Origin of the sequence: Amylolactobacillus amylotrophicus DSM 20534 (assembly GCF_001434555.1) — a bacterium.
GTDB classification, from domain to species: domain Bacteria; phylum Bacillota; class Bacilli; order Lactobacillales; family Lactobacillaceae; genus Amylolactobacillus; species Amylolactobacillus amylophilus.
In genome coordinates this window covers 1-108,272 of record NZ_AZCV01000004.1, presented here as the reverse complement: position 1 = coordinate 108,272, position 108,272 = coordinate 1, and the positions used below count along the sequence as shown (strand labels likewise).

Sequence of the window (108,272 nt, the reverse complement as noted above, 5' to 3'; positions counted from 1 at the left end):
TGCTTTGCAAGAAGTTTTTTTAACTTCTAGCTCAGCTCGCCTTGACTTGCTTTCGCTTGTCCTCTTGACGACTTGAACTATGTTACAGGAAACCAACTATTAATGCAAGGATAAATACTTATTTTTTTAAAAAATGTTCCAAACAAGCATTTACTAGGCTCGACAAGAGATAGCCTGGTTGATCAAGGAGATAAAAAACTCTTAATCACAAAGATTAAGAGTCAACACCTTTAACTCCAGTTATCTACGCGACTGGACCACTTGGTTTTATCGTAAATATCCTTAAAGTAAGCTACATTAACGCGATCAGCCAGATAATCCTGCCAAATCTTCAGCACAATCGTTGCCACAATCACTAATGGCAACAAATTCAGCGGTGCAAACATGATTCCAATGAGGCTACCGACAAGAATTGGCGAGCCCAAGATGGCCGTTCCCATTCCAATCGCTACTATTACAACAGCAAAAATCTGGTCTACACTGGGCAGAAAATGAGCGATAACAAATCCTATCGTAGTCACGGAGAAGAGCACAGGAAAAATATCGCCGCCAAGCCAGCCCGTCTGTTTACAAATGGTCAGGAGCACCAGCTTCCCGAGCGCAACCATCATTAAGTATACGATCGATTTCGATTGCCAACCCGTGGTAAAGAGATGGAAGTTATGCTGACCCGAGAAAAGCATTTCTGGCGCGATTAACCCTGCAGCAAAAATTACCAGGCCACCAAGGAGTACTTCGAAAAACGGGCGCTGAATATTGAGCGCGACAAACTGCTTAATTCGAACCATCAACTTGTAGAATACCTGACCGCTGAAATAGCTGAAGAAAAGTAGTGGTAATAGGATGACCCAGGCTTTTCCTTGCCAATGGCTGCTGCCAATGCGAATAACCAATCCAGGTTCACCGCTCAGCGTGAAGACGATGACAAACCAGAGAATTCCGTTTGCAAAAAATGCTAGCGTCAAAACCTTTTTGAGACGAGCTGACAACGGGAGCATCGCAGGACTGTCTACCGGTGTTCTTAGAACATATTTATTAATCGCCAGTAATCGCCGCCACTTTTGCCAGCCAGAGAACCGCTGCAACAAATCAAAATGAAGATCGTAATAACGCAACTTATCGCGCAACCAAGTACCATATAACAATGTCGAACTCACAAGCGTGGCTTCTGGGCCAAGGCTAGTTCCGCTAATCAGGATAAATGCGGGAAAGATCATTTGGAGTAGCACAAAGCGATAGTTCGCAGTGCCAGATTCTCTCAACTGCAACCGGATTTTACCATAATTCTGTGGGAGCTGACCGAAAAAGTGCGTCGTGATGAGAATCATTGCCCCAACCAGCACCAGCATCGCGGCGTTTTGTAGCGGGCTAACACGTGGACTAATCCATAATTCATCAATTAGAAACGTTTGTAGTGCGTAGAACAGGCCAAGCAGGGTGCCAAAGACCGCACTCGCACAGAGCCCGAATATCATAAGTCTGACTTGTTTAGTTTTGATATTCTTCCCTCCGTTTAAAAAATAACGTTTTCCATTGTGCCATGAATTTAAGGAGGTTGCAATTGTTACAGAAATAATAATCTCTAACGAAAAACAACTGCTACTTTTTTCAACTGAATAACGATGTTGTTAAACTCCCAATAACGTGCGTTCTAATTGAGCCAGACCAACCTTTATTTATATACTTAATATAGATGAAAAAAGAAAGGATCAAACAATGACTGAACAAAGAGACCCCAGAACACTATATTTCCACGAAAAATTCAAGAGCCAGCAACAAGACACCCCAGCGCTCCAGCGTCAAATGGAGCCTGAACCAGATTGTGGCGAGGATTCATACCAAGGCTCTGGTAAACTAGCGGGACGAAAAGCTTTAATCACAGGTGGTGACTCCGGCATCGGACGGGCAGCAGCAATTGCCTATGCCAGAGAGGGTGCAGACGTCGCTATTCAATTCTTTCCACCAGAGGAAGAAGATGCATTAGACGTAGTCGAAGCTGTGAAGGATTCAAGCGGTAAGTTCATGCTATTTCCTTGTGACCTCAGGGAGGACGGTGCGGCTACAGCACTGATTGAGGCCGTCGTCGATGAATTGGGCGGCCTTGACATTCTCGTTTTAAACGCAGGGCAGCAGATTGCTCAGCAAAGCATCTCGGAATTACCAATTGAGCAAGTCAAAACAACATTTACAGTTAACATCATCTCGATGTTCGAAGCCGCTCAGGCAGCGGTTAACCACTTACAACCGGGGAGTACAATCATTACAACATCCTCCGTTCAAGCAACCAATCCAAGTCCCCAATTACTTGATTATGCGGCGACCAAAGCGGCCATCTCAAACTTCACAGTCAATCTTGCACAACAACTTGCAGCAAAGGGTATTCGGGTGAACGGAGTCGCTCCCGGACCAATCTGGACACCGCTGCAGCTTGATGGTGGGCAGTTCCCTGATAAGATTCCTGAATTTGGTCAGGATTCGCTAATTGGCCGTGCCGGTCAGCCGGTTGAGCTTGCACCAGTCTATGTCTTCCTGGCATCCCCAGAATCCAGCTATGTGACCGGCCAAATCTACGGTGTCACCGGTGGTACAAATATCAATCTCTAAATCTGTACATTCAACACGAAGATTTCCACGCAAAAAGCCCATCAAACTGAATTTGATGGGCTTTTTAGTAACATATAACGGCGACCTAACACCTAGCACTTACACTACTCAACAGTATTCTTGGGCGCATCTTCATCAGGAACTGGAGGCTCGGGCGCACCTTCATCATGAACTGTATTCTCGGATGCACCTTCATCATGAACTGTAGTCTCGGTTTCATCGGCTGAACTACTAGTGCTCGATTCAGTACTGTCTGTTCCAGCGTTACCCGAACTCGACTCTGAGCCCCCAGAAGTAGAACTACTGGAGCCAGCACTGCCAGAACCGGTCCAACCCGATCCTGTACCAGAACCAGAATAACCGCCATCATATTCGGAAGATGTATCCGCACTCGTATCTTCCACGTCATCAGCGTCAGCATTAGTTATATTCGAAACCGTGTTAGTATCAGCATTTGCTCTCTTAAGATCCGCATTAATAGCCTTGATTTGCTTTTTATACCTCTTAATTAGCCTTTGAATTTTTGCGACGAAGGTTTCTACCTCCTCCTCAGAATAGATATCCCCCTCTTGTTTAGTAAGCGTCTTACTGAGCTTATTCAGGCCATCAATCTTCTCATTTAGCGTAGACTTAATTTCCTTATTGATATCCTTCGTTTTCAGCTTAGAATATTCATCGTTGTTCTTCTTTCGAATATCCTTACCCAAATTTTTGATGGCATCGTTATAGGCAACGATGATATTAGTATCCTTCTCAGAGCCCTTCTTATAACGCTCTAGTTTAGTACGCAACGTTCTGATTGCCGAAATTCGCTTCGCTGAATCTAACCTTTCGGACTTTTGTTCTTCTGTTTTGATTTCAGAAATAACCCGCTCAATCCGGGTATTATATGCGGCATCCACACGTTTGTTGTGCATTATTCCTGCAAAAAGTGCGATAAATCCCGCAAAGAGAACCACGCTGATGATGATTAACGAACGTTTGTAAGTTCTATCCTTCATACTTTATCTCAACTGAGTCCAATCGCCCAGCTACTCCCTCTAGTGAATATGAGTTAACTATTTTGTTTCAATTATATCTATTATAGTAGAAATATTTAAAGATTCACAATGGTTTTATTAGCTAGCACAATGCCCCAGCAAAAAACGAGTTCATTTGAACCCGTTGACGACGCCATATGTCTTATTCAGCTACTGAATTAACATTCTTAATTTCATCAAGAATAACTAGCAGTTTCTGCACTCCCTGCTCATACCGGTCAATTTGTTCACCGTACTTCTCGTTAAACGCATCTAACCCGTAGAAAGCAAACTCACTTTCAAATGGATAAACCTCATTTTCGTACGCTGCACTAAATCGTTTTAGCAAATCCATTTCCGTTGGGTCCAGCTGAAGCGCCAATTGAATAACGCGAAAATCTGTGTAGGAGAGCTCAAATTGAACTGCAACTGCACGAATGAAATCGTTTTTATTCTTGATGTGTTGGAAGTGATGCTCAATTGTCCAAGCTAGATTGTCGATTGATTTAATTACGTCAAGCATATAAAATAACCCCTTTCTCTTAAGCAACTAACTCTTTCATATCGAGTTTAGCATTCAAATAAGAAACGGGGGTTATTAATGCTTGTGATTTTTACAAAAAATATTTATAAGTTGCACAGCCAGCGCTGAAAAATAATTTTCTGATTGACATGCGTTGTTTGAAGCATGTCATATATTCAGGCGGTTCAACAACCGCCGTCGTTGGTATGTCCTCCTTGTTAGTTAATGTAGATCTAGCGTTGCGTCGATAATCAAGGGCCCCGCAACTAACTTGCAAGTGGTGTAAGACTAACACAAGCAGAGCACCATTCTGTAACAAGAGTTCGAGGTTCACTTGCAGTGGTACCTTGCCATACCTATCCAGCACAGCGGTTGTGCTGCCTGAGTATTGTGCTGCAACTTTATTTTTGCAAAATTCGTTTATCCTGAAGTTGTAAGAACTTCAATTCGTTTACGGACAGCCAGTTGAGTTTGGTCGACACTTCGGCACGGGAAATGTCCTAGTAACGTCAAAAAGGATAATTTTGCTAGTGATACCACGACGCCCTTCACAACCCATGTTGTTCGCCCAAATATAGTCGCCGACCATAAATTCACCACCATCAGCAGACTCAACTGCAATATCCACCGCATCTTGAGCACTTGTGTGAAATTAATCCTCGTTCTAAAACTAACGTTAACCAGAATGGTGCCTGGATATACCTGAAATTCCAGCAATTCGTCATAGATAATTTCACTTCTTGGGTTACTCACCAAATACTGCGTTCACTCTATCAGCCTTCTTTTGATGATTATCAGCTCAATTATTTCCTATTCTAAATGTCTTTAGTTAACTCATCCATGATTCTTACTGAAATTCACAACCACGAAAGAGCTCATCCATTTCAGGAAATTCTTCATCAAAAAATTCAGCAATATTTTCCGGGTGATCAGCATCAACCATTTTAGGTTCACCACTAACCCTATTAACTAACTCATCGAGATCTTTAACTATTTGTTCCTTATTCTCTTCATAATATTTCTTTTGCTCGGGTGTAGCTCCGTCACCAACGCCATCAAATGGAATCTCTTGATTATCTGCAATATATTTAACCATCAGCTGAATTGCCGTCGCAATATCGTAACCTAGCTTAGCTAAATGTTCAGCGGATCTAATCTTGAAGATACCAATGATTTTGTCAGACTTAACTTCTACAAGGTTTGGGTCATTAACTTGTTGAGTTGGCAGATTAGGAAATACTAGTTTGACGAACCCATTAACAAAGTCATCCACTTGGTCAGGATTATTAATATCGACCTTATTACTAGGATATGCCCCATAATAATCATCGATAATCTTAGTAGCACGCTCTGGATCAAAATCAGAAACAATTTGGCTACCAAATGGCACATCAAAGGGGAGATTCTTATCATATGAAACGCTATTCATCAGTATTTCTGACATATCTCCCAAATCTAGATAGTGCGTACTCAGAAATTCGTTTGCACGTGCAACGTCATTCTTATCTACCATAGCAGAAACCTGGCAATAAATATTCATCGATATACCCCTCCTGTTATAAATAACCCATAGACTTAATTTTATCGTATAAATTGTCTGTTAATCGAAAGGAGATTTAACTTATGCTATACACTTATCCAGCACTTTTTTACTTTGATGACACCGAAACTGAAGAAGTTCCTTATTTCGTTCACTTTCCAGACTTAGAAAATTCTGCAACGCAAGGAAATAACATTAGTGACGCAATTAGAATGGCCGTGGATCTCCTCGGAAATCTTCTAACATATTATGTCGAAGATGGCAAACATGTTCCAAGGCCATCTAATATTAATGACCTCTCACTTGTAGGAAACAATCCTTTCAAAGATGATGATTTTGATTTTAAATTTCAGGTTGATAAATCATTTATTTCAATGGTTACAGTGGATTTAGATGATTTTCTCGATTATAATGACCCAATTGAACTAACCTTAGCTATTCCAAAATGGGCGGACGAGTCTGGTAAAAGATTGCACCTCCACTACTCTAAAGCACTGACAGATGCTATTATGCAGAAAACGGATGAAGCACATTAAAAAGTTTCAGTATCAATTTCCTATTTAATAGGTATTCCAGGCACAAAGTCCCAGTTCCCATTCAATTTTGAGACAAACTGAACACCTTGAGTTGTACGAAAATAGCCCGAGAATTTTTATAAAATCCAGATTTTACTCCACACAAAAACCACCAATCTCTCTCGAAGAGGTTGGCGGTTTTTTAAATTTCAAAGCTTATTTCAAATATGTTCCAACAAAATTATAGTTATTAGCTGGACTGTAATACAAGTTCTTCACCTTCATGTTCACCAGGTGCGCCTGCACATTCTGGTATAGCGGAACCGCACCCATATCCTCAACGGACACATCACTAGCGTCTAACAGATCTTGCCAGCGAGCATCGGGATCGACTGCATCCTTGTTCTTACTATTCTTCACATACTTATCAAATGATGCATTCGACCATTTACCAAAGTTATATGAGTTCGTCGTCTCGAACAAATCAAGGAATGTGATTGGATCTGGGAAGTCTGCTGACCAACCAGAAACCACCACGTCAAAATCACCGGCCAGAGAACGCGAAACTCTGGTTTTGAACGGAATACTTGCGATATTCAACTTCAACCCAGGTAAGTTCTTCTCCAATGTACTTTGCAGGTACTCCTGAACCTTCTTCTGGTCTTCCGTATCATCACCTAACAGCTCAAGTTCGACACTTGAAGCACCAACCTCTTGTAATCCTTCCTTGAACAGCTTAGTAGCCTTCTCTGGGTCATACTTAGTGTACTTCTTCCCAGTACCTACTTCCTTGGTGAAGTCTTTCCCAGTCTTCTCGTTAGCTGCCAATCCCTCTGGGACCAAAACTTGTGCTGGGATCGAACCGTCAGATAACACACTATCTACAAGTTCATTCCGGTCGATTGCGTATGAGAATGCCTGACGAATCTTCGTATTTTTGAATGCTGGAACCTTAGCCACATTCAGTGTGAGATACGTCAACCTCGATTGTTTCTGTGGACGGTAACTCTTGTCATCCTTCATTTGGGCGGCAGTGTCACCTGAAACCACGACATCATCGATCTTGCCTGCTTGGAATAAACTCAATGCTGTGTCAGAATCCTTCAGAACCTGGACTTGAATCTCGTCAAGCTTCACCTTGCTCTTGTTCCAGTAAGAATTATTCTTCACTTCAACCCACTTGTTGTTCGTACCGTTCCACTTCGTCATCTTGAACGGGCCGTTATAAACAACGTACTTACTTTGTGTACCATATTTCTTACCGTACTTCTCGACCACCTTCTGGTTCAGTGGGAAGAAGACGGGGTTGGTCAGCATTGTGCCAAAATATGGAACTGATCTTTCTAGATCAACCTCAAAAGTATAGTCATCTGTTGCCTTGACGCCAAGGGTTGACGGATCTTTTTCGCCTGCAATGATATCATCAGCATTCTTAATTCCGCTAAATAAGTACGCATATTCAGATTTAGTAGCGGGATCAACCGCGCGCTTCCATGAATAAACGAAATCCTTCGCTGTCACAGGATCACCGTTACTCCACTTGGACTTACGCAGCTTAAAAGCATATTTCAGGCCATCGTTTGTTGGCTCCACGACTTTCTTAGCCACGGCTGGCGTAAGTTTCTGGCCCTGATACCGATACAAGCCCTCCATCGTATCTTGTAAGGCTTGGCCGGAGATTGCGTCAGTAATAATTGAACCATCCATGGATGAAATAATATCTTTCTCCATCCGGCGCCAGACTTGCTTATCATCACCCTGGGATGAACTACTGCTGTTGTTGCTACATGCGGCCAAGGTCAAAGCAGTTGCAACAGTTATAAATCCCATTAAGAATATTCGTTTCTTCTTCATGATTAATCCCCCTTTAAGATTATATGTTACGAACAACAATATCATGAGAATAAAATTAAGTAAATAGGAAATTAAATTATTTTTTGCAAATATTTTACTAAGATACTTGGGCGCTTCTAATAAAACACCCCCAACCTAATCAAGGTTGGGGGCTCATTCGTCTAATTAATTGATTCGTCAGATTACTAACTTAGCTGTCTTGGCGTAACCCACGACGGTCACCATGCAATTTCGCCAGCTCATCGTCATTGTTCTGCGCAATGTTGTTGGCTTCTTGTTGCATCTCATGTCTCTCGTCTTGGCCCATACCCTCTAACGACTCCGGGGAATATTCATCACCGTCGTTAGCCAGATTCTCCTCGGCGCCCAAAGCACTGATTTCATCACTCACATCAATGGTATCAGTATCACCGTAACGTTGCGAATCATGCAGGTTTTCTCCCGCCTCATCCGGCATCTCGGGCATCCCTTCTTCGGGATTCATGTCCATGTCCTCACGCATAGTCTCTTCAGGGTTCATCCCGACATCCATCCGCTCACCCATGTTATCCTCGGTCCGCACGACATTTTGATTCTCCATCTCTTCAACCAAAACATCGTTCATCCGGTCTTTGTCTGCTTCGTGTTCCTTATTATGATGCATCTAGTGTCCTCCTTCTCGCTATTTGGCGGCCACTCACCGCCTCAATTCAATTATAGCGAATGGTCTACATCACAAACAAAACATTGGCTCATCTAAAAAACGTAACTAAGTTATATAATTAGGTAATTTAATTATCATCTACCAAATAAAGCTTACGTAATTTCTGAAATTGGTCTAGTTTGAGACCCAAGGCATCCTGCCAGTAATTAGCAATCCCACCATAACCAACATTAATGGTCTCGATTACCGTCTGCATCACCTCTGCCTCACCGGTCTGCAGGTTCATCCGACTAACGAGCCGCTCAATCTCGGCCTCATCTTCTGGTACATTACCCGTGCCAAAACCGAATAATTCGTTGGTCAGTAGATAATCGGCAATAATCGTCTCTTCTGGCACTTCTAACGCCAGAAGGACTAAGGCGGCAGTCATTCCAGTTCGGTCCTTCCCCGCCGAGCAATGAAACACCGTTGGCTCATTTTGTAAAAGTATCTTGAACGTTGTTGCAAACGCCTGTTTTGCATGCTTATTTAGAATCACATTCTGGTAAATCTGGGCAAAGCCGTTTGCCGCCTCCGGAATATGATGTACCTTGCGCCACCAGATACTTGGCGTACCGAAAAGTGCGGGGGTATTCCCCTGTTCTGGGTAGATAGGATTCTTAGTCAACTTAGCACCAGACCATAACCTATCCGGATTTCTCTCCTGCTCAGACGTCGAGCGAAGGTCAACATCATGCTTAATCTGCAGCCACGACAATTTATCCCGATCGGATTGCGTCAACAGCGACAAGTCCGCAGCCCGATAGATTTTACCCCAAGAAACGGTCTGCCCGTGTTGATTAACATAGCCACCCAAATCACGAAAGTTAAGCGCTCCTGCCAATTGAATTACTCGCTGATATTCCGCCATATTGCACCTCCTACCCATAGGATACCGCAAAAAAGTGGTGGTTGAAATTTTTCATTCAAGCACCACTAACTTGTAGTACCACAATCAATTAACTAATTGACAGCAGTCTCACTTGGAACCGCTTCAGCCTTGTCAATCTCCGCATGCTGTGCTTCATCCTGCTCAATTAGCTTCAATTTCGCTACGGCCACAAGGGCTGTGCTGACGATCAAAAGTAGAATCAGGCCAGTAACAGCAAAGATTAACGCACCGTTCAAATGGTCGAATAACACACCATAGAATAGTGTACCAATTGGCATGAGCAACATTGACAGTGTGCTCATAATCGAGAACACACGTCCTTGGAACTTCGGATCGATGTTGGCCTGCATATAGATACCAACGGGGCTATTCACAAAGACCAGGATTGTTCCGATTAGCATATTAAATGCGACATAGAAGATAGTATTCACATTACTTGACCAGTTAAACAACAGTGGCACACCGATAATCCCCAATAAGATCGAGACAATTATAATGTTTTTGAAACTAACGAGGACGAAGTGTTGCTTCAAATTCATTGCACTGAATAGCACTCCACCGAGGACCATCCCAATTGCGAAGGCGGATTCCGTCATCCCATATTGCCCATTACTCAAACGAAGAGAATCCACCAAGATAAAGGGCTGCCCCACATTGATGGCTGCGAAGAAGAAGTTAATTAACGTTGACACCGAAATAACAAATAATAATAATTTCTGGGTTCTGATGTAGCCAAAGCCCACCTTGAAGTTCTGCCAGATACTCTCATGTTCCTCCTGCTCAGCCGAAACATCAGTCTCCGGTTCAGCGTTCGTCACACTTTGAGCATCAAAGTTCAACATCATGACACCCGCTAGAGCGATGAGCTCAAATCCGAGTTCGATGAAGGCGAAACTGCCGATGGAAACTAAGGTGTAGACGACAGCACCGATAATTGGCGCCAGAAAAGATGCGGTAGCATTGAGCGATTGGGCTAAGCCGTTCACACGTTGCAACTCAGCACCCTCAAACAAGGAAATCATACTCGATTGTAGTGCTGTACCAAAGAAATTATCGGTTACCTGAAGAATAACCATCAAGCTAATAATCTGGATATAGTACTGCTCCGGCCAGACACTAATCACAATTCCGAATGACAAAAGCGCGAGCATGCTTGCCAACTGCCCAACAATCACAATTTTCCGGTGGCTCATCGTATCCACCACATAACCAACGAATGGCGTCAGAACCAAGGAGACTAGGGGACCGGTGATCAGCGTAATCCCCATTCCAAGAGCCGATCCCGTCTGCCGCAAAACGTACAGACCAAGTGCGAAACTCAACATCGAGCTGCCAAATACCCCAGCGAAGCGACTAATCAGATACTTCCAAATCTGTGGCCCTAAATTAAATTTTTTCATTCCAAGCTCCCACGAATTTCATTCTTTTAACTTCTACTTTTGCTTAAATTCATTAAAGCATATTTAGAACGGGGAAAAAGCATATCGGAGTAAGCGGTCAAATTTAGGTGCGTAAGTGGTTTAAATCATGCTATAACTGAAAGTAGTCACCCAAAATTGAGGGTGACTACTATATCTACAAATAATTTAACTTTAGATTTTCTGGGCCATATCTGTCACATCGATCACCAGAACCTTACGAATCCACTCAAACTTCGATTTCATGCCCTCAAAGTCCTCACCGGCGTCGATAAAGTGCCCCTTGCCGTAGACGTGAAAACCCGCACCAGGTCCCTCAGTTCCTTCAACCTCCTTGGTACCCACGGTAATTGTCACCGTATTATCTTTAGCGAAGTCGCCCTCAATACTGTGCATTCCGGCGGCCGGAATTAAGAGCGTCTTTCTCTCCGGATCAACCTCAATATATGACATCCACGTGTTCACCACGCTCGCCGGATTTCCGTTTATCGTCACAATTGTTGCAGGACCTTCGTGTTGCATCACTTCTAGAAATTTCTCATCCATGTTCAATCTCCTATTTCCATCACTATGGTATGTCTCTTTATATAGTATAGGCATATTTGGCTGAAATTGGAGAACTAAATCACATATTTTAATCAATTTACAGTGAGCTGGGTAGCATAGAGTAAACGGACTTACACTATTTGCACAGTTTGAGTACAAATTATTTATCCAGAAAGAAAGATTAATTTGACTATACAGGATCGGACTCTGATACAAATTGACCATAAAATTAAGAAATCTGCCAACGCAAAGCTTAGATCTAAAGGAATGACTATTTCGGAGTTTACTAGAATCATGACGACAAATGTAGCATATAGCAACGTCAATATTGTTGTGGAAACACTTAATAAGAAACTAGATTCTGTACTAAATGAGACAAAGATAATTCACTAAACTCACTTTCTAAATATATAGACACTCTTCTGGTGAGCAATCTTGACTATTTCGATAATGATATCTTCTTTATTAATTCGACATAGTATCCTGTAGTCACCAATACGATAACGCCACAACTCCTTTAATTCTCTCATAAGCGCTTTCCCGTTTTTAAATGGCTCACTTGTATTGACTATGTTTCTGTCAATCAGGCTAAGGAGAATTACACGAACACCGGAGGTATTATGGACAATATTTTAATTATCGAAGATAACGATGATATGCAACACCTACTACAAAAGGTTTTGCAGGCTCAATATCACACTATTAGTGCATATTCCGGCACCGAGGGATTACTAGTATATAAAAGGGCAAATAAGTCGATTTAATCCTCTTAGACCGCATGTTACCTGGTAAAAACGGCGAGGTATTACATGAACTACGGGAAAGTTATCTATGAAGGCGAATTCTTAACAAGGTATTAACTGAATCGTTAATTACCCCTTAAGCAGCAACACTTTATGCCGATTCAAGCAGCAATTTAGTCATCAATATTCCTACTCAAGCAATAATTGAGTGACAATTACCCATCATGTCTCTATGATGAAATCAAGGTCGACCGTCAAAAGAAAAATGGAGGAACAGAAATGATACAAATTTTTGATGCACAAAGAATCGGCAAGAAAATCGCCGATGCGCGTAAAGAATGTAATATGACCCAAATGGAGCTAGCCGATGAATTAGGCGTGAGCTACCAGGCCGTTAGTAATTGGGAGCGCAGCAAGTCACTGCCCGACATCGATAAATATAATCAAATTTCCCAAGTATTGGACTTATCATTAGAAGATTTACTGGGTTCACATGAGGGGGCCCGAACTATTCAAATAGTCCAAAACGATGAGCCCATGCCCGTTGAAGACCTCGTTCAAGCTGCCCCATTGATGAAACCAGCGCAGGTAGAGCAGAAAGTCACGGACAAGCACCTATCATTTGAACAAATTGTAGAGATTGCTCCTTTCATCTCTGACGAAACGCTCGAACAACAGGTGGATGAACACTTAGGAGAGCCGGACTTTAACCAACAATTACATAAGCTCGCACCATTCCTGAGTTCTGCGTACATCAAACGCTACATCGATAGTCAACTACAGGCCGGCACGAAGGATAGCTTACAGCTGATCTCTAAACTGGTTTTTGCCCTAGACGATGATGATGTCGATGCAATCTTTGATCAGGTAGTGAAACTGTTTGGCCCAAATGAGCATTCATTGAAACACTTCTACCCATTTCTGAGTGATGACAAGTTGCGTGATATCGCGCAAAGCCCCAATACCGAGTTTAAAAAGATACGTGAATTAGCACCTTTCCTCGATGATGATAGCTTAAACCAGATTTTCCACAAGCTCAGTCAAAATCCGGATAATGCTAAGGAACTCAGTTCCCTCGCACCATTTCTGGAAGAGGAAGTAATTGTTGATTACCTCAAGAACGTACTTCCGACACAGGTAGATGACGAGACGCGCAAACAAATAATCAGACGCTATCTCCCATTCTTATCTGACAAGTTCTTGTTGAATATTTTCTAACGCATAACATTGAATAGTCGACAGATTGACTAAACAACTTCTTTAATCACTTCTATTATTTACCAACTCAAAACCAACTGAAAAACCGCAGAGACAGCTTGTCTCTGCGGTTTTTACATATTCTAACTAAGCTATGTTAATTCGTTCATCGTGAATTAACAGTATTTCATCAGCTAACACATCAAGGTCTTCCTTATTGTGGCTAGCGATGATAATTGTTGCGCCGTCTTGCTTTAATCCCAGTAAAATTTGCCGTACATCACGGATGGTCTCTTGATCCAATGCATTAGTTGGCTCGTCCAACAACAATAGCTTTGGGTGTTCGAAAATCGCCTGTGCGATGCTGAGCTTCTGCCGCATCCCAAGTGAGAAACTCTTAACTTTCTCTTTTTCGTGACCCTCGAGGCCAACAGCCAATAATGCCGAATTGATATCGTCATCGCTTGCGACATTATTAATCCTGCTCAACATTTTCAAATTATCAAAAGCCGTGTACTGTGGCAGCAGGTCAGTATGTTCGATGATTACCCCCGTTTCTGCCGGGAAATCTACATCCTTGTGGATCACTTGGTCGCCCACCTGTACACTGCCGCTAGTGGGGAAAATTAAGCCGGAGATTGCCCGCAGAATCATCGTCTTCCCCGATCCATTACGCCCGTGGAGACCGTATATTTTACCCGAGTCAAACTGGAAGGTGATATCGTCTAGGATGGTTTTCTTCTTGATTACTTTGGTATAATTTGTGAAATTTATCTGTGGCATTGAGCCCCTCCGCTTTATATCCAGTCTTTTCGGCGAAACTTAAAGACGCAGAAAAGACACATTATTGAAAAGAAAAATATTTGAACTATTGGTGCGAGTACATATACACTTGCTGCACTATCTTTCAGTAGTTCCATGCGATTATTCATCGTAGAATTTAGCAGAATCAATACACCGAAACTTTGGTAATTACTAAGGCGATTGATTGTATCTGCAACAAAGATTGAACCGAGCAAGAATACTTGGGTAGCATAGATTGCAATCTTGCTATCAACTAAAATTTCCATAAACATCTCGAACGCAACAATGTTCAACAAGAACAGATAATTCATAACTAGTAGATAGAAGAAGCTACCAACATCTGCAAAGTCAAATTTCCCCGAAGTGATGACCAGTACCACTCCGAAAACTAGCACTTTAGTGAATTCAAAGAAAGTAGTGTACTTAATTGCTTTCCAGAGAAATTGTAGAAACATTTTAAAGGTTGACCGATTACGGACAAGTACATAAATTCCAAAGTTCCTGCCAAAGGTTTCACCTACACCCATGAATCCCAAAGTGGCAACAGCAAAAAGAAAATATTGGATAAAGTCAAAATTTAAATTGGCATTAAAAATAATACCTGCGTATAAATCATTCATTGTACTGGCACGAATTGCTAACTGCCATAAATAAGCAAATACTCCGATTCCAGCAGCAATGACTAACAGTCTTCGTTTATTCACCATCTAAGATATCCTTTCTCTGGAAGATATAGCTAAGAATTAGATATAATCCTCCAATAAAGATAAGGGCTAAAACATTCACACTTATATAATGAAGGATGTTGAATCCGTCCTCATAATAATCTGTATAAACGGTTAGTATCGATAAGGCAGTCGGCCAGCCCTGGACCAGTTGAAAATACAGCTGGCCAATACTGAGGCCAAAGGTAACTGCAACTGCAATTGGATAATTAGACACCAAGGACAAACAAATCAGGAAAACGGTGCCCATCAGCAGATAAAAGATAAAGGCGCTGATGAAGTATAAGATGGCAACGCCAAAGAAATTAATTTCAACTAAGTGGTTCAGATTAATGTGGAACATGTTAAACAAGACATTGATTCCAACAAAGACAGCTGAGAAATAGAAGGCTGCTTCAATCATTTGACCAAACATCCTATTGACGATTCGTCTTCTGGGGGCTCGAACGGCTAACTGGGTTAGATTGAATGGATTGAACAACAATAACAGTAAAATGATATTCATCCCTGCATGAGTTATTAGGTGATTATATCCCCCGTAAGCAGAATTCAGCTCAACGATTAATTTGTGACTAAATTCAAACGATACATTCCGAAAGACATACGACCACCAGAGGGCAAAAAATATACTTAAAGCACTAATCTTAGCAATCCTATGTTTCATCAGCAATTACCTGATGCCTGAATGCAAATATTGAGACGGCTAAGCAAATTGTGACGAATAATATTGACGCCGGAATAATCTGTTTGAATCCATATTCGATAAACGGTTGGAAAACATACGTTAGACTATTGGGTAGTATAATCTGCCCGTACCAGATCAGTAGTGCGATCGGATAGGCTAATTTGTATTGCGGAAACAACATTGAGATGCTGGTACATAACATCGCAAACAAGCCCGAAAAGAGCGAGAAAACCAAGATATAGACAGCATAGGTTATGTATGGATGTTGCAAACTAATCAAAGCCAATCCATGTAGAGCTTCTGGAAATTGTTCCAACCCGGAAAATGACTTGCCACCGCGAAAGATGAGTATAGCAGCCAAATAGTTAATTGTCAGACTAAGAAACGGCACGGCAAAGCCTAACAGAAATGAAACAGAGAAACGATCTTTCAGAAATTGACTCCGCGATTTTTTAGTATACAAAATGTCACTATATCCTAGCTTCTTCTCTTGGATATAATAATCCGAGTAAATAAACATCAAATAAATCGGCAAAATCCAGATAAATAACATCTGAGCAAAATGACCCAATGATGAGCCGGACAAAAGACTCGCATGAGCTGGATGCGGCAGTAGATTCCGGGCAATACCTTGAGGATATGAATCAGGATGAAGCCAAAAATCATAAAACGCTACTTTAATACTAATATAAAGATCGAAAAATGGTATTAGTGTCAGAATAACAATGCTAACTTTGCTTTTGGTTGTCTTAAGAACTCGCTCTAGTTCGTATTTCACTCAAAGCACCCCCTCGTTGTTTTTGGTTAAGTTAAATCTGCGTATTTCTAAAAATAGAAAAATAAAATGTAGGTAAGTAAATAATCAATAATAAAAAGGTAGCCACCAAATTTCTGGAGCTACTAATACAAAAGGCGTCGTAGGTCATATTCACATAACTTTATAATCTCTATCAATTTTCAATGATTATCGTCTTTACCCAAGTATCTTCTCAATTCCATGTTTCCTCATCCCAAACACCAGCCACAGAATAAGTAACGCCATTATAATTATTATTCTCTCCGGTTAACCATACTGTTTTTTGGCTTGCAGTAGTTAATGCATTGGTATAATAAGGACCAAGTCCTTGCGTCGCATCAACCGAAGTTGACACATTATTCGCGCTAGCATCCTCTAGCCAGAATCTAGTTATGGTACCTGAACCCTCCGAACTTGAGTTGAGCTTAACTTTCCACGGGTTTTCTGGGTGGGTAGTTTGTCGGTATCTACCTCCAGCAGCTTTTCCATTTTGTTGCCATGGACTAACCGTAAATTTAAAACTGATCGAATCGTTAGAGGCATAAACTGTTCCTGCAAGACTAAGGAACAACGCTAATGTACCACCCAATAGTAATAATACCCTTTTCTTTTTAACCAAATTCCCATCCTCCTTTATTTTTATTGTGAAATGACTACTCTTGAAGAGTAGCATGCTCACCAAAATAAAAATACATAAACATATATATTTATAATTAAATAGGCTCAGTTATATCAAATAACCAGCAATTATCTCATTGAAAAAGTACTCAAATCCCATACATGGCTTGCATTATACACACCTCATCCGATACTTATGAATCTTAGACACAAAAGCATGTAAATCCCTCGATAAACATTACCTTAAATTAGAATTACAAATGTTTTTATCGTTCTACTTTAAAAATTTTATAACTTTTTGACCCATACTTGATCCCACAAAAAAAGCAGGTGTATTTACCTGCTTTGTCGTCTTTATTCAAAGACCATCTGATTGTGATACAACTCGTAATAGAAGCCCTGTTCATCCAGTAGCTGCTTATGACTACCTTCCTCAATGACTTCGCCATTCCTCAACACCACTATCTTATCGGCATTCAGAATGGTTTTTAATCTGTGGGCAATCACGAAACTTGTTCGGCCCGCAATTACGTTGTCCATCGCCGCCTGAATCTGCGCTTCAGTCACCGTATCCACGTTACTGGTGGCCTCATCCAGAATCAACAGCTTCGGATTTGTAATGATAGTTCTGGCAATTGACATCAACTGCTTCTGGCCAGCTGAGAATAACGAATTCTCATCATCAATTCGGGTCTCGTAGCCATCAGGTAAGCTCACAATAAAGTCATGAATGTTTGCCTGCTTCGCAGCAGCCTCAATCTCTTCCTGGCTAGCATCAGGCTTACCAAACTTAATGTTCTCACCGATTGTACCTGTGAAGAGCTGTGGATCTTGCAGTACAATTCCCACATTACCTCTTAGAGAATCAAGATCCATGTCTTGGATATTCTGCCCATCAAATGTGATGGAGCCAGAATCCACATCATAGAAGCGATTAAGCAAGTTCATGACCGTCGTCTTCCCAGAGCCCGTTGGTCCGACAAGTGCGACCATCTGGCCCTTATCAACTTCGATGTTCACCCCATGCAAGATTTCCTTACCAGGATTGTAGCTAAAGTGGATGTCAGTCAGGTTAATCTTCTCCTTAATCTCACTAAATGGCACACCAGCAGTTGGCTTAACCTCATCAGGTTCTTCTCTCACCTCATTAATCCGCCGTGCCCCCGTAATCGAAAGCTGGATCATGGTGTATAACGACGTCAAACTGATGATTGGTTGGTAATATTGTTGTGCATATTGAACGAAGATAACAATTAGTCCAAGGCCAACGGCCAAGCTCATTTTGCCATTCATCACATACCACGAACCCCAGAAGATCACGACCGCGGTGTTCAAAAGCGCCATCCCTTGCATCAGTGGATACAAGATACCGGACCAAATCTGACCCTTGTAGGTTGTCTGTTTGACCTGATTATTGTGCTGCACGAAGCCCGCAATTGAATCTTCCTGTAGGCCGTTCGTGATGATGATCTTCTGCCCCGTGATTTGCTCGTTGATGTAACCATTCATCTTACCAATATCATCTTGTTGCCGGTTAACGAACTTTTGCGCGTTTTTGATTACCACGAAAGCCACAATAACCGCTATCGGCGTTGTTGCAATGGTAATCCATGCTAGCGTCACGTTCTGCCTGAACATCATCCAGACCATACCGACGAACAGAGTGAAACTGAACATCACTTCATATAAAGCCTGGTTCATCGCATTGAAAATATTGTCGAGGTCGCTAGTGTAGCGTGCGAGAATGTCCCCGTCAGAATGGGTATCGAAGTAGCTAATCCGTAACCGTTGCATTTTGCGGAAAAGACCCACACGCATCGTTCCAGTTGATTTACCAGCAATTCGGGCAATCACAATGGAGCTAATCAACATCGCAATTGCGTTTGCAACGTAAAACGCTACTAGCTTAATCAATGCATCATAGAATCCGGCCTTTGAGGCAGCGGCGTGGGTCGCGGGATTCGCCCAAGCCTGCAGATACTCGGTCAACTTAGTGAAAGCTTCACCCATAAATACGGGCGCCTGCACCTGAAGATATGTCGAAATAATGGTAAGGAGCAAGACAACTGTCATGCCCTTCCAATACTTACTTAAATAATGGTAATAAAATTTGCCTGCACTCTTTAAGTCCTTCATGACTACACCTCCTCTAATGCCTTCTGTGTTGCATATATCTCCTGATAAGTTGCATTCGTCTGTCGTAGTTCACGGTGTGTTCCGATTCCAACCAGTTTCCCCTGATCAAGGACGAGAATCTTATCAGCCTTCACAATAGAAGAAATCTTCTCCGCAATAACGAAAGTGGTGGTGCCAGCAAGCTCCCGGTCGAGTGCCTCCTGAACCAACTTCTCCGACTTTGCATCGAGCGCGCTGGTTGAATCGTCCATAATCAGGATTTTCGGTTTAGCAATCACCCCACGTGTGATGGATAGACGTTGTTTCTGACCACCGGAGAAGTTTGCGGAACGTTCCTCAACCTCAGCATCGTATTGGTGCTCCAGTTTCTCAATGAATTCAGCGGACTGAGCCACCCCAGCAGCCCAGCGCATTTCATCCACAGTTGCATCCGGTTTACCCTGGCGTAAGTTATGAGATATCGTCCCCGAGAACATCGTTGACCGTTGGAGAACAAACGAAATAGTCCTGCGCAGTGATTCTTCGTTAACCGTCTTCAGATCATGGCCACCAACCTTGATGACTCCCTCTGTTGGATCATATAATCTTGGAATTAGTTGGGCTAGCGTGGATTTCCCGGAGCCTGTTGCACCAACGACACCAATCATCTCTCCGGGTTCGACCGTAAACGAAATGTCATCCAAAACTTTTTTGTCATCATTTGGATATTGGAACGAGACGTGCTCAAATTCGACAGATGCAGCCAAATCAATGGATGCAACGTCCGGATAAGTCAGCTCGGGCTCCTCATCATAAATCTCCTTTAGACGAGCCAGCGAGACGAATGCCCGCGAGGCACCGGTCATCATGAAGCCACCCATCACCACAGCAAAGAGAATCTGCATGAGATAGCTGATGAAGGCTTGTGATGCTCCTAGCACGCCGGGATCCTTGGTCACCATATTTCCTACCAGGAGGACGACCACAGCAACAGCCATATTCCCCACCAAGAAGAAGCTCGGTATCAAGATAGAGAAGAGATTCCCAATCTTGATTGTGACATCCGTCATCTCGTCGGACGCTTCAGAGAACTTGTCGATCTGCTCCTGCTCCTGCACGAATGACTTCACCACGCGCATCCCCATGAGGTTCTCCCGCGCTAGTGTATTATTCTTCTCCATCATTTCTTGCATCTGGCCGAAGAACTTACCCATTTTGGTGAAGCTAACCATGGCAGTAGTCACGATTAGTACCAGCATCGCGATAATCACCCACCAAAGGCTTGGCATAACCGCAATTGCGAGGATAAATGACCCGATGAAAAGAACGGGAATTCGTGTGAGTTGTTGCAAGAGACTCATCACAACCATTTGAACTTGGTTAATATCGTTCGTCAGCCTAACCACCAGGTTCGAGGCAGAGAACTTCTGAATATTACCATACGAGAACGTCTGAATCTTGCGGTAGGCAAGTTCTCGCATGTCGGCCGCGATTGATTGCGAAGCCTTGGCCGAGAAAATCGTGTTGACTATTCCGGCAATAATTCCTAGGACTGCGAGTCCCATTAACTGAATACCCAGTTCGTAGACGGTCTGCTTGTCATTTTGCAAGATAGCATCAATCATGTTCTGTAACAGTTTCGGTTGCCAGAGCGTGGCAAAGGCGATGACAACCATCGCACCAGTTGCTACTGTAACATTGGACCAATACTTCTTTAAATATAACCCTAGTAGTTTCATCCAAACCTCCTTAAAATCACAAATAGATACAAAGTATATGGAATTTAAATAACTAAGTCAAGCGATTTCGACTGGTTAGTCAATAAATTTTTAGGAAGGTGAAATGATGAGGTAAAAATAGTAGATTGATATTCGTACCACGGATTGAAAACCCCTTTAAATCTAAGGAGGAATTTTGTGAACGATGAAGATAGCAGTTGGCAAAAAAAAGCGGAATCGGAGTTTAAGTTAGATGTATAAGCCTCCTCAGGGAGATATAATCTGGCTAAACTTTTCACCTGTAGTTGGATCTGAGATGCGCGGTACACATCCAGCCCTAGTTGTGTCATCAAATCATTATAATATGAAGACAAATTACGTGATTGTTTGCCCAATAACTTCTGGTGGTAATAACTTCTCAGGATATATACCATTGAATAATTATTCAATCCACGGTATGGTAAACTCAAATTCATAGTTTTGGCCTAGGCAGAATCCAATCTAGCCAATTCGAAGATAGAATTCGCAAAGAAGATTTTCTCCTTGTCAAACAAATTTTGAATTATCCCTTGGAAACTGAGCTGTAGAATATCAAGCCTGGCAATATCCAGGGTAAAGATTCGAAAATTAGTTAAATTATTTATAAAGTAAAAAGAGACCATTTTCAGCGATTGAAAATGATCTCAAACTATTTTACCGATACGACCTGTCAAAGGGCCTAAATAAACACCAAAAATCGTCAGCCTCATTACATAGAAGCTGACGATTTTTTAATAACTACACAATATATCTATAAAAATTTGATTTATCTTACTTAATTGCTTCCGTAGTATCGACATCGAAGAAATGGCCCTTATTGATATCAAAGCCCATCGTTACCTCATCACCTGGATTATGAAAATCCCTTGCATCAACTGTAGCAACAAACTCCTCGTCACCCATCTCCGCATAAAGTTGACTCGTAGCTCCAAGAAGCTCAGATACAACTACCCTCGCATTCACAATCTGTTTGGGCCAGCTTGTTAAGAATGCATTCTCAGTGTGAATATCTTCAGGACGAATGCCAAAAACCACATGTTTGCCTTCGTACCCATTTCTATCTAGAATCTTGGCTCTACCTTCTGGTACCGCTAGATCTATTCCTTTATCGTTATGAATTCTTCCGTTTTCGTATGTGACATCAAAGAAGTTCATCGATGGTGAGCCAATAAAGCTAGCAACAAATTGGTTCTTAGGATTGTCATAAATTTCTGCCGGTGTACCAACTTGTTGAATCTTACCTACGGACATAACAACAACTCGATCGGCCATTGTCATAGCCTCAGTTTGATCGTGAGTTACGTAGATCGTCGTGGTATTTAACCGTTGATGTAGTTTTGCAATTTCAGCACGCATGGAAACACGTAACTTGGCATCCAAGTTAGAGAGCGGTTCGTCCATTAGAAAGATTGGGGCATCCCGGACAATCGCTCGCCCAAGGGCAACACGTTGACGTTGTCCACCGGATAAGTCCGCCGGTCTTCTGCTGAGAAATTCAGTTAAACCAAGTATTTCTGCAGCTTCATCTACACGCTTATCAATTTCCGCCTTGCTATACTTTCTTAATCTAAGGCCAAAAGCCATATTTTCATAAACCGAAATATGTGGATACAGCGCATAACTTTGGAAGACCATGGCAATATCACGATCCTTAGACGGAAGATCATTAACCACTTCGCCATTAATTTTCAAATCGCCCTTAGAAATATCTTCCAGTCCTGCAATCATCCGTAAAGTTGTACTTTTACCGCAGCCCGATGGTCCAACGAATACAATAAATTCCTTATCTTTAATATGTAAGTCGAAATCCATTACCGCATAATGGTCCGATTTTGGATATTCTTTATAAATATGTTCTAAATCAATTTGTACCATGGTTAGTACACCCTCTCGTTATTAATATTATCCTTTAACAGCACCGCTTGTAATTCCCTCAACATAATAGCGTTGCATGAAGATGAACAAAATCGTAATTGGAATCGCAATCACTACACACCCTGCAGTAAACGTCATGAAAAGACTATTTGCCGTTGTCTTGGTCATCATCGAATATAGACCAATAGCGGTAGTATACTTGTGGGTTGCATCACCAAGGATAACTTTTGCAAAGATGAAGTCCATCCAAGGACCCATGAACGACATCAATGCTGTATAGACAATTATTGGCTTCGACAATGGGAGCGTAATTTTAGTGAAAATCTGGAACTTCGTCGCACCATCAATCATTGCCGATTCATCTAATGCCATCGGAATAGTATCGAAGAATCCTTTAGCAATATAGAAACCAAGCGCGGCACCACTAGAGTAGACTAGAATTAGTGCAATTAGACTTTGATTTAAGTTGACAGCTTTTAAAATATAATAAATGGCAATCATACTCATGAAGCCCGGGAACATATTTAAAACCAGCGCAATCTTTAGGAATGGTCCTCTAAATCGGAAGCGTAATCTTGATAATGAGTACGCCATCGAAATTGTAATTAATGTAGAGATCACACACGTCACAGAGGATACGAGTAGTGTATTAAGGAACCACTGGAGAAATGGATAGTCAGGGTTTTGGAACAAAGTAATATAGTTTTGGAAAGTGAACGATTTCGGAACGAAATATTGAACGAACGCACCACCCTCTCCACGTAAACTAGTCAGAATAATCCAAATAACTGGTAGGATCCAGACAATCCCAAGCACCACAGTTAATGCATTAATCCAAATACTGTTACGGCGTTTCTGCCCGGATCTTGTATGTGTTGTGCTTTTGTGTGCCATTATGCAAGACCTCCATTCTGGTACGAATTAGTCTTCTTATACGCAAATAATGAGAATGCGGCAGAAAGAACAAAGATTATAATACCGATAACACTCGCTAAGTTATAGTCAGCACTATCAACAGTTAGTTTGTACAGCCACGTTACCAACAGATCAGTCTCACCCGCGCTATAAAATTTCGAATTTGAAGGATAACCACCCGTCAGCAAATAGATTACATTAAAGTTATTGATATTACCGATGAACTGCTGAATTAGCGCCGGTGCCATGACGAAGACAATTTGTGGGAAAGTAATTTTTCTGAAAATCTGAAATTTATTAGCACCATCAATAGTTGCCGCTTCAATTTGGTCCTGTGGTAAGTTTTGAATAATTCCTGTCGCGATTAACATAGTAACCGGAATACCAATCCACATATTCACGAAAATAATTACCAGTTTGGCAATTGTACCGTCAGTCAGGAACGGAATCGAACTCTTAATCCAACCCCAATTAAGTAACAGTGCATTGATAGGACCAGAGTCATTAAAAAGATTAGCCATCAGTAACAAGGAAACAAATTGAGGTACTGCCATCGTAACCATGAAGACTATCCGCCAATACTTCTTACCCTTTAATTGCTTGGCGTTTAGCAAAAGTGCTAATAAAATTCCACCAAAAAACGTAGTAGCCGTTGCAACAACAGCCCAGACAATTGTCCACGTCAGTACAGGAAAGAATGTTCCAGCAATATCGCCATTAATCACTGAACCAAAGTTTGCGAAACCCACCCAATGAAAGAGGTTCTTTGGAGGCAAGTGGTTATGATCATAGCTTGTAAAAGCAATTGAAATCATATAGAGCAAAGGTAGAACCGTAAAGGTAAGTACACCGACAATTGGAATGGACATTAACGTGATGTGGAATTTCTCATCAAAAAGAGAGCGAATATCGTCCATTGTTGACGGAATCTTCCGCCCCTCTTGAGCTAGTTCATAAAGCTTACGATTACTTTTAAAGCTTACCCAGTAAACATAGCCAAAGATTGCAATTGCAAGTAGAGAAGCAATCCCAAATAGCAAAAGTAGCATCGAATTATCACCAGGCTGTTGAATCTGGATACCTAAGTTCTTATCAAGCTTCCATCCCTGCGACTTTGTACCAAGTGTGCGTAGCATCGCAATTGCATGAATACCGTTTGAAATAAGCCAATAGAAGAAGAGAATTTCAAATATCAAGAAGAACAAACCCTTTGGTATTTGTTTCTTCGCAATATTGTTACTGCCCATTATGAAATACTGTAATTTTGTTAATGGGTCGCCTTTCTTAAATAGTTCACAGAAAGAAATTTGTTTTGGAATTACTGTGTTTGTTTTGTCTTTTTTCCAAAATTTTGTAAACATTTCTTTCTTCCTTTCTAAAAAAGCAGAGCTTATTCCACTCTACTTTTTGATCTTTACAAGCTATTTGTTACTAGATTTAGAAACTTGTTTAACAAAAGCATCAAGCTTACTTTGGAAATCTGAACTAGCAATCTTTCCTTTATATGCATCATTAATCACTGCATCCATTGGCGGCCAGAAGTTAACCATTTCTGGAATCTTAGGCATTACAACACTGTGTGTTGGTTGACTCATTTGTAGGACCGCGTTAGCCACTTCATCATCAGTAACATCGGAACTTTCTTGAGCTTTGGCATTTGAAGGAACCGTTCCTTGATCTTTGAAGACAGCAAGCTGTGCTTTCTTAGATGTGATGTAGTTTGCTAAAGCCATCGCAGCAACTGGATTCTTGGTTTCTGCATTAACACCGAATAATTTAACACCGAGATATGCCTTAAATTGTTTTTCACCATCGCCAAAGTCGACTGTTGGATATGGAGCAGCAGCCATATTGTCGCCTAAAGCCTTCTTAACATCGTTCCTGCTCCATGGGCCAGAAAGATATGCATCCGTCTTGCCACTCTGTAAGTTAGACAACGCCGAAGCATTAGCTTGAATTACACCAGAATTCTTCTTCTGATCGCTAATCCACTGAAGAACCTGGACACCCTTTTCATTATTGAAGTTCGTTCCATCTAGAGTTTCACCATGTTCACCATAAAGTTGGTCACCATTACTCATGAATAGTGTACTGAAGATATAGTTTGCCCCATTTTCAGCAAAGTTAGTACCTATTTTGCCTTTGCTAGTCAGTGAAGACCAAGTCTTGACATCGTCTGCACTTAATTTAGATTTATTATAGTAGAGAATTTGTGATTCAACTCCGTATGGGTAGCCATAAAGTTTTCCTTTATAAGTAGCCGCATCCACTGCAGATTCAATGTTATTTGCCTTAACGTCCTTCGCATATTTGGTATTTTGATAAATAATTCCCGCGTCTGCCATTTGACCAATTTGATCGTGTGGGAACATAAATACGTCTGCAGCACTTGATGGATCTTTCTTGATATCCTTTTGTGCGTCAGCTGAATTACCTTGTTTAACGGTAACTTTGACATCTGGATTTGCCTTTTCAAAGTCATCTACTATATTACCGTAAACTTTAGTGAAGTTTGTATCAACCCATAATGTAACCTTACCACTAGGCTTGCTACTTGTCTTAGTATCGCTTGATGAACTTGAACCTGAACTACATGCAGTTAACGAAACCGCAACAGCAGTCAAAGCTAATCCTCCAAGTGCCATCTTGAACCATTTTTGCATTTTTTAAATCCTCCTGTAGATTTATTAAATTTCTTTACTCATTCATTGTGCAACCGCTTGCAACTAAAGTCAAGATTTTTTTGTGTATTTTATTTTGTAAATTTATTCCAACCACCGACACATAATGGTATGTAGTCATATTTAAATTAAGACATTTATATTAAAAGGCAGTATTGTATCGTCATGGATCTATTTTAATTTTTACGAATTAAATTATTTACTTTCTTAATTACAGCGATAATCAGCCAGTATAACGAAATTTATGGCAGCGCTTTATTTTGGTATACACCAGCATCTACAGCTTTTAAAAAATATCTAAATACCCCTTTGCAAATGTTTGCATAATATGACATACTAAAAATAAAATCACAAAAAGGAGAAAATTAAATTGATTAGATCTGCATTACTACACAGGCCCGAAAGCGAATACGCTTACCTAGAAGATTCTACCCATCTTGTACTTCGTTTCAGAACCGCTAAGAACGACATATCTTCAGTGCAAGCGTTAGCGGGAGATACATACTTAATTGATACCGGTTGGTATGATCACCCATATGAAATGAAAAATTACCTCTCAACCAAAGATTTCGATTACTGGCATGTAGTAATCGAGCTAAACAACCGTAGAGCTAGCTATGCTTTTATCGTAACTGATAATTCTGGCGCTTCATTATTTTTTGGCGATCAAGGAATTTTTGATGATAGTCATGAAGTTCGTGCCCACGCAAATAATTATTTTAGACTACCGTATTTTCACGAAATAGATATGGTTAGAACTCCAGAGTGGGTCAAATCTACCGTGTGGTACCAAATTTTCCCAGAGCGCTTTGCTAACGGTGATAAGGAAAACGATCCAGCTGGTGTGCTGACTTGGGATTCCGATGTGCACCCAACACGAGAAGACTTCTACGGTGGTGACCTACAAGGTATCATAGATCACTTGGATCATCTCGTCGATTTAGGTGTAAACGGTTTATATCTCTGCCCTATCTTCAAAGCACACTCAAATCACAAATACGACACGATTGATTACTTAGAAATCGATCCTGATTTCGGTGATAAAGAAACATTTAGGAAGCTGGTACAAGAAGCCCATAAACGCGGAATTAAGGTAATGCTTGATGCCGTCTTCAATCACATGGGAGATTTATCTCCCCAATGGCAAGACGTACTTGACAATGGTACCAATTCACGATTCGCAAATTGGTTTCACGTGAATAAATTTCCAGCAACTTACCAGGAAACAGCGGATTTCGAGCAAGCAACCGATATTACTTATGATACATTCGCCTTCACACCACACATGCCAAAACTAAACACTGCAAATCCTGAAGTGCAAAAGTATCTGCTCCATGTCGCAACGTATTGGATAGATCAATTTGACATAGATGCATGGCGTCTAGACGTCGCTAACGAAGTGGATCATCACTTCTGGCGTGAATTTGCTGCGGCATGTCGTTCAAGGAAGGATGACTTCTATATTCTAGGTGAGATTTGGCACTCGTCACAAAGCTGGTTGAATGGGGACCAGTTCGACGCCGTGATGAATTACGCATATACCGATGCCATTTTAGATTATTTCGTATTTAAAAAGACGGACTTCAGTACCTTACAAGATCAAATAAATTCTCAACTTGTGCTCTACCGCGAGCCAATTAACGAAGTTCAATTTAACGTGCTAGATTCACACGATACGCCTCGCTTATTGACGCAAGCCAATAATAATTTGGCTCTAATGCAACAAACAATGGCATTCACCTTCATTCAGCCCGGTGTCCCTTGCATCTACTATGGTGACGAATACGCTATGACGGGAGCGATGGACCCAGATAATCGTAAGCCAATGGTCTGGAATGAAGCTGAACAAAACACTGAACAATATCAATTTGTCAAAGAGCTAGTTGAGTTTAGAAAAGCACATCATCAACTGCTATCAAGTGGCAGCATCAGCTGGTCAGGTGATGACCAATTACTTATTTTCGAGCGTGAACAAAACGGCGTAAATATTACGGGCTACTTCAATACCTCTGGTACCGCACAAAGAGTTCCAGCAGGTAACGTTTTACTACAAGGTCAAACAAAGACAAACGGTACAGAACTAGAAATTGCTGCTGACGGCTTCGTTATATTGGGGGATTAGCCATGGCACAGTGGTGGCATAATAAAGTTATTTATCAAGTTTATCCTAAAAGTTTCCAAGATAGCAATGGCGACGGTATCGGTGATATTCACGGTATTATTTCTAAACTTGACTATCTGGAAAAACTAGGAATAGGCGGTATCTGGCTCTCACCGGTATACACGAGTCCGCAGGTCGATAACGGGTATGATATTAGCGATTATCAGGGTATCAATCCCGATTACGGCACAATGGACGACATGAAGCGACTGATTGCTGAGGCTGATCGCCGCAATATCAAAATTATCATGGATTTAGTTGTTAATCATACAAGTGACCAACATGCCTGGTTTGTTAATGCTATCCAATCAAAGGACAGTAAATTTAGGGATTTCTATATCTGGCGTGATGGCCAAAATGGCAATATCCCAAACGATCTCCAGTCTACTTTTAGCGGTTCTGCATGGCAGTTCAGTGCACAGACAGGCCAGTATTTCCTCCATCTTTTCGCAAAGGAACAGCCAGATTTAAACTGGCAAAATAAAAAAATGCGCAATTCCATCTATGCAATGATGAATTTTTGGATAGATATGGGAATTGGTGGCTTTCGCATGGATGTGATTGACCTCATCGGTAAAGAACCAGATCAAATAATTACATCAAACGGTCCACAACTGCACCCTTATCTTGAAGAGATGAATAAAGCAACCTTTAGTGGCAAGGACTTCCTATCTGTTGGTGAAACTTGGGGGGCAACACCCGAGATTGCCAAAAGTTATTCGAATCCCTCCGGCAACGAACTGTCAATGGTCTTTCAATTTGAGCACGTCACACTTGACGAGATTCCAGGTCAGTCAAAGTGGCACACGAGACCACTAGATTACGCCAAATTAAAGCAGGTACTTGCTAAATGGCAAACACAACTTTATCAAAATGGCTGGAATTCTTTATTTTGGAATAATCACGACTTGCCTCGAGCCGTATCACAATTCGGTAATGATCAAGAATATCGTGTACGCAGCGCCAAGATGCTTGCAATCGCACTTCATGGCATGCAAGGTACTCCATATATCTTCCAGGGCGAAGAAATTGGTCTGACAAATACCCCGGTTAACGATATCAGCGAGGTAAACGATATTGAAGCACGGAACATGTATGCAGCCGGAATTCTACAAGGTAAGAAACCTGCAGAATTAATTGCTGCCATTAATCATAAATCACGTGATAATGCACGACGGCCAATACCTTGGAGCAATACACAAAATGGCGGTTTTTCAACCGGAAAACCTTGGCTACCTTTAAATCCACAATTCCCGACTATTAATGTCGCAGCAGCACTGGAAGATCCAGACAGCGTCTTTTATACGTATCAGAAACTGATTGAGCTGCGTAAACAAAATCCTGTGCTAGTCGACGGAAAATTTGAACTTTTAGCGACTTCAGACGATATTTTTGCATATACGAGAACACTAGATTCAACAAAATGGTTAGTAGTTGTTAACTGGACAGGTACAGAAAAACAACTCAACTTACCCAATATGGCAATAAAGCAAGTATTAATTCAGAATGTCGCCCATCCACTAACGACTCTGACGAATATAACTCTACTTCCATATGAAGCATTCATCATCAAGATTTAATAGAAAGCTGGTACATAATGAATTCAGAAAAATGGTGGCAGAATAGCGTTGGCTATCAAATATATCCAAGAAGTTTTCAGGATTCAAATGGTGACGGTATTGGCGACATCAAAGGAATTATTAATCGCTTAGATTACCTGGTTGAATTAGGAATTGATTTCATTTGGATTAACCCCATTTATCAATCACCAAATGTGGATAACGGTTACGATATCAGCGATTACGAAGCTATCCAACCAGAGTATGGAACCTTGGCAGATGTCCAAGATTTAATCACTGCCTGTCATCAGCGTCATATTAAGGTGCTTTTCGATTTAGTGGTCAACCACACAAGTGACCAGCATCCGTGGTTTGTAGAAGCTTTAAAAGGCAAAGATAATCCGTATCATGACTACTACCTATTTGCAGACAGTACCGAAGAAGCACCGCCCAATAATTGGGAGTCATTTTTTGGCACATCTGCTTGGGAATACGTACCACACCTCAAACAGTCTTACCTTCACATTTTTGCTAAGCAACAACCAGACCTAAATTGGAAGAACGCTAAGATGCGCACCGAAATCTACGAGATGATTCGCTTTTGGCTTAACTTAGGACTAGACGGATTCAGGTTAGATGCAATTAGCCACATTCAGAAAAAGAACTGGGCAGTTCCCATGGATAAAGACGATAAATGGCGTAACTTCATGAATGTACCTGGTATCGAACAATATATGTCAGAACTGAAGGAAATATTTGACGAGTACCATATTCTAACAGTTGGCGAAGCAAGTGGCGTTTCTAGCAAGAAGGCGCCAGAGTGGACGGGCGAAAAAGGCTATATCAACATGATTTTTGAACTAGAACATAATCTAAAGACCGGCAGCAAAGGCCATGAAGTAATCGACATACCTAGATACCAAGATGTCATCTATCGTTGGCAGAGGGATCAACTGACACACGGGTGGAACGCCCTTTACATTGAGAATCACGATAATCCACGTGCCGCAACGATCTTCAACACAACAAGTCCGTCGGCAATTAAAACACTAGCTCTTTCCTACTTACTTCTTCGCGGGACTCCATTTATTTATCAAGGTCAAGAAATTGGTATGACTAATTTTCCGTTTGCAGCTATTGAACAATTTGATGCAGTCGATGCCAAATTACAGTATCACGAAGCATTGAAAGCAGGCATTAACTCAAAACAGGCCCTGAACAGAATTGGTCGGTTATCTAGAGACAATTCCCGAACCCCCATGCAGTGGGACAACACAAAAAATGCCGGTTTCTCAATCGGTGATCCCTGGTTACCAATTAATCCTAATTGGTCCCACCTAAATATTGCACAGGAGAAAGCCAATCCCGATTCCGTTCTTAGCTTCTATAAAAAACTCATCCAGCTAAAGAAAAGTGATCCGGCTTTCGGTATTGGCCAAATAAATATCTTTACGGCCTATCCAGGCCAGTTTATCTTCGAACGTACAGGCCCACACAATAGTTATTTAGTAATTGCCAATCTTTCGGATAGGAATGCTAGTATACCACCGCAAATTAGCACTAATTACGAAGGTGGAGCCGTCTTACTTAGTACAGATCAAAACACAATTACAACTACAATCAGGCCCGGGACCGGCCTTGTGATTCAGAAAGGATAAGCAATGAAACAATCATATTTTGAAATACATCCCTGGGCACTTGCGACCCACAAGTTTAATGACACTACCAACCTGGTCACGGAGTCACTCACTTCGATTGGCAATGGTTACATGGGCATGCGCGGAAATTTCGAGGAAGGATACTCAGGCAAAAGTCTGAAGGGAACATATATCGCTGGCGTTTGGTTTCCAGATAAGACGCGTGTTGGTTGGTGGAAAAACGGCTATCCAAAGTACTTCGGTAAAGTAATTAATGCAGTTGATTTCATCAGTGTCAAAATTACAATTGATGGACACGCGATCGATCTCGCCACCACACCTTACGAAGACTACTATCAACAACTAAATATGAAAAACGGTATTTTGACTCGTAGTTATACTGTTGTGCTCTCCGACACTAAAACCAGGATTAACTTCTCGCGTTTCTTGTCAATTAAAACCAAAGAGCTAGCTGTACAACAAATTGAGTTTGAGCAAATAGCTGGCAATAGTACGATTACGGTAGAAAGCCAACTTGATGGGACCATCACTAACCAAGATACAAATTATGAGGAGACTTTCTGGGAACCAATCACCAGCACAATCGAGCAGAACGCACTCTTTCTTTCTCTGAAAACCAAGGCAAACCCATTTGGCACTGAAAGATTTACTGTCTCTGCTCTGACAGACTTGCAACTAACCGTTAATGCTTCACCACAACTAAAAAAGGTCAATGATTTACTACTAAGCGACACAAGAGAATTCTCTTTACAAGAAGGTACGAACGCCAGCCTATTGAAGCGGACAGTAATCGTCACTAGTCGTAACATACCAGATTCTGAGCACCAAACAACAGCAAAAAAGATACTTGCCGACACCGCTAATAATTTTGCTGACCTTGAACAAGAACAGACAGCAGCTTGGCTCAAACGGTGGGCTACTGCGGATATTGAAATTAATGGTGATGATGCGGCACAACAAAGTATTAGGTTTAATTTGTTCGAACTTTTCTCAACGTATTATGGTGAAGATTCCCGCTTAAATATTGGACCAAAAGGATTCACCGGAGAGAAATACGGTGGTGCTACTTATTGGGACACCGAGGCCTATGCTGTACCATTCTACCTTGGTGTGTCAGAGCCCAAAGTGACTAGAAATCTCTTACTATACCGCTATCTCCAATTACCTCAGGCAAAGCATAATGCAGCTGAGCAAGGGCTGGCCGGAGCGCTCTACCCAATGGTCACCTTCAACGGAATCGAGAGTCATAATGAATGGGAAATTACGTTTGAAGAGATCCATCGTAACGGTGCAATGGCTTACGCAATTTATAACTATACGAACTATACCGGCGACGATAGCTATTTAGCTAAAGAGGGACTGGAGGTTCTGGTCGAAATTAGTCGTTTCTGGGCAGACAGGGTTCATTATTCAAAACGCAAGAAGCAATACATGATTCATGGTGTAACAGGTCCTAATGAATACGAAAATAACGTCAACAATAACTGGTATACCAACTATCTGGCACGTTGGGTACTGACATATACAAAGCACGCATACGAGACATATGGTGCGCAGAGTTCGGTAGATGTCTCTTCAAAGGAATTAGCAAAATGGCAAGATATTATTGAACACATGTATCTCCCGGCTGATTCAGAGTTAGGTATTTTTGTTCAACACGATACTTTCCTTGATAAAGACATTCGACCAGTCACCTCATTACCTAGTAAAGATCTCCCATTAAATCAGCATTGGTCTTGGGACAAAATACTTCGTTCGCCCTTTATTAAGCAAGCCGACGTTCTTCAAGGTATTTATTTCTTCGGTGATCAATTCTCATTTGAAGAAAAGAAAAGAAACTTTGATTTTTATGAACCGTTGACAGTTCACGAATCGTCATTGTCGCCATCAATTCATTCAATTATCGCATCAGAGATAGGTGAATACGATAAAGCTATTGAGATGTATAATCGAACAGCACGACTGGACTTAGATAATTATAACCACGATACGGATGATGGACTCCACATCACGTCAATGACTGGTACTTGGCTTACCATCGTCCAAGGATTTGCTGGTATGCGTACTTGGAATGGTGAACTTTCATTCGCACCATTCCTACCGCATAACTGGTCTAGTTATAGTTTCCACATTAACTACCGCGGTCGCACCCTTCAGGTTATTGTTTCCTCAATAGTCACAATAAAATTGGTTGTTGGTGAAACTTTACCAATAAAATTGTATGATAAAAATATTGATTTAACTGATACTATTAAAGTTAGTCTAAAATAAAATCGTCAAAGGATGTGGTCATGTGGTAACTATTAAAGATGTCGCTATTTACGCAGGAGTATCTGCTTCAACCGTATCGAGAGTTGTGAACGATAACCCAGATATCTCAGAGGCAACAAAGAAAAAAGTTCACAATGCCATGAAGAAGCTTGATTACACACCAAACCTGGCTGCGAGATCATTGAGTAATCCCAATGCACAAAGTATCGGTGTTGTCTTTCCACCAATGGCGGATAAATACCAGATGAGTAACCCTTTTTATATTGGCGCACTAGCTTCAATTAATAGGATTTCACAAAAGAAACTTTATACAGTAAACACAGCCACAGGTGACTCGTATGAGGAAATCTTAACGAGCGTGAAATTATTAATCAATCGTGGCCAAGCGACACGCTTTATCATGTTGTACTCAGAACAGGACGATCCTGTCTATGACTATTTACTAGACAACGACCAACAGGTTACAGTTATTGGCTCACGTAAGCAACCAAGCGATCCAGTTAAAACCGTTGATACTGATAACCATCTTCTGGGTGTCCAATCAACCGAGTACCTACTTGAACGTGGACATCAAACAATTCTTTTCGTAACTAATAGTACGGAGCCAATCCTTATCTTAGACCGCTTCCTAGGCTACCAGGAGGCAATGTTTAAACATCACGTCGTCGCTCCCCCCATTTTCTTACTAGATACAGATGAGAAGGCACCACTCTTTATCAATACACTTAAGGAGTTGAAGCCGGACGCAATAATTGCTGTAGATGATATTTTCGCCCTACATCTAATGCAAGCGATTAATGAAACAGGCCTCAATATTCCAGAGGACTTATCACTACTAAGCTGCAACAACTCGCCTTTTGCCCAAGTTATTCACCCCTACCTATCAAGCTTTGATGTGAACGTGGCAGAACTGGGTGAGATGGCTGTTAAACAGCTTGTTGAGCCTTCAATGAGCAACTCGATTCTGGTGCCGTTTAAACTAATTGAGAGAGAATCAGTAATAGATCGGAAAAAACGTTAAAAATCATGAGAGGAGAAATAAATGCCCCAAATTACAGATATCAAAGGATTCGCGTTTGATTTAGATGGTGTTCTTGCGGATACCGCACGTTTTCATTCACAGGCATGGCAGCAAATCGCACTCAAGTTAGCTATTCCTTGGACTGAACGATTAGAAGCCGGTATCAAAGGAATTGATCGCGCCGCTAGTATCGCGCTTATCCTAAACTCCGTTCACAGATACGATGAGTTCACAGCCGCTGAAATTAACCAACTAATGCAGGAAAAGAACCAAATATACAATGAATATATCACGACCCTCACTCCAAAGGACGTCTTGCCAGGAATTTATCAGCTCCTTGTAGAACTAAAGCAACATGGGTTCCCCATGAGTGTGGCATCCGCGTCAAGAAATGCACCAGCAATTATCGCTAGACTTGGAATCGCAGATTTCTTTACTGGAATCGTTGATCCTGCGAAAGTCTCTGCAGGTAAGCCAGCTCCTGATATATTTTTAGAAGCAGCCCAAATATTAGAGCTTCAACCAGCACAAGTGATTGGTGTCGAAGATTCTTCTGCTGGGGTAGCTAGCATTCACGCAGCGGGAGAGACCTCACTTGGAATTGGTCCTGAGGCATTCCAAGCTCAGATTCACTTCGATAATACTGCGGAACTATCGCTGACTTCAATTGAGGCAAAATTAAAATCGCTTCATTAATTTTGTGTAGGTACATCAATATTGAGTTAAATTATGGCATTAAAAAAGCATCCTCACGGATGCTTTTTCTAACTCTTAATGTGTTACTTTGCGTGTGATTATATCGCCAATCGCTTGGACCACGAAAACCAGGATGAGGACGAAAATCGTTGCCAGAATGGTCACGTCGTTCTGAAAGCGCTGATAGCCAACGTTGATTGCAAGACTACCAAGTCCGCCAGCACCAACGGCACCGGCCATTGCTGTCAAACCAATCAAACTGATAACGGTTAAGACACTCGCTCTAATCAGATCGGGGAGTCCTTCCTTCAGATAAACATGGAAGACGATTCCCAGGTTCGTTTCACCCATTGCCTTAGCAGCCTCGATCACACCTGGATCAACCTGCACCAAAGCATTTTGCACCTGGCGCGCATAGAACGGGAAACAGCCCACGATGAGCGGCACAAGCGCCCCGTTTTCACCAATTGTCGTACCCACGATGAATTTCGTTATTGGCCCAATTACCGCCAATAAAATAATGAACGGGATTGACCGAAAAAGGTTAATTAGCTTATCGGTGATGCTATAAACAACTTTATTGGGTGCGATTCCGTCTTGATCAGTGACCACTACAAGCAAACCAACTGCCAACCCTAGAATACTGGAGACAATTGCGCTAATAAACGTCATATAAAGTGTCTGTTGAATGGCACCAACGAAGCCATATTCGCCTTCCCAGTTAGCGACCACGTTGGGCATATATTTAGTAATGAAATCCATTAGTCAATCACCTCACTTTGAGTATTTGGATCAAGCTCGGTCACTTGCACGTCTTGTTCGTTGATGAATGCCAAAGCAGCATCAGTATCTGCCGCCGCTCCGGTCAAAATCACGATGAGGTTGCCCAATGGTGTACCGCGTAGTATCTCGATATTGCCGTAAAGAATGTTAGCCGAAACGTTGAACTTCTCGTACAGAGTGGAAATCAACGGTTCATCCGTTGATGCCCCAACATATGACAGCTTGATCAACTTGTCGCTAGCTGGTAAATTTCGCACATTTTCTTGCTGATAGATTACCTTAAGCGTTGCATCGAGCCGCGTCGTCGTGTCGATAAAGGCCTTCGTCAACGGTTGTTTAGGCTTAGAGAATATATCGAGAATTTCGCCCCGTTCAATTACCTTCCCAGTATCCATCACGGCAATGCGGTTGCAGACCTGTTTCACGGCTTCCATCTGGTGCGTGATTAAGACGATAGTTAATCCCAGCTTCTCATTAATATCCCTAAGGAGATTCAGAATTGCTTCCGTTGTTTTGGGATCAAGGGCACTGGTCGCCTCATCCGAAATCAAGATATCTGGACCGTTAGCGAGCGCCCTGGCAATTCCCACTCGCTGCTTCTGACCACCGGATAATTGTCTTGGATAGCTATCCTTCTTATCGGCCAGTCCCACTAGTTCCAGTAGTTCGTCGACCTTTTGCTTCTTCTCAGCCTTAGTCAGCTTGCTGGTTCTGAGGGGAAATGCAACATTTTGCTCGATGGTTAACGAATTTAGCAGGTTGAAGTGTTGGAAAATCATGCCGATCTTCTTCCTGGCCTGGCGTAGCTCCGCATCCTTCAGACTCAGAATATCTTGCCCATTGACGTGCACGGAGCCGCTGGTTGGCCGTTGCAGAAGATTGATGACACGCACAAGCGTACTTTTACCTGCGCCAGAATAGCCAACAATGCCATAGATATCGCCCTTGTCGACCGTTAAATCTACGTGGTTCACTGCCACTAAGTCGTGGTCTTTCGTCGTAAAGTCAACGACAATATCGTCTAGTTTAATAATTGGTTCTCCCAAAATCGCACCTCAATCTTTCTGTGTTACCGGTTCTGCTTCATGCATACTGTCTAATTTTAGCGTTTTTCTTCCTATGTATAAATAGTCAATAATGACAATTAGAACTTGTAGTTCCAAGCAGGAATGGTTGATCCCTTGTAAGTATCCTTGATTACCTTAGCGGTAGCCTTATTCTGGTAAGCAGCAACAATCTTCTTGTACACTTTGTTGTTCTTATCTTTCTTCTGCGCTGCAATCACATTAACCCAGATTTCAGATTTTTTCGTAATTTTTTCTGTGTAAATTGCATCATCATAACTTAGGTTCGCATCAAGGGCCACACCATTATTCACGATTGCTGCGGTTGCATCGTCCAGTGAACGGGCAGTTTGTGATGCATCGAGTGGCTTCAGTTTTATACCTGATTTGTTTGTTGCAACATCGTTTGGCGTTGGGAACTTAACGCCCTTCTTCAGTGTAATCAGGCCGGCTGTTTCTAGTAATTGCAGCGCACGTGCCTGGTTAGTTGCGTCGTTTGGCAGTGTGACAACGTCGCCCTTGTTCAGTTCTTTGATGCTCTTAATTTTGTGTGAGAAAACAGCGAGTGGTGCGATCACCGTGTTGCCAATCGGTGTTAAATCGGTGTTATGCGCGTCATTCCAGTTATCCAGGAAATAAATGTGTTGGTAGGCATTTAGATCAACATCACCAGCATCTAGCGCTTGGTTTGGTTGATCATAATTAGTAAACTTCACCAGCTTAACGTTAATGTTCTGCTTCTTCAGGCGTTTTGCAATGTCGTTCCACACCCGGTCATCTGAGCCGATAATTCCGACCTTAACCGTTGTTTCTTTGTTGGCCGAGCTAGTTTTGCTATTACCACATGCGGTCACCACAAGTGATAGTGCCACCGCTACAAATCCGACAATAATCTTCTTCAAATTCTTCTTCATTTTCTTTATCCTCCGTTAGTTACGAACCCTGATTTCACCAACAAAAAAAGCCCGTTCCTATTACTAGAAACGGGCTTCGCCGTGTTACCATTCTACTTCGTGTTTAACTTACGTTAAAACACCTCTTCAACGAGCTCGGGACGTCTCCCGAATTCGTGTGCAATGATAATGGATGCCACCCCATCACCGCTTAAAGATTCAGCGGTGCCAATCATGGGCCATTTTCATTTCTCGTATCCTACCCCGCTCTCATCAAATGCAGGTTTTCTGTACAGGCTTGTAGAAACTACTTTCCCAATCAACTTGTTGTCTCAATTAGAAATTCGTATGTGAATGTGACTAGATTAAAACAAATTTCAATCCGTGTCAACAATTTTCTTTTTTAAATTTTTATTTGCATTATTTTTCAAAAAGTTTTAATAATGTTAGCAGACACAAAATTTAGAAAAGCGGCCCAGGGAGGGTAAAAACATGGAACAAGCAACTAGAGTACAGATTCTAGAAGACATCATCCGCATTAACACAGTAAATGATCATGAGAAAAACGTGACAGACTACATCGCAAAGCTATTTGATCATTATGGCATTAAGTACGAGACATTCGAGCAATTTCCTGGTCGAACTAATCTCGTCGCTGAGATTGGCCAGGGCACAGACGAGCGTATTCTTGGTTTCACCGGTCACCAGGATACCGTCGCCATTAGTGACAAGAGCAAATGGACCTATAACCCATTCTCTGCGACAATCGTTGGCGACCGCGTCTATGGCCGTGGTGCCGGTGATATGAAAAGCGGCTTAGCAGCCATCGTCGTTGCTCTAATAGAACTAGTGCAAGAAGGCCGCTTACCCAAGGGTAAATTACGGTTCTTAGCCACAATTGGTGAAGAATATGGCGCACCCGGGGCATATTACCTAACCGACAAAGGATACGCACATGATTTGAACGCCTTAGTCGTTGCCGAACCACACAACGGCAACGTGAACTACGCCCACTGTGGCTCACTCAACTACCGCATCAAGAGCTACGGTAAGGCAGTGCACAGCTCAATTCCTGAACTTGGTGTAAATGCACTAACCAACCTGGTGAAATACATCAACAAGGAGCCCGAACTGTTTGACAACGCACCCCTCGATCCACTTTTGGGTGGCTTAGCCCACAGTGTGACGGTGATGAGAGCCGGCGATCAAGTCAACTCAATTCCAGAGTACGCCTACTTGGATGGTAATATTCGGCCAACGAAGGTTTTCAATAATCAGCTGGTCATCGATACCATCGAAAACGCGCTGGCAGAGCTCAATCAGGAGGACGGCGTGCACCTCGAATTCGAATTAATCCATAACTTCTTCCCCGTTACAACCGAACCAGACCACCCATTCGTCAAGTTAGTGCAGGACACGAGCAACAAGTACTTTGAGAAGGAATCGGAACTAGAGATTTCACATGGTGCCACCGACGCAAGTGTCTTCGTCCAGGATAATCCTGATCTTCCTGTGGTGATTTTCGGAGCTGACGACGGCGGTCGCTCACACCAAGTTGATGAATATACGACAATTTCCAGCTACATCGCGACTATTGAATCATTGAAAGAGATCGCACAAGACTACTTCGAAGAGTAGAATAGGCATAAAGCGTTAATTAATTAAGCGAGAGGAATCACGATGAATAAAGCAGAACGTATCCAAATATTCCAAGACATTCTGGCAATTAAATCCGTCAATGGCAACGAGGGCGAGGTGACAGAATATTTGGCCCAACTGATGGCACAGCACGGAATTAAATCAGAATTGTTCGAAGAACGCCCGGGGCGCAAAAGCATTGTCGCAGAACTTGGTGCCGGAACCGACCCCCGTGTCCTCGGTTTATCCGGTCACGCCGATACCGTTACCGTACCAGATGAGTCTAAATGGACGTACCCGCCTTTTGCCGGTACGGTGATTGAAGACCGCATCTACGGCCGTGGTGCAGCCGATATGAAGGGTGGTCTCGCAGCAATAGTCATCGCGTTGATTGAGCTACAGGATGCTGGGACCCTTCCTGCCGGTCGTGTCCGCCTATTGGGTACAGTTGGTGAAGAATATGACGCCTATGGTGCCAAGGACTTGACCGCACGTGGCTTCTCCGCAGATTTGACAGGATTAATCATTACCGAGCCAACGGAGGGTAACATCACGTACGCCCACGCCGGTGCGCTCAACTATCGGGTCAAAAGTTACGGCCAGACGGTGCACAGCTCCACACCCGAGAAGGGAATTAATGCAATCTACAACCTGGCGCGCTATGTCACGGCAGAACAAACACTCTTTGAAAGCGTTCCTGTCGACCCCGCACTAGGCAAAATTGCTCATAGTCTAACCATCATCAGTGGCGGCGACCAGATTAACTCGATTCCGGAATACGCGGAGGTTGCTGGGAACATCCGCCCAACCCCAACTTTTAGCAACCATGCTGTCATCGACTTGATTCAAGCGAAATTAACAGAGTTAAACCAGATAGATGGTGTTAAACTGGAATTAGAGGTCATTCACAGCTTTCTTCCTGTTGCGACACCAAAGAACGACCCATTCCTCAGATTTGTACAGGAAGTGGGTACGCGGTATTTTGGCAAGGAGCCAGTGTTACAGGTCGAACTTGGCGGAACAGATGCCAGTGACTTTGTCATGAAGAATGAGAACCTACCAGTCGCAATTTTTGGTAATAATTCTTTCGGTACCAGTCATCAAGTTGACGAATACACCGACATTAAAAGTTACTTCGCCTTGATTGACTCGCTGAAAGAGATTGCGCTTAGTTATTTCGCATAAAATCAACAGGAGGCTGCCATGTTTAGAACAATTGTATTTCACGAAATCAGACCAGAGGAAGAAATTGCTACGGGTCAACGAGACATTGCCGTAAATGACGGCTACAACGACCGTTTACCTATGCCACTGTACAACAACGTCCAGAATTTCGAGCAACAAATGAAGTGGTTGCAGGAATCCGGTTACCATTTCCTCACGCTCGATGAAATCAAAGACTTCTACGCTAACGGCACAGAACTGCCTGCACGATCAGTTCATGTAACTTTCGATGATTGCTACCAATCAGTCAAGAAATACGCATACCCATTACTAAAGCAATTGGGCATCCAGGCAACATACTTCATCCCTACGGGCTGGGTGTTTGAAGAACCTCATGCATATGACGCGGCACACTCCCGCGCTTTGAGCTTTCCAGAACTTAAACAAATGACCGATGTATTCGAATTCGCGAATCACACGAATCACTTCCACCAGCGCCACGGTATATCCGAGTCACGGATTATGTGGGCTGCAAAAGAAGATTTTATTCGGGACATCAAAGAGTGTAATAAATACAAGCTAGTCACCCAGAAGGATGTCTTTGGCTATCCTTTTGGTCTATACGATGACCAGAGCCCGCAAACACTGTCTGAACAAGGGTTCAAACTGGCATTCACATGCGATAGCGGGTTCAATACCGCAGATACCAATCCGCTCCTATTGAAGCGAGAAGTAATCAGCGACTCACTTGGTCTAGATGGCTTTAAACAATTATTTGCCTAACAATAAAAGCGTTGTCTCACCAACAAATCGGTTGGTTGAACAACGCTTTGTTTAGTTATTGCTCCTTCGTCGTGTACTTCAACGTTAAAAGGAGCGGAATCGCAGGGACAATACCCATGAAGAAGATAGCAAGGACAATATAACGTACAACCTTACTGCGATTCTGCCAGCTCGTATCCCGCGATTGCAGCAAGAAGAGTAGCGCTAGAACCAGGGAGATCAGGCTTAGTATTAGATAAAAAATCAGCCCGGTTTGACGATAAAGTTGGAATTGTACTGCCGTTGGCAGTACCCCTAGAAAACCGGCTGTGAGAATGAACCTTCTAATTTTTTCACTTTGTTCTGACATCTTTTCCTCCTACCATGTATTTAATAAACCATTTAAGTTAAGTGCTAGCACCCGATCCATGATCGTAATTGTATCACGTGCATACTTCCTCGCTCCCGATTCAAACAGGAACAAGAGCTGGTTACCAGCGGCGTAGACCTGTTCTAGATAAGGCGGCATCTCAATGACATGCTCAGCGTACTTCTCATTGAGGTTACGTGCAGCCGAGATTGGGTAAATATAGAGCTTAGAGTTTGCACCACCATAAGACTGCGTCAGGAAAATATGCTGGTTCGTGACCGCAATTCCCTGAATTTGATTGGTAATAGTCGTTGCACCAGAGGAAAATGACATGTCTAGTCCTGTTTTTTCCCGGAGCTCTTCGTCTGTAATCGAGCCTTTCTGGGCACCAGAACGCGCAATATTATAGGTCTCAACTCGCCCCTTATCATAGACGTTGAAGAAGGCCACGAACAGTTGATTGTCAAAGTAGGTCACAGTTGAAGCACGCGCAAGCGTTGGTAGCATGATGTTGACATCATACGTGATCGGCTTTTTCGTCTTTGCGTAATCGTAGTCTTCTATCCGATCAATATTAAAGGCTGCAAGCATCGCTTCCTCGTCCTTTGAACCAGTGATCCAGACGTTCTTTGCTACTGGATCGTACGCCAACCCACCAGCGTGTGGCCGACCAGGTAAAATAATAGTCTTGATAAACTCACCGGTCTTTAATCGTAGCACGTAAATGACGGATGCGTGCACATAATCGCTATCGTAGGCACTAATTAAGAGGTAGTCACCGGCAACGGTGAGCCCTTGGGGCGTCATCCCGGTTGCCTGCGTCAACTTCTGCTGCTCGAAGTCGTACGAGCGCGTGGTTCTAAGACCCGGCACGATGTATTGTTTACCCCAGCTGGCCGCCTGTGGCGTCTTGAAGGCTGCCTTCGCTACAAAAGGATATTTCTGCTCAAGATTTTTGGTAAAAGCAAGATTAGAGTGAAACGCCGGGCTTACACTGGTGCCAGCGACCCGCTCCAAGGGAGGCTTCGCTTGAATCTTAGCCTGGACCGCTAAGTTGCGCTGATAAATAGTGTAGTAGTGGTACCCAACTGTCCCAACCAGGGCGAACAACACGAACACCGCGATATATTTGAGTAGTTTCCGCAACTAAAAGCCCCCTCTCTTCAACATGATTACTTGGTATATCTTAATACATTTACTCGTGAAAGCGAAATTCTTTGACAGGAAACTCTACAATTCTTATCATTACTGCAATGAAAAAAGCGCAGTCTAGACTGCGCTTGCTCAGTTATTTAGCATATTTTTGAATAATCTCGTTCAGCGTTGTGGCTGCATCCAGGTTTCCTGCAGCGTCCTGGTAATATTTACGAAAACGCGGATCGGCGACGTACATCTCACCTAAACCGCGGTGGGCCTCAGCCGAATAACTCGGCCACGTCATTTGTAAGAACTCTTTGTGTAACGTGAAAATTTGCCGGGCCAAATCTTCGCTATCCTTACCACCCGTAATATATTCCTGCAACTTCTGACCAATCTCTACTTGAATCTCATCAAACCGTTTCATTTGCTCCTCAGTCAAATTTTGAAACTTCTGATTGCTGGCAGCCACGGTCTCCTCACCGTACTTTTCCCGAATCTCCTGTCCATAGCGCGCCTCATTCTCCACCAGTTTTTCCTGCTTCAGCGCCTCGAATTTCTCTTCATTTGTCATCTCAATCTCTCCTTTACGCCACTTTAGCGTCTCATCTAATGAGGTCAGAATCGTTTGTAACTGCTGTTGACGCATAATAATCTTATTTCTCTGCCCAGCCAAAAGCGTAAGTTGCTCCTCCTCCGGCAAGTTTAACAGTTGTCTAATCTCACTCAACCCGAAATCAAAGTATTTGAAAAATAAAATTTGCTGCAGCCGATCCACATTAGCTTGATCGTACAAGCGATAATTACCTGATGATCTGCTGGATTTAATTAAACCCTTCTGCTCGTAGAAGCGTAACGTTCGGGTTGATACTCCCGCTAATTTGGCCAACTCAGATACAGTTAACATCTCTCTCACCTCACAAAATCATTCTACATATTGACGTGACGTCAAGGTCAAGTAGCTAAAGAAAAAGAACTCAATTTTTTGAGTTCTTTTTCTTACCAATTATTTTATCGTACTAAGACAATGAAATGTCTCGCTTTCTGAAAATCAAGTCTGCTAATAAGTAGATGATTACCATATAAGCAATCAGCGCCAACATCGCTGCCCAAAGCGGCGTGTTGAGACCGTTGAAGCCATTTATTTTGGTCAAACCGATGTTCAAAATACTGTCTTGACTGACCAGAATCAAAGTCATCGGGTTCCACTTCAACCAGAACATCTTGGTGTATGCGATGAGGAGTGAGAGCATCGTACCAATATTCTGCAGCAGGAAGTATAAACCAATCGAGAACGTAATTGATAGCGCCTGTGAACGCATCCCAGCCGCCAGCAAGAACGTTACCAGCAGGTAGAATATAGCCACAAACAATTGTGCAGCCATTCCCCGGAAGGCATATTGAATCGGTGAAGCATTGACTGCTCTAACCGTATCCGCAAGGTCATTCCAACCACCTCCGGCGATAACCACGAAGATAATCCCGTAGAGGTAGACGGCAAAATATGATACAAGGAGATAAGTCATTGCAGAGAGAAACTTAGCAAACAATACTTGTGAGCGTGTATATGGCCGCGTTAGCAGCAGCTTGACCGTGTTTCGTTGAAATTCCTCCGTCACGATAATTGCCGTCATCACGATTGAAAAAATCAAGACGAATGTACCACCGATTGATGGTCCACCGGCCATAAGTAGCTTACCGGTAGTAAGGCTTTTATCCGTCACGACCTGTGCAACTAAAATTAGAGTCTCGAAAAGCAGAGCGACAAGTAACATAATCCAAGATGATTTCTTCGCAACTAACTTGCGGAGCTCATTTTTATATAAATTAGCCATTATTTACGATCCTCCGTTCCCATAAATGTCAGGAATGATTCCTCTAGATTGTCGCCCTCGACGTGAATGTCCGTCACCAGCACCTGGGCCCGGTTTAGGAGGCGTGCCAGAGCAAGACGCTCATTCTCCGCATTCTCTTGTACGGCCACCGTAAATGTCATGCCGTTCTGTTTGTAGGCAATGTTTTCGGCGGTGAACACACCTGCCGCCGCGGTAGCATCTTCAACTGTCAATACGATATCGTGATGAGTTTTCGCTAACAATTCTTGTAATGTACCATCGTAAGCAACCTTGCCGCCCTTCATTAAGACGATGTCATCAGCAAGCTGTTGAATGTCACTCAACAAATGACTTGAGATAATCACACTGAAATCCTCATTCTTGAATTCGCGCAATAAATCACGTATTTCCCGTGCCCCCTGTGGATCTAAGCCATTCATCGGCTCATCTAGGATGAGGACGCTTGGCTTGTGCAGAATTGCCTGCGCCAGACCAAGTCGTTGACGCATTCCAAGCGAATAGCTGCCCACTTTGTCACGTGCCACAGATAAAAGACCCACACGCTCTAACACTGCAGTGATCTCGTCATTTGAAATACTCTTCCGACTTACATCCGCTAGTAGCCGCAGGTTTTTGAAACCACTCATATAGTTATAAAAGTCCGGGCTCTCAATCAATGTACCGACCTCGGTCATTGCCCCAACGAAATCCTTCTGGACATCATGACCAACGATGGAAATTTCACCGCTCGTGGCCTTCATCAACTGCACCATGATTCGCATTGTAGTCGTCTTGCCGGCCCCATTTGGCCCTAGTAAGCCTAGGATCCTACCGGGCTTTAACGTGAAACTAACGTCACTCAAGATTTGACGGTGCTTAATGACCTTATCGAGGTGTTTAACTTCGACGGCATAACCACTTTCATTCATGAAAAAAATCCTCCTTTTAGTCGTACCCTATGGCGTTATTCTATACTTTTTTACTTTACTTGAATACCGTAAACACCCAATGTGTCAATTATGTTAGGTGCGAGTACACAGATTATAAACTACCGGCTAATTAAATCACTAAGCCTATTGCTAGTCCTGCCACAACTGCCATCATTTCCACTCCAGCCACTATTAGCGAGGTATGGAAGGTCTGTTGTTTATGCTGCTTTACTAGAAAAATTTTCGTTAATTTAACGACATACGGTAGCGTTAACCAGATGATTAACGCTGGCCACGGCAAAACTCGAATAAAAACAGCAACGGTCGTTGCAGCATAGCCCACATAAACCAGCAACTGATACCAGTTTAAGCCTGTTTTACGTGAAATATACATTGCAATCGTCTTACGTTCGTTCACTAAATTCTCGTCATAATCTGCCAAGTTATTCGCCAACTCCACACCGGCAATCACGGCCGTCGGTAAGACACAGAGTAGCAATAAGGCCAGGAGATTATGCCAATTAAACTGCACGGTAACAAAAGTTGGGCTAAAGTTCAGGCCAATCAGCTCCTCCGGCGTTACGTTAACCAGCACAGCCAACACGGGAATTAATAAACCCATGGTCACACCCGAGAAGAGCTCACCCAGTGGCAGGCGGGACAGGGGCAACGGACCAAATGTGTAGAAAATACCCACAGCAAAGCAGAACAAACCCTACAACTAACAGTACAAGAGCGTGACAGCACGGTTATATGCGCGATAAAACTTACTCATTAATTGTTTGTTCTGCGAGATTTCCTTATCAAAGGCCATCGCTGCCACCCTGAAGTCATCTGGATTGCTGACCCCGAAGACATGCAGTCCTTGGCCACGAGCCATTGTTAGGAATGGTTCAGGTACCATTGTGGCATCCTGTTTAATTGCATCCCTAAACAGTTCGATGTTTGCATCGATACCCTCGTCCCTGAAGAATCCTTGCTCCTGTGCAACAAAAAGTGGTGCAGAATCTGGCGCAGCCATTGCTCCGAGCGTCATTTTCACAACTTTGGTAGTTTTCTCCTTGTCATTTGTTGCGCTTGTTGACTTTTTCTCTTGTGGCGCACAAGCCGAAAAGAGCCCAACCAAAGACAGCGATAGCAAGGTTCCCAACATTATTTTATTTAGATTCACGAAATTATTCCCCCTAAATTTTCTTGTTATGCTCAGTTTGGCACAAACGCTTACATTACAAAATTTGGATTTCGATAATTAGCGTTAAATAACGGCCATTCACTAAAAGTGACTGCTAATGCGATATTTTAAGCGCACTTAAGACTTTCTTTACCACTCTTAACAGTTTTAGAAATCTTTCGTCACACTTTGTTCACAATTAAAAGTTATATTATAAGTGTAGCCAAAAGGTCACCCCCCTTGAAGCTATTAAACAAACAAATTAAGACCCAACTTTTGTTTTCATTCATTCTTACTCCTCCAAGTAGATTGAACATTTGAGCTGACTGATAGCCAGCCATATAACGAGACTCACGGCACATTCCCGGCCGTGGTTTTTTTTTTGCCAAAAGTTGGCATATATAATTGATTTTCTCGACTTGTTATTACGCAATTTCATGTTACACTACAGGTAGACGAAAAAACGCCAGCGGATGGTAACCGCTGACGTAGAGTGCTTTCGTGGAAATTCTTGTGACACTAATCTAAATGATTAGTGTTTTTTTTGATTTTCTCGTAGAACCAAACAATTGCTTTAGCAACGTTGATCATTACGAGTAGATCTTTTAACACCTGAATAAAGTTCAAGTGATACCAATTTTCCTTCCCATTCCGAGCATAGGCAACACCTCCTTTATGCTGTCGAAGTGACTATTTGGAGGTGGTGGTCATGTCACACTCATAACAATAAATACGCAATTGACGAGTGATTCCATTTTTGAACTAGAAGAAATTTGTACTAATATCTAGTTGACCACTAATTATTTCTTTGTTAGAATTCCCGTTATATTGATAACGTCGCCGGGCGTAGACGAGCATCACTCCTCATTAGGCTGAATGAGAGGAGTAGTGGTCGTCTTTTTTATCATAGGAGGAACTATCAATGGCATGGATTCAACTAATTACTGCAGGTCTGTTCGAAGTGGATTGGGCAACAACAATGAAACTCAGCACCGGATTTACTAAGCCGCTCTATTAATTCTTGACGTTAGCTGGAATGGCCCTAAGCTTCTTTTTCCTAATTCGAGCAACCAGAACTCTACCACTCGGACTCGCTTATCCTATCTGGACCGGCGTTGATGCAGTAGGCTCAGTCATTGTTGGTAGTCTATTATTCAAAGACCAATTGTCCCTAAGCACGTGGTTCTTCGTTTTGATTTTACTTGTCGGAATTATCGGCATCAAGGTGACCAGTGGCCATTAAAAAAGGGGCTCAACGTAAACCCATCGGTCCTTTACACTATTATTAAGACATTCCAAAGTGATAGCTACACACAAAAATACGACTAACCACATTATCATGATGACCTTACTCTACCGTATTATCGCCATTATACGTTACCAATTCAATTTGGTTCTCACCCGTCCATTTATGTGACATTATTTGGCCACTTTCAGCACCAAAAAGCATGTTGTCACCGTATTTATTACGTAAGCGATATCCTAAGGTCTTATCCGCTCCAGAAAGTTCGTTGTCACCATTTTGATTACTGATTTTGTTCTTGCCAGTAAACTTAGTTGCATGGGCCTCGAAGTCACCATTGTTTAACTCAGCACCCAAGTTATGTACCTCGCCATCAACCAATTTCAACGAACCATTTCTGAGTGCTAAAGTAGCTGCATTCAACCGCGAATTCTGTACATCCAAATCACCATTGTTCATCTGAACTTTAACAGAACCACTAACCTCTGTATCCAGCAGGTCGAGATCACTGTTCGCTGCAGCAAAGTCAATCTGACGCACCTTTAATCCATCAAGGAAGAGGTCTGCATTATTTGACTGATAGTTAATCTCTGTCAGTTCCTTATCTACCGTTGGTACCGTGATCACTATTTTACTCTCACGGTGAGCAGCCAAGGCGAACCCGAAGTTACCAAAGTCATGACGACTAGTTTGTTGTACTGTCAGCTCGCCATTCTTCTCCGTTACATTAACGCCAGAATTAGTCCGGTTACTGATCACCTTCACCTCGTAGCGAGATCCATCCACAATGTCTACATCTAAGTTCTTTGTGTCTATGTTGATGCTACGAAATTCGTCAAGTTGATAAACTTTGTCGTGATTTCGAATTATTCTCGGACGCCCCGCAACAATTTCTGTAGGTTTCAGGACGCTATTAAGTGAGCCAATCACACCCATTACCAGGCCAATCGTTAAAAAGGCCGCACCAATTTTCGCTAATATTTTCATCCTTGTACCTCCGCACTATGTCTTCCCAGTGTTTTACGGTAGAACCACCTGAAAATTTGGGCAACAACATGGGAAATTCCGACCAATAACCACTTCAGGACCGGAATCAACAACAATACTAATCCGATTGCCAAAACACCACCACCGAGGTACGTCAATCCGACAGCCCAGCTGCCCGCAAGTAGCCCCAATCCTGTATACGTGGCGAGTACCCCAACTAAAATTAGGCTAAGAAAAACAGCGATGATTGTGATGATAATACTGCCAAAGATCGCGATTAAGCCAATAATCAATCCGATAATTCCAATAGTTAAGCCAATGGCTAGCGGTATTGCGCCGGAGTTTTGCTGCATTCTCCCGGGGCACGTTACGAATCACAAATTGCATACCGCCGGTGTCTTTCAACTGTTTTTGATACAAACTATTCTGACTGCTGGTAAACCCCACCAGCGTCGCAATCACCAGCGTTGCCGCAATCCCCATGGAAAAAATCGTCAGCAGCGTCCGGCCCATTTCTCCCTGTAAGGTCCGTTTGGTGATCCGGTTAATGATGCCCATCATCGCCACCTCCCGTGAGCCGGCCCTCGGTGATGGTCATCACCAGGTCGGCTTGCGCGGCGATATCGGGATCGTGGGTGATGACGAAGTTAAGGTGGCGGACCGGCGAGATGCTCGCTGAGGACTCTGTTGATACATAAAAGCCCGGCGCAACAACGATTATCTGTTGTTGTGCCGGGCTTATTTATTACTGAAACAAATTACTTGTCAGTCGGTACATTATGTTCTGCAAAAATCTCTGGTAAACTCTTCAATTCACCGCCGTCGTACTCGGCGAAGAATTCTTGGACGCTGCTGATATGGGTCAGGGCGCGGTTGGCATTGTAGGACGGGTTAACCGTCTCGACCCAGGTACCGTCTTGCTGCTTTAATTCCAGTTCTTCTACTGGAATGCCGCGCTTGTCGGTGATCTTGGCGTCGATTAGGAACGGCCGGCCGGCCTGGGTGACTTCCAGGGCCTTGGCGAAGGCGGCAGGCAGATCGCTGGATGCACGTACGGTCACGGCTTCTACGCCCATGCCCCGAGCAATCATCGCGAAGTCTTGGTCTTCGATGAAGATACCGCTGTGGTTCATCGGAATGTCGTCCTGTTCGGACTTGATGAAGTTCAGGCTGGCGTTGGAAGTAATGATGTTGATGATCGGCAGGTCGTATTTCTTTTCGGTGATCAAATCCTGCATGACCATGGAGAAGGCACCGTCGCCGGCAATGTGGAAGACTTGGCGGTCGGGGAAGCTCAATTGCGCAGCCAAGGCTCCAGGGACACCGGAGCCCATGGAGGCAAAGAGGGCGGAAATAACCCACTTATTCTTCGGGGTGAGTTTCAGATAGCGGAAGCTGTTGATGATGTTGTCGCCGACATCAATGGAGTAGATAGCATCGTCGTTAGCAATTTTGTTGATCTCCCGGTAGATCTGCTCGAATTCCAGCGGACTGGTTTCTCGATCCAGCAAGTGATCCAAGTAGGCCTGCCAGTTTTGCATATCCGCGACTGCGGCCTGGAAGAAGGATGAGGGTTCGGCGTCGGTGCTGCGGACCAGCATCTTGTCGACAAAGTCCCCGGCATCCGACCAAACGCCCTTATCCAAGTAGTGGTGGCGGCCGAATTGGGCTTCATCCACGTCAACTTGGACAAATTTGAACGGGTGGGTGCGATAGATGGCGTTGGCAAAGGGGAAGTCGGCGCCAATGGCAATGACCAGGTCAGACACGGCGAAGATCTCGTCGGCGGCCTTGGAGGAGGCCCGGTTTAACATGCCCAGATTGCCTTCGTAATCGTCCGGAATCAAGCCCTTGGCCTGTCCAGTCACGGTGATGGGAATCTGTAATTTCTTCGACAATTCAACCAGCTTGGCACCATTGTCCCGAATGCCGCGGCCCACGTGGAAGACCGGCCGTTTTGCGGCTTTGACCATTTCTAATACGGCATCCACTTCTAAATCGGTGGGTTGGGGCAGCGGGCGATCCTTCTGGTCAGTGGGCGACACTGAACTGTAGAGCTCGTCCGGAATTTGCACGTAGCCGAAGTCGTTGGGAATGACCACAACGGCCACACCTCGGTGTTTGTAGGCTTCCCGAATTGCCTTGTCCACGATGTAGGGCAGGCTTTCCGGTGTCATGACTAAGCGGGCATAGGCGGCTACGTCGGCAAACATTGGATTCTCGTCGAATTCCTGGAAGTAGTTGTAGTTCATGTTGGTGTGGGGGACTTGACCAATCAGAGCCAAAACCGGCGCATGGTCTTCTCGTGCATCATACAGTCCCGTCAGCAGGTTCGTGGCCCCTGGGCCGGCGGAGCCGAAGGTAACCCCAATCTTACCAGTGAGTTTGGCGTCCGCCGCAGCGGCCAGCGCGCCGACCTGCTCATGGCGGATCTGGATGTAGCGCATCCGTTCCTTTTCGATATCCAGGGCGTTCATGGTTGAGTTAAACGAGCCGCCCGGATAACCGTACATGTGGTCGACACCCCAAGCTTCGATCACTTTGAGCATGGCCACAGACGCCGGGACGGTACCCACGCCGGCGCCGGTTTGGTTCTTTTCTGGTACAGGGTTCGAAACTGTGTTTTGCATAATAGATTAACTCCTTTAATGGTTTGACTTATCCCACCCCAGGATGGGAATCGATTGCTTACAATCTCATTGCTTACAATCTATCATATCGTGTAACCGATTACAAGAGTTTTGACTGACAACTGTAGTTACTTAAATCGAAATCTGTATCAGTGGAACAGAAATTGGGCGATATCCCGATCCACCTGGGGATTCTGGTGCAGGGCACTGTGGTAGGCGGTGAGCGGGGAACCGGTGATCGTGATCAGCTTGGTCTGGGGAACGGTCTTGGCAAAATGCTGGACGAAAGCCAGCGGTACCTGCCAGTCACTGCGGGTGCCCCAAATATTGCCGCCGATGGCCAACATGGCAATGTTCTTGGGAAAATCGGCCAGATTGCTATCAGCCCGGGCGCCGCCGGAGGCAATGTTCACAAAGCGGACCACCGCCGGCTGCTGGGCGGTGGTCGGCTGGGTAATGTAACGGGTGGCTAGAAAACCGCCCATGGAGTGGCCAACTAAGTTGATTTGGTGCACCCCGTAATCGGTGTAGAGTTTGGTCATGATGCGGTGCAATTGGGTCGTCTGTTTCTCTGGATTGCGGGCATCCGCAAAAATGATATTGATCAGCAGATTGCGCTGGTTCAGGGCCGCCCGGCGGGTAATGGCCAGGTGGCCATTCATGCTGAAGTTGATGGTCATGGCATCAGTGGCGATGCCGTAGCGGGCGAAGCGCTGAATCATGGGCGAAAATGTCCAAGAGTTGCTGTCATAACCGGGAATGAATACCGTGGCGATATCTGTTTGCCGGACGGTCAGGTGGCGAATGGCGTTGAGCTGGCTTTGCCACCACACGGTGCTGCCGATTGCCATGGCGCTGAGGACACCAGCGGTCCAACCGACCACTCGCGGCCATCGGCTATGCGTTTTTTGGTCATGGGCCGATCCCTTCTTTCTGTTCCTATTGTACGATGTTGGGCTGCCTGGAGGTATTCTGGCGCTTATTCGACCAGTATTTTTATTCACAATCAGTACAGTAAACTAATTAATTTAGTTTAAATAACCGCGGTTAATTTTGCCTTTCGTCTCTTACTAGGTATACTGAAATTAGTGAGTAGTAGAGAAAGGAAGATATCCATGTTTTCCCCAGAAGTTGAACAACTAATCAAAGAAAAAGCAGGTGATTTCATCATTCCGGCATGCAAAATAGCGATTGTCCAAGATGATAATCCGCTAATGCACGCTTTTTTAATCCTAACGAAAGTGCGTTACGCTAAGATTCCGGTACTTGACTCCGATTCAAGAATAGTTGGACTACTGAGTCTCGCAATGATTACTGATCCGATGTTAACGACGCAAAAAGTTGATACAGACGTGCTCAACACTATGACCGTGCGCGATGTCATGCAAACTGAGTTCGACAAAATCCTGGTGACTGAAACACTGGAACACGAGCTGCACCTTCTAGTTGATAATGCCTTCTTACCGGTAGTGGATGAAAATCAGGTCTTTCAAGGAATCCTCACCCGGCGGGAACTAATCAAGTCGTTCAATTATGTCGCCCACGAACTCGATGAACATTATGCTGTAACACCAAAAACCGTTACCTTAGAACACCAAGCAACTCATTCCCAGAAGCAAAATATCTCGGTAATTTAGAACCGTTATACATTATTTTTATTAAAGATAACGCCTTATATCATGCAGATTAAGGCATGCTTTTGTAATTAAATGTAACGATTATTGTTTAACTTTAAAACGTTTCCATGTTACAATGTGAGCATAAAGAAAGGAATGTAATTGTTATGAAACATCAATGGAAGTTGTATATCACCCTCGCCGTTGGGTTGATTTCATTAGTTCTTCAATTCATTTTCCACCTGCCGCTCGCGGCCCAAGTACTCATTACCGTCGCCGGTTCCATCATGGCTGTTTCCATGATTATCGAGATGGTGCAGACCATCCGCTCCGGACGGTATGGCGTGGACGCACTAGCCATTATGGCGATTGTGGCTACAATGCTTGTTGGCCAATACTGGGCAAGTTGGATGATTCTCGTAATGCTCACGGGCGGTGACTCGCTGGAAGATTACGCTGCATCACAAGCGGGGAAGGAGTTGAAAACTCTGCTAGAAAACTCCCCTCAAATTGCCCATAAAGTAGCAGCAAACGGTACTTTGGTTGATGTCAAAGTCGATGATTTAGCGATCAATGACCAAGTGGTGGTCAAGCCTGGTGGAGTTGTTCCTGTTGACGGCGTCATCCTAGAGGGTTCGTCGAGCTTTGACGAATCAACCTTAACCGGCGAGTCCGTCCCAGTAGAGAAGACAGTTGACGACCAATTAATGTCCGGTTCCATCAACGGCAACGCCTCAATTACCATGCGCGTTCAAAAGGTCGCGGCAGATAGCCAGTATCAGGCGATTGTACACCTCGTCCAAACCTCTGAGGCCCAGCCAGCTAAGTTCGTGCGGATGGCTGACCGTTATGCAGTTCCATTTACCATTATTTCACTGATTATCGCAGGTACCGCCTGGATTATCTCTGGTGATCCGGTACGTTTTGCCGAGGTCCTCGTCGTCGCTTCGCCTTGTCCATTAATCCTCGCCGCACCCGTAGCTCTCGTTGCCGGCATGAGTCGGATGAGCAAGAACAACATCGTCGTCAAATCGGGTACCGCACTTGAGAAGCTGGCGCTCGCCAAAACCTTTGCTTTTGACAAAACGGGCACGTTAACGCGCAACCAACTGCAAATCAGCACCATTACGCCAGTTGAAGGGGTAGACAAGCACGAACTTCAGCTACTGGCCGCTAGCGCAGAGCAGGAGTCGGGCCACATCATCGCCCGTTCACTTGTCGCCGGGACAGAACACAGTGAGTTAATAGAGATGTCTGACCTAAGAGAGGTTACAGGTGAAGGAATTGAGGCGCAGGTTCAAGGTAAGTTAATTAAAGTAGGTAAGCTAAACTTCGTTGATCCCAGCGTTCCACCGTTTAAACTCGATAAAACCGGAGTTTTCGTTTCGATTAATGGCCACTATGCAGGTTCAATCACCTTCGAAGATACAATCCGTGAAGAGTCGGCACAAACCGTTACTCGCCTCCGCGAACAAGGAATTAATCATATCATGATGCTCACTGGTGACCACGAAAAGGTTGCCCGTGCCGTTGCAGATCGGGTTGGCGTCGACGATGTGAAATTCGATTGCCTACCGGAACAGAAAATTCAGTATATTAAAGGTGTCGCCAAAGACTTGCATCCAGTTGTAATGGTCGGGGACGGCGTTAACGATGCACCAAGTCTTTCAGCCGCCGATGTCGGAATCGCAATGGGTGCAACTGGCGCAACTGCTGCGAGTGAGAGTGCCGACGCAGTCATATTGGTTGACGACCTCTCGCGCGTTAACCGCGCCGTGGATATCTCAAAACGTACAATGAAAATTGCCAGAAACGATGTGCTGACTGGAATTGTTATCCTAGTAGTCTTGATGCTAATTGCCGCATTCGGCTTCATTCCCGCCCTATTTGGAGCTATTCTTCAAGAAGTCGTGGACACAACAACGATTTTGTTAGCCCTCTTGGCCAAAATCGAGCCCAAGAAAGATCGCATCATTCGTGAGCAAAGTGAGCAGCTAACGAAGCACGCCCTCAGTTAACAAAATTGTTCATTTGCCCAATTTTTTGGTATAATTATTTCCATTAGAAATCAAACGGTTGGGGTAATTAAACTGCCTTCAAGAATCCGACTTACCTGGGTGGGTAGGTTATCTTGAAGGTATTTTTTTGTCTTAATTAAACAAAGGGGTAGTATTTACATGGAATTTATCGGCAGCTTAATCGTCATCTTGCTCACCACCAGTCTCTTAGGCCAAATCTTCGTCCGCCTGAACCTACCGGCCGTGATCGGTCAATTGTTGGCGGGTATTATCTTAGGACCAGCCTTACTCGGTTTCATCAAACCCGGGGAGACCATTGACTTGTTCGCCGAATTAGGAGTCATCCTACTCATGTTCCTCGCGGGAATCGAAAGCGACCTTGGCCTACTGAAAAAGTTCTTTAAGCCGAGCATGACCGTTGCCCTACTTGGCGTGCTTTTCCCAGTCGTATTCATCGGTATCGCAACCTCCCTCTTCGGCATGAACCTCCTAGAAAGTCTGTTCATCGGGATTGTCTTCGCCGCGACCAGCGTTTCCATCTCAGTTGAGGTATTGAAAGACTTCGACGAGATGAGTAGTAAGTCCGGAACCACCATTTTAGGTGCTGCCGTCGTCGACGATATTCTCGCGGTCATCGTTCTCAGTCTCTTCACGACATTCTCCCACGAGGGCAGCTCAGGGCCAACAGACAGCCTACTTTTCAATACAATCCTCGAAATCACCTACTTCATTGTTGTCTGGTTCATCTTCAAGTTTGTCGCGCCATACGTGATGCGGTGGGCAGAGCGCCTCGAACTGGACTTTTCTGTGGTGATTGCATCCCTCATCCTCGCATTTGGCATGGCATTCGCCGCAGATTTAGTCGGCCTCAGCGCCGTCGTGGGTGCCTTCTTCGGTGGTCTGGCTATCCGGCAGACTCCACAATTCAAGGAGGTTCAAAATGCCGTTAGTGCGATTGGCTACTCCGTTTTCATCCCCGTCTTCTTCACGTCAATTGGCCTGTCGATGACCTTCACAGGTATCGGCAAGAATATCTGGCTGATTGTTCTCCTGAGCGTACTTGCATTATTAACAAAGTTCTATGGTGGCACAATCGGTGCTCAACTGTTTAAATTCTCGAAGCGTGACGCAAACGTTGTTGGTAGTGGGATGATTTCTCGTGGCGAAATGGCTTTAATCATCGCTCAAATCGGGATTGGTGCTCACCTCTTTCCGCAATCTGTCTACTCGAGCGTGATTATCGTTATTATCTTAACCACGCTGCTTTCTCCGTTTATCATGAATTATTTCATCAAAAAAGAGGCGTAATAGCCAACAAAAAAACGAGGGGGGTTCATCCTCGTTTTTTTGTTATTCTATTTAACGACCGTGTATTCATCAATCGTCTTTCCATTTTGATCTTTCAACACGAGCCAGCTGTTGGTCCCGGCAAAGTATAAAAAGAGGCTCACCTCGTTCACGCTCTTCAGGATGATGTCTTCGGTGGTTACCAAATTCATAAACTTATCCCGCTGCTCATCACGGAGCTTCTCGCCCATTCGTTGGTTCAGCCCAATACTACCATCCTTATTCAATGGGGCCTTAGCCAGCATCGTAGCGCCCTTCTTGATGACCATCTCATTTCTTTTTCGCCACACAATGGTAGCACGACTACCGAAATCATCAACATAAAACGGAATTTCACTTACCGCTTTATTCCAGCGATGCTGTGCCTTCAGCGGTTTCTTCTTCACCGGAATGAAATGGAGCCCAAAGTGGGTTAGAACCAAAACGAATTGCGCCACTACCACTTTCACGTTTTCAGCCAAATTTGTCGGAATTTTGATTCGCTCGGCATTGATGCTTGCTGTCTTAACGCCCTTTTCGTCCAGCAGACGAGTCAATTGTTCACGGACATGGACCGGCTCCAGCTCTTTTGGGTAAAACCTGACAATCAGGTCAGCACCCTTAACACCCCTGGTGCCAATTGCGGTCACCTTGCCATTGAGAAAGGAAATAACTACCGGAGCGTCCGCCAACTCGGGCGCCTTATCCTCAGTTTGGATTACTATTTTGCCTAGAACATCATTTACAATCGTCGTCAGATTGTCCTCGATGGTTACTTGTAGTTGCATCTGCTTAACTCCTTTAACTAGTTAATTACTTAAATCACGGATAACGCATTGTTGAAGATATGTACAGCCATCCCATACCGTAAATCTTTGGTGAAGATATAGACGCTCATGAGCACGATACCCATGCCCCAATAAATTAGGAGATATGCACTCAACCGCGGCTCGTGCAACAAGCCAAAGACTAATCCACCAACGATGATTGCCGCAATCTTGCTCAAGACCGTATTGGCCTTGAAGAAGGTGTTAACTAAGTAGCCACGAAAAATAATTTCTTCAATCACCGGGGCAACGAAAGCAATCAGTACCTTAAATAGGGTATTCTGATTCGTAGCGAGCTGATTCAATTCGGCCTGGTTCTCCGGTTGTTGGCCCCCAAATGAGCTAACAAAGATCATCTGGATGACAAGCATCATTACAATGCCTAATAATGTAACGAAAATACGACGCCATTTGAAGTGTGGTTTTTGGTCGAAGCCTTGCGGATTAGCCCGTTTCAACTGGGCGCGATACACGGCCCACATGACGGCGATTAAGGCAACAGTCAGTAACACGATTAAGATGACCTCACCCCAATATGCACCAGATTTAACGTCATCACTTAGGAGATAGAGCATTTGGAGTAGTGAATACAAGCCAAAGGCAAGCAAGATAATTCCTGTATTTGCAATTATTTCCAGAAATTTTTTCATTATGAGTCTCCTTTTTTGATATGCTAAGTATAACACGCATAAAATAATGGTAATAACGAAACATTCACCACACAATTCTTTTCGGCAGAGGGGTAACCATGTTCAATTTACAGGACTTCAATTACAACGTCCTTCTTAACCAAATCTACGAAAACGCGCTGCTATTAGTCACCACTCTCATGCTTGTCAGCTTCGGCGTATTTCTCATCACATGGCTGCGCGAACCCCGTAGGTTAGTAAATGGAAGTTTGTTCACTATTTTCTTTCTGATTTTCTTATTATGGTTGGCAGTCCTCATCTTTGCCACCAAGAATCAAGCACTCATCACTACTGCAGGCTTCACATTTATCGCACTAGTCTTCATCATCTTCTTCGCCCTAGCCCTCTCGTGGATATTCCTCCTCTGGAATGCCTACATTGTCTGGAAACGCGAGAGCCATGGGCTCCAGAATTCGCTCACGTTATTATTGGGACTTTTATTGCTCATCGGCTGGGTGATTAGTATTTTCAACCTCAATAACGGCTTTCCAGAATGGTTGGCCGCGTTACTTTCGGTTACACCGCTCATCGCGCTTTACTTGGGCTTTACCCTATTTAATTACCTCGTTAATCTACTTCTCTACCAATTCTTTCCAAAACGCTACCGCCAGGATTATCTCATTGTGCTTGGCGCAGGATTAATTGAAGGTCAAACTGTAACGCCGCTTCTAGCAAACAGAATTAATCGTGCCTTAAAATACCGAAATAAGCAGGTTAAAAAGGGTCGCAAGGCTCCTAAGCTAATTATGTCCGGTGGTCAAGGGCCCGACGAACTAATCCCGGAGGCCCGCGCAATGGCTAATTACGCCATTATGCAGGGTGTCGAACCCTCGGCTATCATTATCGAGGATCAAAGCAAGAACACATTCCAGAATATGCAGTTTTCGAAGCAAATCGCTATTGAAGACGCCGCTGACCAAAGGCCCTCTATTGCTTTTGTCACAAATAATTACCACACTTTCCGCGCAGGTTTAGTTGCTAAGCGGGCCGGTCTGAGAGCTAACGGAATTGGCGCTAAGACCCGCTTCTACTTTCTTCCAAATGCCACGCTGCGCGAATTTGCCGCAGTGATGATGCTCCACAAGAAACGGCACGGCATCGTCATTGGTTTGCTATTACTATTGGCTGTCTTCATGAGCATAATGAGCTTCTTCGTGATTTAACCAGCTAAAATTATTGCTTTTTTCTTAAATAACACTCTTACCTTAACCAAAAATCAAAATACTGCTATGATAGTTATCATGATAAATTTGCATCTCAAAGGAGAGAACAATGCTCGAACTAAAGCACCTGAAGAAATATTATCGAGTTGGAGACTCAACAACTAAAGCCCTGGACGACGTCTCTATCTCTTTCCGTGAGAAGGAGTTCGTTGCTATTCTTGGTCCAAGTGGCTCTGGTAAAACTACTATGCTAAACGTGATTGGTGGCCTTGACCGGTACGATACCGGGGACATGATCATTAATGGTAAATCGACCAAGAATTTCAAAGATACCGACTGGGACGCCTACAGGAATAACTCCATTGGCTTTATCTTTCAGAACTACAACCTCATTGGACACCTCGGGATCATCGCAAATGTCGAACTCGGCATGACCCTGAGTGGCGTATCTAAAGAAGAACGCCACCAAAAAGCTGTTGACGCTCTCCAAAAAGTCGGGCTTGGCGACCACATGAATAAGAAACCCAACCAACTTTCTGGTGGTCAGATGCAACGTGTAGCAATTGCGCGGGCAATTGCAAACGACCCGGACATCTTACTCTGTGATGAGCCCACGGGAGCGCTAGATACTGAAACCTCCGTTCAAATCATGGATTTAATTCAAGATCTTGCGAAAGAAAAGCTCGTCATCATGGTCACACACAACCCTGAGCTCGCTGAAGAATATGCCGATCGACTCGTTCGGTTCGAAGATGGCCAAATCAAGAGTGACTCAAACCCGCACCAGGAGCACCCTAAAGGGGATTTGTTTAACCTCAATCACACCAAGATGACCTTCATGAACGCCCTCAAGCTCTCGTTCACTAACATCATGACGAAAAAAGGGCGGACTTTTCTAACAGCCTTTGCCTCGAGTATTGGGATTATCGGTATTGCAATAGTGCTATCACTCTCTAACGGTTTCCAAAAACAAATCGACTCGACCCAAACCGAGACCCTGGCTAAGTTTCCGGTGACCATCTCTCAACAAGCAACAGACCAGAGTAACGTGGAAACTAGGCAACCAAGCACAAAAAACGTGAAAAATAAAGGTTACCTGATCGCCAAGCAAGATGCGATGGAGAAGGCCGTTCACATCAATAAAATCAACCAGGATTTCGTTGATTATGTTAACAAAATCAATCCTAAGTACAGCAATAACATTGGTTACACTCGCATGACCGGCATGAACCTCTTGCGTGATGTTTCAGGCAAGGTGCAACCGGTTAAGTTCTCAAATGCCGCACAGAATTATACTGATTATGCTAGTCAGATGTCCTCAATGACCGGTGTCGGCGTTTCCGTCTTTCCTACCCAGCTCTCTGATGAAAATACGAATTTCTTACAGGATAACTACGCAGCTCTCGCCGGGACGTATCCCAAATCAGCCAACGAGGTTGTCCTAATCCTAGACCACGATAACTCCACAAACATTAACGCGCTGAAGAATCTGGGCTTCAACTATCGAGACGGAGCAAAGGTGGATTTCGACAAGGTAGTCGGGACCACCGTCAAAGTCGTGAATAATGATAGTTATTACCAACAGTTGCCAACCGGCGGCTTCATGCCAAAGACCGACTATGATCAAATGTACAATGATGCTACGATGACCATCAAGGTGGTTGGTGTTTTGCGGGCAAAGGAAAGCTCTAACATGGGGCTCCTCGCGCCAGGTATTGCCTATAGTGACAAATTGAGTCAAGAAATTATCAAGGCCAACAAAGACTCTAAGATTGTTACCACCCAGAAGGCGTCGGACAAGAACGTGATGACGGGTGAAACCCTTACCAGCACAGAGAAAGATGGCTTTGTTGCCATGCTCGGTGGTAGCTCCCTACCAGCAAGCATCATGATTTATCCCAACAGTTTCGAGGATAAGGAAGAAGTCCTCGACTACCTGGATGCATACAATAAGGGCAAATCAAAGGCTGACAAAATTATTTATTCTGATCTTTCTGGTACCGTTACCCAACTTACAGGCGGCTTACTCGACGCAATCACTTATGTATTGGTAGCTTTCGCCGCTATCTCGCTCGTTACCAGCATGATTATGATTGGTATTTTAACCTACACCAGCGTCCTAGAACGGACCAAGGAAATTGGTGTATTAAAGGCTTTAGGTGCCCGTAAAAAGGATATCACTCGGGTCTTCGATGCCGAAACAACCATTCTCGGTGTTGGATCCGGAATCCTCGGAATCATCATTGCCTATCTTCTGACTCTTCCAATCAACAGTCTGCTTTACTCACTAACAGAACTAGATAACGTGGCTCAGTTGAACCCCGTTCATGCCGTGGTTCTGGTGATTGTCAGCACCGTACTCACAATCATTGGTGGCCATTTACCGGCAAGAATGGCCTCGAAGAAGGATGCCGCAATTGCGCTCCGCTCAGAATAATTATTTCTAAATAAAATTAAGGTCTTCAGTCGCTATGGCTGAAGACCTTTTTGCTTACAAAATAATTTTATGTTTGATAGTTAATTCTGGTGTGAGCTCGTACACAAGAGGTTCGGCGTTTTGAATCTCAATTTCACTAGAACCCTGATCGGAGACGCGCTCCAAGTACTTCACGATTAAACGCAGTGAACTACCGTGCGCGACAATCAACTGGTCTTCCCCACGTCTGAGGTGGGGCGCTATCTGGTCCGCATAATAAGGTAAAATTCGCCGATAGGACATGGCTAGACTCTCACCTCGCGGCATAATACTCTGGTCCAACAGATCATAACGCCGCTCCACGTCGGCCTTTTGCAGTAACGGCGGCACTTCATTGAAATCGCGCCGCCAGCGCTGAACCTGTTCCGCACCGAAATCTGCCCGTGCCTTGTCCTTATTGATTCCGCGCAGTGCGCCGTAGTGACGCTCGTTCAACCGCCAAGTTTTCTGGATAGGTAAATAGAGCCAGTCATTGATGTCCATGATGATATTCGCCGTTTTGATAGCTCGCTTCAACACCGAAGTGTGTACCATTGTCGGGCTGAAATCAAGCTGTCTTAAGAGATTACCCGCATGCTCTGCCTGCGTGATCCCTTTCTCACTCAGGTCAACATCATTCCACCCAGTAAATGTATTACTGGCGTTAGCCAGGCTTTCTCCGTGGCGCACAATCACTAATTTCGGCACAATATCATCTCTCATCCATTTGAATATCTTTAATTATAGCAAAAGACCATAATAAAAACTGTACTCAAGAAAAAGTACAGTTTCGGTTAATTAATTCTCAGTAACGTTAATTGTATCGCTCTGATCAGTAAAGACTTCTTTATCCCACAAGTCGGTCTTCTTTGCCGTGATAATCCCAGCAAGGATACTGTCGTTCACGTTTACTGCGGTTCTCATCATGTCAATGATCGGGTCAATTGCAATAATCACACCCATCAATGTAATAGGTAAGTTCAGGGCACCAAGGACAATGAGCGAACTGAAGATTGCACCGCCACCAACACCAGCGACACCAAATGAGGAGACAGTCACAATCAACAATAATGTGATAATAAACTGCGCAGAGAATACGTTGACACCATTCGTTGCTGCAATCAGCGTCGCAACCATCGCCGGATAGACACCGGCACAGCCATTTTGCCCCATGGTTAAACCAAAGCTGCCGGCAAAATTAGCAACTGAGCTTGCCACCCCAAGTGATTTAGTTTGAACCTCGATGTTTAATGGTAGCGTCCCTGCGCTACTGCGAGATGTAAATGCAAAAGCAAGTGCAGGCCAAGCTTTTTTGAAATACGTTACGGGATTAATACCGTGCACCAGCAAGATTGCTGTGTGCATGAGCAACACCAGTATCAAGGCAAAGTAGGCTGCAATGATGAAAACCCCGAGCTTCAGCAGGTCCTGCGCACTGGCAGTGGCGGTCGCTTTAATCATCAGGGCAAAGACACCATATGGCGTCAGCCTCAAGACCATTTTCAAAATGCGCATCACTAGCTCACTCAAGAGCTCGATTAACCGCGTGAACCGGGCAGCCAACTCGACCTTTTTTTTCTTCATCCGTAGGAAGACCAGTCCCACCATGATTGAGAAAATCACAACGGCAATCGTGCTTGTTGGCCTAGTGCCAGCAAAGTCGGCAAATATATTATTGGGCAGGAAACTGACAAGTTGCTGCGGCAGAGTCTGATCTGCTACCGTTGCCTGGCTGGATCTCAGTCCGGCAAGCGCAGATTTATCCGCCGTTAAGCCTTTAAGAAACGTTCCTGTTTGTAACTTAAACAAAAAGACCGATAGGACACCAAACAAAGCCGCCACCGCTGTGGTACTAAAGAGAATACCTAACACGTTGGACGCGATTCTTCTCAGCTTTGTGGTCACTTCTAACCGCGTGAACGCACTAATCAGGGAAACACTGATCAAGGGGATTACGAGCATTTTCAGTAACGAGACGTAGCCCGTACCAACTATGTTGATCCAATCAACTGCGGTCGTAGTCACATAACTTTTGACACCAAAGAGGGCCTGGATCAATACACCAACCATAATTCCCCCAAACAAGCCGATAAGAATTAATTTGTTAAAATTAACTTTATGACTCTGCATTCTTTGCAGGCAGAATAAGGCTGCAAAGACAACTAATAAAATTCCAATAACAATTATATTTTCCATGAATTCTCCTAAATTTTGTAAAAAAATAGTCGTCGACTAGAAACACTAATCAACGACGGCAAAAACTACAAAGACAAGTTGTGGGCTTATTCCCTTTAAACTAAAGAGAAAGCCAATTATTGAGCATACATTGACACCCAAAACAACCTGGACTTTGCATTCCGTCGTTGGTTAATGGTTTACAACACATCCGTTTTGAGTTCATATCAACACGCTCCTTTTATTTGTCAAACTTTTCTAAGCTTAGTGTTATTCGTTTAATTTGTCAATTTTTTCACGAAAAATTTTAGACACCATTTTTAAAAGTGCTATAATTATTTTGTATCGGGCTTTTAGCTCAGTTGGGAGAGCGCTTGCTTCGCATGCAAGAGGTCAGCGGTTCAAATCCGCTAAGGTCCATTCAATAGATTACTGAAGTATCTTATTTCAGAATTTTATTATCTGCTAAATACACTTTCTGACGTGTATCGCTATATTTTTGAATCTCAGTTCAATTCAGCCTCCAGTATGGGGCTGAATTTTTTTGCTTTAATTTTCCTTTAGTTAATATATTCACCCAGAATTCAGGCAGTTCCATTGACATTTCGACCAAATCGCGTTACATTGGACTAGACCAAACAAGGAGGCAGAAAAGTGAATATTATTGTAGTTAAAGACAACGCCGCTGGTGGTAAAAAGGCGTTCGAAATTATCAAAAATGGCATCGAAAATGGTGCAAAAGTACTGGGACTTGCGACAGGTTCAACCCCAATTTCACTCTATAACGAAATGATTGCAAATGACCTTGATTTCTCCGACATCACTTCGGTTAACCTAGACGAATATGTTGGCCTGGGCGAAGATGATGACCAGAGCTACCGTTATTTCATGAATGAGCACCTCTTCAACAAGAAACCATTTAAGGAAACTTTCGTCCCCGATGGTAAGAATCCTAACGCAGAAGAAGAAACTGCTCGTTACGAAAAGATCGTTGATGAACACCCCATCGATATCCAAATTCTAGGAATTGGCGTTAACGGCCACATTGGCTTCAATGAGCCCGGTTCCCCATTAGATGGTACGACCTCAAAGGTTGCCCTTACCCAAAGTACTATTGATGCAAACGCCCGCTTCTTTGCTAACGAGGATGATGTACCTCGCTTCGCATACTCGATGGGTATCGGTAGTATCATGAAGGGTAAGAAGATTGTCCTGATGGCCTACGGCGAGAACAAAGCAGATGCTGTGAAGGAAATGGTTGAAGGACCTGTAACCACCCACCTACCTGCTTCAGCACTTCAGAATCACACTGATGTGACAATCATCGTTGACGAGGCAGCAGCAAGTAAGTTGAGCAACAAATAAAGTTCAAATAAATTAGCCAACCATACAACTTTTGGTTGGCTTTTTATATTCCACGGTAAATAACGAAGTATACTTTATAAGTATTACTTTAAAAATATCTGTCTTTATGAGTTCACTCTAATTTACGCAGATTACCCGCTTACCTACCTCTTATTCTATTTTTGAATACAAAATAAAACTTTATTATATTAGCAGTATTATCGCCTAGAAATCGAATCTAAAGATATTTACAAAAATTAATGGTTAAGCCTTTACTTTAACTCTATTCTCATGTTAAACTGCGAACACACACATAACGGAGGTATAATTCAGTGAAAAAGAAACGTCTAGCACTTTTTGGTTTAGTTACTGTTGCTGCAACGCTTGCCTTAACCGCCTGCTCTAATGGTGGAAGTTCAGCCAGCAACTCAGATAAACAAGTATGGCGCCGCATGGAAGGTGATATCATTGCTTCCATGGATTCTTCTACAATCACCGATGCAATCGCAGGTCAAGCATTAGTTGACACAATGGATGGATTGTACCGTTACCAAGGTAGCAAGTTACAAGCTGCCGTAGCTGAGAAAGTGGTTGAACCTACCAATGATGGTTTGACTTATACTTTCAAATTGAAGGACACTAAGTGGAGTAACGGAGATGATGTTACTGCCGCAGACTTCGTCTATGCTTGGAAACGAGCAGTAGATCCTGCAACTAAGTCCCAATACGCCTACCTATATAGTGGCGTCAAGAACGCCGATGATATTATGGCCGGCAAGAAAAAGGCTGATACACTAGGTGTCGAAGCTAAAGATGACCACACATTTGTTGTTAACTTAGAACGCCCTGTACCATATTTTGGCACAATGCTTGTTAACCCTGTATTCTTCCCACTCAACCAAAAGGTTGTTGAGAAATACGGTGATAAGTATGGTACTCAAAGTAAGTACCTCGTCTTCAACGGCCCATTCAAGCTAACTGGCTGGAATGGTACCAACAACAAATGGAAAGAAGTTAAGAATAAATCTTACTGGAACGCTAAGAAGGTTAAACTTGACGAAATCCAAGTCCAAGTAATTAAGAGTGCCGACACAGCATTAAGCTTATTCCAAAGCGGTAAGATCGATGACGTTTCAATTTCAGGCGAAACTGCTGCTCAGATGAAGGGTGATGCAAGTTACGTACCACAGAAGCAATCAACAATTGCTTACCTTTCCCTCAACCAACAGAAGATTCCAGCATTAAAGAACCAGAAGATTCGTCAAGCAATCTCAATGGCAATTAACAGAAAAGAATTTGTGACTGACGTCTTAGCAGACGGTTCACTACCTGCTAGCTCAATGGTTCCAGATGGTCTTGCCGCTAACGAAGATACAGGCAAAGACTTCTTAAAGGAAACCAAGGTTGGCGACAAGTACACCAAGTATAACTCTAAGAAGGCAGGTCAACTCTTTACGGAAGGTTTGAAAGAAGTTGGTCAAAGTAGCTTAACCCTTGAATTATTAGGTGATGATACTGACGGTGCCAAGAAGTCACAAGAATATCTTCAAAGTACTCTTGAGAAGAACTTGCCTAACCTGAAGGTTAACCTGGCTAGCGTACCATTCAAGACGAGACTCTCTCGTTCAGAAACACAACAGTTTGATATGGTAATTTCACTTTGGGGTGCTGACTTCCCAGACCCAATTACTTTCTTAGACTTATTTACAACAGACAGCTCATACAACGATGGTAAGTGGAGTAACGCTGAATACGACAAGTTGATCACAGACAGCGAGACTACTAATGCAACCGACCCTGCTAAACGTTGGCAGAACCTGCTTGACGCAAGCGACGTTCTCGCAACTGACATGGGTGTCGTTCCATTGTATCAACGTGTACAAGCTCACCTTGTAAATCAAAAAGTGAAGAACTTATACTACAGTCCTGCTAACAACTATAACTTTGTAGGCACATATCTAAAATAAAGACAAAATGATATAATGCAATAATCACTACTTAGCAGTGGGAGTCCGATTGGATGAACGCTGCTTTATTACGTTAGAAAGGATTTGGTAAAATGCTCAAATACATCTTGAAACGCCTTGCCTACATGGTTTTAACGCTTTTCATCATCGCATCAGTAACCTTCTTCTTGATGAAGTTGTTACCTGGTACGCCGTTTAATAACCCCCAAATTCCCGCAGAACAAGTAGCCATCTTGAAGAAACAATATGGACTTGATTTGCCGGTTTGGCAACAATACCTCAACTACATGTCTGGAATGATTAGAGGGGACTTTGGTAATTCCTACCAATATAATCAATCTGTTTCATACCTTATCGGTACTAGAATTGCTCCTTCCATTCAGCTTGGTGTCCAAGCGATGGTCGTGGGGACAATTCTCGGAATCCTCCTCGGTGCGGTTGCCGCAATGAGAAAGAATACTTGGGTTGATTCAACTGCAACCATCTTCGCCATCCTTGGTCGCTCAATCCCGAACTTCGTCTTTGCTGCCTTGTTGCAGTTCTGGCTTGCTTTTCGTTTCCAAATGTTCCCAATCGCCGGTTGGGACGGGTTCAGTAGTAGTATTTTACCAACACTGGCGCTCTCAATGGCACCGCTGGCGAATACTGCGCGTTTCATGAGAACCGAAATGGTCGATGTCCTCTCTAGTGACTACGTTGAATTAGCACGGGCCAAAGGTCTCTCACAACGCTCCGTCGTGCGTAAACACGCATTCAGAAATTCTATGATTCCAATTATCACAATCATTGGTCCAATGACAGTCGATTTGATGGTTGGCTCACTGGTTGTGGAGAATGTCTTCTCCATTCCTGGTATTGGTGAACAATTCGTTAAATCAATTACAACTAATGACTACCCCGTGATTATGGGACTAACAATCATGTACTCAGCAATGCTTGTTGTCGTAATATTAGTCGTCGACATCCTGTACGGTTTGATCGATCCAAGAATTAGATTAAATGAGGAGGCAAACTAATGGCTGATAGTAAAATTACTGCAGATAAATTCAAATTAGTGGGTACTCACGAGAATCATGATGATCGTGAGAAAATTGCAGCACCTTCTCTGACATTTACCCAAGATGCTTTTCGGCGCCTCAAGAAGAACAAGGCTGCCATGATCTCATTGGTCGTCCTAACCTTGATGGTTCTCATCTCAATTATCTCCCTCTTCTGGCTACCAAGCGATCCAAACGCGGCGAATCCCGCATTCAAGAACCTCGCTCCAAAGATCGGCAATTTAAATATTCCCGGTTTCAATGGCTTCTGGAAAACAATCTCAGGTGTGAGTGTAGATACTTACGCCAATGCTAAGGTGCCTGATGGCACCTGGTATATCTTCGGTACCGATTATCTGGGCCGCGACCTGTTCTCTAGAACTATTGTCGGCATTCGGGTATCCCTGTTCATCGCCTTCATGGCCACTCTATTCGACCTTTCGATCGGTGTCCTTTACGGCATTATTTCTGGTTGGCGCGGTGGCAGAACCGATACCATCATGCAACGTGTGATTGAAATTATCTCGTCAATTCCTAACCTGGTAGTAATCATCCTGATGATGCTTGTGTTGAAACCCGGTATGACTTCAATCATCCTCGCCATTGCCATCACCGGCTGGATTACAATGGCCCGTCTAGTTCGGGCACAGACCCTGCAACTAAAGGACCAAGAATTTATTTTAGCTGCAAGAACGTTAGGTGAGAAATCAAGTAAGATTGCCTTCAAACACCTGATTCCAAACCTCAGTTCAGTCATCATTATCCAAACCATGTTCACAATTCCATCAGCCATTTTCTTCGAAGCATTCTTGAGCTACATTGGTATCGGAATCCCAGCTCCTACCGCATCACTTGGTACGCTGCTCTCCGATGGTCAAAAAATGTTCAGATTCTTCTCGTTTGAACTCTGGATTCCAGCTGTATTCATTGTGGTGATTATGTTAGCATTCAACTTACTTGCTGACGGGCTACGTGATGCATTCGATCCAAAGACAATGAATTAAGGAGGTCATTATGAGTAAAATTCTTGAAGTTAAAAATCTAGAAATTAATTTTAATACCTTCGCTGGACAAGTTAAGGCAATCAGAAACGTTAATTTCGACCTCAATGCTGGTGAGACTCTAGCCATTGTTGGTGAATCGGGATCTGGTAAATCGGTTACCGTTCGTAGCATCATGGGCCAGCTCGCCGGTAATGCGCGTATTCAAAAGGGCGAAATTCTTTTCCACGGCGACGACTTATTGAAGAAGTCCGCCCACGAAATGGATCACCTGCGTGGTAAAAGTATTTCGATGATCTTCCAAGACCCAATGACATCGCTTGACCCAACAATGCCCATCGGTAAACAGGTTGCAGAGCCCCTTCTTGTGCACCATACGATGAACAAGAAGAAGGCGATGAAGCGCGCACAAGAAGTTCTGGAGCTTGTTGGCCTGCCAAACGCGGCCAACAGAATGAACGATTACCCACATCAATTCTCTGGTGGTCAACGGCAAAGAATCGTGATTGCCATTGCAATTGTAAACTATCCTGAAATTATTTTGGCTGACGAACCAACAACCGCATTGGATGTAACCATTCAGGCGCAGATTATTAGCCTGTTGAAGGAACTTCAGGAGAAGATTGATACATCGATTATCTTCATTACGCATGACTTAGGTGTCGTTGCGGGTATTGCAGACCGCGTAGCAGTAATGTATGCCGGCAAAATCGTGGAGTACGGCAAAACAGAAGACGTCTTCTACAATCCTCAACACCCTTACACTTGGGGACTGTTAAACTCTATGCCTACCCTTGAGACCAAGGATCGCCTATACGCAATTCCAGGTACACCACCCGACTTGCTTGATCCACCAAAGGGTGACGCTTTTGCTCCTAGAAACGAATTTGCCCTAGAAATTGACCGTGAGGAAGAGCCTCCATTCTTCGAGGTATCAAAGAATCACTATGCTGCAACCTGGCTCTTACATCCAGATTCTCCAAAGGTTGCCGTACCAGAGGAAATTAAGCGCCGTTATGCAATCTACGAAAAAATTACTGCAAAAAAGGCTAAGGAGGGCAGTTTAGATGACAACCAATAAAGAAAAAGTTCTCGTCAAAGTCGAACACCTTAACCAATTTTTCAATGAGGGCAAGCCAAACGAGGTGCGTGCCATTCAAGACGTCTCGTTTGAGATATATGAAGGCGAAACATTTGGGCTTGTTGGTGAATCCGGTTCTGGTAAAACCACTACTGGCCGGAGTATCATCCGCCTTTACCGCCCCACATCCGGGGAGATTCTCTTCAATGGCAAAAACATTGCGAATCTCAAATCGGGTCACCCCGATATGTTGGAATTTCGGCGGAATGTCCAAATGATTTTCCAAGACCCGTATGCATCACTGAACCCCAGAATGAAGGTCAAGGACATCATCGCTGAGGGACTGGATATTCACGGATTGGTCAAGAACTCGGCCGAGCGTGATGCACGTGTGAAGGAACTATTACAATTGGTGGGCCTAAATGCTGATCACATGACCAGATATCCCCATGAATTCTCAGGTGGTCAAAGACAAAGAATCGGCATTGCTCGGGCGCTAGCCGTTGACCCCCAATTTATCATCGCGGACGAACCTATCTCCGCACTAGACGTTTCAATTCAGGCACAAGTCGTTAACTTGCTGAAAGATATTCAGGAACAAAAGAACCTGACGTACCTGTTTATCGCCCATGACTTGTCGATGGTGAAGTACATCAGTGACCGAATAGCGGTAATGCATAATGGGCGCGTGGTTGAGCTTTCAACCTCAGATGAGGTTTACAACCACCCGCTGCACAAATACACACAGAGCTTGTTATCCGCTATCCCTGTCCCTGACCCATTGAGCGAGAAGAAGAAACAGATTATTCCGTATGATGCCTCGGCTGAAGAGGACGGTAAGAAGAGAGAACTGGTTGAGGTTTATCCTGAACATTTCGTTTTCGCCGCCACAGACGAGATTGAATCATACAAAGCCGCAGCACTCGCTAACCACGAAGAAGGCTAATCTGCATAAAAAAGGACTTTCCAACCGTGATACACGGTATGTGAAAAGTCCTTTTTTCTTTGCTATTTTTTATCTTTGAAATTAATGAAGTTGACACTCTCATCAATCATGCCACTATCACTCGATAGCACATAACTCGAGGTTGCTTCCTTAAATTTGAGACTCATTTTCTCTTCTAGGTAGTCCTCGGACTCAGATTTGTAATAGATGGGACCTAATGGTGAGTCCATCTGTTTATCATACAAATCAAGCGGCATGTCAGCAGAGATAATTCCCACCGTAAACTGCACCATCATATGAATCATTGCGTGCTGTGAATACGGGCCAACGCCGTCTTCAAAGGTTAAAATCAAGCGGTCGCCCTTTTGAAAATGTTCAACAATTCTATCTTCTGTTTTCTGATCAAGTTGCAAATACATAATGCTATCTCCCTTCAGCCTATTTGTTATTCTATTATTTACACACTCATCATAAGACGGAATTAAACAAAAGTACAATTATCCGTAATACGTGCTGTAGTGGGTCTTGATTATCGAAATAAAAACAGGGTACGGCTAATATTAGTGAAAGCACCAGCCACCTTAGCAATAGATGTTGTTATTTATTGTGAGATTGACAAGAATGACATACCTTCTTAATTCTGCCGTCTATGAAGAATTTAATCCGTGGTAAAACCCTTTGCAATACGTCTTACTTTTTTCGAGAATACAGGTAATTGTTATTAAACTTTTCACACGTACAATATATGCCTATAATGAAAGTTATCGAACACAACATCTAGTATGTGTTTCACAAAAAGGAGAAGTCCCATGACCCATAAACAACTCAAGATATCTAAACTGACAGGTGCACTGCTATTCATAATGATGCTATTTCCATTCCTACTAGTAGGCTCTCCCGGATTAAATGAGCATGTTTATGCGGTGTCAGAGGCTAATCAAGCAACGAATAATCAGGATCAGCAATATGCTACTATACTTGCAGATTCGCGCAAAATCGTTCTAAAACCCATCGCTAAGGTTAACGCGAATGCTACCTTCTACAGAGGGGCATATGAATGGACTTTTCTCAGCCTGGGTCGCGACCTCGGGCTTAACGACCGTCCAGGTGCATTTGACAAATATCTGACCGACAACGTGATAGCATTAAAAGTGCCCAACGGCATCATAGATTCTCGTCCAGCTACGGACTACGACAAGCTCGTCCTAGCTCTAACCGCAGTTGGCGCGGATGTAACTGATTTATCCGGTCTCAACCTTTTCGATTCACTTGCAAGCTTCAAAGAAGTACAGAATCAAGGAATTAATGGCGTAATTTATACACTTTTGGCCCTTGATGCCAAGCAAAACTACGCTCCAAGCAAAAACGCCGATTACACCAAACAGGATTTAATCGACTTTATTCTAGCCCACCAGAAACCAAACGGGGGCTGGACGTTATTTGGTAACGGACCGGACGCCGATATCACCGCGATGACTCTCCAGGCACTAGCACCCTATCAAAGTATGGTGCGGGTGAAAGCGGCTATTGCCAAGGCAGTCTCATTGCTGAGCAACGTTCAAAGTCAATCCGGCGGCTACTACATGGCTGGATCTGCGGTACCCACCGACAACGCCAACTCAGCTGCTCAAGTGATTACTGCTCTCTGCTCGCTGAATATAGATCCAACAAGTGCAGCATTTACGAAAAACGGAGTTAGCGTCCTTGACAATCTACTTAGTTTCTATGTACCGCAATCAGGCTTTAAGTACTTCCTGGAGGACACGCGGCAGAACAATATGGCGACCATTCAATCCTATTATTCCTTAATTTCATATGATCGCTATCTAGCTAGTGCCAACCGTTTTTATCAGATGGATGATCAACAAAATAGTAGTGTTACGCAAACGAATCCTCCAATAACTGACGCGGATGGGCAAGACACGCCAGATCAGACCGAGGACACAACCACTAGTATCAACAAAACCGAGGTAAGCCAACCAGATGCAACCAGTGACGACGACCACCAGACTGAAAAAAATGCGGGCGAAATAAGAAATAATCCGCAAGCTACCACGCTATCAACTACCGATTTCGTCAAACCAATGAGCAAAAACAGTAGTAGTAATAACCACGATGAACAGACTTCAACGGTTAGCTCAAAACAGATTAAGCAGGCAACAACTGGCGGTAATTCAGATGTTACTAGCAAGAACTCTACTAAAGATGATGGCTGGCAGTTTACGGCATCTACTTTTAAAGCTCCTAAAAAAACTACTTCAAGTAAAAGTAAGACGGAGTTAAGTTCTACAGCCACCGGCTTTAGTGTTAACAATGCTATTATACTATCCGCGATATTCATCATCATTATTGGCGTGATTGGCACTACATTCTACGCGATACACAAGAAGGGATCTAACGAGTAAATGGGTTTTAAAATCACACAAAAACACTTTAAAAATTGGGTTTTAATCATACTTAGCTTGATCTTTGTTTTACTTTTAAGTACTGGCTGTCAGAAACCTGAGGTAAAGACAACAGCATTAAAGCAGGAGACAATCCTACGGGGAAAAGGACTAATTTCAAAGGCCAAGATGACCACAATTGTCGGCCAAGACAAGGAGTACCAGTTTAGCGGTTCTTCGCACGGAATACGCTATACCTGGCAATTTGCTGGTAAGCAGGTAAAGAACTCTGTTGCCCAAAAGCTTGGGCTTACCTTGCAGCAAAATGTTCTCCAGAATATCAAACGAGCAGCGAATGACGCCCCTTACGCTCTGGCAATTAACGTGCAGGATTTTGCCCTGGCTGCGCAGCCTACGCTGGCCATTACTATTCCAGAGAAATGGCACGCAAATCATGTCGTGGCGGTGGTCAAGGAGCACAATCAGCTCCATGAATTACCTACCGCTCAAGCAGCAATCAAAACGTCTGCAAAGAAAACAATACTGTCCTTCAAACTAAACATTACCGGGAGAAAAATCTATCTTGTCGCTGGTCAAACAACCAATAAGAAGCTTATCACCCAGAATAAGATTAACGAAACACGGACCAAGCTTGCAGTTATTCAAAAAGAATCGACAAAAAAATCAGGTAAGAAAATAACTTCAGCTAAAGCAAATACTGGACAGCCCACAAAAACGGCAAGTACTAAGAATAGCAACGCAGTGACATCTACCGAAAGTTCATCTACGGAAACGGTACACAAACAGGCCCGACAACAAGTAAAGACGGTCACAATCAGCATTGAATGTGCGACATTAATCGGACATACCGCCGATGTCAAGGAAGCAAAACGTGCATTTGTTCCGCAATCTGGCGTGATTTTAGCACCAACAACGATTAACTTGAACAAAGGCGACAGCGTGTACGATATACTAGTACGTGCAACGAAAAAATATGGTATCCAGATGGAATCCTCGTATACGCCAATCTACAGCTCTTATTATATCGAGGGCATTAACCAACTCTACGAGTTTGATGCTGGCTCACTCTCCGGTTGGATGTACAGCGTAAACGGGTGGTTCCCAAATTATGGCGTTTCCGAGTATACATCACTGAAGAATGGTGACTCTATCTCCTTCAGTTATACTAGAAACGTTGGGCACGATCTTGGTAAATAATTGAGGTAACTACATGGCCAAAGATTCATTCACAAATTGCCACCCACTAGTCAACTTTGCCTACTTCATCTCCGTCTTAGGGTGTAGTATGTTTATTTTGCATCCCTACCTCATCGCGATTTCACTCGTTAGCGCTATCGCATACAGTGCCACCCTGGTCGGCATCCACAAAGTTCTGAAATTCAATCTGATTTTTGCACTGCCAGGACTATTAGTAATCATGGGCATTAACCCCCTCTTCAATCACTTCGGGGTTACACAGCTAGCGCTTTTGCAGAACGGAAATTCTATCACACTTGAGGCAATTGTCTATGGTCTAATTCTCGGGCTAGTACTCGTGACCACCACAAACTGGTTTACCGCAATCAATCACATCTTGACTCGCGACAAGTTCGTCGACGTAGTGGGCCGAGTTCTCCCAAAGGTGGCTCTTCTCCTCGCACTCTCGTTTCGTTTCATCCCTCTTTTCATTAATCAGTTCAAAAAAGTACTGCACACTCAAAACATGATTGGACAGGGTCCCACGACTGCCCGTGGCTTCACAAAAATCAGACGAACTTTGACCATCACGTCTGCCATGTTTAGCTGGACGATGGAGAATGCCATCTACGTCAGTGATGCCATGCAACTTCGGGCCTACGGTACCCACAAACGAAAGCTTTACCTGCCACACAGATTCGATCCCCGCAACTGGTTCATTTTGGCAAGTATCGGCATCCTCACAGCTAGCGTTATCTCAGTGAAGCTGACGGGATTCTTATCAGCCAGCTTTAATCCAGTAATCAACGTGAGCGGTATCACCACGCACAGAAATAGCTTGGTAACAATCTTTGGTATAGCGGCTTTTGCGCTGCTGGCAAACATTCCCCTACTACTGCGTAGCTATGACTTCTTCCTTCATCTGGTGCAGCGTCGACGCAGCTTAAACCTCCAAAAGGACTACATTAATGAATCTTATCGAAGTAAATAATTTTACATTTAGTTATCCAGACCAGCGCCCCATCATTAAGGGGGTCTCCTTCAACGTCGAGCCGGGGAGCTTCAATCTCCTTCTAGGCCTTAATGGTAGTGGTAAAACCACACTAATTCAGCAGCTTACCCCCACATTTAGTCAACATGGTATTTCTACCGGGACAATATCCTTCATGAATCGTCCACTTAGTACAGTTCCTGAGGAGCGAATTGGTTACGTGATGCAGCACCCAGACCATCAGATTGTCACAGACAAGGTCTGGCATGAACTGGCCTTTGGGCTAGAGAACCTGGGGCGACCAAGCGCCGAAATCAGACGTCGCGTCGCCGAAATCGTTAATTTCTTTGGCATGCAGCAGTGGTTTGAACAAGACGTAGCCACGCTATCTGGTGGACAGAAACAACTATTAAACCTTGCCAGCACAGTCATTATGGACCCAACGTTATTAATTCTGGATGAACCAACAGCGCAGCTGGACCCAATTGCCACGGACAACTTCATTCAGATGCTCCATAAAATTAATCACGAGCTTGGCATCACAATCCTCATCACCGAGCATGACGTCTCGCAATTATTGCCGTATACCACCCGAATTCTGGTGCTAGACGCCGGCGAAATCATTGTTGATGAGACAACGCAGGCAGCCATCGCGGCGATTTTCGTCAAGGCACCCTATCTAATCCCGCTTCTTCCAGCCGCGGCCCAAATCGTCCACGCAATATCGCCTACTAGCTCAGAACTACCAATCTCTGTCAGTGCAGGCAAAATTTGGTTAGCTGAGGCCAAAAGACCACAGAAAACCAGCATGATGGTCTTCGACTCAGTCACGGCCAACAAACCGCAGCCACTCATTCGAGCAAAAAATATCTGGTTCGGCTATGACAAGCAACCGGATGTCATCCGAAATCTTAGCCTCACGATTAACGCCGGCGAAACCCTAATGATTTTAGGTGCAAATGGTAGTGGTAAAAGCACCCTAATGAACCTCCTGATGGGCGAATACATTGCATACCGGGGTAAACTCACCATTTCCGGCCACACCCTGAAGTCCAGACAGCAACTACAGCAATATCAAACTGGCATTGGCTACCTACCGCAAGACCCTACCACATTATTCGTCAAAGATAATGTTTTGGACGAGTTAAGGTATGGCTTGCCAGAAAGCAGCGACAGCGAACAGACTATCCTTACGGGCAGCAAATCGTTTAAGCTTGATTCAGTATTGGGTCAAAATCCGTTTGACCTTAGCGGCGGTCAACAACAGGTGCTGGGACTCCTCAAAGTTCTACTAAAAAAACCGCAAATATTATTTCTCGACGAACCCACCAAAGGTCTGGATACGAAAGCAAAAGAGCTGGTGGCCCAAGCGTTGCAAGAACTACGCAGTCACAGTGTGACAATTATTATGATCACCCATGATCTAAACTTTGCTGCGCAAAACGCGGACAAGGTCGGCTTATTTTTCAACGGTACCGTGACCAGTTGTACAGAGCGCCATGATTTTTTTGGTAATAATAATTTCTATACGACCGAGGCCAATCGTATTAGCCGCGACTTTGTTGACAATGCCATCACCGTGCAGGAGGTCATCGAATGGCTCAACCACTAATCAAGGATTTCATCAACCGCTTGTATGACGCAAAGAAAAGCCAATCCCAAGTATCATTGCCTGAACCACAATTTCTAGAGACTCAGGGTATGTCCCATTCGGGCTGGCGACAACGATACCTTTATGAGGCACTAGTTTTGCTCCTTGCACTGATTGCCGTGGCCTTAGGCTCATTTCTCCTGCCTATCAGGCAGGTCCTCCTGCTCAGCTTAATATTAATCTTTATCGCTATGGCCTTCTTCTTAATTATCTTTGAAAAGAGTAATCGTAGTTCGCGAGAGATGACCGTCATTGCCTCGTTGATCGCCATCACCGTGGCTGCCCGAAGCGTATTCTATATGTTGCCGCAATTCAAGCCGGTTGGTGCGCTAGTCATTATCGCTGGCGCAACGCTCGGCCCAGAGGTCGGCTTCATCGTTGGTAGCATGACTATGCTTGTTTCGAATATCTTCTTTAGCCAAGGTCCGTGGACTCCCTGGCAGATGATTGCCTTTGGCATCATTGGTTTCGTCGCCGGGCTACTGGTCCAAACGAATATTTTGCAACAAAAGCGCCTACCACTCGCCATTTTTGGCTTTCTCAGCATATTTATTCTCTACGGCGGTATCATCAATCCCGCCTCCGTATTGATGTTCACCACAGAGCTCAACGCACGCATGCTACTTCTATCCTACGTTTCGGGGGCACCCATGGATCTTGTTCATGCTAGCGCAACCGTCATCTTCATCTGGTTTCTCGCCAAACCGCTTATCAAGAAGTTGAACCGCATCCAAGCAAAGCTCTACTAAATTAATTATTTTGTTTCACGTGGAACCGCAAAACTTGTATATGATAGTGCATGTTTAGAAGATATCGTTTGTGTTTACGCAATTAATAATTGGTGGTATGATAAATATCGTGCTTTTTCGATTTAAAATACGAACGATATCCATTTGGAGGAAACAAATGAACTATATTAAGCAATACTTTGCCTTCGACGAGTTAGAGACCAATTTCCGCCGGGAAACACTCGCTGGTCTAACAACTTTCGTCAGCATGTGCTACATTCTATTCGTCAATCCTAGTGTGCTCGGTGCTTCAGGCATGGATCAAGGCGCCGTTTTCACAGCTACAGCTCTGGCAAGCGCCCTCGGCTCAATTATCATGGGAGTATTCGCGAAATACCCTATCGCAACCGCACCAGCGCTCGGAATTAACGCATTCTTCTCATATACAGTCGTAATTGGGATGGGCGTTAGCTGGCAAACTGCCTTGGCTGCTGTATTCGTGGCTTCATTAATCTTCGTTTTAATTACCATCTTCAAGTTACGAGAGAAAATTATCGACGCTATTCCCGCGAATCTGAAGTATGCAATCTCCGCCGGTATCGGTTTGTTTATCGCATTCTTAGGTCTGCAACAAGGCGGGTTGATTGTCGCCAACAAGTCGACTCTGGTTGGGCTGGGCTCATTCTCAGATTCCGCTACCCTCTTAACCGTCTTCGGTTTGGTCGTAACCTTTATCTTGATGATCAGAAAGGTGCCCGGCGCCATTTTCATCGGCATGGTACTCACCTCTGTTCTTGGAATGCTTATTCGCGTCATTCCAATCCCGACAAAATTAGTCTCGGCGGCACCGAGTCTCGCACCGACATTCGGTCAGGCAATCAAGCATATCGGGGATATCAACACGGTCCAACTAGCTGTGGTTGTGCTCACTTTCCTTCTTGTCACGTTCTTCGATACTGCCGGTACTCTAGTTGGTCTCGCACAACAGGCTGGTTTGATGAAGGACAATAAGATGCCACGTGTCGGTCGGGCACTAGCCGCCGACTCCACCGCCATGGTTGCCGGCGCCGTAATGGGTACCTCGCCCGTTGGTGCTTTTGTGGAATCCTCAGCTGGTATCGCGGTAGGTGGCCGTTCTGGCTTCACCTCAATCGTCACCGGATTTCTGTTCATCCTTGGACTGTTCTTCTCGCCACTATTAAGCGTGGTCACCAACCAGGTCACTGCACCCGCACTAATTATCGTTGGTGTTTTAATGGCTCAGTCACTTGCCAAAATCGAATGGACAAAGCTAGAGATTGCCATTCCCGCATTTCTAATCATCGTTGGTATGCCGCTAACCTACTCGATCTCTGATGGCCTGGCACTAGGAATGATCTCATATCCAATTACGATGCTGGCAGCCAAACGGGGCAAAGAAGTCGGGCCAATGATGTATGTCTTATTCTTCGTCTTCATCGGTTTCATCTGGATTTTAAACGTCAAATAATTTTAAATTTACATATTTGGGACACACTTAAAAAACCAGTCACTGGAGTAACCTCTAGTGACTGGTTTATTTTTTCAACTTGAAAGTCTGTGGGGCAAAGCGGTAAATCAAAAGGGCACCGATTCCGACATACATTACCGTCACTCCAATAATTAGGACCGGGTACTGGTAGGACAGCCAATTATCAGGAATATTCAGTTGCATATAAGCGATGAAGTACAACAACCAGTTTACAAGTGAAAAGAGTGGACTTTTGAGTTCTTTATCAATAGTGAATGGTTGGAGAATATAGTAGACAAACAAATAATGAAATGAGAACAGTGCCGTCAACGCAATCAGCGTCACCAGAAAGAGGAATATTTGAAAAAGTGCAATATTTAATCCTGCAATTCCCATTGCTACAACTACGGCAGCAAATACTGCCAATGTCATGACCATGTTGTACTTAAATGACTGATAGAATCGGTAAAAGAAACTTTTGATCACAACTTGTGGTTGACGGTAGAAGGGGTAAGTCAACATAACACTGTCCAGGTTGGTATAGCTGAGACTCATTACGTCCTTGCCAATTGAGAGAAGATAGAGCCAAAAGAAGAATACCGGTAACAGACCATAAAAGTTTAATCCGGCAGTAAGGCCATTACCGAAGTGAATAATTCCTAACCGCGACAGGGTAAAGTAAATCACGAAAGCGAGTGTAATCGCACCAATCCAAGCAAGTTTAAAGAGAATCTTTTTTCGTAAAATACGACGATAGCGTTTAAACAAGAGGGCATCGATAACCGCAGGGGTACCAAAACTTAATTTTGCTGTCTCAGAAACGGATGTGGTCTCCAACTGCAATTCTTCAGTCATATCTGTACCAGTACGGACATATTCATTCTTACTGTTGGTCGTGATAGATTCGTATAATTGATCATCATAGCGTTTAATCTTGGCCATCGTGGCTTGATTATCCCGGCTGAGCATTCGTTGATTAAGGAATAGCGCTAAGCCAATTAGGAGCAAAGGAATCACCGTAAAATAGCCGCTGGTAAGGACTCGAATGATGGGCTGAAAATCAGGCATAAATTGGACAACCAAGCCTGAACCTATCAAACAAAGCCAACCCAAAACTCCAACGCCTAAAGATTTCACGTTAAACTGCCTAATGCCTTTTTTACCTACCGCTGTCCGCTCCTTTCTCCTAGCACTGATATAGAACACACTAGCAAGCGCCAGCAGATACATCGCCCAATATAGTAGAATTACATTGAGGATTAGGATAAAATTACCCGCAAACATACCAAGGAGTAGGAGTAAGCCGGTGTAAATGGCACCGTTAACAAGTGTACTTAGGACATATTCATCGAAAATTGCAAGGGTATAATCCTGTGCAAATTGGCTCGCAAAACGATAATTATTGGCGCGAACACCACCAAACGTGGTGCCGGAAAGAATCGCATAACCTAAGCCAATTACTATTGCCCAGGAAATAATACTCGTTTGTACGAATTCTACCGCAGTAAAGCGCCGGCCATTAAAATGTACGAAGTAAACCCACACAAATATCGCAACCAACGTTAATATACGGGCCATTATTTTCTTGATGTAACCGTAAATCAAGAGTAAGTTAGCTGTCACAGTTTTAAAATTATGTCCCGAAAAAATATTTAGTGGCAGTTTAGGCCCGATCAAGGGAATTCGGTGGATGTAGTATAAGAAGCGGTTTATTCTCGCTGTTTGAGTGATTATTTGAAGGTAACGGTCAAATCTAAATACTGCAGCAAAGTCAAACATCTGTCTCCACTCCGTTCGCAAGTCTAGCAATCACTTCGTTCTCGAATTCACTCGAGTGAATATCGACGTCGCCGACACCGCTGAATCTCTTCTGATGAAGGAGGACAATTTCATCACTAATATCTTGTGCCAATTGTAAGATATGGGTCGAAAAGATGATAATTGCGTCTGTTTTGTGGTCCGTAATTAGCTTCTTCATCTCGTGTGCAGCAATCACATCAACAGTTGTTAACGGTTCATCCAATAATAAAATTGGTGTATTGAGCACCAACGAGGCAACTAGTTGAATTTTAGTCTTCATGCCTTGTGAGTAATCTTTTAACAACTTATTCCAGTCAACTTCTTCTAGTCCGGCAAGGTTGAGGTAATATTTGGCATCTAGTGAACCCGCTACCCGATTTTTATTGACCTCGAGGAAATAGCTGATAAACTCATATCCGGTCAGAAATAGTGGTAAATTGGGCTCCGTGTGGACATAACTAACGTCCATGGGCGTCAAGTCTCTCGAATCACCATCTTGGACAAGTTCGATAGATCCGCTTTGGTATTGTTCATCTTGAGCAATACAATCAAAAAAGGTGGTTTTACCTGCACCGTTGCGCCCTAGCATACCGTAAATTTTCCCTTGTTCGAAAGTAAAACTCGTATTTTCAAGTACATTCTGTTCATCAAAGCTCTTACTCAGCTGTTCAACTACTAACTTATTCATCTTTCACCTCTTTGAGCTGAGTATATCCTATAAATATTTTCCTGTAAAATTTGTTTTTAAAAGCGTAAAATTGATTTTTATGGGGGAATGTTAGTGATGAATTATCTCAAACAACATTTAGACAATAAAAGCTTGATCCTAATTTTTCGTGGCGTCGTTGTTGGTTTGTTAAGTGGATTAATCGTCGGTTCGTTTAGATGGTTAATCGAAATTTCGCTACGCTTTTGGCAAAAAGGTTTTCGCTTAGCACATACTAATTGGACCATCTTACTTGGAGGGTTAATACTTGTACTAATCATTTCTCTTATCCTAGCCAAATTTCTGCATGACGAGCCACATATCGCCGGTAGCGGTATCCCTGAGGTTGAAATCCAACTACAAGGACAGTTGACACTAAATTGGTGGAGCATTCTTTGGCGGAAGTATGTTGGGGGTGTTTTGGCAATTGGTTCTGGTCTATTTCTAGGGCGTGAGGGACCATCAATCCAGTTAGGTTCATCAATTGGCCAAGGAATCGCTGAGCAAACTAACCTCAATAAAACCAACACCAGAATTCTGATTGCAAGTGGTGCCGCCGGTGGTCTCGCCGCTGCATTTAACGCACCAATTGCTGGAACAATGTTCGTTCTTGAAGAGGTTTTTCATAACTTTTCAGTCCGCGTTTGGCTAAGTTCACTTTCTGCCGCACTAGCAGCAAATTTCGTTACCAGCACAATCTTTGGTTTACAACCGGTTTTGGCCATCAGCCATCAAACTTATTTTCCACTCTCTTCTTATTGGACATTACTTGTGCTAGGCATCTTCCTTGGTTTGTTTGGTCTACTTTACCAGAAGGTCTTGTTGTTAATGCCCCACCTCTATGCCAGAATAAAGTTCATTCCAACTAGCTTGAACGGTTTAGTTCCTTTACTCCTTCTTTTACCTTTAGGCTATTTCGCGCCAGAACTACTTGGCGGAGGTAACAACCTGATCCTTGACTTGAATACCGCTAAAGAAACTACACTATTATTATTTGGCGTTTTCCTCCTACGCTTTGTCTTCTCGATGATTTCATATGGTTCTGGATTACCCGGGGGAATTTTCCTGCCCATCCTGACATTAGGTGCGGTACTGGGAGCGCTGTTTGGTAATATTCTGGTAGTATTACACCTCATTTCGCCAACCATGATACCAAGTTTAATTATCTTTGCCATGGCCGGTTATTTTGCCGGTATTGGTAAAGCACCGTTCACGGCGATTCTACTCATAACGGAGATGGTCGGTAACTTGGCCAACTTGATGCCCCTAGCAATAGTAAGTCTCGTTGCATACATCGTTGTTGATCTATTCAAGGGGGCCCCAATCTATGAATCTTTGGCAGATAAGATGATGCTGCCGACTTCAGCTCAGTTTTCTGGGAAAACTGACCAGCTAACTCTGACCATCGTGCCAGAAAGCCACTTGGTCGGACAACCCGTCAAAACAATTCACTGGCCAAAAAACACCCTATTAATCAAGATTACACGTGGAACAAAAGCACTCATACCAGACGGATCAACAATTTTACGTGCCGGTGACTTTGTAACCTTCGTTGTGCCATACCAACAGCGGCTAACCGTCCGCAAAAAAATAGAGCGAATGTAAAAAAACGTGCAAAAATCTGCACGTTTTTTCTTATGTCTCAGTTACTCAACTATCATTAAGACACAGCCTGATTAACTTTGGCAATCCTTCCCTGTTCAATATAAACACTCAGGATAGCCATATCAGCCGGATTTACCCCACTGATTCTCTCAGCCTGGGCAAGTGTCTCCGGCCTAATTTTCTTAAACTTCTCCCGCGCCTCTGTTGCGAGACCATTGATTGCATCGTAATCAATTTGATCTGGAATCTTCTTAGCTTCCATGCGATGGAGTCGATCAATCTTAATCTGCTCCTTCTTGATGTAGCCCTCATATCTCAATGAAATTTCAATCTGCTCAGATACGTAACGGTCAATTGCAGCCGCCTTCTCCTCACCCAATAGGCTTAGGACGTCTTTATATGAAATATTTGGTCTCTTAAGAAATTCGCTGGCTAACACGCCATCCTTGAGCGGACTTTGATGTAACTTGGCTAGTAACGCATTAACTTTGTCACTTGGCTTGATTCTAACTGTCCGCAATCGTGCTATTTCCCGGGCAATAGCTTCTTTCTTATGGTCAAATTTCGCCTTACGTTCCTCATCGATTAAGCCAAGTGCGTAACCTTTATCGGTTAAGCGTAAATCTGCGTTATCATGACGTAGGACCAACCGATACTCTGCGCGACTAGTCAAAAGTCGGTATGGTTCATTAGTGCCCTTGGTAACCAGATCATCGATAAGCACACCAATATATGCCTCATCACGAGCGAGCGTAAATGTCTCTCCATTTCCTTGAGCACGCAATGCAGCATTGATTCCAGCGACGATTCCTTGACCGGCAGCTTCTTCATAGCCCGATGTACCGTTCATCTGGCCAGCGGTAAACAAGTTTTTAACCGGCTTCGTCTCTAACGTGTGGGTTAACTGCCAAGGCTCGATGATATCATATTCAATCGCATAACCAGGCCGCATCATCTCGGCATTCTCTAGTCCGGCTACAGAATGGATCATCTGCAATTGAACTTCCTCTGGCATAGAGGTTGAGAAATCACCGACATAATATTCCTCAGTATCGCGTCCCTCGGGCTCGAGGAAAAGCTGGTGTCTTGGCTTATCAGCGAAGCGTACGATTTTGTCTTCAATGGATGGACAATAACGTGGCCCCACACCTTCGATAACACCAGAAAACATCGGTGCACGATCGAGGTTATTCCGGATAATATCGTGGGTCCGATCATTAGTGTAAGTCATCCAACAACTCAGTTGATCCTGCAAGTAATCAGCATCAGAGCTCGTAAATGAGAAATGATTTGGTGTCTTATCACCTGGCTGTTCCTCGGTCTTACTGTAATCGATTGTATTCCCGTCAACACGTGGCGGTGTCCCGGTCTTGAAGCGACGCAACTTAAACCCGTTTTTCTCCAAATCCTCCGAAAGTTTGATTGAAGGAATTGAGTTATTAGGACCTGAAGAGTACATCAGCTCACCAATGATAATCTTACCGCGAGAGCTAGTACCAGCCGTTAGCACAACTGCTTTAGCAGTGTATTTAGCACCCGTGTTCGTTATAACGCCGCGACACTCACCATCTTCAATCACTAGTTCATTCACCATCGCCTGTCGCAGTGTGAGGTTAGGTTCATTTTCAATCGTATCCTTCATTAAGCGGTGATAAAGATTTTTGTCTGCTTGGGCACGTAACGCACGCACTGCGGGTCCCTTACCAGTGTTTAACATCCGCATTTGGACGTAAGATGCATCAATGTTCTTCCCCATTTGACCGCCAAGTGCATCAATTTCGCGGACAACAATTCCTTTTGCTGGTCCACCTAAGGATGGATTACAAGGCATGAACGCAACCATGTCCAGATTGATTGTTAACAATAAAGTTTTTTGGCCCATTCTGGCAGCGGCTAATGCGGCTTCTGAGCCGGCATGTCCCGCACCTACCACAATCACATCGTAATCATTGGAGTCATAAGTTCTCAAAATTAGCTATCCTACTTTCCTAAACAAAATTGGCTAAACAGTTGTGTTATCAGCTCATCTGGCGCACTTTCACCAGTAATTTCTCCTAATTTATCCCAACTATTAGTCATATCTATCTGAACCAAATCGATTGGCATGCCAACCTCTATCCCGCGAATGACCTCATTCAAGGAGTTCTTGGCTTGTTGCAACAGACCAACCTGACGCGAGTTCGTCACCATCACCGTGTTGTTTGAATCTTCAATTCCCTCAAAAAAGAGGTCGGCAATCTGTTGTTCAACGGCATCTAGTCCCGTCTGCAATTTGACACTCGTGGCAACTACATTCTCTATCCCGAACTCATCCTTTAGGTACTCGGGTGTGAGCTGTCGTTCTATGTCCATTTTGTTCAGAATAACGATTCGTTTCTTATCCTTGGTTAACGCCAGCAAGTTATGATCTTCCGTAGTTAAATTCTCTGAGCCATCGAGCAACAACAGGATAAGATCCGCCTGTGTAATGGCCTTTTTAGAACGTTCAACACCAATCTGTTCCACAATGTCATCCGTATCATGAATTCCTGCCGTGTCCACCAGCTTAAGCGGTACACCATTGATACTGACGTATTCCTCTACTGTATCACGCGTGGTTCCTGGGATATTGGTCACGATGGCCTTCTCTTCTTTAGTAAGATAATTTAGAAGCGATGATTTCCCAACGTTTGGCCGACCAACGATAGCTGTGGCAAGCCCCTGCCGCATGATTTTGCCTTGTTTAGCCGTCTTCAATAGCTCGTCAATCTGTGTTGACACCAATTTGGCCTTCTCAAGTAGCATCTTCGTGGTTAGCTCGTCTGTGTCGTATTCAGGATAGTCGATATTCACTTCCACATTGGCTAAAACATTCAGAATTTCCTGCCGTAACCGTTTAATGAGATTGGTCAAACTACCATCCAGTTGATCAACCGCAACCTGCATTGCCCTATCGGTCTTTGCTCGAATCAGATCCATTACAGATTCTGCCTGAGTTAAGTCAATTCTGCCATTCAAAAACGCACGCTTCGTGAACTCACCGGGCTCTGCCATTCGAGCACCGTAACCGAGTAACATCTGTAATATCTTATTTGTGGCGACAATTCCCCCATGACAGTTGATCTCAATGATGTCCTCTCTGGTGAATGTCTTTGGTGCACGCATTACGCTCACCATAACCTCATCGATTAAATTACTGTTCTCTGGATCAATAAAATGCCCGTAGTTAATAGTGTGGCTTTCGACATGTTCTAAGTCTTGACCTTTAAAGAAGTGATTGGCAATCGTAACCGCATCTTCACCCGATAGGCGCACAATGGAGATTGCACCCTCGCCCATTGGTGTTGAAATGGCTGCAATCGTATCATATTCAGTAAGTGTCGGCATCTGATAAACTCCTTTAGCAAATAAAAAAAGTGCCTTTAATTCCTATTTACACCGAAATAAGGTCTAAATAGAAAAAGCACTTTGACTACTTCATCATTTAATTTCTTTGAATAATATAATGGCATTATGCCAATTTGTCAATTCTAACGTTTCTTCGCCCGCTTATACGCGCGTCTGATTTGCCGTTTTCTCTCACGTTCCTCTTCCAATTTGGCGTTCATTTCTTGCCGATACTTGAATGGGTTTTGGAGCACGAATGTTTGTGCTACTTGGAAGGCGTTTGAAATTACCCAGTAGAGCGAGATGGCCGTTGGGAAAGTAATTGCTGGAATTGCAATCATCAAAGGTGCAAAGTAGGTCATTCCTTTTGTAACGGCTGTTTGGGCCGACTTTGGGGTACTCATCTGGCTGATATACGAACTAGCAAAAGTAAATACAGCAGCTAAAATTGGCATTAGGAAGTATGGATCTGCCTTACCTAACTCCATCCAGAGGAAATGGCCGGTTTGGAGTTCTGGTGTCCTGAAGATTGTCTGATACAGCGCAAACATGACAGGCAATTGAAGTAGCATTGGTAAACAGCCAGCAACCGGATTAACACCAGCTTCTGAGTATAACTTCTGTGTCTCTGCCTGCAGTTTTCTTTGCGTCTCCGCATCCTTCTCAGAATACTTCTTCTTCAGTTCCTCGATTGCGGGCGCCATATCTTGGGTTTTCTTCATGTTCTTAATGGACATTGCATTTAATGGCAATAGAACAACACGCACAATAATTGTAAAGATGACAATTGCCCAACCATATGAATTATTTACAAGTTGCGCAATCCAGAGCAAGAAGCTCGACATGTTATACAGGATATACTTATCCCAAAAACTACTACTGTTCGGATCGATTGGTCCATTAGTAGTAGAACAGCCAGTAAGAACTAATGCCAGTGCAACAATTGCTGCAAGCCCAACAAAGCGTTTTAAATTACGTTTAGTGAGAATCTTTTTCACTGATATTTTCCTCTTTATTTTCTTCCGGAAGAATTTTAGCCAACTTAAGTACATGTAGCAAATTTTGTCGTACCTGCTTCATATCATAATCACGAATGGAGGCGCGTGCAATAACTAAAAAATCTAATTCGGCAGGTATCTCGTCAATGACCTCGGTTAAAGTCGCTCTAATATAGCGTTTCAAGCGATTTCTCAGTACGGCAGTATGGCCAACTTTTTTTCCGACGGAAATGCCCACTCTAAAATGTGCTTGACCCGGTTTTTTAAGTTGGTAAATCACAAACCCCCGGTTTGCGACAGAATTCTTCTGGTCAAAAACTTTTTGAAAATCCAGCTCGGATTTAACACGGTATGATTTTTTCAACAGATTCAGTCCAATTCATATAAAAAAACCACTGAAGTCAGTGGCCTAAGCAGATAATACTTTTCTACCCTTACGACGGCGACGAGCTAATACTCTACGGCCGTTCTTTGTGCTCATCCGTTTCATGAAACCATGGACACGTTCACGATGGCGTTTCTTTGGTTGATAAGTTCTCTTTGTGGTCATCTTTTTGCACCTCCTGTTTAACTGAGTGCTTTCAAAGCTGATCCACTTAATATAGCGTGGCCACCTGAAGCACAATTGCCTGATAATAATATCATATCTACAGAGAAAAGACAAAATAAATTTGCAGAATTTTTCCACGTGTGGATAACTTTTTATTTATTTTAGCACTTTTTGCGTAAAACACAGGTTAATTTACAGGTTTATCCACAATTAACAGCGTGTATATATCTTTTTACACACACTGTGTATAAAGTATTTTAAATTATTCTCATCCTCCGCTACAACAACTTTTGTTTTCCACAAGAGTCTGCCAATAACTTTACTTTTTTGCAAAAAAATTTTGTTAATTGTGACTTATGCATATTTTTTTCCACAAGCCTGTGTACTTGTTGTTTTTTTTATTCACTTGTGGAAAACTATCGGTCAAACTGCTAAAATTAAGCTTGTGCATAAATAGAATGAACAGGCGGGGACCAAATTTGTTTGATTTAGTGAAATTCTGGCAATACTTTAATGATGAAATGCAAAAACGTTACAGTGAAGTTGCTTATAACGCCTGGTTTAAGAACACGCGCGCCATCACATTTAATCGGGACACAAATGAATTGCTGATTTCAGTGGAGACACCTGTTAGCAAAGGATATTGGGAGAAGAATCTTGCCAGCGTACTCATTCAAGAGGCGTATGCATATGCGTCACTCGAAATAGTACCCGTATTTAAAGTTAATGCAGCAGAATCAGGAACTGCGAAGATGATCGCCCCTGAACAAAACGATGACGGGATTGTGATTCAAAGAAGCGTCCAGACACCAAATGAATTTGCGCGTGACTTGAAACTAAATAGTAAATATACTTTCGATACTTTCGTTCAAGGTGAAGGAAATAAGTTAGCAGCAGGAGCTGCTTTGGCAGTCGCTGATAACCCTGGTAGTTTTTATAACCCACTCTTTATTTTTGGTGGAGTAGGGCTAGGTAAAACCCACTTGATGCAGGCAATTGGCCACCAAATGCTTGCTAATGATCCAGCAGCTAAGGTGGTTTATATTCAAAGCGAGACTTTCGTAAATGATTTCATCAACTCAATCAAGAATAAAACTCAGGATAAATTTCGCCATAAATATCGTGAATGCGATTTGCTACTAGTTGATGATATTCAATTTTTTGCCAGTAAGGAGGGGATTCAAGAGGAATTCTTCCATACTTTTGAAACTCTCTACAATGATCAAAAACAGATTGTGATGACTAGTGATCGACTACCAAACGAGATTCCGAGCCTCTCTGAACGGCTTGTTTCTAGATTCGCCTGGGGCCTTCAGGTAGAAATTACACCACCAGACTTAGAGACACGAATTGCTATTCTCCGTAAAAAGGCGGATGGAGAGCGACTCGAGATAGATGATCAAACCCTCGATTACATCGCAAGTCAAATAGACACGAATATTAGAAACCTCGAGGGCGCACTAGTCAAAGTACAGGCCCATGCTACAATAAAACGTGAGGATATCAATATTGACCTTGCTAAAGAAGCCCTCAGGAATTTACGAATAGTCCAAAAGAATAGAGGGCTTGAAATTTCGAAGATTCAAGAAGTTGTTGCTAATTATTTCCAAACCTCTGTAAACGAATTGAAGGGGAAAAAGCGTGTCAAGTCGATTGTAGTTCCCCGGCAGGTAGCGATGTACCTCACACGCGAACTAACTGATTTCTCACTTCCTAAGATTGGTCAGGAGTTTGGTGGTAAGGATCACACTACGGTAATGCACGCATATGATAAGATTCAAAAGGCAATTCAAACGGATGTGGAATTGAAAGGATCAGTTGCTGATTTACGCCAAATGCTCGATCGCTAGTTGTGGATAAGTTCAACTACTTTTCCACAGGTTATAAACAAGCACTTTCCTGTTTCCTTGTGTTATTTTCGACTTATGAACAAAATTAACAGGACCTACTACTATTACTACTTAAATAATATATAATTAATATAAACAAAGACACTGGAGGTCATTATGAAATTCGTTATCAACCGTAATTTATTTTTAGAAAATTTGAATAATGTGATGCGGGCAATTTCTTCTAGAACAACTATTCCAATATTAACGGGTATTAAACTGGATTTGTCAGAAGAAGAGCTAGTATTAACTGGTAGCGACACGGACATCTCTATCCAAATTAAGTTAGCAGCAAGCGAAGATTTACAAATTAGCACTACAGGATCAATTGTATTACCAGCCAGATTCTTTAGCGAGATTGTTAAAAAATTACCAGGTAAAGATTTTTCTTTTGAAGTTACTGAGAATTTCCAGACCCTGATTAAATCTGAGAATGCAGAATTTACGATTAACGGCTTAGATGCGAATAATTATCCGCGTTTACCAGAAGTTCAAAATGACGATAGCTTCACACTAGACAGTAAAGTTATTAGTGAACTGATTAATCAGACGACTTTTGCGGTCGCAATTCAGGAAAGTCGGCCAATTCTGACAGGTGTCCATTTCGCGTTTGCAGCAGGTAAACTTAAAGCTGTGGCTACTGACAGCCATCGCCTTGCTCAGAGAGAAATTGAATTAACCGATGGTCCAACAGGTGAGATGAACCTAATTATTCCTGGCAAAAGCCTAACAGAGCTATCCAGAATTATTGGTGAGACAAGCACAAAGATTAGTGTTAAATCTAGTGAAAATCAGATTCTGTTCGTAATTGGCAATATCTCGTTTTATTCACGTCTGCTAGAGGGTCATTATCCTGACACCGACCGTTTACTACCTGAAACATCAACCACTGATGTGACGTTTGATATTGCTACTTTATCTAGCTCGCTTGATAGAGCAAGTCTTCTGACACACGAAAGTAGAAATAACGTTGTGAAACTATCGATTAATCCACTGAATAATACGGTGGTAATCAAGGGTAATTCTCCTGAAATTGGTAACGTTGAGGAAGAGATTGCAGCTAAAGCCATGAGCGGGGATGAGCTAGAAATCTCATTTAACCCGGATTATCTTCGTGATGCCCTGCGTGCATCAATTACAGATCAAGTGTTGATGAAGTTTACACAGCCATTACGACCATTTACGGTGGTTCCTAATCAAGCTGATTTAAAATTTGTGCAGTTAATTACCCCAGTTAGAACGTTTTAATTAATATTTAGCTCTATTTCAGCCAAAAAGCCCTCGAAAAATTGGGGGCTTTTTATTATTATCGAATTTATTGTGTTTTTAGCGTTTTTTACCTCAAGTGGTGTAGGAATATTAACTTAGCTTAAAAGCGTTAAAAATAAGCAAAATATTTGATTTGATTTGTTATTCTTTCCTAAAAACGCTATAATTAAGTAGATTAAGTGGCATCGAAGGGGGCGGTTTTAATTACCAATTTTAAATTGAAGGGTGACTATATCACTCTGGCACAATTTTTAAAAGAACTAACGTATATTTCGTCTGGGGGACAAGCTAAATGGTTTCTCGCTGAGAATACCGTATACGTCAACGGCGAGAGTGAACAACGACGGGGCAAGAAACTGCACTCAGGTGACCAGGTAAAAATTGGCCAGGATGAATTTATGATTCAAGGATTGTTGGTAGATTAATGTATCTCTCGAAATTTTCACTTGAATTTTACCGTAATTACCCCAGCCTAGATGTTGATTTTTCGCGAGATGTAAATATCTTCTTGGGTCAGAATGCGCAGGGTAAGACTAATCTACTGGAGTCAATCTATTTTTTGGGATTAACGAGATCGCATAGAACCAGTAATGATAAGGAACTAATTGAATTTGACGCAGATTTTGCACGTATCAAGGGTCATCTGCATCAGAGTCAAATTGAACTTGATTTAGAGGTCAGGGTTACACCTAAAGGGAAAATAGCGTATATCAACCATTTGGAGCAGGCTAAGCTTTCAAACTATATCGGAAAGATGACTGCTATTTTATTTTCTCCGGAAGATTTAAATCTAATAAAGGGTTCGCCAGCGATTAGACGGCGTTTTATGGATTTGGAGTTTGGTCAAATTAGTGCTGAATATTTGTATTTTATTAGCCAGTATCGGCAAGTTCTGAAGCAGAAGAACAATTATTTGAAACAGCTTGCACTGAATAAAACAAAGGATTTAGTCTTCCTAGAAGTTTTATCCGATCAATTAGCTGGCTTAGGTGCTGAGATAGTTCATTATAGAATTAAATTAATCAATGAATTGAATACTAGGTCAAAGCTTGCTCATGAGCAGATAAGTGGAACAAAGGAAGAACTAGAACTAAAATATTCGGCCACTGGTATCGAAGTTGATGAATCAATGAGCGTCGAGAATTTATACCAGAACCTGCTTAGTGCTTATGAAACTAATCAGAGTAAGGAAATTAAGTCGGGTACAACATTGGTAGGACCCCACCGTGATGACCTGATCTTCTCCATCAATCAGCAAAATGCCCACTTATACGGTTCTCAGGGACAACAGAGAACCGTTGTCCTAAGTATTAAGCTCGCAGAAGTGCAATTAATTCATCAAATTACAGGAGAATATCCGATTCTGTTGTTGGATGATGTAATGTCAGAACTCGATGTGACTAGGCAAACCGCACTTCTAAATTACATTCATGGTAAAACACAGACTTTTATTACAACCACAGATTTAGCGGGCATTTCCTGGGAAATAATTCAAAAACCAAAAATTTTTAAGATAGCAAATGGTGTTTTAGCACCGTTTGAAAGCTAAGGAGTTTTATATGACTGAAGAAAATAATAAAAACGTTCTCGATGATATTGAACTGTTTGAAAAAGAAGCAGATAAGTATGATGCCAGTCAAATTCAAGTCCTCGAAGGGCTAGAAGCTGTCCGTAAGCGTCCTGGTATGTACATTGGCTCAACGAGCAGTCAAGGTCTCCATCATTTAGTATGGGAGATCATCGATAATGGGATTGATGAAGCACTCGCGGGTTTTGCTAGCGAAATCAACATCGAGATTGAGCCCGATAATAGTGTCACCGTTCGTGATGACGGACGTGGTATTCCTGTTGGTATCCAGAAAAAGACTGGTCGGCCTGCTCTCGAGACAGTTTTCACTATTTTGCATGCCGGTGGTAAGTTTGGCGGTGGCGGATATAAAGTTTCCGGTGGACTACATGGTGTAGGTGCTTCTGTAGTTAATGCACTCTCTGTTGAACTAGACGCAACTGTGACGCATGATGGCAAGAAATACTACATTGATTTCGAACACGGCAGAGTGCGGACTGAGATGAAGGTCGTAGGCGATGCGCCGGAAACGGAGCATGGCACGCTTGTGCACTTCCTCCCAGATCCTGATATTTTTACCGAGACGACAATCTTTGACGATAAAGTTTTGAAGACCAGAATTAGAGAATTAGCATTCCTTAACAAAGGCCTTAAGTTAACATTTACGGATAAACGTGCTGATACGGCCGAAAAGGTTGAGTATCACTATGAGGGTGGTATTCAGAGTTATGTTAGCTTCCTGAACAAGAACAAGGAACCACTTTTTGAGGAACCCATCTATGTAGAGGGTTCATTCGAAGGGATTAATGTCGAAGTAGCACTACAATACACGACTGGCTATCATTCCGAACTGATGACATTTGCTAATAACATTCACACGTATGAGGGTGGTACTCATGAAGCTGGCTTTAAAGCTGCTTTGACGCGTGTTATTAATGATTATGCTAAGAAGAGCGGCATCCTAAAGGAAAACGATGAGAAGCTTTCCGGTGACGATATTCGTGAAGGTTTAACTGCTGTTGTCTCAATCAAGCATCCGGATCCCCAGTTTGAGGGACAAACAAAGACTAAGCTCGGCAATTCAGACGCTAGGACCGCAACTGATCGGACCTTCTCTGATATTTTCATGAAATTCCTGATGGAAAATCCTACAGTGGCGCGGCAAATCGTCGAAAAGGGGCAACTTGCTGCTCGTGTTCGTGCTGCAGCAAAACGCGCACGTGAGGTTACCAGAAAGAAATCTGGCCTGGAGATTAGTAATTTACCAGGTAAGCTGGCTGATAACTCAAGTAAAGATCCTGAAATTTCTGAATTATTCATCGTTGAGGGTGACTCTGCCGGTGGTTCAGCCAAACAAGGACGCTCACGTTTGACGCAAGCTATTCTCCCAATCAGGGGTAAGATCTTGAATGTTGAGAAAGCCAGCATGGAGAAAATTCTGGCTAACGAAGAAATTAGGACGTTGTTCACTGCCTTGGGCACTGGTTTTGGTTCGGATTTTGATGTCTCTAAAGCAAGATATCATAAATTAATTATCATGACCGATGCCGATGTCGATGGTGCGCATATTAGAACGCTCTTGCTTACGTTATTCTACCGCTACATGCGGCCAATGATTGAAGCAGGATACGTCTATATCGCTAAGCCACCTCTGTATCAAGTAAGGCAGGGTAAATTAATTAAGTATATCGATTCTGATGAAGAACTAGACAGTTTCCTCGGAACTTTGCAACCAAGTCCTAAACCCGTTATTCAACGGTATAAGGGTCTTGGAGAAATGGATGCCGAACAGCTGTGGGAAACAACTATGAATCCTGAACACAGGCGATTAGATAGAGTTGACCCCACAGATGCGATTGAAGCTGACGAAGTATTCTCAATGCTGATGGGGGATCAAGTGGAACCACGGCGTGAATTTATTGAACAGAATGCGAAATTTGTTGAAAATATCGATGTTTAATGAGGTGAGTTAATGGATAATCTAAATGATCGTCGGATAGAGAACGTTAATCTGTCTGAGACGATGCGAACTTCCTTTCTTGACTATGCCATGAGTGTTATTGTCGCCCGGGCTCTGCCAGATGTTCGCGATGGATTGAAACCCGTGCAAAGACGTATTTTGTACGGAATGAATGAATTAGGAATTACGCCAGACAAGCCATACAAGAAGTCGGCCAGAATTGTCGGTGATGTGATGGGTAAGTATCACCCACATGGTGATTCTGCCATCTATGAAGCTATGGTGCGGATGGCACAGCCATTTAGCTACCGTAATATGCTGGTGGATGGCCACGGTAACTTTGGCTCAGTTGACGGTGATGGTGCTGCAGCCATGCGTTATACCGAAGCCCGGATGAGTAAAATTGCGGTTGAAATGCTCCGTGATATTAACAAAGATACGATTGATTACGTCGATAATTATGACGGATCTGAAAAGGAACCCGCTGTTTTGCCAGCCAGGTTCCCGAACCTCTTGGTTAATGGCGCAACTGGAATTGCGGTCGGAATGACCACCAATATTCCCCCACATAATCTTGTCGAGGTAATCAGTGCTATCCACATCATGATGGATAATCCTGATGCTAGTTTGGCTGAATTGATGGAAGTCCTTCCCGGACCAGATTTCCCGACTGGTGGTATTGTCATGGGTAAGTCCGGTATTAGGAGAGCTTACGAGACTGGCAAGGGTACGATTACCTTGCGTGCTAAAACTGAAGTTCAGGTTGAGAAGAATGGTCGAGAACGGATTATCGTTACCGAACTACCTTACATGGTCAATAAAGCACGTTTGGTTGAGAAAATTGCTGACTTGGCACGTGATAAGCGTCTTGACGGAATCGTCGATTTAAACGATGAATCTGATCGACAGGGAATGCGTATTGTAATCGATATCCGCCGTGATGCCAGTGCTAACGTTGTTTTGAATAATCTCTTCAAGGAAACACAGTTACAGACCAACTTTGGCTTCAACATGGTGGCTATCGTTGATGGTGCACCAAAGTTCTTGAGCCTGAAAGAAATCCTACAATACTACCTCAAACATCAAGAAGAGGTAATCACAAGGAGAACAAGGTTCGAATTAGCGAAGGCTGAGGCTCGAGCACACATTCTTGAAGGTTTGCGAATTGCGCTGGACCATATTGACGAAATTATTCGCATTATCAGAAGCTCTAAGACGGCTGAAGTGGCAAAGGAACAGTTGATTACGAATTATCAGCTGTCAGACAAGCAATCACAGGCCATTCTTGATATGCGTTTGGTTCGTTTAACCGGACTAGAACGTGACAAGATTGAGAATGAGTATAATGCGCTGATTGAGCAAATTACCGATTTTAAAGATATCCTGGCACATACAGAGCGTGTCGACAAAATCATTTATGATGAATTGCTTGAAATTCAAAGTAAATTTGGCGATGACAGAAGAACTGAATTACGTGTCGGAGAAGTGCTGAGCATCGAGGATGAGGACCTAATTGAGCGCGAAGATGTGCTGCTTACGTTGACTCATAACGGCTACATCAAGCGACTTCCTGTGGATGAGTTCAAAGTCCAGAACCGAGGTGGCCGTGGTATTCAGGGAATGGGTGTCCATGATGAAGATTTCATCGAGCATCTAATCTTCAGTTCTACACATGACTACTTACTCTTCTTTACCAACACAGGTAAGGTTTACAGTAAGAAGGCCTATGAAATTCCGGAATTTGGTCGTTCTGCCAAAGGAATTCCAATCATCAATCTATTGAACGTAGAGAAGGGTGAGCAGGTTCAGGCGGTAATCAATATTTCTGATACGAATACTGATAAATACCTGTTCTTCGTGACGAAATTGGGTACCGTTAAACGAACAGAGGTTGCTGAGTTCACAAACATCAGAAAGAGTGGCCTACGCGCCTTAACCCTTAAAGAGGACGATGAACTAAGTAATGTTATTCCGACTGATGGTAATCAGATTATCTTTATTGGGACACATCACGGCTACGCCGTTACGTTTAAAGAAACCGATATTCGTTCGATGGGTCGCACGGCTTCTGGTGTACGTGGTATTCGGTTACGTGATAATGATTACGTGGTTGGTTCAGAAGTATTACGGCCTGACTCAGAGGTGCTTGTAATCTCTGAAAACGGTTATGGGAAACGTACACCAAGTTCCGAGTATCCAGTTAAGGGTCGGGGCGGAAAAGGAATTAAGACAGCAAATATCACCGAAAAGAATGGTCCGTTGGCTGGAATTACAATTGTTGACGGGACGGAAGACTTGATGTTGATTACCGATGCCGGCGTGCTGATTCGTTTCAAGGTGGCAAACGTTTCTCAAACAGGACGTGCAACACTCGGTGTTAGACTAATTAGAGTGGATGATGGCACTAAGGTTGCCGGAATGACCAAGGTACCAGAAGACGATGAAGAAGCAGAGGTGGAAGTGGCTGATTCGCTTGATACTACCGTGGAAGATACTGCTACCACAACAGATGAATCTGTTTCTGAATCGGATGATTCTGAGAATATTTAATTTTAAAAAAGGAATAACCATACTTTTGCGTAGTTTATAATGAGCATTAGCTCGGATCGCGTGTAAAAGTTATGGTTTTTTTTTATTAGGTGTGTTAGAATTATGCACTGTGAGTAATTAGGCGGTTTTTTATATCGTCCTGCAAGCAATTGTAGTTTACTCCTTGCTCTTCTAATAGAGCCAATAGTCCAAAAGGAGGTGTCTAGTCATGGCAGAAACTAAGTACGAAATTACATATATCATCAAGCCAGATCTTGATGAAGAAAGTAAGAAAACTTTGATCGACCGTTTTGATAAGGTTTTAACTGATCAAGGTGCAACAATAGTTGAGTCTAAAGACTGGGGCAAGAAGCGTTTTGCATATGAAATTAACAAATTCCGCGAAGGTACATACCATATCGTAGTTGTTACTTCAGAAAACGCTGATGCCGTGAACGAATTTGATCGTTTGTCAAAGATTGACGGATCAATTCTACGTTCAATGATCGTCAAATTAGAAGCTTAATTGTAAATTAGGGAAAAGGAGATATTAAGTATGATTAATAGAGTTGTACTTGTTGGTCGTCTTACACGTGATCCTGATTTACGAACTACAGGTAGCGGCGTTTCTGTCGCAACCTTCACTCTTGCAGTAAACAGACAGTTTACGAATGCGCAAGGTGAGAGAGAGGCAGATTTCGTTAACTGTGTTATCTGGCGTAAGTCCGCAGAGAACTTCTCGAACTTTACCAGAAAAGGCTCATTAGTTGGTGTTGAAGGACGAATTCAAACGCGTTCTTACGATAACAACGAGGGTCAGAGAGTTTACGTTACTGAAGTTGTTGTAGATAACTTCTCACTCCTTGAGTCGCGATCTCAAACTGAGTCACGTCGAAGTGGTGAAAATAACTTCAACGGTAACAGTAATCAATCATTTGGAAATAACGGATTTAATAATCAAGGTCAAACTCCTACAAATTCTGCACCAAAGGCTGATGATAGTAAACCTATCGATCCTTTTGCAGATTCTGGTAGTACGATTGACATTTCGGATGATGATTTACCATTTTAATTAAGAAAGGAATGTGATAGTCATGGCTCAACAAAGAAGAGGCGGTGGCCGTCGTCGCCGTAAGGTTGACTTCATCGCTGCTAACCACATCGAATACATCGATTATAAAGACACAGATTTGTTGAAACGTTTTATCTCAGAACGAGGTAAAATTTTACCACGTCGTGTTACTGGCACATCAGCAAAGAATCAACGTAAGTTGACAATTGCAATCAAACGTGCACGTATTATGGCATTGCTACCATTCGTCGCTGAAGACTAATGGTCGTTAAAACCCCTGACATTGTTGGGGGTTTTTGTTTTACCATAATTGACAACTAGCTGAAAACCAGATATTCTGCTGAGTATAAGCTGAAAATAGCGAGGAAGTAGCTCAACATGGGTAAAGAAATTATTGATGAATCAACTATCAAGAGAACCATTACCAGAATTACATATGAAATTATTGAACAGACCAAAGTGCTTGATGATGTTATCTTAGTCGGGATTAAGACCAGGGGTATTTACTTAGCTAGAAGAATCGCGCAACGAATCAGTGAGCTGGAATCAGTGAGCGTCCCCGTGGGTGAGCTCGATATCAAGCTTTATCGGGATGATGTGCATGTGCCCGACAATCACCGCTTGCCCGACGTGAATGGCAGCAGTATTAAAAGCACAATTACCGATAAACATGTTATTCTGGTTGATGATGTCATCTTCACAGGAAGAACCATTCGTGCAGCACTTGATGCCTTGATGGATCTTGGCCGGCCAAAGAAGATTAGTCTCGCTGTCCTAGTGGATCGCGGTCACAGAGAGCTGCCTATTCGAGCAGATTTTGTGGGCAAAAATATTCCCACATCCTTGACGGAACAGATTCAGGTCGAGCTATCTGAGGTAGATGGGACTGATAGGGTCTCGATTTTAAAAATAGCGCAATAATTGATTCACGTGAAACATTTTGACGGCTGGGACCGTCTTTTTTTAATCTGAATTAACATGCTATTGTATGGTAAAATCAGTATTGGTATCAGCGTTTTTATTTAGAGAAGGACATGGGATAAATTGAAGAATTTCTTTAAGAATATCGAACTACCATCTTTCATCAAAGATTCGAGATTGATTGTTTCAACAATTACTATTCTGGTACTTTCTTTAGTGGGCTCCATTATTGGATTTATCATTAGCCCGTTGTACGGAATAGCTATGTTACTGCTATTTATCCTCATTGCGGTCACGATTTTCTTTGCGGCGTATATTCTATCGCAGAATGCCACGGACTTCGTCTCCAACTTGAGTTATCGGATTAAGCGCGGTGAACAGGAAGCATTGATCAAGATGCCAATTGGAATCTTGCTGTTTGATGAGGATAATCAGGTTCAATGGGTAAATCCTTACCTGCAGCTCTATCTCAGCAATAAAGATGTCATTGGTAGAAAAATAGAGTCCGTTGATGATGAATTAGCGAAGTTAATGGACAAGGCGCTTCATAGTAATACTTCAGCAAATCAAGTTGTCCGTTGGGGTAAACGCCAATTTGAGATGAGTGTGCAGGAGGATTTGGGTGTTCTATATCTTCTTGATGTTACACGCTATGCACTCATCGAGGAACGCTATAATGCGGAGCGAATTGCTATCGGTCAAATATTCCTAGATAACTATGATGAACTCTCACAGTCGATGGATGACCAGGCAATAAGTGCGATGAATTCGTACGTTACAGGTACACTGAGCGATTGGGCAAAACAGTATGAGATGTATTTAAAGCGGATAGATGATGATCATTTCATTATTCTGGCCCACGCGCAGAATTTGGCAAAAGTTGAGAAAGATAATTTCTCTATTTTGGACAAAATTCGTAATGATACATCGAAACAAAACTATCCCGTCACACTTTCTGCAGGTTTCTCATTTGGTGAGACTAGCCTGAATGAATTAGCTACACAAGCCCAACGAAATCTTGACTTGGCCCTTGGTTGTGGTGGTGATCAGGTTGTTGTTAAAGAGCACGATAAGGATGCACGTTTCTACGGGGGCAAGTCCAATCCAATGGAAAAGCGGACTCGTGTGCGTGCTAGAATGGTTAGTCAGGCTCTTCAAGAACTTTTTAAAGATGTAGACCATGTGTTTGTTGTCGGCCATAAGTCACCAGACTTAGATTCTATTGGTGCAGCCCTCGGAATTACCCAGATTGCTAAGATGAATAAGAAGGACGCGCACGTCGTCTTGAATCAGGACCAAGTTAATTATGATGTTAAGCGGCTGATTGACGGGATTCATGCTAGCGATAAGGACGAACAAAAGGTATTCATTAATTCTAATCAGGTTCTAGACCTAGCTACTGACAAGTCACTACTTGTAATGGTGGACCACTCGAAACAAAGTATTACTTACAATAAGGATCTCTATGATAGACTACAAAACAGGGTTGTGATTATCGATCATCATCGGCGTGGCGAAGAATTTCCAGAGAACCCGATTTTGGTTTACATTGAGCCGTACGCTTCGTCAACCTGTGAGCTGGTGACCGAAATGCTTGAATATCAGCCAAAGGGTAACAGTAGCTTGACTAAGCTTGAAGCGTCAGCAATGCTGGCCGGTATTACGGTTGATACCAAGGCGTTCTCTTTGAGAACGGGTACCAGAACATTTGATGCTGCGAGTTATCTACGTTCAGTTGGTGCAGATAATGCTATTGTGCAGTCGCTATTGAAGGAAGATCTAAATAGCTTTATCCAGCGAAATCACCTTATTTCGAGTATCGAAATGATTCAGCCAAATATTGCACTTTTGGTTGGTGAGGAGGACAAAAGTTACGACCCAATTATTGCGGCTCAGGCTGCAGATACGGCGTTGTCACTTGAGCATATTGATGCTTCATTTGTCATCACGCATCGCAATAAGGAGACTATTGGTATATCGGCTCGTTCCCTTGGCAAAATCAATGTTCAGGTAATTATGGAACGCTTGGGTGGTGGGGGACATTTATCAAATGCTGCTACACAGCTTAAGTTCGTCACAGTTGACCAGGCGAGATCAAAATTACTCGCTTCAATTAACTATACAGAAGATGAAGAAGAGTAACTGAGGAGGAAACAAGATGGAAGTAATTTTTATTAAAGACCTACGTGGCAAAGGAAAACGCGGTGAAGTTAAGAACGTGCCCGATGGTTATGCAAATAATTTCTTAATTAAAAACGGCTATGCTAAAGAGGCCACAGTTCAGGCAAAGAGAGAGCTTGCCGGCAAACAAAAGGCTGAGCAAAAAGCGTATGAAGAAGAGAAACAAGAAGCGATTAAATTGAAGTCCTTCCTGGAAGACGATAAGACAGTGGTTCAAATTAAGTCAAAGGCTGGCGAAGATACTAGGCTGTTCGGTTCCGTGCCAAGTAAGCAAATTACTGAAGCATTGCAACAACAATTCGATGTTAAAATTGATAAGCGGAAGCTCAATTTACCGGAGCCGATTCGAACACTAGGATACACAAATGTGCCAGTCAAGCTATTTCCAGGTGTAGAAGCAAAAATCAGAGTTCACATTACTGCGCAATAATGCGTAGTTTTTAATTTTAGTAGGTTTAAAAAATGGATAATATTGTTAATTCAAATGTTCCACGAGATATTGAAGCAGAGAAATCAGTTTTAGGTGCTATTTTTCTGCGGCCTGATTCCCTAATCGAAGCTGCCGAGGAGTTGGTACCCGAGGACTTCTATCAACGAGCACACCAGATAATTTTCGCAGCCATGCTGAACTTAAATGCAAATGATGTTGAAATAGACGCCATTACTATTCAAGACGAGTTGAAACGCAACAATCAGTTAGAAGATATCGGCGGAATCTCTTATATCATTGACCTGGCACAAATGATTCCAACGGCTGCCAACGTGGTTTTCTACGCAAAAATAGTTAAAAGAAAATCGTTGATGCGTAACTTAATTGCTACATCGCAGAATATCATTACCAATGTACTTGAAGAAAATTCTGATATTACCACGATTTTGGATGATGCCGAGCGAAGCATTTTAAATGTTGCACAGGATAACAATCAATCCAGCTTTAAGCCAATTCATAATGTGTTGGATAGTACGATTAATGATTTGAGTATGATACCTGCTGACGGAAACATGATTACTGGTCTCGCAACGGGCTATCAGGCACTGGACAAGTTGACAACTGGGTTTCATGAAGATGAGTTAATTATCCTGGCTGCACGTCCTGGTGTTGGTAAGACTGCTTTTGCGCTCAATATCTGCCAATTTGTTGGTATTCAAACCGAGAAAACAATTGCAATTTTTAGTCTCGAGATGGGTGCGGAACAACTTGTCCAGAGAATGTTATGTGCCGAAGGATTGATTGATTCAACTCATCTCAGAACTGGGCAGTTGAGCGAGGAGGAGTGGCGTAATCTCGTTGTTGCTGCTGGTTCGCTTGACAAAACAAATATTTTTATCGATGATACACCGGGCATCAAAATGTCAGAGATCCGTGCTAAAACTCGTCGTTTGGCTAAAGAAAAAGGCAATCTTGGTCTCGTGGTCATTGATTATCTGCAATTGATCGAGGGTAATCACCGTGAGAATCGGCAGCAAGAGGTATCGGATATTTCGCGACAGTTGAAGAAATTAGCAAAAGAGCTCCATGTACCAGTAATTGCGCTCTCCCAACTTTCTCGGGGAGTTGAACAACGACAGGATAAGAGACCAGTCTTGTCCGATATCCGTGAATCTGGCTCTATCGAACAGGATGCCGATATTGTGGCGTTCTTGTACCGGGATGATTATTATCGTAGTGAAGGTGAGGAGAACTCGGATAATCCGGGAGCTGCACCTAATGAAGATCCAGATACGGGAATTGTTGAAGTAATCCTAGAAAAAAACCGTTCCGGCGCACGCGGAACAGCAAACTTAATTTTTACTAAATCGCACAACAGATTCTCTAACATGGATACAACACATGAGCCATACTAATGCCGGCTACTTAATCAGTCTTATTGTTGAATGGTGAAACATTCGGAATATTCCTACGAATATTCTGGACCAATTCATCGATAATTTTATGGGCCACCAGCCTGGTGGCGGGATTAAGCGCCAGATAAGCTTTACTTAGTTGAAGCGCGCCAATAAATTTATTGCGCATCAGTTGATCAACTTGCGTAATGTTAATCTCGGCAAAAGCATCGAATAACGAGGACCACAGTGCTTCGCGCTGATCTGGCGGAACATCTTCTAGCCAATCTTTGATTGCTTGGTCAATGATATTACTGCTGGTCTTTAACTTATCAACTTTAACGAAACTATTACGTACAACATTCCAGGTGACGGGATTGTGTTGTAATAGTATTTTTTTGTCCGATTTAATAATATTCAAAGGTTCCGAGTGATTGAGCATCAAACCAAAGATGGACCCTTGGGGTACAAAAGACCTTACTTTTTCGATAATTGCTTGAAATCCTGGGGTAGCCATTATTTCTTGCACAAAGCCAGGTCCATCGAAATTATAGATTTGTTTAATCTGACTTTGGACGGATGGCGGCGTGTAGGCGCCAGCGTAGATGGCAAAGTTTCCGCCTTTTGAGTGTCCTGTAAGGATAAATTTCGAGTGTGGGTGCTGGGCTGTCTGTTCCGCCAGGTATTTTGCCGCAACTTGTTGCCCTTCAATCTTATTTGAATAGCTCATCGTCATATCCTCACTCCAACCAATCATTGTGTGATCGGTTCCGCGGTAGCTAATAATCAGTTGGTGTGGGCGAATTCTAAATGTAACCGCCGTGAATTGCATTGCTGGATTTTGACGGGATTTCGACATATAGTCGATCACATTGATATCTGCAAAACGGGGACTGTAGATAATCAATTGAAGTGTCAGTTGCGTTTGCTGATCCAAGGTCTGGATTAATTGTCGATTATTTAATAGCAATTTCGCAATATCTCCTAGTTTGATTGAACTACGGTATTTCAAGTATTGTTCAATTGGTAAGTACGATATTGTTGCTAAAATTGCTGCATCAACTTCATTTAGTGGATTCACTGTAAAGGAGAGATCACCGCGCCAGCGTAAATAATCGAGAAAGTTAGCCATATTCCGTTACCCCCATTCATACCGTTGATTATAGCTTATAAACGAAAAAAATGGAAAATAGCAGTTAATAAAAAACAAACTTCTGATTATAGAAGTTTGTTTAATTTGGACGCTAAATTATTATTTGGATTGTCTCCAACCCATTAATTGGCTCATTAATTTTGATTAGACTTCCGTCGTGAATTAAATTAATTTCTTTTTCTTCAAAATAATTTCCTGATCGTTTTATAATTTTTGCGTTTGTCTGGAGAACCTTCGTCGCCGGATGCCAGATTATCTGATCATAGTCATCGATGGTGAAGTTACTAATCCATATAATATTACCGGTAGAATTAACGTTTAGTTTTACATTAGGCATATTCACCAGGTAGTCCACGCTTGTGATTCCTGTTAAAATTTGCTGGTACAGCCCTTGTTTATAGCCAACATATTGTGATTCCCAACCGTACTTTAAATCTTGATTCATTGGCATAACTATAATGTGCTTGTCGATAACGGCCATTACACTACCCAGACTCTGATCGGTTGAATTATATGCAGAAGTCCAGATATCTACGTCTGCCTTGGGTTGGTATTCGAGCTGTAGATAGTCACCTGTATGTTGAAGCATGGTGATGCGGGGATTTTTAACTCCCTCAATCGACTTATTATCTGCTTGCTCAAACGACTGAAATCCCGTGCGGACATTGTGCCATTCACTTGAGCGTAGATGAAGTAGCTCTGCCCCAAGCCCGCGATCGATGATTACCTGAATTGATTCACCATCTAGTAAGACGATGTTATTTCTGATGATATCAACGATTGCATCGTTAGCGAAATTTCGTAAAAGTTGGCCACTTATTGCAAGTACTTGGTTTTTAAATTTTGTCTTAGCACTCGTTGGAATTACCGTAGTAGAGAAACCAAATGTGCTGAGTAGGGCAGTCCAGTTTTGCTCGTGTGGGAGGAGTTCTGTAGGATCTATTCCTTTATCTGTCTGTATTGTGAATCCGGAATCCTGATTTACGAGAATCTTGATTCCGCGAATCTGCTGCATTTTCAACCGATGCTCAGATATTTTCTCAATAAATGGTTTGATTCTTGCCAGCATTTTGGCATAACCATAGGATTCATTAATTCCGTTGCCGATCATGTCAAATAGATTCAATAATATTCCACGCGCACCAACTAACGCAGTAGTTTCTATTTGAAATTGTGTGAACTTAACGGACTTGACGAAACCTGAATACATATAGTTCTCTAATTCTGGATAAAGCACAGCTTCATCGCCTAGGTAGGCAGCGGTAATTCTGGTGTATTCTTCAAAAACTCGTCCATATTTTAATGGTGAAATTTCATTGTATGCTGGAAGGTGCGGCCGAGCAACACGTGGATGACCAGCACCAACCAAATTGTCGAATAGAGTGAGCCAGTCACGGCCTTCCATTGCATGCCAATTGGGAAAACTAGTCATGAGAGCAAGGTTTGTTTCACGTGAAACCGCATGAACTGCCTGCTCAATTTGACTAACAGTGTCAATCATCTCTTGCCGTGCAGTTGCAAGATAGACGTGACGAGCCTCTGTTGGCTGCCCCGATTGTAAGACCTCCTTAACGAAAGCTGCACGTGAAATTAGGAGACCTAGTTTCTCCTGATAGATTTTCATGTGACGGTCGCAGAAGCAAGCAAGTTTAAGTGGGGTGTGGTTGTAATGCCGGAAATCATCCTCCAGCCAGAGTTCTTTTGGGTGGAGTGTGGCATATTGGGCATAGCGTGCAGCTAAATAATCTCGCCAGCGTGGATCTGCAGGGCAGCCCATTGAAGTAGCCTTTCTACCATTAATGTCTACTAGGGTATCGAAACCAATTTCTGGATTTACTGTTTGGCCCCGATCGGAATGCATGATGGTCGTCCAAGGATTAAGGCTGGTTGTGACGCCCAGCTGTGCAAGTCGTTCCTGCAAAGGAATAATTGCGTCGAGCCAGGCCTGTGTTTCCGTCTGAGTCAGATGACTGGCGTTTAGTTCCTCTGGATTAATGAAAAAGGCGACGTTGTCAATCTTGGCGTCTTTAACGAAATTAATGAACTTTTCGTCTTTCTCTGGTGTATTGGTTCGTGGATCAATTGTGTATCGTAATGAATAAATGAAATTTGTCATCAAGCAAAACCCTCAACTTAATATATTAAATGTAACCATTTTCATAATACCATTTTGCTTTTTAATACTCAATTATAATTGGCAAAATAAAAAACGGCTAAAAGGCCGTTTTTGAAGTGCCCCATAATTGTTAGACAAATAATCTAACAATTATGGGGTATTTTCTATGACTAAATATTCAACTGATTTAAAAATTGAGGTGGCA

94 protein-coding genes, 1 tRNA gene, 1 pseudogene and 2 other annotated features are annotated in these 108,272 nt (G+C 43.2%); of the genes and pseudogenes, 47 read left to right on the top strand and 49 right to left on the bottom strand.

Going from position 1 to position 108,272, the window contains the following annotated elements:
• Positions 1–230 precede the first annotated feature (230 nt).
• Positions 231–1,475, bottom strand: coding sequence for a chloride channel protein (locus tag FC62_RS05650; protein ID WP_056945771.1), 1,245 nt, complete (start codon positions 1,473–1,475; stop codon positions 231–233).
• A gap of 241 nt (positions 1,476–1,716) precedes the next feature.
• Between FC62_RS05650 and FC62_RS05645 the strand changes: the two genes are divergently transcribed.
• A complete protein-coding gene (locus FC62_RS05645; protein ID WP_056945770.1) occupies positions 1,717–2,604 on the top strand; it encodes an SDR family oxidoreductase in 888 nt (295 codons plus the stop codon).
• A 104-nt stretch (positions 2,605–2,708) separates the two neighbouring features.
• Here the strand turns inward: FC62_RS05645 and FC62_RS05640 are convergent, their stop codons facing one another.
• The 3 genes from FC62_RS05640 to FC62_RS05630 form a co-directional block, all read right to left on the bottom strand.
• Positions 2,709–3,605, bottom strand: a complete 897-nt coding sequence (locus FC62_RS05640; protein WP_054746022.1) for a hypothetical protein — start codon at positions 3,603–3,605, stop codon at positions 2,709–2,711.
• A gap of 181 nt (positions 3,606–3,786) precedes the next feature.
• Complete coding sequence (locus FC62_RS05635) at positions 3,787–4,146, bottom strand: hypothetical protein (RefSeq protein WP_054746023.1); 360 nt, start codon at positions 4,144–4,146, stop codon at positions 3,787–3,789.
• Positions 4,147–4,993: 847 nt separating this feature from the next.
• Positions 4,994–5,686 (bottom strand): type II toxin-antitoxin system RelB/DinJ family antitoxin, encoded by a 693-nt coding sequence (locus tag FC62_RS05630; protein WP_056945769.1) that lies wholly within the window; start codon positions 5,684–5,686, stop codon positions 4,994–4,996.
• An 83-nt stretch (positions 5,687–5,769) separates the two neighbouring features.
• Here FC62_RS05630 and FC62_RS05625 point away from each other — a divergent pair, with 83 nt between their 5' ends.
• A complete protein-coding gene (locus FC62_RS05625) occupies positions 5,770–6,222 on the top strand; it encodes a type II toxin-antitoxin system HicB family antitoxin (protein WP_056945768.1) in 453 nt (150 codons plus the stop codon).
• Positions 6,223–6,417: 195 nt separating this feature from the next.
• Here FC62_RS05625 and FC62_RS05620 read toward each other — a convergent pair whose 3' ends face one another.
• The 6 genes from FC62_RS05620 to FC62_RS08530 all read right to left on the bottom strand — a co-directional run bounded on the left by FC62_RS05620 (position 6,418) and on the right by FC62_RS08530 (position 12,192).
• Complete coding sequence (locus FC62_RS05620; protein WP_054746025.1) at positions 6,418–8,055, bottom strand: peptide ABC transporter substrate-binding protein; 1,638 nt, start codon at positions 8,053–8,055, stop codon at positions 6,418–6,420.
• A gap of 190 nt (positions 8,056–8,245) precedes the next feature.
• Positions 8,246–8,698: a hypothetical protein gene (locus tag FC62_RS05615; RefSeq protein WP_056945767.1), complete on the bottom strand. Its 453-nt coding sequence runs from the start codon at positions 8,696–8,698 to the stop codon at positions 8,246–8,248.
• 127 nt (positions 8,699–8,825) lie between these two features.
• Complete coding sequence (locus FC62_RS05610; RefSeq protein WP_056945766.1) at positions 8,826–9,608, bottom strand: tyrosine-protein phosphatase; 783 nt, start codon at positions 9,606–9,608, stop codon at positions 8,826–8,828.
• A gap of 92 nt (positions 9,609–9,700) precedes the next feature.
• Positions 9,701–11,029: an MFS transporter gene (locus FC62_RS05605; RefSeq protein WP_056945765.1), complete on the bottom strand. Its 1,329-nt coding sequence runs from the start codon at positions 11,027–11,029 to the stop codon at positions 9,701–9,703.
• Positions 11,030–11,221: 192 nt separating this feature from the next.
• A complete protein-coding gene (locus FC62_RS05600; protein WP_054746030.1) occupies positions 11,222–11,593 on the bottom strand; it encodes a hypothetical protein in 372 nt (123 codons plus the stop codon).
• 395 nt (positions 11,594–11,988) lie between these two features.
• A complete protein-coding gene (locus tag FC62_RS08530) occupies positions 11,989–12,192 on the bottom strand; it encodes a type II toxin-antitoxin system RelE family toxin (RefSeq protein ID WP_418189842.1) in 204 nt (67 codons plus the stop codon).
• Between the two features lie 21 nt (positions 12,193–12,213).
• Here FC62_RS08530 and FC62_RS08125 point away from each other — a divergent pair, with 21 nt between their 5' ends.
• Together FC62_RS08125 and FC62_RS05590 are read left to right on the top strand one after the other, a co-directional pair.
• Positions 12,214–12,357 (top strand): hypothetical protein, encoded by a 144-nt coding sequence (locus FC62_RS08125; RefSeq protein ID WP_156408155.1) that lies wholly within the window; start codon positions 12,214–12,216, stop codon positions 12,355–12,357.
• 258 nt (positions 12,358–12,615) lie between these two features.
• Positions 12,616–13,554: a helix-turn-helix domain-containing protein gene (locus FC62_RS05590; protein ID WP_056945764.1), complete on the top strand. Its 939-nt coding sequence runs from the start codon at positions 12,616–12,618 to the stop codon at positions 13,552–13,554.
• 126 nt (positions 13,555–13,680) lie between these two features.
• Here the strand turns inward: FC62_RS05590 and FC62_RS05585 are convergent, their stop codons facing one another.
• The 7 genes from FC62_RS05585 to FC62_RS05555 form a co-directional block, all read right to left on the bottom strand.
• Positions 13,681–14,316 carry an ABC transporter ATP-binding protein gene (locus FC62_RS05585; protein ID WP_054746034.1) on the bottom strand — a complete coding sequence of 212 codons (636 nt, stop codon included), beginning with the start codon at positions 14,314–14,316 and terminating at the stop codon, positions 13,681–13,683.
• Positions 14,317–14,330: 14 nt separating this feature from the next.
• Positions 14,331–15,044 carry a DUF2705 family protein gene (locus FC62_RS05580; protein ID WP_056945763.1) on the bottom strand — a complete coding sequence of 238 codons (714 nt, stop codon included), beginning with the start codon at positions 15,042–15,044 and terminating at the stop codon, positions 14,331–14,333.
• Positions 15,034–15,726, bottom strand: a complete 693-nt coding sequence (locus FC62_RS08120) for a hypothetical protein (RefSeq protein WP_141322567.1) — start codon at positions 15,724–15,726, stop codon at positions 15,034–15,036. The genes FC62_RS05580 and FC62_RS08120 overlap by 11 nt, the downstream gene beginning before the upstream one ends.
• Positions 15,716–16,525: a hypothetical protein gene (locus FC62_RS05570; protein ID WP_056945761.1), complete on the bottom strand. Its 810-nt coding sequence runs from the start codon at positions 16,523–16,525 to the stop codon at positions 15,716–15,718. The genes FC62_RS08120 and FC62_RS05570 overlap by 11 nt, the downstream gene beginning before the upstream one ends.
• A gap of 211 nt (positions 16,526–16,736) precedes the next feature.
• Entirely contained in the window at positions 16,737–17,162 is a 426-nt protein-coding gene (locus tag FC62_RS05565) for a DUF2712 domain-containing protein (RefSeq protein WP_056945760.1), read from the bottom strand.
• Between the two features lie 353 nt (positions 17,163–17,515).
• A complete protein-coding gene (locus FC62_RS05560) occupies positions 17,516–19,297 on the bottom strand; it encodes an ABC transporter ATP-binding protein (protein ID WP_056945759.1) in 1,782 nt (593 codons plus the stop codon).
• A 2-nt stretch (positions 19,298–19,299) separates the two neighbouring features.
• Positions 19,300–21,015 carry an ABC transporter ATP-binding protein gene (locus FC62_RS05555; RefSeq protein ID WP_056945758.1) on the bottom strand — a complete coding sequence of 572 codons (1,716 nt, stop codon included), beginning with the start codon at positions 21,013–21,015 and terminating at the stop codon, positions 19,300–19,302.
• A 232-nt stretch (positions 21,016–21,247) separates the two neighbouring features.
• On the opposite strand from FC62_RS05555, the gene FC62_RS08385 reads away from it, so the two are divergent.
• Entirely contained in the window at positions 21,248–21,472 is a 225-nt protein-coding gene (locus FC62_RS08385) for a type II toxin-antitoxin system PemK/MazF family toxin (protein WP_335622584.1), read from the top strand.
• Between the two features lie 332 nt (positions 21,473–21,804).
• On the opposite strand, the gene FC62_RS05550 is transcribed toward FC62_RS08385, so the two are convergent.
• The 4 genes from FC62_RS05550 to FC62_RS05535 are packed head-to-tail and all read right to left on the bottom strand — an operon-like array spanning position 21,805 to position 26,486.
• Positions 21,805–22,908: an ABC transporter ATP-binding protein gene (locus FC62_RS05550; protein ID WP_054746040.1), complete on the bottom strand. Its 1,104-nt coding sequence runs from the start codon at positions 22,906–22,908 to the stop codon at positions 21,805–21,807.
• A gap of 27 nt (positions 22,909–22,935) precedes the next feature.
• Entirely contained in the window at positions 22,936–23,802 is an 867-nt protein-coding gene (locus tag FC62_RS05545) for a sugar ABC transporter permease (protein WP_054746041.1), read from the bottom strand.
• Positions 23,802–25,184, bottom strand: a complete 1,383-nt coding sequence (locus FC62_RS05540; protein WP_056945757.1) for a carbohydrate ABC transporter permease — start codon at positions 25,182–25,184, stop codon at positions 23,802–23,804. The genes FC62_RS05545 and FC62_RS05540 overlap by 1 nt, the downstream gene beginning before the upstream one ends.
• A gap of 60 nt (positions 25,185–25,244) precedes the next feature.
• Positions 25,245–26,486, bottom strand: coding sequence for an extracellular solute-binding protein (locus FC62_RS05535; RefSeq protein ID WP_054746042.1), 1,242 nt, complete (start codon positions 26,484–26,486; stop codon positions 25,245–25,247).
• A gap of 388 nt (positions 26,487–26,874) precedes the next feature.
• Between FC62_RS05535 and FC62_RS05530 the strand changes: the two genes are divergently transcribed.
• Genes FC62_RS05530 through pgmB form a run of 6 tightly spaced genes read left to right on the top strand, consistent with a single transcriptional unit; the run spans position 26,875 to position 35,870 of the window.
• Positions 26,875–28,626: a glycoside hydrolase family 13 protein gene (locus FC62_RS05530; RefSeq protein ID WP_056945756.1), complete on the top strand. Its 1,752-nt coding sequence runs from the start codon at positions 26,875–26,877 to the stop codon at positions 28,624–28,626.
• Positions 28,627–28,628: 2 nt separating this feature from the next.
• On the top strand, positions 28,629–30,245 hold the full coding sequence (locus tag FC62_RS05525; RefSeq protein WP_056945755.1) for a glycoside hydrolase family 13 protein: 1,617 nt from the start codon (positions 28,629–28,631) through the stop codon (positions 30,243–30,245).
• Between the two features lie 17 nt (positions 30,246–30,262).
• Complete coding sequence (locus FC62_RS05520) at positions 30,263–31,882, top strand: alpha-glucosidase (RefSeq protein WP_056945754.1); 1,620 nt, start codon at positions 30,263–30,265, stop codon at positions 31,880–31,882.
• Positions 31,883–31,885: 3 nt separating this feature from the next.
• The gene (locus FC62_RS05515; RefSeq protein ID WP_056945753.1) at positions 31,886–34,153 is read left to right on the top strand and encodes a glycoside hydrolase family 65 protein; all 2,268 of its coding nucleotides are present in this window, start codon (positions 31,886–31,888) and stop codon (positions 34,151–34,153) included.
• A gap of 22 nt (positions 34,154–34,175) precedes the next feature.
• A complete protein-coding gene (locus FC62_RS05510) occupies positions 34,176–35,174 on the top strand; it encodes a LacI family DNA-binding transcriptional regulator (RefSeq protein WP_056945752.1) in 999 nt (332 codons plus the stop codon).
• Between the two features lie 21 nt (positions 35,175–35,195).
• Entirely contained in the window at positions 35,196–35,870 is a 675-nt protein-coding gene (gene pgmB, locus FC62_RS05505) for a beta-phosphoglucomutase (protein ID WP_054746046.1), read from the top strand.
• A gap of 75 nt (positions 35,871–35,945) precedes the next feature.
• Here pgmB and FC62_RS05500 read toward each other — a convergent pair whose 3' ends face one another.
• The 3 genes from FC62_RS05500 to FC62_RS05490 form a co-directional block, all read right to left on the bottom strand.
• Positions 35,946–36,632 (bottom strand): methionine ABC transporter permease, encoded by a 687-nt coding sequence (locus FC62_RS05500; protein ID WP_054746047.1) that lies wholly within the window; start codon positions 36,630–36,632, stop codon positions 35,946–35,948.
• Positions 36,632–37,702 carry a methionine ABC transporter ATP-binding protein gene (locus FC62_RS05495; protein ID WP_054746048.1) on the bottom strand — a complete coding sequence of 357 codons (1,071 nt, stop codon included), beginning with the start codon at positions 37,700–37,702 and terminating at the stop codon, positions 36,632–36,634. Before FC62_RS05495 ends, FC62_RS05500 begins: the two co-directional genes overlap by 1 nt.
• A gap of 95 nt (positions 37,703–37,797) precedes the next feature.
• Positions 37,798–38,631: a MetQ/NlpA family ABC transporter substrate-binding protein gene (locus FC62_RS05490; protein ID WP_056945751.1), complete on the bottom strand. Its 834-nt coding sequence runs from the start codon at positions 38,629–38,631 to the stop codon at positions 37,798–37,800.
• Between the two features lie 62 nt (positions 38,632–38,693).
• Positions 38,694–38,942 (bottom strand) — a binding site (T-box leader).
• A gap of 160 nt (positions 38,943–39,102) precedes the next feature.
• Between FC62_RS05490 and FC62_RS05485 the strand changes: the two genes are divergently transcribed.
• Genes FC62_RS05485 through FC62_RS05475 form a run of 3 tightly spaced genes read left to right on the top strand, consistent with a single transcriptional unit; the run spans position 39,103 to position 42,195 of the window.
• A complete protein-coding gene (locus FC62_RS05485; protein ID WP_054746050.1) occupies positions 39,103–40,248 on the top strand; it encodes an ArgE/DapE family deacylase in 1,146 nt (381 codons plus the stop codon).
• A 42-nt stretch (positions 40,249–40,290) separates the two neighbouring features.
• Positions 40,291–41,433: an ArgE/DapE family deacylase gene (locus tag FC62_RS05480; RefSeq protein WP_075362800.1), complete on the top strand. Its 1,143-nt coding sequence runs from the start codon at positions 40,291–40,293 to the stop codon at positions 41,431–41,433.
• Between the two features lie 18 nt (positions 41,434–41,451).
• A complete protein-coding gene (locus FC62_RS05475; RefSeq protein WP_056945750.1) occupies positions 41,452–42,195 on the top strand; it encodes a polysaccharide deacetylase family protein in 744 nt (247 codons plus the stop codon).
• 55 nt (positions 42,196–42,250) lie between these two features.
• Here the strand turns inward: FC62_RS05475 and FC62_RS05470 are convergent, their stop codons facing one another.
• From FC62_RS05470 to FC62_RS05440, 7 genes are all read right to left on the bottom strand, one after another.
• Positions 42,251–42,544: a hypothetical protein gene (locus FC62_RS05470; RefSeq protein WP_056945749.1), complete on the bottom strand. Its 294-nt coding sequence runs from the start codon at positions 42,542–42,544 to the stop codon at positions 42,251–42,253.
• A 9-nt stretch (positions 42,545–42,553) separates the two neighbouring features.
• Entirely contained in the window at positions 42,554–43,690 is a 1,137-nt protein-coding gene (locus tag FC62_RS05465; RefSeq protein ID WP_056945748.1) for a YncE family protein, read from the bottom strand.
• Positions 43,691–43,832: 142 nt separating this feature from the next.
• The gene (locus FC62_RS05460; protein ID WP_056945747.1) at positions 43,833–44,588 is read right to left on the bottom strand and encodes a MerR family transcriptional regulator; all 756 of its coding nucleotides are present in this window, start codon (positions 44,586–44,588) and stop codon (positions 43,833–43,835) included.
• A gap of 112 nt (positions 44,589–44,700) precedes the next feature.
• Positions 44,701–45,516, bottom strand: a complete 816-nt coding sequence (locus FC62_RS05455; RefSeq protein WP_056945746.1) for an ABC transporter permease — start codon at positions 45,514–45,516, stop codon at positions 44,701–44,703.
• Positions 45,516–46,445: an ABC transporter ATP-binding protein gene (locus tag FC62_RS05450; RefSeq protein ID WP_056945745.1), complete on the bottom strand. Its 930-nt coding sequence runs from the start codon at positions 46,443–46,445 to the stop codon at positions 45,516–45,518. Before FC62_RS05450 ends, FC62_RS05455 begins: the two co-directional genes overlap by 1 nt.
• A gap of 130 nt (positions 46,446–46,575) precedes the next feature.
• Entirely contained in the window at positions 46,576–47,157 is a 582-nt protein-coding gene (locus tag FC62_RS05445; protein WP_075362799.1) for a UbiA prenyltransferase family protein, read from the bottom strand.
• Positions 47,158–47,166: 9 nt separating this feature from the next.
• Positions 47,167–47,616, bottom strand: a complete 450-nt coding sequence (locus tag FC62_RS05440) for an ABC transporter substrate-binding protein (RefSeq protein ID WP_141322570.1) — start codon at positions 47,614–47,616, stop codon at positions 47,167–47,169.
• 922 nt (positions 47,617–48,538) lie between these two features.
• Between FC62_RS05440 and FC62_RS05435 the strand changes: the two are divergent.
• Positions 48,539–48,859, top strand: a pseudogene (locus tag FC62_RS05435) (DMT family transporter).
• 105 nt (positions 48,860–48,964) lie between these two features.
• Here FC62_RS05435 and FC62_RS05430 read toward each other — a convergent pair.
• From FC62_RS05430 to FC62_RS05415, 4 genes are all read right to left on the bottom strand, one after another.
• On the bottom strand, positions 48,965–49,846 hold the full coding sequence (locus FC62_RS05430; RefSeq protein ID WP_054746058.1) for a DUF4097 family beta strand repeat-containing protein: 882 nt from the start codon (positions 49,844–49,846) through the stop codon (positions 48,965–48,967).
• Positions 49,843–50,199 carry a hypothetical protein gene (locus tag FC62_RS05425; protein ID WP_054746059.1) on the bottom strand — a complete coding sequence of 119 codons (357 nt, stop codon included), beginning with the start codon at positions 50,197–50,199 and terminating at the stop codon, positions 49,843–49,845. Before FC62_RS05425 ends, FC62_RS05430 begins: the two co-directional genes overlap by 4 nt.
• Before the next feature lie 405 nt (positions 50,200–50,604).
• Complete coding sequence (gene spxB / locus FC62_RS05420) at positions 50,605–52,395, bottom strand: pyruvate oxidase (protein ID WP_054746097.1); 1,791 nt, start codon at positions 52,393–52,395, stop codon at positions 50,605–50,607.
• A gap of 230 nt (positions 52,396–52,625) precedes the next feature.
• On the bottom strand, positions 52,626–53,327 hold the full coding sequence (locus FC62_RS05415; protein ID WP_056945744.1) for an alpha/beta fold hydrolase: 702 nt from the start codon (positions 53,325–53,327) through the stop codon (positions 52,626–52,628).
• Positions 53,328–53,591: 264 nt separating this feature from the next.
• On the opposite strand from FC62_RS05415, the gene cbpB reads away from it, so the two are divergent.
• From cbpB to FC62_RS05400, 3 genes are all read left to right on the top strand, one after another.
• The gene (cbpB, locus tag FC62_RS05410) at positions 53,592–54,113 is read left to right on the top strand and encodes a cyclic-di-AMP-binding protein CbpB (protein ID WP_056945743.1); all 522 of its coding nucleotides are present in this window, start codon (positions 53,592–53,594) and stop codon (positions 54,111–54,113) included.
• A gap of 146 nt (positions 54,114–54,259) precedes the next feature.
• A complete protein-coding gene (locus tag FC62_RS05405; protein WP_054746061.1) occupies positions 54,260–56,110 on the top strand; it encodes a heavy metal translocating P-type ATPase in 1,851 nt (616 codons plus the stop codon).
• Between the two features lie 56 nt (positions 56,111–56,166).
• Positions 56,167–56,219: a sequence feature (sodium ion sensor (DUF1646 type); this cis-regulatory element may regulate processes involved in with the transportation of sodium ions), on the top strand.
• Positions 56,220–56,269: 50 nt separating this feature from the next.
• The gene (locus FC62_RS05400) at positions 56,270–57,418 is read left to right on the top strand and encodes a cation:proton antiporter (protein ID WP_056945742.1); all 1,149 of its coding nucleotides are present in this window, start codon (positions 56,270–56,272) and stop codon (positions 57,416–57,418) included.
• Positions 57,419–57,465: 47 nt separating this feature from the next.
• On the opposite strand, the gene FC62_RS08280 is transcribed toward FC62_RS05400, so the two are convergent.
• Together FC62_RS08280 and FC62_RS05390 are read right to left on the bottom strand one after the other, a co-directional pair.
• Positions 57,466–58,224 (bottom strand): hypothetical protein, encoded by a 759-nt coding sequence (locus FC62_RS08280; protein WP_075362798.1) that lies wholly within the window; start codon positions 58,222–58,224, stop codon positions 57,466–57,468.
• A gap of 29 nt (positions 58,225–58,253) precedes the next feature.
• Positions 58,254–58,913, bottom strand: a complete 660-nt coding sequence (locus FC62_RS05390) for a CPBP family intramembrane glutamic endopeptidase (RefSeq protein ID WP_056945741.1) — start codon at positions 58,911–58,913, stop codon at positions 58,254–58,256.
• Between the two features lie 98 nt (positions 58,914–59,011).
• On the opposite strand from FC62_RS05390, the gene FC62_RS05385 reads away from it, so the two are divergent.
• Both FC62_RS05385 and FC62_RS05380 read left to right on the top strand, forming a co-directional pair.
• Positions 59,012–60,115 (top strand): YdcF family protein, encoded by a 1,104-nt coding sequence (locus FC62_RS05385; protein ID WP_082611520.1) that lies wholly within the window; start codon positions 59,012–59,014, stop codon positions 60,113–60,115.
• Positions 60,116–60,224: 109 nt separating this feature from the next.
• Entirely contained in the window at positions 60,225–62,552 is a 2,328-nt protein-coding gene (locus FC62_RS05380) for an ABC transporter ATP-binding protein/permease (RefSeq protein WP_056945740.1), read from the top strand.
• Between the two features lie 54 nt (positions 62,553–62,606).
• Here the strand turns inward: FC62_RS05380 and FC62_RS05375 are convergent, their stop codons facing one another.
• A complete protein-coding gene (locus FC62_RS05375) occupies positions 62,607–63,278 on the bottom strand; it encodes a 2,3-bisphosphoglycerate-dependent phosphoglycerate mutase (protein ID WP_054746065.1) in 672 nt (223 codons plus the stop codon).
• A 90-nt stretch (positions 63,279–63,368) separates the two neighbouring features.
• Complete coding sequence (locus FC62_RS05370; RefSeq protein WP_056945739.1) at positions 63,369–64,766, bottom strand: cation:dicarboxylate symporter family transporter; 1,398 nt, start codon at positions 64,764–64,766, stop codon at positions 63,369–63,371.
• A gap of 326 nt (positions 64,767–65,092) precedes the next feature.
• On the opposite strand from FC62_RS05370, the gene FC62_RS05365 reads away from it, so the two are divergent.
• From FC62_RS05365 to FC62_RS05335, 7 genes are all read left to right on the top strand, one after another.
• Positions 65,093–65,165, top strand: a tRNA-Ala gene (locus tag FC62_RS05365).
• Between the two features lie 234 nt (positions 65,166–65,399).
• Positions 65,400–66,110: a glucosamine-6-phosphate deaminase gene (nagB, locus tag FC62_RS05360; protein ID WP_054746066.1), complete on the top strand. Its 711-nt coding sequence runs from the start codon at positions 65,400–65,402 to the stop codon at positions 66,108–66,110.
• Between the two features lie 311 nt (positions 66,111–66,421).
• Complete coding sequence (locus FC62_RS05355; RefSeq protein WP_054746067.1) at positions 66,422–68,056, top strand: peptide ABC transporter substrate-binding protein; 1,635 nt, start codon at positions 66,422–66,424, stop codon at positions 68,054–68,056.
• A 92-nt stretch (positions 68,057–68,148) separates the two neighbouring features.
• Entirely contained in the window at positions 68,149–69,072 is a 924-nt protein-coding gene (gene opp3b / locus FC62_RS05350) for an oligopeptide ABC transporter permease (protein WP_054746068.1), read from the top strand.
• Positions 69,072–70,097, top strand: coding sequence for an ABC transporter permease (locus FC62_RS05345; RefSeq protein ID WP_056945738.1), 1,026 nt, complete (start codon positions 69,072–69,074; stop codon positions 70,095–70,097). The genes opp3b and FC62_RS05345 overlap by 1 nt, the downstream gene beginning before the upstream one ends.
• Positions 70,098–70,107: 10 nt before the next feature.
• Complete coding sequence (locus FC62_RS05340) at positions 70,108–71,175, top strand: ABC transporter ATP-binding protein (RefSeq protein WP_056945737.1); 1,068 nt, start codon at positions 70,108–70,110, stop codon at positions 71,173–71,175.
• Positions 71,162–72,121, top strand: coding sequence for an ABC transporter ATP-binding protein (locus FC62_RS05335; protein WP_054746070.1), 960 nt, complete (start codon positions 71,162–71,164; stop codon positions 72,119–72,121). Before FC62_RS05340 ends, FC62_RS05335 begins: the two co-directional genes overlap by 14 nt.
• A gap of 62 nt (positions 72,122–72,183) precedes the next feature.
• Here FC62_RS05335 and FC62_RS05330 read toward each other — a convergent pair whose 3' ends face one another.
• Entirely contained in the window at positions 72,184–72,540 is a 357-nt protein-coding gene (locus tag FC62_RS05330) for an iron-sulfur cluster biosynthesis family protein (protein ID WP_056945736.1), read from the bottom strand.
• Between the two features lie 390 nt (positions 72,541–72,930).
• On the opposite strand from FC62_RS05330, the gene FC62_RS05325 reads away from it, so the two are divergent.
• The 6 genes from FC62_RS05325 to FC62_RS05300 all read left to right on the top strand — a co-directional run bounded on the left by FC62_RS05325 (position 72,931) and on the right by FC62_RS05300 (position 80,561).
• Complete coding sequence (locus FC62_RS05325; protein ID WP_056945735.1) at positions 72,931–74,526, top strand: prenyltransferase/squalene oxidase repeat-containing protein; 1,596 nt, start codon at positions 72,931–72,933, stop codon at positions 74,524–74,526.
• Between the two features lie 168 nt (positions 74,527–74,694).
• Positions 74,695–75,723 carry a DUF4430 domain-containing protein gene (locus tag FC62_RS05320; protein WP_162257115.1) on the top strand — a complete coding sequence of 343 codons (1,029 nt, stop codon included), beginning with the start codon at positions 74,695–74,697 and terminating at the stop codon, positions 75,721–75,723.
• A 13-nt stretch (positions 75,724–75,736) separates the two neighbouring features.
• Positions 75,737–76,693 (top strand): energy-coupling factor transporter transmembrane component T, encoded by a 957-nt coding sequence (locus FC62_RS05315; RefSeq protein WP_056945733.1) that lies wholly within the window; start codon positions 75,737–75,739, stop codon positions 76,691–76,693.
• Positions 76,671–78,305 carry an ABC transporter ATP-binding protein gene (locus FC62_RS05310; RefSeq protein ID WP_056945732.1) on the top strand — a complete coding sequence of 545 codons (1,635 nt, stop codon included), beginning with the start codon at positions 76,671–76,673 and terminating at the stop codon, positions 78,303–78,305. The genes FC62_RS05315 and FC62_RS05310 overlap by 23 nt, the downstream gene beginning before the upstream one ends.
• Positions 78,290–79,093, top strand: a complete 804-nt coding sequence (locus tag FC62_RS05305; RefSeq protein WP_082611519.1) for an ECF transporter S component — start codon at positions 78,290–78,292, stop codon at positions 79,091–79,093. Before FC62_RS05310 ends, FC62_RS05305 begins: the two co-directional genes overlap by 16 nt.
• A 157-nt stretch (positions 79,094–79,250) precedes the next feature.
• A complete protein-coding gene (locus tag FC62_RS05300; RefSeq protein ID WP_056945731.1) occupies positions 79,251–80,561 on the top strand; it encodes an NCS2 family permease in 1,311 nt (436 codons plus the stop codon).
• A 66-nt stretch (positions 80,562–80,627) separates the two neighbouring features.
• Here the strand turns inward: FC62_RS05300 and FC62_RS05295 are convergent, their stop codons facing one another.
• Together FC62_RS05295 and FC62_RS05290 are read right to left on the bottom strand one after the other, a co-directional pair.
• Complete coding sequence (locus FC62_RS05295; protein WP_056945730.1) at positions 80,628–82,340, bottom strand: hypothetical protein; 1,713 nt, start codon at positions 82,338–82,340, stop codon at positions 80,628–80,630.
• Entirely contained in the window at positions 82,333–83,049 is a 717-nt protein-coding gene (locus tag FC62_RS05290) for an ABC transporter ATP-binding protein (RefSeq protein ID WP_056945729.1), read from the bottom strand. The genes FC62_RS05295 and FC62_RS05290 overlap by 8 nt, the downstream gene beginning before the upstream one ends.
• Before the next feature lie 93 nt (positions 83,050–83,142).
• On the opposite strand from FC62_RS05290, the gene FC62_RS05285 reads away from it, so the two are divergent.
• On the top strand, positions 83,143–84,672 hold the full coding sequence (locus FC62_RS05285; RefSeq protein WP_371857352.1) for a ClC family H(+)/Cl(-) exchange transporter: 1,530 nt from the start codon (positions 83,143–83,145) through the stop codon (positions 84,670–84,672).
• Positions 84,673–84,727: 55 nt separating this feature from the next.
• Here FC62_RS05285 and mnmG read toward each other — a convergent pair whose 3' ends face one another.
• From mnmG to rpmH, 5 genes are all read right to left on the bottom strand, one after another.
• Complete coding sequence (gene mnmG, locus FC62_RS05280; protein WP_056945727.1) at positions 84,728–86,641, bottom strand: tRNA uridine-5-carboxymethylaminomethyl(34) synthesis enzyme MnmG; 1,914 nt, start codon at positions 86,639–86,641, stop codon at positions 84,728–84,730.
• 11 nt (positions 86,642–86,652) lie between these two features.
• Entirely contained in the window at positions 86,653–88,038 is a 1,386-nt protein-coding gene (gene mnmE / locus FC62_RS05275) for a tRNA uridine-5-carboxymethylaminomethyl(34) synthesis GTPase MnmE (protein ID WP_056945726.1), read from the bottom strand.
• Positions 88,039–88,181: 143 nt separating this feature from the next.
• Complete coding sequence (yidC, locus tag FC62_RS05270) at positions 88,182–89,036, bottom strand: membrane protein insertase YidC (protein WP_054746087.1); 855 nt, start codon at positions 89,034–89,036, stop codon at positions 88,182–88,184.
• Positions 89,017–89,400 (bottom strand): ribonuclease P protein component, encoded by a 384-nt coding sequence (gene rnpA / locus FC62_RS05265; protein ID WP_056945725.1) that lies wholly within the window; start codon positions 89,398–89,400, stop codon positions 89,017–89,019. Before rnpA ends, yidC begins: the two co-directional genes overlap by 20 nt.
• A gap of 45 nt (positions 89,401–89,445) precedes the next feature.
• A complete protein-coding gene (gene rpmH, locus FC62_RS05260) occupies positions 89,446–89,586 on the bottom strand; it encodes a 50S ribosomal protein L34 (RefSeq protein ID WP_056945724.1) in 141 nt (46 codons plus the stop codon).
• Positions 89,587–90,065: 479 nt separating this feature from the next.
• Between rpmH and dnaA the strand changes: the two genes are divergently transcribed.
• From dnaA to dnaB, 13 genes are all read left to right on the top strand, one after another.
• A complete protein-coding gene (dnaA, locus tag FC62_RS05255) occupies positions 90,066–91,436 on the top strand; it encodes a chromosomal replication initiator protein DnaA (protein ID WP_056945723.1) in 1,371 nt (456 codons plus the stop codon).
• A 156-nt stretch (positions 91,437–91,592) separates the two neighbouring features.
• A complete protein-coding gene (dnaN, locus tag FC62_RS05250) occupies positions 91,593–92,723 on the top strand; it encodes a DNA polymerase III subunit beta (protein WP_056945722.1) in 1,131 nt (376 codons plus the stop codon).
• A 200-nt stretch (positions 92,724–92,923) separates the two neighbouring features.
• Positions 92,924–93,169 (top strand): S4 domain-containing protein YaaA, encoded by a 246-nt coding sequence (yaaA, locus tag FC62_RS05245; protein ID WP_054746088.1) that lies wholly within the window; start codon positions 92,924–92,926, stop codon positions 93,167–93,169.
• Complete coding sequence (gene recF / locus FC62_RS05240; protein ID WP_056945721.1) at positions 93,169–94,293, top strand: DNA replication/repair protein RecF; 1,125 nt, start codon at positions 93,169–93,171, stop codon at positions 94,291–94,293. The genes yaaA and recF overlap by 1 nt, the downstream gene beginning before the upstream one ends.
• Positions 94,294–94,303: 10 nt before the next feature.
• Positions 94,304–96,271 (top strand): DNA topoisomerase (ATP-hydrolyzing) subunit B, encoded by a 1,968-nt coding sequence (gene gyrB / locus FC62_RS05235; RefSeq protein WP_056945720.1) that lies wholly within the window; start codon positions 94,304–94,306, stop codon positions 96,269–96,271.
• A gap of 12 nt (positions 96,272–96,283) precedes the next feature.
• The gene (gyrA, locus tag FC62_RS05230; RefSeq protein WP_054746089.1) at positions 96,284–98,821 is read left to right on the top strand and encodes a DNA gyrase subunit A; all 2,538 of its coding nucleotides are present in this window, start codon (positions 96,284–96,286) and stop codon (positions 98,819–98,821) included.
• Between the two features lie 208 nt (positions 98,822–99,029).
• On the top strand, positions 99,030–99,326 hold the full coding sequence (gene rpsF, locus FC62_RS05225; protein ID WP_054746090.1) for a 30S ribosomal protein S6: 297 nt from the start codon (positions 99,030–99,032) through the stop codon (positions 99,324–99,326).
• 30 nt (positions 99,327–99,356) lie between these two features.
• Positions 99,357–99,872, top strand: coding sequence for a single-stranded DNA-binding protein (gene ssb / locus FC62_RS05220; protein ID WP_054746091.1), 516 nt, complete (start codon positions 99,357–99,359; stop codon positions 99,870–99,872).
• A gap of 22 nt (positions 99,873–99,894) precedes the next feature.
• Positions 99,895–100,134, top strand: coding sequence for a 30S ribosomal protein S18 (gene rpsR, locus FC62_RS05215; RefSeq protein WP_054746092.1), 240 nt, complete (start codon positions 99,895–99,897; stop codon positions 100,132–100,134).
• A gap of 116 nt (positions 100,135–100,250) precedes the next feature.
• A complete protein-coding gene (pyrR, locus tag FC62_RS05210; RefSeq protein ID WP_056945719.1) occupies positions 100,251–100,793 on the top strand; it encodes a bifunctional pyr operon transcriptional regulator/uracil phosphoribosyltransferase PyrR in 543 nt (180 codons plus the stop codon).
• A gap of 123 nt (positions 100,794–100,916) precedes the next feature.
• Positions 100,917–102,935 (top strand): DHH family phosphoesterase, encoded by a 2,019-nt coding sequence (locus tag FC62_RS05205; RefSeq protein WP_054746093.1) that lies wholly within the window; start codon positions 100,917–100,919, stop codon positions 102,933–102,935.
• 16 nt (positions 102,936–102,951) lie between these two features.
• Positions 102,952–103,404: a 50S ribosomal protein L9 gene (gene rplI, locus FC62_RS05200; protein ID WP_054746094.1), complete on the top strand. Its 453-nt coding sequence runs from the start codon at positions 102,952–102,954 to the stop codon at positions 103,402–103,404.
• Between the two features lie 32 nt (positions 103,405–103,436).
• Positions 103,437–104,819 (top strand): replicative DNA helicase, encoded by a 1,383-nt coding sequence (gene dnaB, locus FC62_RS05195; RefSeq protein WP_056945718.1) that lies wholly within the window; start codon positions 103,437–103,439, stop codon positions 104,817–104,819.
• A gap of 10 nt (positions 104,820–104,829) precedes the next feature.
• Here the strand turns inward: dnaB and FC62_RS05190 are convergent, their stop codons facing one another.
• Entirely contained in the window at positions 104,830–105,930 is a 1,101-nt protein-coding gene (locus FC62_RS05190) for an Mbeg1-like protein (RefSeq protein ID WP_056945716.1), read from the bottom strand.
• A 112-nt stretch (positions 105,931–106,042) separates the two neighbouring features.
• Positions 106,043–108,067 carry a hypothetical protein gene (locus tag FC62_RS05185; protein WP_056945715.1) on the bottom strand — a complete coding sequence of 675 codons (2,025 nt, stop codon included), beginning with the start codon at positions 108,065–108,067 and terminating at the stop codon, positions 106,043–106,045.
• Between the last annotated feature and the right edge of the window lie 205 nt (positions 108,068–108,272).

Excerpts from the sequence above, each read along its gene's own strand:
- FC62_RS05650 (WP_056945771.1), bottom strand. The coding sequence starts at position 1,475 with ATGATATTCGGGCTCTGTGCGAGTGCGGTCTTTGGCACCCTGCTTGGC.
- FC62_RS05645 (WP_056945770.1), top strand. The coding sequence starts at position 1,717 with ATGACTGAACAAAGAGACCCCAGAACACTATATTTCCACGAAAAATTC.
- FC62_RS05640 (WP_054746022.1), bottom strand. The coding sequence starts at position 3,605 with ATGAAGGATAGAACTTACAAACGTTCGTTAATCATCATCAGCGTGGTT.
- FC62_RS05635 (WP_054746023.1), bottom strand. The coding sequence starts at position 4,146 with ATGCTTGACGTAATTAAATCAATCGACAATCTAGCTTGGACAATTGAG.
- FC62_RS05630 (WP_056945769.1), bottom strand. The coding sequence starts at position 5,686 with ATGAATATTTATTGCCAGGTTTCTGCTATGGTAGATAAGAATGACGTT.
- FC62_RS05625 (WP_056945768.1), top strand. The coding sequence starts at position 5,770 with ATGCTATACACTTATCCAGCACTTTTTTACTTTGATGACACCGAAACT.
- FC62_RS05620 (WP_054746025.1), bottom strand. The coding sequence starts at position 8,055 with ATGAAGAAGAAACGAATATTCTTAATGGGATTTATAACTGTTGCAACT.
- FC62_RS05615 (WP_056945767.1), bottom strand. The coding sequence starts at position 8,698 with ATGCATCATAATAAGGAACACGAAGCAGACAAAGACCGGATGAACGAT.
- FC62_RS05610 (WP_056945766.1), bottom strand. The coding sequence starts at position 9,608 with ATGGCGGAATATCAGCGAGTAATTCAATTGGCAGGAGCGCTTAACTTT.
- FC62_RS05605 (WP_056945765.1), bottom strand. The coding sequence starts at position 11,029 with ATGAAAAAATTTAATTTAGGGCCACAGATTTGGAAGTATCTGATTAGT.
- FC62_RS05600 (WP_054746030.1), bottom strand. The coding sequence starts at position 11,593 with ATGGATGAGAAATTTCTAGAAGTGATGCAACACGAAGGTCCTGCAACA.
- FC62_RS08125 (WP_156408155.1), top strand. The coding sequence starts at position 12,214 with ATGGACAATATTTTAATTATCGAAGATAACGATGATATGCAACACCTA.
- FC62_RS05590 (WP_056945764.1), top strand. The coding sequence starts at position 12,616 with ATGATACAAATTTTTGATGCACAAAGAATCGGCAAGAAAATCGCCGAT.
- FC62_RS05585 (WP_054746034.1), bottom strand. The coding sequence starts at position 14,316 with ATGCCACAGATAAATTTCACAAATTATACCAAAGTAATCAAGAAGAAA.
- FC62_RS05580 (WP_056945763.1), bottom strand. The coding sequence starts at position 15,044 with ATGGTGAATAAACGAAGACTGTTAGTCATTGCTGCTGGAATCGGAGTA.
- FC62_RS08120 (WP_141322567.1), bottom strand. The coding sequence starts at position 15,726 with ATGAAACATAGGATTGCTAAGATTAGTGCTTTAAGTATATTTTTTGCC.
- FC62_RS05560 (WP_056945759.1), bottom strand. The coding sequence starts at position 19,297 with ATGAAGGACTTAAAGAGTGCAGGCAAATTTTATTACCATTATTTAAGT.
- FC62_RS05555 (WP_056945758.1), bottom strand. The coding sequence starts at position 21,015 with ATGAAACTACTAGGGTTATATTTAAAGAAGTATTGGTCCAATGTTACA.
- FC62_RS08385 (WP_335622584.1), top strand. The coding sequence starts at position 21,248 with ATGTATAAGCCTCCTCAGGGAGATATAATCTGGCTAAACTTTTCACCT.
- FC62_RS05550 (WP_054746040.1), bottom strand. The coding sequence starts at position 22,908 with ATGGTACAAATTGATTTAGAACATATTTATAAAGAATATCCAAAATCG.
- FC62_RS05545 (WP_054746041.1), bottom strand. The coding sequence starts at position 23,802 with ATGGCACACAAAAGCACAACACATACAAGATCCGGGCAGAAACGCCGT.
- FC62_RS05540 (WP_056945757.1), bottom strand. The coding sequence starts at position 25,184 with ATGTTTACAAAATTTTGGAAAAAAGACAAAACAAACACAGTAATTCCA.
- FC62_RS05535 (WP_054746042.1), bottom strand. The coding sequence starts at position 26,486 with ATGCAAAAATGGTTCAAGATGGCACTTGGAGGATTAGCTTTGACTGCT.
- FC62_RS05525 (WP_056945755.1), top strand. The coding sequence starts at position 28,629 with ATGGCACAGTGGTGGCATAATAAAGTTATTTATCAAGTTTATCCTAAA.
- FC62_RS05520 (WP_056945754.1), top strand. The coding sequence starts at position 30,263 with ATGAATTCAGAAAAATGGTGGCAGAATAGCGTTGGCTATCAAATATAT.
- FC62_RS05515 (WP_056945753.1), top strand. The coding sequence starts at position 31,886 with ATGAAACAATCATATTTTGAAATACATCCCTGGGCACTTGCGACCCAC.
- pgmB (WP_054746046.1), top strand. The coding sequence starts at position 35,196 with ATGCCCCAAATTACAGATATCAAAGGATTCGCGTTTGATTTAGATGGT.
- FC62_RS05500 (WP_054746047.1), bottom strand. The coding sequence starts at position 36,632 with ATGGATTTCATTACTAAATATATGCCCAACGTGGTCGCTAACTGGGAA.
- FC62_RS05490 (WP_056945751.1), bottom strand. The coding sequence starts at position 38,631 with ATGAAGAAGAATTTGAAGAAGATTATTGTCGGATTTGTAGCGGTGGCA.
- FC62_RS05485 (WP_054746050.1), top strand. The coding sequence starts at position 39,103 with ATGGAACAAGCAACTAGAGTACAGATTCTAGAAGACATCATCCGCATT.
- FC62_RS05480 (WP_075362800.1), top strand. The coding sequence starts at position 40,291 with ATGAATAAAGCAGAACGTATCCAAATATTCCAAGACATTCTGGCAATT.
- FC62_RS05475 (WP_056945750.1), top strand. The coding sequence starts at position 41,452 with ATGTTTAGAACAATTGTATTTCACGAAATCAGACCAGAGGAAGAAATT.
- FC62_RS05470 (WP_056945749.1), bottom strand. The coding sequence starts at position 42,544 with ATGTCAGAACAAAGTGAAAAAATTAGAAGGTTCATTCTCACAGCCGGT.
- FC62_RS05460 (WP_056945747.1), bottom strand. The coding sequence starts at position 44,588 with ATGTTAACTGTATCTGAGTTGGCCAAATTAGCGGGAGTATCAACCCGA.
- FC62_RS05455 (WP_056945746.1), bottom strand. The coding sequence starts at position 45,516 with ATGGCTAATTTATATAAAAATGAGCTCCGCAAGTTAGTTGCGAAGAAA.
- FC62_RS05450 (WP_056945745.1), bottom strand. The coding sequence starts at position 46,445 with ATGAATGAAAGTGGTTATGCCGTCGAAGTTAAACACCTCGATAAGGTC.
- FC62_RS05430 (WP_054746058.1), bottom strand. The coding sequence starts at position 49,846 with ATGAAAATATTAGCGAAAATTGGTGCGGCCTTTTTAACGATTGGCCTG.
- FC62_RS05425 (WP_054746059.1), bottom strand. The coding sequence starts at position 50,199 with ATGCAGCAAAACTCCGGCGCAATACCGCTAGCCATTGGCTTAACTATT.
- spxB (WP_054746097.1), bottom strand. The coding sequence starts at position 52,395 with ATGCTCAAAGTGATCGAAGCTTGGGGTGTCGACCACATGTACGGTTAT.
- FC62_RS05415 (WP_056945744.1), bottom strand. The coding sequence starts at position 53,327 with ATGGCAATCGGCAGCACCGTGTGGTGGCAAAGCCAGCTCAACGCCATT.
- cbpB (WP_056945743.1), top strand. The coding sequence starts at position 53,592 with ATGTTTTCCCCAGAAGTTGAACAACTAATCAAAGAAAAAGCAGGTGAT.
- FC62_RS05405 (WP_054746061.1), top strand. The coding sequence starts at position 54,260 with ATGAAACATCAATGGAAGTTGTATATCACCCTCGCCGTTGGGTTGATT.
- FC62_RS05400 (WP_056945742.1), top strand. The coding sequence starts at position 56,270 with ATGGAATTTATCGGCAGCTTAATCGTCATCTTGCTCACCACCAGTCTC.
- FC62_RS08280 (WP_075362798.1), bottom strand. The coding sequence starts at position 58,224 with ATGCAACTACAAGTAACCATCGAGGACAATCTGACGACGATTGTAAAT.
- FC62_RS05390 (WP_056945741.1), bottom strand. The coding sequence starts at position 58,913 with ATGAAAAAATTTCTGGAAATAATTGCAAATACAGGAATTATCTTGCTT.
- FC62_RS05385 (WP_082611520.1), top strand. The coding sequence starts at position 59,012 with ATGTTCAATTTACAGGACTTCAATTACAACGTCCTTCTTAACCAAATC.
- FC62_RS05380 (WP_056945740.1), top strand. The coding sequence starts at position 60,225 with ATGCTCGAACTAAAGCACCTGAAGAAATATTATCGAGTTGGAGACTCA.
- FC62_RS05370 (WP_056945739.1), bottom strand. The coding sequence starts at position 64,766 with ATGGAAAATATAATTGTTATTGGAATTTTATTAGTTGTCTTTGCAGCC.
- opp3b (WP_054746068.1), top strand. The coding sequence starts at position 68,149 with ATGCTCAAATACATCTTGAAACGCCTTGCCTACATGGTTTTAACGCTT.
- FC62_RS05345 (WP_056945738.1), top strand. The coding sequence starts at position 69,072 with ATGGCTGATAGTAAAATTACTGCAGATAAATTCAAATTAGTGGGTACT.
- FC62_RS05340 (WP_056945737.1), top strand. The coding sequence starts at position 70,108 with ATGAGTAAAATTCTTGAAGTTAAAAATCTAGAAATTAATTTTAATACC.
- FC62_RS05335 (WP_054746070.1), top strand. The coding sequence starts at position 71,162 with ATGACAACCAATAAAGAAAAAGTTCTCGTCAAAGTCGAACACCTTAAC.
- FC62_RS05330 (WP_056945736.1), bottom strand. The coding sequence starts at position 72,540 with ATGTATTTGCAACTTGATCAGAAAACAGAAGATAGAATTGTTGAACAT.
- FC62_RS05325 (WP_056945735.1), top strand. The coding sequence starts at position 72,931 with ATGACCCATAAACAACTCAAGATATCTAAACTGACAGGTGCACTGCTA.
- FC62_RS05320 (WP_162257115.1), top strand. The coding sequence starts at position 74,695 with ATGACCACAATTGTCGGCCAAGACAAGGAGTACCAGTTTAGCGGTTCT.
- FC62_RS05315 (WP_056945733.1), top strand. The coding sequence starts at position 75,737 with ATGGCCAAAGATTCATTCACAAATTGCCACCCACTAGTCAACTTTGCC.
- FC62_RS05310 (WP_056945732.1), top strand. The coding sequence starts at position 76,671 with ATGAATCTTATCGAAGTAAATAATTTTACATTTAGTTATCCAGACCAG.
- FC62_RS05305 (WP_082611519.1), top strand. The coding sequence starts at position 78,290 with ATGGCTCAACCACTAATCAAGGATTTCATCAACCGCTTGTATGACGCA.
- FC62_RS05300 (WP_056945731.1), top strand. The coding sequence starts at position 79,251 with ATGAACTATATTAAGCAATACTTTGCCTTCGACGAGTTAGAGACCAAT.
- FC62_RS05295 (WP_056945730.1), bottom strand. The coding sequence starts at position 82,340 with ATGTTTGACTTTGCTGCAGTATTTAGATTTGACCGTTACCTTCAAATA.
- FC62_RS05290 (WP_056945729.1), bottom strand. The coding sequence starts at position 83,049 with ATGAATAAGTTAGTAGTTGAACAGCTGAGTAAGAGCTTTGATGAACAG.
- mnmE (WP_056945726.1), bottom strand. The coding sequence starts at position 88,038 with ATGCCGACACTTACTGAATATGATACGATTGCAGCCATTTCAACACCA.
- rpmH (WP_056945724.1), bottom strand. The coding sequence starts at position 89,586 with ATGACCACAAAGAGAACTTATCAACCAAAGAAACGCCATCGTGAACGT.
- dnaN (WP_056945722.1), top strand. The coding sequence starts at position 91,593 with ATGAAATTCGTTATCAACCGTAATTTATTTTTAGAAAATTTGAATAAT.
- recF (WP_056945721.1), top strand. The coding sequence starts at position 93,169 with ATGTATCTCTCGAAATTTTCACTTGAATTTTACCGTAATTACCCCAGC.
- gyrB (WP_056945720.1), top strand. The coding sequence starts at position 94,304 with ATGACTGAAGAAAATAATAAAAACGTTCTCGATGATATTGAACTGTTT.
- gyrA (WP_054746089.1), top strand. The coding sequence starts at position 96,284 with ATGGATAATCTAAATGATCGTCGGATAGAGAACGTTAATCTGTCTGAG.
- rpsF (WP_054746090.1), top strand. The coding sequence starts at position 99,030 with ATGGCAGAAACTAAGTACGAAATTACATATATCATCAAGCCAGATCTT.
- ssb (WP_054746091.1), top strand. The coding sequence starts at position 99,357 with ATGATTAATAGAGTTGTACTTGTTGGTCGTCTTACACGTGATCCTGAT.
- rpsR (WP_054746092.1), top strand. The coding sequence starts at position 99,895 with ATGGCTCAACAAAGAAGAGGCGGTGGCCGTCGTCGCCGTAAGGTTGAC.
- pyrR (WP_056945719.1), top strand. The coding sequence starts at position 100,251 with ATGGGTAAAGAAATTATTGATGAATCAACTATCAAGAGAACCATTACC.
- rplI (WP_054746094.1), top strand. The coding sequence starts at position 102,952 with ATGGAAGTAATTTTTATTAAAGACCTACGTGGCAAAGGAAAACGCGGT.
- dnaB (WP_056945718.1), top strand. The coding sequence starts at position 103,437 with ATGGATAATATTGTTAATTCAAATGTTCCACGAGATATTGAAGCAGAG.
- FC62_RS05190 (WP_056945716.1), bottom strand. The coding sequence starts at position 105,930 with ATGGCTAACTTTCTCGATTATTTACGCTGGCGCGGTGATCTCTCCTTT.
- FC62_RS05185 (WP_056945715.1), bottom strand. The coding sequence starts at position 108,067 with ATGACAAATTTCATTTATTCATTACGATACACAATTGATCCACGAACC.